The sequence below is a fragment of the Micromonospora sp. NBRC 107095 genome (assembly GCF_030269705.1).
Taxonomy (GTDB): Bacteria; Actinomycetota; Actinomycetes; order Mycobacteriales; family Micromonosporaceae; genus Micromonospora; species Micromonospora parva.
This window is the reverse complement of sequence record NZ_BSTU01000001.1, coordinates 112518-226111: the sequence shown is the minus strand read 5'-3', so window position 1 is coordinate 226111 and position 113594 is coordinate 112518. Positions and strand designations below refer to the sequence as shown.

General features: G+C 70.5%; 103 protein-coding genes, 4 tRNA genes and 3 pseudogenes (2 of these 110 cut by a window edge). 44 read left to right on the top strand and 66 right to left on the bottom strand.

Features of this window, described 5'->3' with window-relative positions:
• Both QSK15_RS01105 and QSK15_RS01100 read right to left on the bottom strand, forming a co-directional pair.
• On the bottom strand, positions 1-1581 hold the 5' portion of the coding sequence (locus QSK15_RS01105; RefSeq protein WP_285794289.1) for a (Fe-S)-binding protein. Its footprint begins 618 nt before the window's first position; 1581 of the gene's 2199 nt are visible here — the first part of the coding sequence; it begins with the start codon at positions 1579-1581; the stop codon falls past the left edge of the window.
• Positions 1582-1785: 204 nt separating this feature from the next.
• A complete protein-coding gene (locus QSK15_RS01100) occupies positions 1786-2049 on the bottom strand; it encodes a cell division protein CrgA (RefSeq protein ID WP_030331997.1) in 264 nt (87 codons plus the stop codon).
• Between the two features lie 221 nt (positions 2050-2270).
• Between QSK15_RS01100 and QSK15_RS01095 the strand changes: the two genes are divergently transcribed.
• From QSK15_RS01095 to QSK15_RS01080, 4 genes are read left to right on the top strand one after another with little or no spacing between them, the layout of a single operon-like run.
• Entirely contained in the window at positions 2271-3071 is an 801-nt protein-coding gene (locus QSK15_RS01095) for a DUF881 domain-containing protein (RefSeq protein ID WP_285792492.1), read from the top strand.
• A complete protein-coding gene (locus QSK15_RS01090; RefSeq protein WP_285792491.1) occupies positions 3068-4666 on the top strand; it encodes a class E sortase in 1599 nt (532 codons plus the stop codon). Before QSK15_RS01095 ends, QSK15_RS01090 begins: the two co-directional genes overlap by 4 nt.
• A 4-nt stretch (positions 4667-4670) precedes the next feature.
• A complete protein-coding gene (locus tag QSK15_RS01085) occupies positions 4671-4952 on the top strand; it encodes a hypothetical protein (protein ID WP_285792490.1) in 282 nt (93 codons plus the stop codon).
• A 2-nt stretch (positions 4953-4954) separates the two neighbouring features.
• Positions 4955-5605: an aminodeoxychorismate/anthranilate synthase component II gene (locus QSK15_RS01080; RefSeq protein ID WP_285792489.1), complete on the top strand. Its 651-nt coding sequence runs from the start codon at positions 4955-4957 to the stop codon at positions 5603-5605.
• 198 nt (positions 5606-5803) lie between these two features.
• Here the strand turns inward: QSK15_RS01080 and QSK15_RS01075 are convergent, their stop codons facing one another.
• The 9 genes from QSK15_RS01075 to QSK15_RS01035 form a co-directional block, all read right to left on the bottom strand.
• On the bottom strand, positions 5804-6475 hold the full coding sequence (locus tag QSK15_RS01075; RefSeq protein WP_285792488.1) for a DUF2690 domain-containing protein: 672 nt from the start codon (positions 6473-6475) through the stop codon (positions 5804-5806).
• A 235-nt stretch (positions 6476-6710) separates the two neighbouring features.
• Positions 6711-7415: a SanA/YdcF family protein gene (locus QSK15_RS01070; protein ID WP_285792487.1), complete on the bottom strand. Its 705-nt coding sequence runs from the start codon at positions 7413-7415 to the stop codon at positions 6711-6713.
• A gap of 19 nt (positions 7416-7434) precedes the next feature.
• Positions 7435-9252 (bottom strand): Stk1 family PASTA domain-containing Ser/Thr kinase, encoded by a 1818-nt coding sequence (pknB, locus tag QSK15_RS01065; RefSeq protein ID WP_285792486.1) that lies wholly within the window; start codon positions 9250-9252, stop codon positions 7435-7437.
• Positions 9249-10658 (bottom strand): serine/threonine-protein kinase, encoded by a 1410-nt coding sequence (locus QSK15_RS01060; RefSeq protein ID WP_285792485.1) that lies wholly within the window; start codon positions 10656-10658, stop codon positions 9249-9251. Before QSK15_RS01060 ends, pknB begins: the two co-directional genes overlap by 4 nt.
• Position 10659: 1 nt before the next feature.
• Positions 10660-12165 carry a peptidoglycan D,D-transpeptidase FtsI family protein gene (locus QSK15_RS01055; protein ID WP_285792484.1) on the bottom strand — a complete coding sequence of 502 codons (1506 nt, stop codon included), beginning with the start codon at positions 12163-12165 and terminating at the stop codon, positions 10660-10662.
• A complete protein-coding gene (locus QSK15_RS01050; protein WP_285792483.1) occupies positions 12162-13655 on the bottom strand; it encodes an FtsW/RodA/SpoVE family cell cycle protein in 1494 nt (497 codons plus the stop codon). Before QSK15_RS01050 ends, QSK15_RS01055 begins: the two co-directional genes overlap by 4 nt.
• Before the next feature lie 30 nt (positions 13656-13685).
• Complete coding sequence (locus QSK15_RS01045; RefSeq protein WP_285792482.1) at positions 13686-15155, bottom strand: PP2C family protein-serine/threonine phosphatase; 1470 nt, start codon at positions 15153-15155, stop codon at positions 13686-13688.
• Positions 15152-15637, bottom strand: coding sequence for an FHA domain-containing protein FhaB/FipA (locus QSK15_RS01040; protein WP_030331975.1), 486 nt, complete (start codon positions 15635-15637; stop codon positions 15152-15154). Before QSK15_RS01040 ends, QSK15_RS01045 begins: the two co-directional genes overlap by 4 nt.
• A gap of 6 nt (positions 15638-15643) precedes the next feature.
• The gene (locus tag QSK15_RS01035) at positions 15644-16432 is read right to left on the bottom strand and encodes an FHA domain-containing protein (protein ID WP_007454122.1); all 789 of its coding nucleotides are present in this window, start codon (positions 16430-16432) and stop codon (positions 15644-15646) included.
• A gap of 207 nt (positions 16433-16639) precedes the next feature.
• Here QSK15_RS01035 and QSK15_RS01030 point away from each other — a divergent pair.
• The 3 genes from QSK15_RS01030 (at position 16640) to QSK15_RS01020 (ending at position 18708) form a co-directional block, all read left to right on the top strand.
• Positions 16640-16725, top strand: a tRNA-Leu gene (locus QSK15_RS01030).
• Positions 16726-16789: 64 nt separating this feature from the next.
• Positions 16790-17905: an NAD-dependent epimerase/dehydratase family protein gene (locus QSK15_RS01025; RefSeq protein ID WP_285792481.1), complete on the top strand. Its 1116-nt coding sequence runs from the start codon at positions 16790-16792 to the stop codon at positions 17903-17905.
• Entirely contained in the window at positions 17902-18708 is an 807-nt protein-coding gene (locus QSK15_RS01020; protein ID WP_285792480.1) for a WecB/TagA/CpsF family glycosyltransferase, read from the top strand. Before QSK15_RS01025 ends, QSK15_RS01020 begins: the two co-directional genes overlap by 4 nt.
• A 33-nt stretch (positions 18709-18741) precedes the next feature.
• Here QSK15_RS01020 and QSK15_RS01015 read toward each other — a convergent pair whose 3' ends face one another.
• From QSK15_RS01015 to QSK15_RS01005, 3 genes are all read right to left on the bottom strand, one after another.
• Positions 18742-19401 (bottom strand): hypothetical protein, encoded by a 660-nt coding sequence (locus QSK15_RS01015; RefSeq protein ID WP_285792479.1) that lies wholly within the window; start codon positions 19399-19401, stop codon positions 18742-18744.
• On the bottom strand, positions 19349-20437 hold the full coding sequence (locus QSK15_RS01010) for a hypothetical protein (protein ID WP_285792478.1): 1089 nt from the start codon (positions 20435-20437) through the stop codon (positions 19349-19351). Before QSK15_RS01010 ends, QSK15_RS01015 begins: the two co-directional genes overlap by 53 nt.
• A 76-nt stretch (positions 20438-20513) precedes the next feature.
• On the bottom strand, positions 20514-22070 hold the full coding sequence (locus QSK15_RS01005; protein WP_285792477.1) for a S8 family peptidase: 1557 nt from the start codon (positions 22068-22070) through the stop codon (positions 20514-20516).
• A 217-nt stretch (positions 22071-22287) separates the two neighbouring features.
• Here QSK15_RS01005 and QSK15_RS01000 point away from each other — a divergent pair, with 217 nt between their 5' ends.
• Positions 22288-22887, top strand: a complete 600-nt coding sequence (locus QSK15_RS01000; RefSeq protein ID WP_285792476.1) for a hypothetical protein — start codon at positions 22288-22290, stop codon at positions 22885-22887.
• Here QSK15_RS01000 and QSK15_RS00995 read toward each other — a convergent pair.
• From QSK15_RS00995 to QSK15_RS00985, 3 genes are all read right to left on the bottom strand, one after another.
• Positions 22855-23253, bottom strand: coding sequence for a hypothetical protein (locus tag QSK15_RS00995; protein ID WP_285792475.1), 399 nt, complete (start codon positions 23251-23253; stop codon positions 22855-22857). The genes QSK15_RS01000 and QSK15_RS00995 overlap by 33 nt on opposite strands.
• A gap of 220 nt (positions 23254-23473) precedes the next feature.
• Complete coding sequence (locus tag QSK15_RS00990) at positions 23474-23695, bottom strand: DUF397 domain-containing protein (protein WP_088986986.1); 222 nt, start codon at positions 23693-23695, stop codon at positions 23474-23476.
• Positions 23665-24546 (bottom strand): helix-turn-helix domain-containing protein, encoded by an 882-nt coding sequence (locus QSK15_RS00985; RefSeq protein WP_285792474.1) that lies wholly within the window; start codon positions 24544-24546, stop codon positions 23665-23667. Before QSK15_RS00985 ends, QSK15_RS00990 begins: the two co-directional genes overlap by 31 nt.
• Before the next feature lie 626 nt (positions 24547-25172).
• Between QSK15_RS00985 and QSK15_RS00980 the strand changes: the two genes are divergently transcribed.
• Together QSK15_RS00980 and QSK15_RS00975 are read left to right on the top strand one after the other, a co-directional pair.
• The gene (locus QSK15_RS00980; protein ID WP_279519541.1) at positions 25173-25457 is read left to right on the top strand and encodes a hypothetical protein; all 285 of its coding nucleotides are present in this window, start codon (positions 25173-25175) and stop codon (positions 25455-25457) included.
• A gap of 99 nt (positions 25458-25556) precedes the next feature.
• A complete protein-coding gene (locus QSK15_RS00975; protein WP_285792473.1) occupies positions 25557-26018 on the top strand; it encodes a hypothetical protein in 462 nt (153 codons plus the stop codon).
• A 7-nt stretch (positions 26019-26025) separates the two neighbouring features.
• Here the strand turns inward: QSK15_RS00975 and QSK15_RS00970 are convergent, their stop codons facing one another.
• Complete coding sequence (locus tag QSK15_RS00970) at positions 26026-26715, bottom strand: PASTA domain-containing protein (protein ID WP_285792472.1); 690 nt, start codon at positions 26713-26715, stop codon at positions 26026-26028.
• 160 nt (positions 26716-26875) lie between these two features.
• Positions 26876-27562: a PASTA domain-containing protein gene (locus QSK15_RS00965; RefSeq protein WP_285792471.1), complete on the bottom strand. Its 687-nt coding sequence runs from the start codon at positions 27560-27562 to the stop codon at positions 26876-26878.
• A 122-nt stretch (positions 27563-27684) separates the two neighbouring features.
• Here QSK15_RS00965 and QSK15_RS00960 point away from each other — a divergent pair, with 122 nt between their 5' ends.
• Positions 27685-29115 carry a hypothetical protein gene (locus QSK15_RS00960; RefSeq protein WP_285792470.1) on the top strand — a complete coding sequence of 477 codons (1431 nt, stop codon included), beginning with the start codon at positions 27685-27687 and terminating at the stop codon, positions 29113-29115.
• Positions 29116-29241: 126 nt separating this feature from the next.
• Here QSK15_RS00960 and QSK15_RS00955 read toward each other — a convergent pair whose 3' ends face one another.
• Complete coding sequence (locus QSK15_RS00955; RefSeq protein ID WP_279517445.1) at positions 29242-30720, bottom strand: glutamate-cysteine ligase family protein; 1479 nt, start codon at positions 30718-30720, stop codon at positions 29242-29244.
• Between the two features lie 310 nt (positions 30721-31030).
• The gene (locus QSK15_RS00950; protein WP_030331947.1) at positions 31031-31612 is read right to left on the bottom strand and encodes a YceI family protein; all 582 of its coding nucleotides are present in this window, start codon (positions 31610-31612) and stop codon (positions 31031-31033) included.
• Positions 31613-31711: 99 nt separating this feature from the next.
• Here QSK15_RS00950 and QSK15_RS00945 point away from each other — a divergent pair, with 99 nt between their 5' ends.
• Positions 31712-32230, top strand: a complete 519-nt coding sequence (locus QSK15_RS00945; RefSeq protein ID WP_285792469.1) for a MarR family winged helix-turn-helix transcriptional regulator — start codon at positions 31712-31714, stop codon at positions 32228-32230.
• A 241-nt stretch (positions 32231-32471) separates the two neighbouring features.
• On the opposite strand, the gene QSK15_RS00940 is transcribed toward QSK15_RS00945, so the two are convergent.
• From QSK15_RS00940 to QSK15_RS00930, 3 genes are all read right to left on the bottom strand, one after another.
• Positions 32472-35123 carry an ATP-binding protein gene (locus QSK15_RS00940; protein WP_285792468.1) on the bottom strand — a complete coding sequence of 884 codons (2652 nt, stop codon included), beginning with the start codon at positions 35121-35123 and terminating at the stop codon, positions 32472-32474.
• A 133-nt stretch (positions 35124-35256) separates the two neighbouring features.
• On the bottom strand, positions 35257-36405 hold the full coding sequence (locus QSK15_RS00935) for an acyl-CoA dehydrogenase family protein (protein ID WP_030331942.1): 1149 nt from the start codon (positions 36403-36405) through the stop codon (positions 35257-35259).
• A gap of 78 nt (positions 36406-36483) precedes the next feature.
• Positions 36484-38016 (bottom strand): acyl-CoA carboxylase subunit beta, encoded by a 1533-nt coding sequence (locus QSK15_RS00930; protein ID WP_279517448.1) that lies wholly within the window; start codon positions 38014-38016, stop codon positions 36484-36486.
• 167 nt (positions 38017-38183) lie between these two features.
• Here QSK15_RS00930 and QSK15_RS00925 point away from each other — a divergent pair, with 167 nt between their 5' ends.
• The gene (locus tag QSK15_RS00925; RefSeq protein WP_285792467.1) at positions 38184-38744 is read left to right on the top strand and encodes a snapalysin family zinc-dependent metalloprotease; all 561 of its coding nucleotides are present in this window, start codon (positions 38184-38186) and stop codon (positions 38742-38744) included.
• 60 nt (positions 38745-38804) lie between these two features.
• On the opposite strand, the gene QSK15_RS00920 is transcribed toward QSK15_RS00925, so the two are convergent.
• The 3 genes from QSK15_RS00920 to QSK15_RS00910 all read right to left on the bottom strand — a co-directional run bounded on the left by QSK15_RS00920 (position 38805) and on the right by QSK15_RS00910 (position 42143).
• A complete protein-coding gene (locus QSK15_RS00920; RefSeq protein WP_285792466.1) occupies positions 38805-39725 on the bottom strand; it encodes a hydroxymethylglutaryl-CoA lyase in 921 nt (306 codons plus the stop codon).
• A gap of 409 nt (positions 39726-40134) precedes the next feature.
• The gene (locus QSK15_RS00915; RefSeq protein ID WP_285792465.1) at positions 40135-41472 is read right to left on the bottom strand and encodes an acetyl-CoA carboxylase biotin carboxylase subunit; all 1338 of its coding nucleotides are present in this window, start codon (positions 41470-41472) and stop codon (positions 40135-40137) included.
• A gap of 71 nt (positions 41473-41543) precedes the next feature.
• Positions 41544-42143, bottom strand: coding sequence for a TetR/AcrR family transcriptional regulator (locus QSK15_RS00910; protein ID WP_030331931.1), 600 nt, complete (start codon positions 42141-42143; stop codon positions 41544-41546).
• A 107-nt stretch (positions 42144-42250) separates the two neighbouring features.
• Here QSK15_RS00910 and QSK15_RS00905 point away from each other — a divergent pair, with 107 nt between their 5' ends.
• Positions 42251-43474: an MFS transporter gene (locus tag QSK15_RS00905; protein WP_285792464.1), complete on the top strand. Its 1224-nt coding sequence runs from the start codon at positions 42251-42253 to the stop codon at positions 43472-43474.
• Here QSK15_RS00905 and QSK15_RS00900 read toward each other — a convergent pair.
• Positions 43471-44628 (bottom strand): FAD-dependent oxidoreductase, encoded by a 1158-nt coding sequence (locus QSK15_RS00900; protein WP_285792463.1) that lies wholly within the window; start codon positions 44626-44628, stop codon positions 43471-43473. The two genes, QSK15_RS00905 and QSK15_RS00900, sit on opposite strands and share 4 nt — an antisense overlap.
• A 107-nt stretch (positions 44629-44735) precedes the next feature.
• Here QSK15_RS00900 and QSK15_RS00895 point away from each other — a divergent pair, with 107 nt between their 5' ends.
• From QSK15_RS00895 to QSK15_RS00885, 3 genes are all read left to right on the top strand, one after another.
• Positions 44736-45317: a TetR/AcrR family transcriptional regulator gene (locus tag QSK15_RS00895; protein WP_285792462.1), complete on the top strand. Its 582-nt coding sequence runs from the start codon at positions 44736-44738 to the stop codon at positions 45315-45317.
• A gap of 72 nt (positions 45318-45389) precedes the next feature.
• On the top strand, positions 45390-45938 hold the full coding sequence (locus QSK15_RS00890; RefSeq protein ID WP_285792461.1) for a SigE family RNA polymerase sigma factor: 549 nt from the start codon (positions 45390-45392) through the stop codon (positions 45936-45938).
• Positions 45935-47128, top strand: coding sequence for a hypothetical protein (locus QSK15_RS00885; protein WP_285792460.1), 1194 nt, complete (start codon positions 45935-45937; stop codon positions 47126-47128). The genes QSK15_RS00890 and QSK15_RS00885 overlap by 4 nt, the downstream gene beginning before the upstream one ends.
• A 49-nt stretch (positions 47129-47177) precedes the next feature.
• On the opposite strand, the gene QSK15_RS00880 is transcribed toward QSK15_RS00885, so the two are convergent.
• From QSK15_RS00880 to QSK15_RS00865, 4 genes are all read right to left on the bottom strand, one after another.
• The gene (locus QSK15_RS00880; protein WP_285792459.1) at positions 47178-48080 is read right to left on the bottom strand and encodes a sulfurtransferase; all 903 of its coding nucleotides are present in this window, start codon (positions 48078-48080) and stop codon (positions 47178-47180) included.
• Between the two features lie 152 nt (positions 48081-48232).
• Complete coding sequence (locus QSK15_RS00875; RefSeq protein ID WP_285792458.1) at positions 48233-49591, bottom strand: gluzincin family metallopeptidase; 1359 nt, start codon at positions 49589-49591, stop codon at positions 48233-48235.
• 129 nt (positions 49592-49720) lie between these two features.
• Positions 49721-50167 (bottom strand): imidazolonepropionase-like domain-containing protein, encoded by a 447-nt coding sequence (locus tag QSK15_RS00870; RefSeq protein ID WP_285792457.1) that lies wholly within the window; start codon positions 50165-50167, stop codon positions 49721-49723.
• Between the two features lie 2 nt (positions 50168-50169).
• Positions 50170-50937, bottom strand: a complete 768-nt coding sequence (locus QSK15_RS00865) for an SGNH/GDSL hydrolase family protein (RefSeq protein WP_285792456.1) — start codon at positions 50935-50937, stop codon at positions 50170-50172.
• Between the two features lie 379 nt (positions 50938-51316).
• Here QSK15_RS00865 and QSK15_RS00860 point away from each other — a divergent pair, with 379 nt between their 5' ends.
• Genes QSK15_RS00860 through QSK15_RS00845 form a run of 4 tightly spaced genes read left to right on the top strand, consistent with a single transcriptional unit; the run spans position 51317 to position 54695 of the window.
• Positions 51317-53086 (top strand): proline--tRNA ligase, encoded by a 1770-nt coding sequence (locus tag QSK15_RS00860; protein WP_285792455.1) that lies wholly within the window; start codon positions 51317-51319, stop codon positions 53084-53086.
• 57 nt (positions 53087-53143) lie between these two features.
• Positions 53144-53569 carry a CBS domain-containing protein gene (locus QSK15_RS00855; protein ID WP_030331911.1) on the top strand — a complete coding sequence of 142 codons (426 nt, stop codon included), beginning with the start codon at positions 53144-53146 and terminating at the stop codon, positions 53567-53569.
• A 35-nt stretch (positions 53570-53604) separates the two neighbouring features.
• On the top strand, positions 53605-54033 hold the full coding sequence (locus QSK15_RS00850; protein WP_030331909.1) for a SufE family protein: 429 nt from the start codon (positions 53605-53607) through the stop codon (positions 54031-54033).
• Positions 54034-54053: 20 nt separating this feature from the next.
• The gene (locus tag QSK15_RS00845) at positions 54054-54695 is read left to right on the top strand and encodes a DsbA family oxidoreductase (protein WP_285792454.1); all 642 of its coding nucleotides are present in this window, start codon (positions 54054-54056) and stop codon (positions 54693-54695) included.
• 73 nt (positions 54696-54768) lie between these two features.
• On the opposite strand, the gene QSK15_RS00840 is transcribed toward QSK15_RS00845, so the two are convergent.
• The 5 genes from QSK15_RS00840 to QSK15_RS00820 all read right to left on the bottom strand — a co-directional run bounded on the left by QSK15_RS00840 (position 54769) and on the right by QSK15_RS00820 (position 58277).
• Complete coding sequence (locus QSK15_RS00840) at positions 54769-55317, bottom strand: YbaK/EbsC family protein (protein WP_285794288.1); 549 nt, start codon at positions 55315-55317, stop codon at positions 54769-54771.
• Between the two features lie 95 nt (positions 55318-55412).
• A complete protein-coding gene (locus QSK15_RS00835; protein WP_030331904.1) occupies positions 55413-55607 on the bottom strand; it encodes a hypothetical protein in 195 nt (64 codons plus the stop codon).
• 83 nt (positions 55608-55690) lie between these two features.
• Positions 55691-56344, bottom strand: a complete 654-nt coding sequence (locus tag QSK15_RS00830) for a GAP family protein (protein WP_285792453.1) — start codon at positions 56342-56344, stop codon at positions 55691-55693.
• A gap of 215 nt (positions 56345-56559) precedes the next feature.
• The gene (locus QSK15_RS00825; RefSeq protein ID WP_285792452.1) at positions 56560-57957 is read right to left on the bottom strand and encodes an MFS transporter; all 1398 of its coding nucleotides are present in this window, start codon (positions 57955-57957) and stop codon (positions 56560-56562) included.
• 59 nt (positions 57958-58016) lie between these two features.
• Entirely contained in the window at positions 58017-58277 is a 261-nt protein-coding gene (locus QSK15_RS00820; RefSeq protein WP_285792451.1) for a hypothetical protein, read from the bottom strand.
• A gap of 218 nt (positions 58278-58495) precedes the next feature.
• Here QSK15_RS00820 and QSK15_RS00815 point away from each other — a divergent pair, with 218 nt between their 5' ends.
• The 4 genes from QSK15_RS00815 (at position 58496) to QSK15_RS00800 (ending at position 64596) form a co-directional block, all read left to right on the top strand.
• A complete protein-coding gene (locus tag QSK15_RS00815; protein ID WP_285794287.1) occupies positions 58496-62953 on the top strand; it encodes a cation-translocating P-type ATPase in 4458 nt (1485 codons plus the stop codon).
• Between the two features lie 61 nt (positions 62954-63014).
• Positions 63015-63815, top strand: coding sequence for an MBL fold metallo-hydrolase (locus QSK15_RS00810; protein WP_285792450.1), 801 nt, complete (start codon positions 63015-63017; stop codon positions 63813-63815).
• A gap of 155 nt (positions 63816-63970) precedes the next feature.
• Positions 63971-64225, top strand: coding sequence for a type II toxin-antitoxin system Phd/YefM family antitoxin (locus QSK15_RS00805; RefSeq protein ID WP_102659982.1), 255 nt, complete (start codon positions 63971-63973; stop codon positions 64223-64225).
• On the top strand, positions 64222-64596 hold the full coding sequence (locus QSK15_RS00800) for a type II toxin-antitoxin system VapC family toxin (RefSeq protein ID WP_285792449.1): 375 nt from the start codon (positions 64222-64224) through the stop codon (positions 64594-64596). Before QSK15_RS00805 ends, QSK15_RS00800 begins: the two co-directional genes overlap by 4 nt.
• A gap of 74 nt (positions 64597-64670) precedes the next feature.
• On the opposite strand, the gene QSK15_RS00795 is transcribed toward QSK15_RS00800, so the two are convergent.
• Positions 64671-64745 (bottom strand) — tRNA-OTHER (locus QSK15_RS00795).
• Positions 64746-65739: 994 nt separating this feature from the next.
• Here QSK15_RS00795 and QSK15_RS00790 point away from each other — a divergent pair.
• Positions 65740-66126 carry a hypothetical protein gene (locus QSK15_RS00790; protein WP_285792448.1) on the top strand — a complete coding sequence of 129 codons (387 nt, stop codon included), beginning with the start codon at positions 65740-65742 and terminating at the stop codon, positions 66124-66126.
• 34 nt (positions 66127-66160) lie between these two features.
• Here the strand turns inward: QSK15_RS00790 and QSK15_RS00785 are convergent, their stop codons facing one another.
• On the bottom strand, positions 66161-66697 hold the full coding sequence (locus QSK15_RS00785) for a hypothetical protein (protein ID WP_285792447.1): 537 nt from the start codon (positions 66695-66697) through the stop codon (positions 66161-66163).
• Between the two features lie 224 nt (positions 66698-66921).
• The gene (locus QSK15_RS00780) at positions 66922-67638 is read right to left on the bottom strand and encodes a hypothetical protein (protein WP_285792446.1); all 717 of its coding nucleotides are present in this window, start codon (positions 67636-67638) and stop codon (positions 66922-66924) included.
• A gap of 830 nt (positions 67639-68468) precedes the next feature.
• Between QSK15_RS00780 and QSK15_RS00775 the strand changes: the two genes are divergently transcribed.
• Positions 68469-68810: a tyrosine-type recombinase/integrase gene (locus QSK15_RS00775; protein WP_285794286.1), complete on the top strand. Its 342-nt coding sequence runs from the start codon at positions 68469-68471 to the stop codon at positions 68808-68810.
• A 91-nt stretch (positions 68811-68901) separates the two neighbouring features.
• On the opposite strand, the gene QSK15_RS00770 is transcribed toward QSK15_RS00775, so the two are convergent.
• From QSK15_RS00770 to gyrB, 6 genes are all read right to left on the bottom strand, one after another.
• Positions 68902-68977, bottom strand: a tRNA-Ala gene (locus QSK15_RS00770).
• 41 nt (positions 68978-69018) lie between these two features.
• Positions 69019-69147: a DLW-39 family protein gene (locus tag QSK15_RS00765; RefSeq protein ID WP_209444550.1), complete on the bottom strand. Its 129-nt coding sequence runs from the start codon at positions 69145-69147 to the stop codon at positions 69019-69021.
• 42 nt (positions 69148-69189) lie between these two features.
• Positions 69190-69263 (bottom strand) — tRNA-Ile (locus tag QSK15_RS00760).
• A 152-nt stretch (positions 69264-69415) separates the two neighbouring features.
• Positions 69416-70339 (bottom strand): DUF3566 domain-containing protein, encoded by a 924-nt coding sequence (locus QSK15_RS00755; protein ID WP_285792445.1) that lies wholly within the window; start codon positions 70337-70339, stop codon positions 69416-69418.
• 4 nt (positions 70340-70343) lie between these two features.
• The gene (gyrA, locus tag QSK15_RS00750) at positions 70344-72866 is read right to left on the bottom strand and encodes a DNA gyrase subunit A (RefSeq protein ID WP_285792444.1); all 2523 of its coding nucleotides are present in this window, start codon (positions 72864-72866) and stop codon (positions 70344-70346) included.
• Positions 72867-72996: 130 nt separating this feature from the next.
• Positions 72997-74943, bottom strand: a complete 1947-nt coding sequence (gene gyrB / locus QSK15_RS00745) for a DNA topoisomerase (ATP-hydrolyzing) subunit B (RefSeq protein WP_285792443.1) — start codon at positions 74941-74943, stop codon at positions 72997-72999.
• Between the two features lie 521 nt (positions 74944-75464).
• Between gyrB and QSK15_RS00740 the strand changes: the two genes are divergently transcribed.
• Positions 75465-76019, top strand: a complete 555-nt coding sequence (locus QSK15_RS00740; protein ID WP_030331882.1) for a hypothetical protein — start codon at positions 75465-75467, stop codon at positions 76017-76019.
• On the opposite strand, the gene QSK15_RS00735 is transcribed toward QSK15_RS00740, so the two are convergent.
• A complete protein-coding gene (locus QSK15_RS00735) occupies positions 76004-76492 on the bottom strand; it encodes a MarR family winged helix-turn-helix transcriptional regulator (RefSeq protein WP_285792442.1) in 489 nt (162 codons plus the stop codon). The genes QSK15_RS00740 and QSK15_RS00735 overlap by 16 nt on opposite strands.
• Positions 76493-76619: 127 nt before the next feature.
• On the opposite strand from QSK15_RS00735, the gene QSK15_RS00730 reads away from it, so the two are divergent.
• Positions 76620-76847, top strand: a complete 228-nt coding sequence (locus QSK15_RS00730) for a hypothetical protein (RefSeq protein WP_285792441.1) — start codon at positions 76620-76622, stop codon at positions 76845-76847.
• A 10-nt stretch (positions 76848-76857) separates the two neighbouring features.
• On the opposite strand, the gene QSK15_RS00725 is transcribed toward QSK15_RS00730, so the two are convergent.
• The 6 genes and pseudogenes from QSK15_RS00725 to QSK15_RS32575 all read right to left on the bottom strand — a co-directional run.
• Positions 76858-77469 (bottom strand): DciA family protein, encoded by a 612-nt coding sequence (locus tag QSK15_RS00725; protein ID WP_502889447.1) that lies wholly within the window; start codon positions 77467-77469, stop codon positions 76858-76860.
• Complete coding sequence (gene recF, locus QSK15_RS00720) at positions 77459-78592, bottom strand: DNA replication/repair protein RecF (RefSeq protein ID WP_285792440.1); 1134 nt, start codon at positions 78590-78592, stop codon at positions 77459-77461. Before recF ends, QSK15_RS00725 begins: the two co-directional genes overlap by 11 nt.
• A gap of 16 nt (positions 78593-78608) precedes the next feature.
• Positions 78609-79481 (bottom strand): phosphogluconate dehydrogenase (NAD(+)-dependent, decarboxylating), encoded by an 873-nt coding sequence (gene gnd, locus QSK15_RS00715; RefSeq protein ID WP_030331875.1) that lies wholly within the window; start codon positions 79479-79481, stop codon positions 78609-78611.
• Between the two features lie 40 nt (positions 79482-79521).
• Entirely contained in the window at positions 79522-80655 is a 1134-nt protein-coding gene (gene dnaN / locus QSK15_RS00710) for a DNA polymerase III subunit beta (protein ID WP_196920367.1), read from the bottom strand.
• 776 nt (positions 80656-81431) lie between these two features.
• Positions 81432-82754, bottom strand: a pseudogene (gene dnaA, locus QSK15_RS00705) (chromosomal replication initiator protein DnaA); the annotation flags it as partial.
• 170 nt (positions 82755-82924) lie between these two features.
• A pseudogene (locus QSK15_RS32575) lies at positions 82925-83261 on the bottom strand (chromosomal replication initiator protein DnaA); the annotation flags it as partial.
• Between the two features lie 629 nt (positions 83262-83890).
• Here QSK15_RS32575 and rpmH point away from each other — a divergent pair.
• From rpmH to QSK15_RS32570, 9 genes and pseudogenes are all read left to right on the top strand, one after another.
• Positions 83891-84028 (top strand): 50S ribosomal protein L34, encoded by a 138-nt coding sequence (rpmH, locus tag QSK15_RS00700; protein WP_007453904.1) that lies wholly within the window; start codon positions 83891-83893, stop codon positions 84026-84028.
• Between the two features lie 34 nt (positions 84029-84062).
• Complete coding sequence (gene rnpA, locus QSK15_RS00695) at positions 84063-84479, top strand: ribonuclease P protein component (protein ID WP_285792437.1); 417 nt, start codon at positions 84063-84065, stop codon at positions 84477-84479.
• Entirely contained in the window at positions 84476-84772 is a 297-nt protein-coding gene (yidD, locus tag QSK15_RS00690; protein ID WP_285792436.1) for a membrane protein insertion efficiency factor YidD, read from the top strand. The genes rnpA and yidD overlap by 4 nt, the downstream gene beginning before the upstream one ends.
• Positions 84769-85758 (top strand): membrane protein insertase YidC, encoded by a 990-nt coding sequence (gene yidC / locus QSK15_RS00685; RefSeq protein WP_285792435.1) that lies wholly within the window; start codon positions 84769-84771, stop codon positions 85756-85758. The genes yidD and yidC overlap by 4 nt, the downstream gene beginning before the upstream one ends.
• A gap of 212 nt (positions 85759-85970) precedes the next feature.
• The gene (locus tag QSK15_RS00680; RefSeq protein WP_285792434.1) at positions 85971-86594 is read left to right on the top strand and encodes a Jag family protein; all 624 of its coding nucleotides are present in this window, start codon (positions 85971-85973) and stop codon (positions 86592-86594) included.
• Between the two features lie 142 nt (positions 86595-86736).
• Entirely contained in the window at positions 86737-87447 is a 711-nt protein-coding gene (rsmG, locus tag QSK15_RS00675) for a 16S rRNA (guanine(527)-N(7))-methyltransferase RsmG (protein ID WP_352232169.1), read from the top strand.
• 508 nt (positions 87448-87955) lie between these two features.
• Positions 87956-89029, top strand: a complete 1074-nt coding sequence (locus tag QSK15_RS00670) for a ParA family protein (protein WP_377620055.1) — start codon at positions 87956-87958, stop codon at positions 89027-89029.
• A gap of 27 nt (positions 89030-89056) precedes the next feature.
• Complete coding sequence (locus QSK15_RS00665; protein WP_285792432.1) at positions 89057-90073, top strand: ParB/RepB/Spo0J family partition protein; 1017 nt, start codon at positions 89057-89059, stop codon at positions 90071-90073.
• 860 nt (positions 90074-90933) lie between these two features.
• A pseudogene (locus QSK15_RS32570) lies at positions 90934-91749 on the top strand (hypothetical protein); the annotation flags it as partial.
• A gap of 641 nt (positions 91750-92390) precedes the next feature.
• Here QSK15_RS32570 and QSK15_RS00655 read toward each other — a convergent pair.
• Together QSK15_RS00655 and QSK15_RS00650 are read right to left on the bottom strand one after the other, a co-directional pair.
• Positions 92391-93392 carry a D-alanine--D-alanine ligase family protein gene (locus QSK15_RS00655; protein WP_030331856.1) on the bottom strand — a complete coding sequence of 334 codons (1002 nt, stop codon included), beginning with the start codon at positions 93390-93392 and terminating at the stop codon, positions 92391-92393.
• Positions 93393-93399: 7 nt separating this feature from the next.
• Positions 93400-94713, bottom strand: coding sequence for an aminotransferase-like domain-containing protein (locus QSK15_RS00650; protein ID WP_285792431.1), 1314 nt, complete (start codon positions 94711-94713; stop codon positions 93400-93402).
• 294 nt (positions 94714-95007) lie between these two features.
• Here QSK15_RS00650 and QSK15_RS00645 point away from each other — a divergent pair, with 294 nt between their 5' ends.
• Positions 95008-95673, top strand: a complete 666-nt coding sequence (locus QSK15_RS00645) for a GNAT family N-acetyltransferase (RefSeq protein WP_030331852.1) — start codon at positions 95008-95010, stop codon at positions 95671-95673.
• 12 nt (positions 95674-95685) lie between these two features.
• Here the strand turns inward: QSK15_RS00645 and QSK15_RS00640 are convergent, their stop codons facing one another.
• The 7 genes from QSK15_RS00640 to murJ form a co-directional block, all read right to left on the bottom strand.
• Positions 95686-96849 (bottom strand): N-acetylmuramoyl-L-alanine amidase, encoded by a 1164-nt coding sequence (locus QSK15_RS00640; RefSeq protein ID WP_285792430.1) that lies wholly within the window; start codon positions 96847-96849, stop codon positions 95686-95688.
• Between the two features lie 170 nt (positions 96850-97019).
• Positions 97020-97343 (bottom strand): thioredoxin, encoded by a 324-nt coding sequence (trxA, locus tag QSK15_RS00635; RefSeq protein WP_030331849.1) that lies wholly within the window; start codon positions 97341-97343, stop codon positions 97020-97022.
• A 30-nt stretch (positions 97344-97373) separates the two neighbouring features.
• Complete coding sequence (gene trxB / locus QSK15_RS00630) at positions 97374-98324, bottom strand: thioredoxin-disulfide reductase (protein WP_285792429.1); 951 nt, start codon at positions 98322-98324, stop codon at positions 97374-97376.
• 183 nt (positions 98325-98507) lie between these two features.
• Complete coding sequence (locus QSK15_RS00625) at positions 98508-99524, bottom strand: RsmA family anti-sigma factor (protein WP_285792428.1); 1017 nt, start codon at positions 99522-99524, stop codon at positions 98508-98510.
• Complete coding sequence (gene sigM / locus QSK15_RS00620) at positions 99521-100237, bottom strand: RNA polymerase sigma factor SigM (RefSeq protein ID WP_285792427.1); 717 nt, start codon at positions 100235-100237, stop codon at positions 99521-99523. The genes QSK15_RS00625 and sigM overlap by 4 nt, the downstream gene beginning before the upstream one ends.
• 34 nt (positions 100238-100271) lie before the next feature.
• Positions 100272-101879, bottom strand: a complete 1608-nt coding sequence (locus QSK15_RS00615; RefSeq protein ID WP_285792426.1) for a protein kinase family protein — start codon at positions 101877-101879, stop codon at positions 100272-100274.
• A 445-nt stretch (positions 101880-102324) separates the two neighbouring features.
• Positions 102325-104073 carry a murein biosynthesis integral membrane protein MurJ gene (murJ, locus tag QSK15_RS00610; protein WP_285792425.1) on the bottom strand — a complete coding sequence of 583 codons (1749 nt, stop codon included), beginning with the start codon at positions 104071-104073 and terminating at the stop codon, positions 102325-102327.
• Between the two features lie 126 nt (positions 104074-104199).
• Here murJ and QSK15_RS00605 point away from each other — a divergent pair, with 126 nt between their 5' ends.
• Positions 104200-105660 carry a CCA tRNA nucleotidyltransferase gene (locus QSK15_RS00605; protein WP_285792424.1) on the top strand — a complete coding sequence of 487 codons (1461 nt, stop codon included), beginning with the start codon at positions 104200-104202 and terminating at the stop codon, positions 105658-105660.
• A gap of 149 nt (positions 105661-105809) precedes the next feature.
• On the opposite strand, the gene QSK15_RS00600 is transcribed toward QSK15_RS00605, so the two are convergent.
• Both QSK15_RS00600 and QSK15_RS00595 read right to left on the bottom strand, forming a co-directional pair.
• Complete coding sequence (locus QSK15_RS00600) at positions 105810-107345, bottom strand: flotillin family protein (RefSeq protein WP_285792423.1); 1536 nt, start codon at positions 107343-107345, stop codon at positions 105810-105812.
• A 29-nt stretch (positions 107346-107374) separates the two neighbouring features.
• Positions 107375-107887, bottom strand: coding sequence for an NfeD C-terminal domain-containing protein (locus QSK15_RS00595; protein ID WP_285792422.1), 513 nt, complete (start codon positions 107885-107887; stop codon positions 107375-107377).
• Between the two features lie 213 nt (positions 107888-108100).
• Here QSK15_RS00595 and QSK15_RS00590 point away from each other — a divergent pair, with 213 nt between their 5' ends.
• Positions 108101-108580 (top strand): methylated-DNA--[protein]-cysteine S-methyltransferase, encoded by a 480-nt coding sequence (locus QSK15_RS00590; protein WP_285792421.1) that lies wholly within the window; start codon positions 108101-108103, stop codon positions 108578-108580.
• A gap of 157 nt (positions 108581-108737) precedes the next feature.
• Positions 108738-108974, top strand: coding sequence for a hypothetical protein (locus tag QSK15_RS00585; RefSeq protein WP_285792420.1), 237 nt, complete (start codon positions 108738-108740; stop codon positions 108972-108974).
• A gap of 63 nt (positions 108975-109037) precedes the next feature.
• Here the strand turns inward: QSK15_RS00585 and QSK15_RS00580 are convergent, their stop codons facing one another.
• Together QSK15_RS00580 and QSK15_RS00575 are read right to left on the bottom strand one after the other, a co-directional pair.
• The gene (locus QSK15_RS00580; protein WP_285792419.1) at positions 109038-110117 is read right to left on the bottom strand and encodes an inositol-3-phosphate synthase; all 1080 of its coding nucleotides are present in this window, start codon (positions 110115-110117) and stop codon (positions 109038-109040) included.
• A gap of 23 nt (positions 110118-110140) precedes the next feature.
• A complete protein-coding gene (locus QSK15_RS00575; protein WP_196920348.1) occupies positions 110141-110779 on the bottom strand; it encodes a PadR family transcriptional regulator in 639 nt (212 codons plus the stop codon).
• Positions 110780-110955: 176 nt separating this feature from the next.
• Here QSK15_RS00575 and QSK15_RS00570 point away from each other — a divergent pair, with 176 nt between their 5' ends.
• Entirely contained in the window at positions 110956-111405 is a 450-nt protein-coding gene (locus QSK15_RS00570; protein ID WP_279517496.1) for a DUF5318 domain-containing protein, read from the top strand.
• Between the two features lie 197 nt (positions 111406-111602).
• Positions 111603-113594, top strand: partial view of a transglycosylase domain-containing protein gene (locus QSK15_RS00565; protein ID WP_285792418.1) — the 5' portion only. It continues 948 nt past the right edge of the window; the window shows 1992 of its 2940 coding nt (coding positions 1-1992); it begins with the start codon at positions 111603-111605; the stop codon falls past the right edge of the window.

The window sequence follows — 113594 nt, the reverse complement described above, 5'->3', positions numbered from 1 at the left end:
GACGAACTCGTTGCCGATCCGTCGCGCCGGGTCACCGGAGCAGGTCTCGCCCTCGCCCAGGATCGCAAACTTCACGCCCGCTTCGTTGAGCAGCGTGGCCACCGCGCGGGTGGTCTTCTTGGCCCGGTCCTCGAACGCACCGGCGCAGCCGACCCAGAACAGGTACTCGAAGTCGTCCACCTCGCCGACCCGGGGCACCTCGAAGTCCAGGCCCTTGGTCCAGTCCTCGCGGGTGTTCTGCGGCGCGCCCCACGGGTTGCCCTTGTTCTCCAGGTTGCGCAGCATCACGCCGGCCTCGGAGGGGAAGCTCGACTCGATCAGCACCTGGTAGCGGCGCATGTCGACGATGTGGTCCACGTGCTCGATGTCCACCGGGCACTGCTCGACGCAGGCACCGCAGGTGGTGCAGGACCAGAGCACATCCGGGTCGATGACCCCGCCCTCCTCGGCGGTGCCGATCAGCGGCTTGTCGGCCTCGGCGAGGGCCAGCACGTCCAGGTGCGCGAGCTGGGCCTGGGTGGCCTTCTCCTCGCCGGTCAGGTCCTTGCCGCCGCCGGCCAGCAGGTAGGGCGCCTTGGCGTACGCGTGGTCGCGCAGGCTGAGCACCAGCAGCTTCGGCGACAGGGGCTTGCCGGTGTTCCAGGCGGGGCACTGCGACTGGCAGCGACCGCACTCGGTGCAGGTGCTGAAGTCGAGCAGGCCCTTCCAGCTGAACTGCTCGACGTGGGCGACGCCGAACTGGTCCTTCTCCGGGTCCGCCTCCTCGAAGTCGAGCGGCTTGCCCTGGCTCGTCATCGGGCGCAGCGCGCCGAGACCGGAGCCGGCCGGCTTGGCCGGCTCCCGCTTGAAGAAGATGTTGGGGAACGCCAGGAAGCGGTGCCAGGCGACACCCATGGTGACGTTCAGCGAGATGACGATCAGCCAGGTCATCGAGATGGCGATCTTGATGAGCGCGGCGACGCTCGCCCCGTCCGACCAGTCGGGCAGCACCGCGCCGACCGCGTGGCTGACCGGAGTGGCCCAGAGCGGGTACTCGAAGTGGTCGGTGGCGACCTTGAAGCCGCGGATCAGCAGGCCGAAGATCAGGACCAGCAGCACGATCCACTCGACGAAGTAGCCCTGCCACATCGTCGATCCGGTGAACCGGGACCGCCCGCCCGGCCGGGTCGGCCGGTTGCGCAACCGGATCACCATCAGCACCAGAATGCCGATCAGGCCCAGCACGGTGATGATCTCGGTGGCCAGGCCGAAGACCGTCCAGTGCCCGATGATCGGCAGCCCGCCGGTCGGGGTGACCACCTCGAAGTACGCCTCGAGCACCAGCAGCGACAGCACGATGAAGCCGACCATCACGAACCAGTGCGCCGCACCGACCACGCCCCACTTGAGCATCCGGGTGTGGCCGGCGGTCTCCACCAGCATGGTTTTGGTACGGGCGCCCTTGTCGGAGAACCGCTCCGGAGCGGGTTGTCCGAGCCGGATGACGGCCGTCATCTTCATGACCGCGCGTACCGCAAGCCACACCGCCACGGCGGTGATGGCGGCCGCGAGGATCGTGGTGACGATCTGGACGCTGCCCATCGAGTTGGCCTCCCCGGTCTGCTGCCTGATGACCTCGCTCTGCTCGGTCATGCACTGCAGCCTACGCGAAGGTTACCCAGCGGTAACGTGAGTCATCTCGCAGTAGGCCACGCTGCCTGCGCACACCATAGGGGGCCCCGCCCGATCCTGCCGGGCAGGGGCTCGACGGGTGACGTGAGACCGCCGACGCGACGGCCGGTCAGATCAACGCCAGCGGGAGAGCAATGCCAGCGAGGCGACCATCGCGCCGAAGCCGACGGCGAGGTTCCAGTAACCCCACGCCATGACCGGGTACTCCTGCTCGGACAGGTAGTAGAGCACCAGCCAGCCGATCCCGACGACGATCAAGGCGACCGCGGTGACCGGCAACCACACCGGGCTAGGCTTGCGCGACGACGCCGTCGTCGTCGGACGGACGTCCGTCGGCGGGGTGTACACCTTCTTCTTACGGACCTGAGACTTGGGCACGGCGCTCTCCAGAGGGGTGACGACCTCGTCCGGCCTGACAACCGGGCGCGGGGGCGACGGTCCATGGCCAATAATGTTCGAGAGCTAGCGTAGTCCCGATTGGCCGCCTGGACCACGAATGGGGTCAGGCCGGTGCACGGAGTGACCGAAAGAGGCGGGACTGTTCGCATCGCCGGCCCGGCCGGCACGGACCGATCCCCGACACGCGGAAGGAACGCTCGGTGGAGTACACATCCGGCGCAACCTCCTGGCAGAAGGTCCTCCGACGGGCCGCTGCCGGGTTGCTGCCCCGGCGACCGCGTCAGCGCCGTCCGGGCTGGTCGATCGGGGTGCCCCTGATCGCGGCGGCGGCCGGGTTGCTCTTCACCACCACCGCCACGACCGCAGGCGGCACCGCTCTCCGGGAGGACCGGCGGCCCCAGCTCAACCAGCTCATCGAGGACCGCCGCGAACAGGTGGCGGCCAGCGAACGCCGCGCCGCCGAGCTGCGCGGCGAGGTCGAGCAGCGGACCAACACACTGGCCGGCTCCGACGTCCCGATCAAGGAGCAGCAGAACCGCGCACAGGGCAGCCTCCAGGACGCCGGATTCACCGCCCTGACGGGGCCCGGGGTCACCGTCGAGCTGAACGACGCACCACAGATCGACCAGACCCAGTCGGACGCCAGCAACGACGACCTGGTGGTGCATCAGGGAGACGTACAGGCGGTGGTCAACGCGCTGTGGGCCGGCGGAGCCGAGGCCATGTCAATCATGAACGTCCGCGTGCTCACCACCAGCGCGGTACGCTGCGTCGGTAACACCCTGCTACTTCACGGCCGGGTGTACTCCCCACCGTTCAAGATCGTAGCAATCGGCGATCCCGCTGCCCTCCAGCAGGCCCTCGCCAGCTCTCAGGGAGTCCGGTTGTTCAAGGACGCGGTCGACGACTACCAGCTCGGCTACACGGAGAAGGTTTCCACGGTGCGAGTTCCCGCATTCGAGGACTCCACCGCCCTGCGCTCGGCGACGGTGCCCAAATGAGCGGGCCGGACGAGCGTCGCGACGGGCGACACCGGGACCAGACCGACGAGCCGACCGCCTTCCTGCCCCCGCTCGATCGGCCCAGGTCGGCAGCCGACCGGCCGGCCCCGGCCAGCAACTGGCCCGAGCCGGTGCTGCACCCTCCGCGAGCCGGACAACCGACGCGACCGAGCGTCGACCGACCTGAGGCCAACGAGACGCCGAGCCGACCGGGTGTCGAAGCCCCACCGCCCTGGCCGGGCACCGCAGCTCCCGGGCCGGGCCCGCACGGCAACGCCGGCGGTCCCCCCGCGACCACCCCCGGCCGACCGACCACCGGCAACCAGGGGCCGGTTCGGCCCGCCGCCCCCGGCAACGCACCGGCCCGACCGGCCGCGCCCAGCGGGATGCCGATGCCGACCCGCCCGACGGCCTCCGGCCCGCCCAGCCGGCCGGCCTCCTCCGGCCCTTCGACGCCGCCGCTGGCTGACTCACCGACAGCGCCGATTCCGCAGGTCACCGCCCGGCCCGCACGACCCACCGGCCCTCCGACCACCCCGGCTGGCCCGGCCTCACCGGCCACGCCCGTGTCACCGGCCGCCCCCGGTCGCGCGGCAGCGGCCGGGCCGGAAGGCGTCGCGTCGTCGACCGGGCCCGGCCGGGTCCCGCCGAGCGCCGGCGGTGACCGGGGCGCGGATCCGGCCGCCACCGCGCTGATTCCGGCCGTGCCCGCCACACCCGCCACCAGGCCGCCGACCATGGACTCGACCGCGCTGATGGGTGCCGTTCCCCGCACCGCGGTCCCCGCCGAGCCGACCGGCGGCAACCCCGCCGACCCTCCCCAGCCGCGTCGGGGCGAGCGGGTGGTCCAACTCCGGCCGCACCAGACCGGCGAGGGCTACAAGAGCGTCTACTCCGAGCTCACCCGGCCGTCGTTCGGCTCCCGCCTGCGCACCGGCATCCGCGTCACCGGCGAAGTCCTGATCACCTTCGGCCTGGTGGTGCTGCTCTTCGCCGGGTACGAGGTCTGGGGCAAGTCGGCCATCGTCGACGCCCACCAGAACGACCTCAACAACGAGTTGGCCCAGGCGTGGGGCCCGACCGACGACCCGACTGTCGCCCCGTCGGCGGCCGGCCCGAGCGCGAAGCCGTCACCGCCGGTACGCGGCAAGCCGCTCGCGGGCCTCTACATCCCCAAGCTCGACAAGAACTGGGTGGTGGTCGAGGGCGTCACCCAGGCCGACATCCGCTACGCCCCGGGCCACTACCCGGCCAGCGCGCTCCCCGGCCAGGTGGGCAACTTCTCCGTCGCCGGCCACCGCAACCGGGCCACCTTCTGGCGGCTGGACGAGCTCAGCGAAGGCGACGCGATAGTGGTCGAGAGCAAGACCGACTGGTACGTCTACCGGGTGTCGCAGTCGCGGATCGTCAAGCCGACGCAGGTGGAGGTGGTGGCACCGGTGCCCGGCGAGCCGAACAAGAAGGCGACCAAGCGGATGCTCACCCTCACCACGTGCAACCCGAAGTTCGACAACTACCAGCGTCTGATCATCCACGCCGAGCTGGACCGTACCCAACCCAAGTCGGCGGGCCGCCCGGCGGAGCTGGGAGGCTGACCCGATGTACGCGTTCATCTGGCGCAAGCTCCCCTTCGGCCTGGTCGGAAAGCTGACCGGCTCGGTGCTGCTGGTGGCCGCCACCGTCGCGCTGCTCTGGTATGTCGCCTTCCCGTGGGCCGAGCCCCTGCTGCCCTTCGACGACGTGCAGGTCGAGTCTGGCGTTCCCGCCGAGACCGGTGGCGGCGGCGACCCGGTGACCGGGGAGACCCCGCTCGGGGAAGATCACGAGCTGCCGTACGACACCGACCAGAACAACCCAGCGCCGTCCTCCCCGAGCAGGTGACCATGCGCGTCCTCGTGATCGACAACTACGACTCGTTCGTCTTCAACCTGGTGCAGTATCTGGGCCAGCTCGGCGTCGACTGCGAGGTCCGCCGCAACGACGAGATCGACGTCGCCGAGGTGGGCAGAGTGGGCGCCGCCGGCGTCCTGCTCTCACCCGGGCCGGGCAGCCCCGACCGGGCCGGCATCTGCCTGGACGTCATCCGGAAGTACGCCGGCGAGCTGCCGATCTTCGGTGTCTGCCTCGGTCACCAGGCGATCGGCGAGGCGTTCGGGGCCACCGTCACCCGGGCCCCCGAGCTGCTGCACGGCAAGACCTCCGAGGTGCGACACCACTCGGTCGGCGTACTCGCCGGTCTGCCCGACCCGTTCACCGCCACCCGGTACCACTCCCTCGCCGTGCTGCCCGAAACGCTCCCGGACGAGCTGGAGGTCACCGGCTGGACCGGCTCCGGAGTGGTGATGGCGATGCGGCACCGGACGCTGCCCATCGAGGGCGTCCAGTTCCACCCGGAGTCGGTGCTCACCGAGGGCGGCCACCTCATGCTGGCCAACTGGCTGGCCAGTTGCGGTCACGCGGAGGCGCTGGAGCGCGCACCGGCGCTGGCCGCCGAGGTCGACGCCCGTCGCCTGGCCGCTTTCGCGACCACCTGACAAGCACCCCCTGTCGTCCGGCAGAACTCGTCGTCATGCTGGCGACGGGCCCGCACGGTCGGCGGTGTGACGGCCAGAACGGCCAGCGACGCAACGCCGAAGGCTTGACGAACCGACCAATGCGGGAGGTACAGGATCGCCGCGTCGGTCGCGGCGATCCTGTCCGATTACCCGCCCTTCGGCCCTCTAGCTCGGGCGCTAGTAGCGACTCGTGCAGGACCAGATTGATGGTCCACCAATTTGGGCGTCATAGCATGCCTTGTACGTGTAACCCGCGTCGTCGAGCATGGCCGTCCATACGCTCGAACCACTGAAACGACCGTCGTGGTTGTAGACCGACAGTCGGGCATTGCCGTTGGAGTAGTAGCCGAAGCCGGCGATCGAGGTGTAGCAGCAGCCACGGGTCCATGCCGTACGGCAACCGGGGCTGTAACGCAATTCAACCCGCGAGTCGTACCCGTTGCTCTTCGTGTAAACAGTCACGGCGTCCGTGCTGCAGTAGCGGTAGTTGGACGGCCCGCCGGGCATCGGCGCGAGGTAGGACGCTGGATCCTTGCCGTCACAGGCCGAACCGCAGGAGTCGCCGACCGCGAGGGTGGAACTGAGCGCGCGGACAGCAGCGGGGTCGGCAATGGTCTCGACGGAACCGTCGGCATGCCTGACGGTACGGCTCGGCAGGGTCACATCATCCCGGCCATACCGCTCCTTCGCGATGGCCTCCTCGCGCGTCGGCAGGGTCGGTTTGGCCGACTCCGAAGCCTGTGCCGATGCGGCCGGTGAGGTATCGGAGGCAGATGACGTGCCGGGTCCGACGATGATGAGCGGAACAAGTGCTGCCAGCAGCAGGGCAGCACGCATGGGCGTGCGCATGGAACCCCCGTAAAGTGATATGCCCCTCACTGAGTGCAAGGGTCACTCATTTGATCAGGATCGCGGCACGCATGTCAATGGACTCAAATATTTAAGATTTTGTTGCTACGGAACGGTTTTGAGCGCGCACCGACGCTGGTTGCCGAAACGCCGGCAACCAGACAGGTTCCCTACCGTCTGTACCTGGGCATTGGTCCGTCCTCCGCTTATCAGACCGGGGACCTCAGCGGACAGGTCAGAGCTTCAGCGCGTTCTGGACCGCCGGATCTGCCGGCGAGCGAACCGCGGGCGGACGGTTCCGAACGGCGTCCCACGCCGCCTTGCCACTGGCGAAGTAGTCGCGGACCGACTTCTCGGCGAGTAGTGCGGTGCCGCAACCATCGCAGCGGGCGGTCACCCCGTCGACGTCGAGGCCGAGATGGCGGCACAGCGTCACCGCCCGGGACAGGTGGTACGACTGGGTGACGATCAGCGCCCGCTCGACGCCGTACACCTCGCGCGCTCTCGCGCAGGTGTCGTAGGTGTCCAGGCCGAACGGGTCGGCCACCACGCGACGCCTGTCCACCCCGCGCTCGGAGAGGTACGCCGTCATCACCGCCGGCTCGTCACCTGACGCGCCACCGCCGTCGCCAGACACGAGAACGACAGTGGCCCGCCCGCTGGTCACCAGCTCGGCGGCGGTGTCCAGGCGACCGGCGAGACGATCCCCGGGCCGCTGTCGGTCGGCTGCCACCTCGGTACCGAGCACGATCACCACGTCGGCGGTCGGCGCGTCGGCGGCAGCGTACACGTGGCCGCGGGCGGCGAGCGTCGTCCACAGCCACGGGGAACTGGCGAGCACCAGCACGACGAGCCCCGAGAGTGCCAGCCAGCGGAGGCGTCGGGGCCACCGCCGCACCGGCTCGGCCGGCTCGACCGGGGACGATCCAGCCTCGGTCATGCCGCTGCCCACGGGTGGCCTAGTCCTGCGGCCGGCTCGGCGGGGGTGGGAACGGCAGACCGATGCCGCCCCCGTTGCCGGGAGTGGTCGGCGTGGTCGTCGGAGTGGCCGTCGGCGTGATCGTCGGTGTCGGGTCGGTCTCCGGCTCCGGCTGACTCACCTTGATGGTCACCTTCGTGCCGGTGGGCTTCTTCTCCTTGCCGTTCGGGCTCTGGTCGGTGACCTTCCCCGCCTGATCGGCGGGCACCTCCGGCCCGTTCTGCACGACGACCACGAAGCCCTTGTCCTTGAGGAACCGGGTGGCGTCGTCCTGGCTCAAACCGACCACGTCCGGCACCTCCCGAACCTTGCCGTTCGAGACCGTGAGCCTGATCTTCGTGCCCTCGGGGACGCTCTCGCCCGAGGGCGGGTCGACGTCGAGAACCTCGTCCTCGCTCGCCTCGGCGTCCACCGTCTTGACCTCGTACTTGAGCTTCGCCTCGGTCAGCCGGGCGATGGCGCTCTCCCGCTTGCTGCCCTTGAGCCCGGCCGGAACGCGGACCTCGGGAACGCCGCCACAGACCTGAATGGTGACGGTGCCGTTCTGCTCCAGCCGGCTCGTCGGTGCCGGATCCTGGTTGACGACGTTGCCCTTCGTGCAGTCGCTTGCCAGCACCGGCTCACCCACCTTCGGTGAGAACCCGGCGTTGCGGATCTCGTCGATCGCGACGGCCTGGCTCTTGCCGGTGAGGGTGGGCACCGCCTTCAGGTCCTTGCCCTGCTGCATGTTCCAGAGCAGGGCGGCGACCAGGGCGATCACCGCCAGCACGCCGACCGCGCTGAACATCGCGATCAACCAGGAGGACGCCTTGCGCTGACGCGGGTCTCCCACCCGGGCAGGGATCTGCCCGGTCTGCGGCCCGCGGCCGGAAGCCGGATAGCCACCCCCACCGCCGGCCGGGGCCATCGCCACCGTCTCCGCCTCGCGCAGCACCGGGGTGGCCAGCACGGGCCGGCCGGCGGCGGCGCGGAGCAGGTCGGCCCGCATCTCGCCGGCGCTCTGGTAGCGGTTGAGCGGGTTCTTCGACAACGCCTTGAGCACGATCGCGTCGACGGCCGGGGTGACATCGGGGTTGATGTCGCTGGGCGTCGGCGGCGTCTCCCGTACGTGCTGGTACGCGACGCTGACCGGGCTGTCCCCGACGAACGGGGGATGGCCGCAGACCAGCTCGAACAGCACGCAGCCGGCCGCGTACACGTCGGAGCGCGCGTCGACGGCCTCACCGCGGGCCTGCTCAGGAGACAGGTACTGCGCCGTGCCGATCACCGCGCTGGTCTGCGTCATGGTGGTCGCGCCGCTGGCCAGGGCACGGGCGATACCGAAGTCCATCACCTTGACCTGGCCGGTCTGGGTGAGCATCACGTTGCCGGGCTTGATGTCCCGGTGGATGATGCCGTGCCGGTGGCTGAACTCCAGCGCCGCGCACATGTCGGCGCAGATCTCCAGCGCCCGGCGCGGCTGCAACCGGCCCTCGGCGCCGAGGACCTCCTTCAAGGTCCGCCCGTTGACGAACTCCATGACGATGAACGGCAGCGTCTCGCCGGTCGGCGCAGTCTCCTCGCCGGTGTCGTAGACCGCCACGATCGCCGGGTGGTTGAGTGAGGCGGCGTTCTGCGCCTCCCGACGGAACCGCATCTGGAACGTCGCGTCCCGGGCGAGGTCGGTGCGGAGCATCTTGATCGCGACGTCCCGACCGAGCCGAAGGTCGCGACCGCGGTGCACCTCGGCCATACCGCCATAGCCGAGCAGCTCGCCGACCTGGTACCTGCCACCGAGCAGGCGGGCCTGCGCTGTCATCGCGTCTGTCGTCCTTCGCTCGTCGTCGTCCCGCCGTCGCCCGGCTGGAGTCGTACCTCCCGACGGTACGACGTCCGGGTCGGATCGTCGCCTCCGTCGAGTCGTAGCGCGCCGGACGCCACGGTGTGCGGCGCCAGCCCGGCCGATGCACCGGCCTGCGACTGCTTCCGTAGGTTGTAGGAAATCACGCCGGAGCAGAGCAGGACCAGCACGGCGAGCAGGATGGCGAGGAGCACCATTCCGGGCCGGGACCGCTGCGGCTGGGGTGACGGCACTGCCGGACCGGCCTGTCGGACGTACGCCGGCGGGTGTTCCTGCCGGGGTGGCCCGGCGGGCACGGCAGCGGCACCGCGCGGGTAGCCGTTCGGTGCGCCCTGCGGCCGGGCTGGCTGAACAGCCGGCGCGACGGCGGTGGGGCGTGGCTGTTGGGCGGGCGCGATCGCCGTCGGCCGGGGCCCGCCCACCGGCGGGCGGGCAGCCGGCGGACGCATCTGATGCGCCTGCGGCACCTGTGCCCGGCCGGGCGCGGCGGGCGAGGCGGGCGCCGCCGAGACCGGACCGGAGTTGCCGGCGGCCCGGGCCTGCTGGGACAGCGCGGCCTTGAGCTGACGGGCGACCCCGGCGAGGGCGGCGGCGCTCGGCCAGCGGGCGGCCGGGTCCTTGGCCAACGCCCGTTCCACCAGGGCACGCACCTGCGGAGGGATGTCGGACGGCAGTGGCCGGGGCGTCTCCCGGACGTGCCGCATCGCGATGTCGAGGGGATTGTCGCCCTCGAACGGTCGCCGACCGGCCAGGCACTGGTAGGCGACCACGCCGAGGGCGTACACGTCGGACGCGGGGGTGGCCACGCCGCCGGTGGCCTGCTCCGGCGAGATGTACGAGGCGGTGCCGAGCACCGAACCGGCGGCGGTGAGCTGGCCGACCAGGTCGGAGCGGGCGATGCCGAAGTCGGTCAGCACCAGCGTGCCGTTCGGCCGGACCAGCAGGTTGCCCGGCTTCACGTCGCGGTGGACGATGCCCTTTTCGTGCGCGGCGTGCAGCGCGTCGGCGGCCTGCGCGACGAGGGCCATCGTCCGGGCCGGAGTGAGCCGGCCGACCCGGCTCAACGTCGACGACAGGGCGTCACCCTCGACGTACTCCATGACCAGGAAGGCGATCTGCTGGTCGTTGCCGAAGTCGTAGACGTCCACCACGCCGGGATGGTTGATGGTGGCCATGGTGCGGGCCTCGCCGCGGAACCGCTCACCGAAGTCCGGGTCGTCGAGCAGGGCGGGCAGCAGGCTCTTCACCGCGACCGTCCGGCCGAGCACCTGGTCGGTGCCGCGCCAGACGTCGCCCATGCCGCCGCTGGCGATCCGCTCGTCGAGGCGGTAGCGGTTGCCGAGCTGCACGCCAGGGCTGAGCATGTCAGCGACCCCCCGGGTCGGTGATGGCGGCCCGCATGATCTGACCGGCGATCCGGGCGGCCTCGCCGCTGCCGCCCGGACCGGCCTGCTCCAACATCACGCAGACCGCGGAGACCGGGTTGCCGTCTTTGTCCATCGCGAAGCCGATGAACCAGCCGTGGTCGGGACGATCCGGGGCGGACTGGGCGGTGCCGGTCTTGCCGCCGACCGTGTAGCCGCCGATCGCGGCACTCTTGCCGGTGCCCTTCTGGACCACGCTGACCATCATCCCGCGCAGGTCGGTGGCGACCTGGGAACTGACCGGCTGGCGCAGCTCCCGCGGCTTGGCGGTGTAGTAGCTGGTGGTCCGGTCCGGTGCGAGCCACTGCCGGACCAGGTACGGCCGCATCTGACTGCCGTTGTTCGCGATCGACGCAGCGATCATGGCGCCTTCGAGCGGGGTCATCCGCACGTTGTTCTGGCCGATCGAGGACTGGGCCAGTGCGGCCGGGTCGGTGCTGCCGTCCGGGTTCTGGATGTCCCCGGTCCGGCTCGCCGCCGTGGGCAGGCCACCCTCACCCAGGTGGCCGACGGTCAGGTCCTCCTGCTCGAAGCCGAACTGCCGGGCCTTCTCCTTGACAGTGTCAGCGCCGAGCCGCACGCCGAGCTGGGCGAACCCGGTGTTGCACGAGTAGGTGACAGCGTCCAGCAGGCTCACCTGCCGTCCCGGGCAGATCGACGGAGTGGCGTTGCTGATGGGCTCGCCGGAGGTCGGCGCGGTGTAGCTGGAACCGGCCGGGATCTGGGTCGTCGGCGTGACGCCGTTCTCCAGAGCCGCCGCGGCGACCACGATCTTGAAGGTGGAGCCCGGCGGTAGCGTCTCGGCGAGCGCGCGGTTCTTCAACGGCTCGGCCGGGTCCTTCTCCAGCTTGTTGTACGCCGCGGCTGCCTCGTTGCTGTCGTGGCTGGCCAGCGGGTTCGGGTCGAAGCTCGGCATGGAGACCAGCGCCTGCACCGCCCCGGTACGCGGGTCGATGGCGATCGCCGCGCCCCGCTTCGCGCCCACCCGGTTGTCGCCCAGCTGGTCGTATGCCACGTCCTGGGCCTTCTTGGAGAGCGAGAGCAGCACGTTGCCGCCGCCGGTGTCATCCCCGGTGAACATGTCCTTCAACCGGTCACCGATCAGCTGGTCGCTGGTGCCGGCCAGGAAGTCGTTCTCCGACCGCTCGATGCCCTGGTCGGCCAGGTTGACCGGCTTGTAGCCGAGCACGTGGGCGTACTTGGCGCCGCCCGGATAGGTGCGCAGGAACTTCAGGTTGCCGGTGGTCTCCTTGCTGGTGGCCAGCGCGGTGCCGCCGGCCTCGATGTTGCCGCGCTTGCGGTCGTACTCGGCGACCTGGACCCGGCCGTTGTAGTCGCTGGTGCGGTATTCGTCCGCCTTGTAGGCCTGGATCCAGTTGAGGTTGGCGAAGAGCAGACCGAACAGGACCATGACGACGACGCCGACGCGGCGCAGGGGTGCGTTCACGGCTTGATCACCTCCGTGGGAGCACCGTGCAGCTGCTCCGGCGGGCCGCCGCTGGGACGGACGGCCTTGCCGCCGCCTCCTCCGGTCACCGGACGGCGGGCGCCGTCGGAGACCCGCAGCAGCACCGCGATGAGCAGCCAGTTGGCCATCAGCGACGACCCACCGGCGGACAGGAACGGGGTGGTCTGACCGGTCAGCGGGATGAGCTTGCTGATCCCGCCGACGATCACGAAGACCTGGAGGCCGAGGGTGAACGCCAGACCACCGGCGAGCAGCTTGCCGAACGAGTCCCGGACGGCGAGCGCGGCACGCAGCCCACGCTCCACGATCAGCAGGTAGACCACCAGCAGCGCGGAGAGGCCGAAGAGGCCGATCTCCTCACCGATGCCGGCGAAGATGAAGTCGTTCTGCACCTCGGGCAGAATCTCCGGCTGACCGCCGCCCGGCCCGGCACCGAAGAGCCCGCCCGTGCCGAGGGCGAGCAGACCCTGCACGAGCTGGTAGCCCTTGTCGGTCGGGTCGGCGAACGGGTCCAGCCAGATCTCCGCCCGCAGGTAGAAGTTGGCGAACGGCCCGCCCACCGTCGAGCCGAGGACGTAGGCGAGGTACGCGCCGCCGAAGAAGAGGACCAGGCCGATCAGCAGCCAGCTGACCCGTTCGGTGGCGATGTAGAGCGTCACCACGAACATGCCGAAGTAGAGCAGCGAGGTGCCCAGGTCCTTCTCGAAGACCAGCACCAGGACGCTGATCAGCCAGACGCCGACCACCGGGCCGAGGTCACGGCCACGGGGGAAGTCGATGCCGAGGAATCGCCGGCTGGCCAGCGACAGCACCTCACGCTTGCGCACCAGGTAGTAGGCGAAGAAGACCAGCAGCGCCAGCTTGGCGAACTCACCCGGCTGGATGGAGAAGCTGCCCACCCGGATCCACAGCTTCGCGCCGTTGATCTCGGAGATGCTCGACGGCAGCACCGCCGGGATCATCACCAGCACGATACCGGCCAGCCCCAGGGTGTACGCGTACCGCGAGATCGAGCGGTGGTCACGCATGATGGCGAGCAGTCCGGCGGCGAGGATCACCGCACCGAGCGTCCAGGCCAACTGGCGCCCGCCCTGCCCGGCAAAGACGGCCAGGTTCTCCCGCTCGGCCACCGGGGCGTCGCCCAGGTCGATCCGGCGCAGGAAGCCCACCCCGAGCCCGTTGAGCAGGGCCACCGCCGGCAGCAGGGCCGGGTCGGCGAACGGGGCGAGGAACCGGATGACCAGGTGCAGGCCGAGGAAGACCGCGCCGAGCGCGGCGGCCGGCATCCAGAAGTCCGAGGTGACCGTGTCCAGCAGGTTCGCCTCGACGGTCGCCCCGTACGCGGCCACCAGCACCATCGCGAGCAGCAGCAGGGACAGCTCGGCGTTGCGGCGCGACCGCGCCAGGCGTACGCCGGATTGCTCGCCCGCGGTGGCGGGCGAGGGTGCCGGTGTGGCCGCTACGGTCACGGGTGGAGTCCTCGGGATCTCAGCCGACGCTCACTCAGGAGACCGGCAACTGGCCGGGTCGAGCGCCGGCGTGGCCGAGTCTGAGGGCGTGACGTCGGGTGTGGTGGTCGCGCCGGCCCCCCCGAGAGCGGTGGTGGCACCGGCGGTCGGGGTTGCGCTGACAACCCCGTTGGGGGTCGACGAGGCGTTGACGCTCGGGCTGCCGTTCGGGGTCGGCGTCAAACCGATCGGCGTGGGCGTGGGCGTGTTGACCGCGGCGGCGGTCGGGTCGAGTGGGCAGAGCGGCTTCAGGTTGGGGTTGCTGGGGGTGTCGCTGGTCAGCTCGGCGAGCTGACGCTCGGCGTCCGGCTCGCTCTTGGCCCGGATGCCGACCTTGACGGTGTCCTGCGCGGCGACAGTGAGGTCGTCCAGCCGGGTGCCGCTGCGGCGGTGCACGCTGGACAGGTCCATCCCGGCGATCTGACCCTGGACCCCACGGAAGACGGCGATCTGCCCCTCTTCGGTGGCTCCCACGTAGTACTGCCGCTGGGTGTACGTCCAGCCGCCGAACGCCGCCCCACCGACGATCACCAGCACGGCCAGCGCCATGGCGGCGGTGCGCACCGGGCGTCGTTTCGGCCGGTCCGGTTCGTCGTCGGCGGCCGCCGGCTCCTCGGGCGCGGCCGGGCGCGGCGCGGAGAGCGCCGAGGCTCGGGCGGCCGGGGTCGAGTCGTCGGCTGAGGTCGCCATTCCCCGGTCCCGGGCGGCGGCACCGCCGACGATCGGGGTCGCCTCGACGATGTCCTGGTCGGTGGCGTCGGCGATGATCACCGTGATGTTGTCCGGCCCGCCGCCGCGCAGCGCGAGCTGCACCAGCCGCTCGACACACTGCTGCGGGTCGGCGTACTCCCGCATGGTCTCGCCGATGGTTTCGGCGCTGACCACACCGGAGAGGCCGTCGCTGCAGATCAGGTACCGGTCGCCCGGCATGACCTGGCGGACCGAGTATTCCGGGTCGATGTCCCGACCGTCGAGGGCGCGGGTGAGCAGCGACCGCTGCGGGTGGCTGCTTGCCTCCTCGGCGCTGATCCGGCCTTCGTCGACGAGCATCTGGACGTACGTGTCGTCCTTGGTGATCTGCGCGAACTCGCCGTTGCGCAGCAGATAGGCCCGCGAGTCGCCGATGTGGACCATTCCCAGCTTGCTGCCGGTGAAGAGGGTCGCCGTCAGCGTGGTGCCCATCCCCTCCAACTGCGGGTTGGCGTCCACCGTGTCGCGGAGTTGTTGGTTGGCGGTGCCCACGGCCGAACGCAACGCATCGACGAGGGCGTCCCCCGGGACGTCCTCGTCGAGCGGCGCCATGGCACCGATGACGATGTTGCTGGCGACGTCACCGGCGGCCATACCGCCCATGCCGTCGGCAACGGCGAGTAACCGCGGCCCGGCGTAGACGGAGTCTTGATTGCCGTCTCGGATCAGACCGCGGTCGCTGTGGGCCGCATAGCGCAGGGTCAGAGTCATGGCCGTAATTCGAGGGAAGTGCGGCCGATCCGGATCGGCACGCCGAGGGGGACGGGGGTTGGTCCGGAGACCTTAGCGCGATCGAGGTACGTGCCGTTAGTCGAGCCGAGATCCTCGACGTACCACTGCCCGTCACGCGGCACGAGCCGGGCGTGTCGCGCGGAGGCGTAGTCGTCGGTGATGACCAGGGTGGAGTCCTCGGCTCGACCGATGGTGATCTGAGCTTCACCGAGAGTGATCCTGGTGCCGGCCAGCTGACCGGCTGTCACCACCAGCTGGTGCGCCGCCCTGCCCCGCTTCACCTTCGCTGGCTTGGCCGCCTGCCCCGTCGAGGCGCCCACCGCGCGTGGCGCGGCCACCAGGCGACCGGACCGGGCGCCCGCGAAGAGGTCCCGGCGGATCACGCCGACCACCGTGAACACGAAGATCCACAGCAGGATCAGGAACCCGAACCGGGCAACGGTGATGACCAGTTCCGGCAAGGCGGCTCAGCCGTCCACGCGGAAGGTCAGCGTCGTCGTACCGAGCTGGACCATGTCACCGGGGTTGAGCGCGACGGCGGAGACCCGCTGCCCGTTCACCATGGTGCCGTTGGTCGAACCCAGGTCGGTCAGCACGACCTGGCCCCCGTCGAAATCCAGCCGGGCGTGTCGCCGCGAGATGCCCACGTCGGGCAGCCGCAGGTTGGCCTGGTCGCCACGACCGATCACCGTCGACCCCATCTGGAGGGGATAGGTGCGACCGTCGCCGGAGACAAGCCGCACGTTGCGACCGCCGCCGTGCCCGGGCGGCGGACCGTAGCCACCGCCCTGGTCGTACGCGGGGTAGGCGGGCGGGCCGGCGTCGTAGCCGGGTGCCGACACCGGGGCGACCTCGCCGCCGGTGTAGACCTCGGCCGTGACCCGGAACATGCCCGTGTCGAGGCCCTCACCTCGCTCGATCTCGACGATCACGTCGCCGTAGACCGTCCACGCCTGCTCGCCGATGAACTCCGCCTGCGACTGGGCCAACTCCTGGGCCAGCGCGGCGGCGTACGGCGCCAGCCGACTATGGTCGAACGGCGAGAGATCGATCACGTAGCGGTTGGGCACCAACGTGCGCCCACCGGCCAGGATCGCCTTGTGCGCCTCGGCCTCCCGCTGCATGGCGTTGAGGATCTCCACGGGGTGGACCACCCCTTTGAAGACCTTGGCGAAGGCCCCTTCGACCAGGCCTTCCAGACGCTTCTCGAAGCGTTGCAGCACGCTCACCGGCTCCTCCTCGGGTCCCGAGGACATGATGGTATCCGGCCGGCGCGCGCGCAGCTCACACGCCGCTCGGCCGGCTGCTCTCGACCCGTTCGGAAGGGCCGGGACTGTCGTGCTAATCTTTCGTCCGCCACGAACGGTAACCGCTCGTGGCGAGCGCCGGGGACAGCGTAGTATTCCCGGGGCCCGTTGGCGACAGCGGGGCCGGGGCGGCTAAGGTGTTCCGGGTTGTGCCACGGGGATGTGGCGGAATGGCAGACGCGCACGGTTCAGGTCCGTGTGCCCGAAAGGGCGTGGGGGTTCAACTCCCCCCATCCCCACCACCGACGAAGGGCTCCGCATATGCGGAGCCCTTCCGTCATATCGGGGCGTGCCGGACGTCACGCTATGCTCCGATGGATTCTGCCTCCGATGGACCAGGAGTGGCGTGTGAGTGTCGCGTTGGTGACAGGGTCGGGTGGTCTGATCGGCTCCGAGGCCGTCCGGCATTTCGCCGGCCTCGGTCTGGATGTCGTGGGCATCGACAACGACATGCGCCGGTACTTCTTCGGCGAGGACGGTTCCACCTCCTGGAGCCTTGAACGGCTCAGCCGTGACCTGGGTAACGCCTACACCCATTTCGCGGTGGACATCCGGGACCGGGACGGCCTGGAGCAGGTGTTCAAGAAGTACAGCTCGGACATCGCCGTGGTGATCCACAGCGCCGCGCAGCCGAGCCACGACTGGGCGGCCAAGGAGCCGTACACGGACTTCGACGTGAACGCCGGCGGCACGCTCAACATGCTGGAGAACACCCGCCGGCACGCGATCGACGTGCCGTTCATCCACTGCTCGACCAACAAGGTCTACGGCGACCGGCCCAACAGCCTGCCGCTGATCGAGCTGGAGACCCGGTACGAGCTGCCCGAGGACCACCGCTGGTACCAGGGCATCACCGAAGAGATGTCGATCGACCACTCACTGCACTCGGTCTTCGGCGCCTCCAAGGTCGCCGCGGACGTGATGGTCCAGGAGTACGGGCGCTACTTCGACATGAAGACCGCCTGCTTCCGGGGCGGCACCCTGACCGGCCCGGCGCACTCCGCGGCCGAGCTGCACGGGTTCCTGGCCTATCTGATGCGCTGCGTCATGGAGGGCCGGACGTACAACCTCTTCGGTTACAAGGGCAAGATGGTCCGGGACGCGATCCACTCCCACGACGTGCTGACCGCGTTCGAGGCGTTCTTCCGGGCCCCCCGCTCCGCGGAGGTCTACAACCTCGGCGGCGGTCGCCACTCCAACACCTCCCACATCGAGGCGTTCCGCATCGCGGAGGAGATCACCGGCCGTGAGGCACGGATCAACTATGTCGAGCAGAACCGCACCGGCGACCACCAGTGGTACGTCAGCAGCATGGCGCGGTTCGAGGCGCAGTATCCGGACTGGAAGATCACTTACGACGTGCCGATGATCCTGCGGGAAATCTACGAGGCCAACGTGGACAAGTGGGTGGCCCAGCCGTGAGCACCCGAACCAAGCGCAACGTGCTCGGCGTCCTGGTCGACGCCACCGACTACGCCACGGCGACCGACGCGGTGGTGACCGCGGCGCACGAACGGCGTCCCCTCGCGCTGACCGCGCTGGCCGTGCACGGTGTGATGACCGGGGTGCTCGACCCGGCGCACAACGCGCGGCTCAACTCCTTCGACGTGGTCACGCCGGACGGGCAGCCGGTGCGGTGGGCGCTCAACCTGCTGCACCACGCCGGGCTCAGCGACCGCGTGTACGGGCCGACCCTGACCCTGCACGTGCTGTCGCGGTTCGCGGACGAAGGTCTGCCGGTCTACCTGTACGGCTCGACCGAGGAGACCCTCGCCCGGTTGATCCCGGCCCTGGAGCGGATGTTCCCGGCGCTGAAGATCGCCGGGGTGGAGCCGTCCAAGTTCCGTGCCGTCCAGCCCGGCGAGGACACCGAGATCGCCGACCGGATCCGGTCCAGCGGTGCCCGGCTGGTCCTGGTCGGGCTCGGCTGCCCGCGCCAGGAGGTCTTCACGTACGCCATGCGGCCGCTGCTCGACATGCCGCTGATGGCGGTCGGCGCGGCCTTCGACTACCACGCGGGGCTGTTGCGCCAGCCCCCGCCGTGGATGCAGCGTGCCGGCCTGGAGTGGTTCTGGCGACTCGGTCTGGAGCCGAAGCGGCTCTGGCGCCGCTACATCATCCTCAACCCGGCCTACCTGAGCCGCCTGGTCGCGCAGAAGCTCGGCCTGTGGAAGGCCCGCCCGCCGGCGCCGGCCACCGAGCGGCCGGCCAGCTTCTCGGTCTGACCGGCTCCCAGCCGGTGCCCTCAGGAGGCGGGCTCAGACAAGAAGAGCCCGCACTCTGTCGGCCAGGCGGCGGGTTTCGTCAGGTGTGTGCTCGGTCCGGCGGGTCCGGCGCGGTGCCAGCCCGGGCCGGTCGACGATCAGGTTGACGAGGTCGGGTCGCCCGGTGCCGAGCACCAGCGTCACGACCGGTGCCGCGTCGTGGTCGTCGGAGAGATGGAAGGCGCCGGCGGGCAGCCGGTAGACCTCTCCCGTCCGCTCCGGCAGCATCGGCCTCCCGATGACGTCCACTCGCCGCCCGGTGGGGCGGATCTCGTCGTCCCGCGACGTGCTCCGCACCTCGTACAGCTCATACCGACCGTCATCGTGCTCCCGTGCCGTGTGGAGCTGGTTACCCAACGTTCCCACCGCCACGAAGCTCGTCAGGTCCCAGCTGTGCGCGTGGACGGCGTTGGCCGACGTGAACGGTGGCACGGCACCCGGCAACCAGGCGTGCACGCACAACCCGTCGAGTCCCTCCCGCAGCACGGGAAAGCAGACGAAGCCCAGCGGGTGACCCACTGACCTGCTCGCCAGCCGGCCCGTGCAGAACCCATCGACGATCGATCGGGTGAGGAGTCGCAACTCGTCCGGCGAGCCCTGGTCAAGCAACAGCGCCGCTGTCTCCAGCTCCTCGCGTGTACGGATCCCGATCATAGAGGGCCTTCTCCACAATTTTGGAAACGTCGGCGTCTGTGTATTCCTTCGGAAGCTGCAGATCGAGTACGGCGAAAAGCCGTCGCACGTCCGCTGGCTCGGGCCGGACACCGAGCGGTACGCGGCGGGCCAATTCGAGCGGGACCTTCGGGCACTGTTCGAAGCTGGTCTGCAGTTCGGTACTCCAGCAATCGTAGTAGTACCGACCACTGTCGATCACCATGGCCGGGAACCGGGGCCCTCGTTGGGTGATGACCAGGGATCGCGAGGAGAGATCCCAGCGGAACGTGGAAATGACCTTCGAGAGCCCGATCTCCATGCTGAGCGGTCCGTACATCTCCTTGTGCCAGCAGGCCGCGAGAATGGTCGCGTAGATCTCGCGCCGCGTACCGTCCCCGTCCCAGGCCTGCTCGCGTGCGCTCGGATCCTCGGACAGCGAGCGGTAGAGACGCGCGTACTCCTCGCACAGGTCGATGTCACGCGGGTCGAGGATCTCCAGCCGGAAGGCCAGTGAGCGGCGGTCACGCCGGGCCTTGTCCACGCACTCGGGCAGGGTCACGATGCGGGTGAAAGTCCCGGTGCCACCCCGAAAACTCCACCGGTCGGTCCGGTGCCGTGCCTCAGCCAACGCCTCGGAGATGGCCGGCCCGGTGAGCACTCGGACGGTCGACACCTCGTCGAGGGACCGTTGCGCCTGCACGACCAGCGAATTCAGCGCATTGACCTGCTCCAACTGCGCGGAGACCTTCTGCAGGGTGACCGAGGACGCCCCCAGGGTCGCCTTGACGTCGCGGTCACTGGCATCGCGGCGCCAACGGTCGCGCAGCAGCGCGAATGCGAAGACCGCCAGCGTCAGGGGGATCGCCTTGTTGACCAACTCGACCGAGACGACGTCGACGATGCCGAGCAGGCTCACCGTTATCGCCAGGGTCAAGGCAACGAGCGGCTCGATGTTCTCCTTCAACCACGACCAGTTCCGCGCCACGAAAACCGTCCCCGGGGCTGTGGATGGAGATTCATGGTAGACGAACTCCATCGTCCGGACAGGCCCCGTGGACCGGGGTACGGGGCCCTCTCCGGCTGCCGGAAAGGGCCCCGCGCAACCGCTTCGGTCAGACGGTCAGGGTCCAGGTGTTGATGTAGCCGGTGTCGACTGAGTAGGTGTCGCGCACCTGAAGTCGCCAGATGCCGTCGGCGGCCTCACCGGACACGTTGACCGTGTACGTGGCGTTGACGTTGTCCGCGCTGTCCGAGGAGCTGCTGTTCTTCAGCCGGTACGAGCTGCCGTCCGGGGCGAGCAGGTCGATGACCAGGTCACCGCGGTAGGTGTGCACGATGTTCACCGCCACGGTGGAGGCCGAGGAAGCGTTGCGACCGCAGCCGGAGATGGTGATCGAGCTGGTCACCGCCGAGCCGGCGTCCGGGATCGAGACGTCGGTGCCGTTGGTGCCGGTGCAGCCGGTGGGCGGCGGCGGGGTGCTGCCGGTACCCACGTAGAGCAACAGGTTCGGCGAGCCGGAGCCGGGGTTGCCCACCACGTTCGGGGTCGCGTTGGCCACCAGTTGGTTGCGGACCTGAGCCGGGGTCCAGCTCGGGTTGGCGCTGGCCACCAGGGCCGCCGCTCCGACCACGTGTGGGGTGGCCATCGAGGTGCCGCTGATCGTGTTGGTGGCGGTGTTGCTGGTGTACCAGGCCGAGGTGATCGACGAGCCGGGCGCGAAGATGTCCAGGCAGGTGCCGATGTTGGAGAACGACGACCGGGCGTCCGAGCTGGTCGTCGAGCCCACCGTGATGGCTTCCGTGGTCCGCGCCGGAGAGGTGTTGCAGGCGTTCGCGCCGCTGTCGTTGCCGGCTGCCAGGCCGTACGTGACGCCCGAGGCGATCGAGTTGCGGACGGCGTTGTCCAGGGAGCTGTTCGCTCCACCGCCGAGGCTCATGTTCGCCACGGCCGGCTTGATCGCGTTCGCGGTGACCCAGTCGACGCCGGCGATCACACCGGCGTTGGTGCCACTGCCGGAGCAGTTCAGCACCCGTACGCCGACGAGCTGGACGGCCTTGGCCACCCCGTACGCGGACCCGCCGACGGTGCCGGCGACGTGCGTGCCGTGCCCGTTGCAGTCGTCGGCCGACCCGCCGTCGACAGCGTCGTAGCCGGAGGTGGCCCGGCCGCCGAAGTCGTTGTGGGAGAACCGGATGCCGGTGTCGATGATGTAGGCGTGCACGTTGCTCGCCGTGTTGGGGTAGGTGTAGGAGCTGTCCAACGGCAGGTTGCGCTGGTCGATCCGGTCCAGGCCCCAGGAGGGCGGGTTGGCCTGCGTACCGGAGATCGAGACGGTGTGGTTCTGCTCGACGTACGCCACCGCCGGGTCGGCCGCGATCCGCGCCGCCGCGCTCGCGCTCACAGTGACCTCGAAGCCGCGCAGCGCCGCGCCGTAGGTGCGGGCCACGGTGCCGCCGTGGCGGCCGGAGAGCCGCTTCGCGGTGTCGCCGACCCGGTCCCGGGCCACGGCGCTGTCCTTGAGTACGACGATGTAGCTGTCCGGCACGGCGGTGGCTCCGCCGGCGGCCCGAACCACACCGACGGGTTCGGCGGCCAGGGCCGGGGTGCCGACGGCCAACACTGTCGCCGCGGCCACCCCGATCAGCACGGACCTTCGTGGAAGACCCATCTCCTACCTCCCTCTGACCGGCGGCGGAACGTGACCACCGGTCCCAACATCAATCGACAGTCGCCGATTTAGCTGAGGGTAGATCAGCAGGAGGGCAGTTGAACATGTCGAAAGGTCCATAACCTTCGAGTGATGACCCCCTACGGGCCCGGCGTCCGGGACGAACGGGGGACCGGCCCGGATTCGCCTCGCCGAGAATCGGGAAAGACTCTCGAACATGGAGAGTCAGCTCACCATCCTGCTCCCGGTCGCCGCCGTCTGGCTGGCCGCCGGCATCGTTGCCGACGGCCTGCCCCGGCTGCGCAACACCCGCGTGCTGCGCCGGCGTACCGGATGGTTGCTGGTGCTCGCCCTCACCGGTGCGACGCTCACCGCGGCCGTGCTCGGCGGCGGCCTGTTCAGCGCGGGCACCGCGCCGGTCGACCGGGCCGCCGCCGGGCTCACCCTCGCCGCTGGCCCGGCGCTCGTGGCGACGGTCTGCTCCGTACGACGGATCCGCCGGCTGCGTGCCGGTGCCGGCGCGTTCGCCAGCGCCCCCGCCACCCCCGCGCCGCACGGGCTGCGCGCCGCGGCGGCCCACCCGCTCGTCGGGCTGCCACTACAGGTCACCGCCCTGGCCACCGTGCCGGGACTGGTCGCGGCAGCCGGCACCGACCTCGGCGCCGACCCCGGGATCACCGGACCGGCGATCACCGTCGGCGCGGTCGCGGTGATCGCCATCGGGGTCCGGCACGCACTGCGGCACAATCGCCTCGCCGAGCGGGCCCGACCGGCCGCCGTACGGTCAGCGCGGACGGCTGGCGCTCTGCACGTATAGCAACTCCAGGATCGACCTGGTCGCCTCGAACCAGCGATCCAGCCAGTCCTGCGAGGGCACGGTGCCCTTCGGCGGCAGCTCCATCAGCAGGCCACGCAGCAACGGGTGGTCAGCCAGGGACTGGGGCGGCTCCATCGGCCAGCCGCTCGGTGGGAACGACGGCTCGATCAGCGGGTTCGGGTCCAGTGAGGGCAGCGAGAGCGGGGGATCCGTCGTCTCGGCGGTGCCCTCACGCCCGTTCAACTCCTGGTCGGTCGAGACCACCTCGGTCAGAACCGTGTCCCGACGAGCGCCGCGGTACTTGCCACCGAACCGCTCCGGCTTCGCCGGGCCGTTGGTGAGATTCTCTGAACCGATCGTCGTCATCCGTCTCGCCTACTCGCTCGGTTGCGGGTCGATGCGGCGGGTCGTCGACCAGCGCCGTACCGACCGGTTCAACGAGACGGGGGCGCAGTGGCGACGGGAATCCCGACGGAACCTCGCCGACCCCCGCCGGGACCCGCGACCGTCCGCCGTACGTGCCGGGGACGGACACGGCGAAAGTCCCCGTCCGGCGAACCGGACGGGGACTTCACTGACCACTCGGTCAGACCGCGCCGAACACACCACCGCGGGTGCCGGCGACGAAGGCGTGCCAGTCGCCTGGCGCGAAGACCAGGGCGGGGCCCGCCTTGTCCTTCGAGTCCCGCACTCCAACCGCCCCCGTCACGTACGCCACCTCCACGCAGTTGTCACAGTTCGGCCCGCTCTTCGAGCTCTTGAACCACGCTGCCTGCGTCAGGTCCACCGGGAACCCTTTGGTCGCCATTTCCACAACGGCTCCTCTGCCAGTTTTGCGATGTGTGCGACGGACTCCTCCGGACGTATGGCCGCAGCGCGGATGTGATCGAAGATGAAGCTGTACTTCTGTAGTTCGTCGCTCTTCTCGAGGAAGAGCCCACCCGTGGCGTTCTCCGCGTACACAACATCCGGATCACCGGGCTCAGGGAAGCTGAGGATCGTGAACGTGCCGTCCATGCCGGCGTGCGCACCCACCTCGAAGGGCAGGATCTGCAGCGTCACGTTCGGCAACTCGGCCACCTCGACCAACCGTCTGAGTTGGCCGCGCATCACCTCGTCCCCGCCCACCGGCCGACTTACCACCGCCTCATCGAGCACCACCCACAGATCGACCGGATCGTCCTGGGTCAATAACGACTGACGGCCCAGACGGACACGCACCCTTTGGTGCACCTGATCGGCGGTGAAGTCCGGACGAGCGGCGCGGATCATGGCCCCGGCGTACTCCTCGGTCTCCAGAAGGCCCGGAACGACCTGCTGTTCGTACGCCCGGATCGAACTCGCCGCCGCCTCCAGCCCGACGTACGCGCCGACGAGCACCGTGCTGTACGGGTGCCACCAGCCCTTCTGGCGGGCCTCCCGGGCGATCTGCACCAACTCGTCGCTCTCGGCGCCGACCACGCCGTAGATCCGCAGCATGTCCCGCACGTCGCGAGGGGTGGCCGTGGTGTGCCCGGTCTCGATCCGGGAGATCTTCGACGCCGAGCACTCCAACTGTTCGGCGACCACCTCGATGGTGATTCCGGCGGACTCCCGCTGGCGGCGCAGCTCGGCCCCGAGCCGCCGCCGTCTGATGGTGGGACTGCGCCGCTCACTCATCGCGCAACCCGTGACTCACTGGTCCCCGCCGCTGGCTGCTCGACCCCACTCGGGCTACCTCCGGTAACGCGCCACTGGGTGACACCCGCCGGGGGCGCGATCGTCGACCGGCGAGCGTTCGCGACGGAGGGGAGTGGTGCCGGTCCTCGGCCGGCCGCGACGGGCGAAACCGGCCCTCAGTGTGCCGCCCGGACGCGGATGGCTTCAATAGGCCTTTCGCGCGACACGCTCACGTATCGGCAAAAGTCGACGTGCAACTTGCATGAAGCACGTCCCTGATGCACTCTGTCCGTATGGCACGGATCACTCAGCGTCCCGGTTCGGTCCCTCGGAGTGGTGACCCCACCGATCCGGGGGCGCCGAGCCCGACGCGGGTCCGGCCGACGACAACGAGACCTGCTCCGGGGTAATGACCCCGCCGCTGCAAGCCGGCAAGCTGCGGCGGCGGGCGCGGTTCCCGGAAGCAACCGGGTGGTGGTCGGGTGGCGGCACGTCACCAGCGGGTACGGCCCGACCACCGCCATCCGCACCACCGGTTCACGAGGCACGACCCCGTCACCGGCCGAGACGTCCCCCGTTCAGGCACCGCCGGCGCAGCCGCCGGCCGATCCTCCCCAGGAGCCCATGTGCTTCCCCGCACCGGTGACGTACTGCACGTGACTCGCGCGGCGAGTGTCCAGTTCCTCAGGCCGATCAAGTTCCGGGTGATCCGGGTGCTCGACTGGCCGACCTATGACGGCTGGCTCTGGCTCGACGGCTACGAGTTGAACGCGGCGGGTGACGCGGTCACCCGACGGTCGATCTTCGTCCAGCGGGAAGGGCTGCAGCAGCTGCAGGCCGCCCCCGAACCCCGTCCGCACACCGTGCGGACCCGCCGTCCGGTCGCGCGCACCCCGGTCCGGGTGGGCTGACCGAGCAGATCCGCCGCCGGTGGGCGTGCCGTCGCCATAGAATCAGGTACGCCCACCCCGGCACCGTTCCACCCGCTCGTCCAGGACCCTGACCCTGGGATGGTCATGGTCAATCAGCCCGCCCTGCGGCGGCACCACCGCTCCCGTATCGCCTATGCCATCGGACTCCTCGCCCTCTTCGGGGCGATGGCGACACTCCTGGTCCTCGTCCGCGACCCGGCGATGTCGTCCACCCGGCTAAGCACACCGGTACCCGCACCGGAGATCACCGTGCTCGACTCCGACCCGCCGACTGACGACGGTCAGTCGGTCGACGAGGAACCGGGCTGGATCGACACGCACGCGCCGGCCGACCACCCCGGTGGTGCCGACCCGACCGGTCAGGTATCCGGCCTGGGTGCCGGCGGCCAGTCCGACAACCGTCAGGAAATCGCCGAGGCAGCTCCGGCCGGACACGGCGCCGAAGAGATCCGCCGCTCGCTGTTCTGGTCCGGCATCTTCGGCCTGGCCATCTCGCTGGCCGGCATCGGCCTCGTCGGCACCCGCCGCCGGATGTGGTGACAAGAGGTCACGGCGTACTCGTCGCAGTGGGGCTGGGTGTGGTCGGGGTCGTTCCGCTCGGAGGCTCGGCCTGCGAGACGATCAACAACACCTCATCGTCGGTCGACACCGACTCGCCCACCCCCGGCTCGGTGCCCACCACCGTGCCCGCCGGCAGCTCCGACGGGCGGTACACCACCCGGTAGGCCAGGCCGAGCCGATCCAACAGCCCCTCGGCGGTGGCCTGCGGCAGACCGGCGAGCGGCGGCACCGGCACCTCGTCCGGTGCGTCCGTGGTGGCCGAGCTGCTCGGGGACTCGCTCGTGGGCGCCGCCGAGGTGGGGGCCGCACTGGTCGGAGGGGCGCTGGTGGCACTGGTCGGCGGCGGTGACGGGGTGGACCCCGGATCGTCCCGGTCGTCATCCTGCGGGGAGCGCACCAACCAGAGCGCGCCCCCGATCAGGCCGGCGAGCAGCAGCGCCAGGACGCCCCAGAGGATCGGCAACCACCACCGCCGACCACCCTGCTCCTCGACGTACCACTCTCCGGCGGAGTCATCAGGTCGGGGCGAGCGCACCTCCGCCCGCCCGGACCACGGCGGAGGTATCGGCGCCGTCTGGTCGGCCGGCGGGCCCGGCCGGTCAGCGTCGGCGGGCAGGGGGCGGGTCGGGTCTTCGTCGTCCTCACCGACGGGTGGCTCCTGGCGGTCGTCGCTCATCGCACGTCCCTTCCCGAACCCGGACGGGCGTCACGGCCCTCGACCGCCAACCTAGTCGTCCACACCACCATCGGCGGGGATCAGCGTGCCGAGCCGCGCCGGCTGTCGACGGGGCAGAGCGGCGGGCACCCGCCGGGAAGCGGGACCCGCCGGCCAGGCGTCAGGGCGTGGGTTTCGTGGTCGGTTGCTCGTCGGAGGCCGCGCCGCACCAGATGCTGACCTGGTCGTTCCACCGGGCCGAGCCATCCTCGGTGGGCTCCTGCCGGTTGACCTTCCCGCTGCGTCCGGTGACGTAGCGCGGGTAGAGGCCCTCGTCGACCAACTCGTCGGCGGCGTCCGCGCAGCTCTCGCCGACCACGTCCGGCACCTCGGCGGCCGGCGCCGGTCCAGCGACCTGTAGTTGCACTGTCGTCCCCCGGGCAACCGCGGTGCCCACCTCCGGTGTGGTGCTCTCGACCGTACGACCGACGCCGCCACCGAAAACCAACCGCCAACCCAGCCGCTGCTTGCGCAGCGTCTCCCGGGCCTGCTCGAAGTCGGTGCCGATCACCGGCGGCACGGTCAGTCCGGCACCCTTGGTCGCGGTGGCGGAGGTCTGGACCGCCGACGGTGTCGGCCGTCCGGTGCTCGACCGCGGTGCGGTCGTCCGGCCGGTCGGCGCACCAGACGTGGTCGCAACGGCCAGCGGATCACCGACGGGTGTCTCGTCCTCGCCGGCCAGCAACCAGCCACCTGTCGCACCGACCGCGGCGAGCAGCACCGCCGCCAACCCGCCACCGAGCACGACGCTGGCCCGGCCCGCACCGCCACCGGCGGCATTCTGCCGACCCGGGTTCGTGTCCGTCATAACGCCCACCGCCTCATCACCGGCGACCGTACCGCCCGCCGCCCAATCCGCCGCGCCGGCGTCCCACACCGGCGGGTCGTTGCGACTCGCCGCGCCGACGACGGGACGTTACGCTGCCCGGCATGGCCAGACAGGGCTGGGGAGTGTCGATCGCGACGGCGATCGGGGTCGCTGCCGGCGCGGGTGCCGCACAACTGGGCTTCGGCTACGGGCTCGGCGTCATCACCTGGACGCCCACCGATGCCGCCGCTACCGACACCGCATGGGCGGACGGCCTCGCCTGGGCGACCTGGCTCGCCGCCAGCTCAACGGTCCTCGGCGCGGTCTGCGCGCAGCGGCTCCACCAACGCACCGCCCCGGCGAAGACCGCGATCTCTGCGCAGGCCGCTACCGACGATGTGGTCCGCCACGATGGCACGCCGCCCGGTGACCGGGCGACGGAGCACGAGCCCCCGGTCGACGCACGTCCACCGACAACCGGGGCCACCCCGGCCGGGGTGACGAGCACACCACCGTCGGTGGCCGAGTCGCCACAGCAGGACCGCGGGGGCCTGCTGCGGCGGGTGGCCCTGGCGCTCGGTGCCGGGTTGGGCGGGCTGGTCACGGTGCTGTTGATCGCCGTACCCGCGCGGGTCGCGACCGGCGCGGACACCGGCGCACCGCAACGGACGGCCGCCGTTCAGGCGACGCTGGGCATCCTGATCGGCGTCCTCGTCGCGGTCTGGGCGCTGCGTTCCCGAGCCGCTGCCGTCAACGTGACCGCGACGGCAGCCTGGCTCTGGCTGCTCGCGGTGATCTCGGTGATCGACGGGGTACGCGTCGGACGAGGGCTGACCGGCGCGCAACTCGGCACCTGGCAGTTCGACCCGGACCACGCCCGGTACTGGATCGGGGGGCAGCTCTACTGGCCGGGTGCGCTGCTGGCCCTGGTACCCGCGCTGCTGATCGGGGTGCTGGCCGCCCGGCGGTCCGCCCGCTCGGGTGGGCACCGGGTGGGTGCGGCGGCCTCCGGCGCGGCCGGTCCGATGCTCGTCGCGCTCGCCTACCTGACCACCCTGCCGCACTGGTCGACGCTCGGCCCCGCGCAACTCTCCACCCAGCTGATCGCCCCGTACGCGGTGATCGCCGGTATCGGCGGCTCGGTGCTGGCCGCCCGCCTCGGCGAGCGGGCCGAGCGGCACCACCTGACCGAGCGGCACCACCCGACCGCGCTGAGTGCGGCTGACCGGAGTCCGGCAGCTCAGGGCACGGAGGCCGAGCCGGCCCCGGTCGCTCAGGGCACGCTGGCCGACCCGGCAGTGGTCACCGACAGCGGTCCCGCCCCGGCGACCTCCGGCTCGACGGCCGGGACCGCTGCCCGGCGCAGGAAGCCCGACACCTCAGCGCAGACGCCCGGCCCGGACTCGCTGCCCGGCGAGGCGACCGCCGTACCGCAGGTGCCCGCCCCGCGAACGAACCCGGACCACACCGATCCGGCCCACCCCACCGAAGCAGCAGCCCCAACCCCCAGCCCTCGCCGCCCCCGACCACCCCGCCGCCAACCCCCCAACTAACCCCCCCGGGCACCCGCCCGACCTCTGTTGATCATGAAGTTATTGTCATGACACGCCGGGCGGGGTGGCAATAACTTCATGATCAACGCGTGCGGCGGGGGTGGGCGTGGGGGCGGGCGTGCGGGGTTAGGGGGTTGGCCAGGTGTGGACGGGTTGGTTGGTGCGCTGGAGTTCGGCGTAGCGCTGGACCATGTGGTGCAGGGCGGCCGTCCGGTCCATGCCGTGGTGCCGTTCCGCCGCCCAGACCGCCTCGGTCTGCCAGACGGCGCCGTTGCGGCCGGTACGACAGCGCTGCTCGATGATGCCGAGCAGGCGGTCCCGCTGCGCCGCGGCGACACCGAACCCGTCCAGGCCGGCAGCGGCGGTGGGCAGCAGTTGATCCAGGACCAGCTTGGTGACCGGCACGTCACCGAGCCCGGGCCAGTGCAGCACGGCGTCCAGGCCACGTCGGGCGGCGGCGTGGAAGTTCTCCTCGGCCGAGCTGAAGGTGAGTTGGCTCCAGATCGGCCGGTCGGCCTCGGCCAGACCGCGTACCAGCCCGAAGTAGAAGGCCGCGTTGGCCAGCATGTCCACCACCGTCGGCCCGGCCGGCAGCACCCGGTTCTCCACCCGCAGGTGCGGGCGGCCGTTCATGATGTCGTAGACCGGCCGGTTCCACCGGTAGACAGTGCCGTTGTGCAACCGCAACTCGCCGAGCTGTGGCACACCGCCGGCGTGCAGGACCTCCACCGGGTCCTCGTCCTCGCAGATCGGCAGCAGCGGCGGGAAGTACCTGACGTTCTCCTCGAAGAGGTCGAAGATCGAGGTGATCCACCGTTCGCCGAACCACACCCGGGGTCGTACGCCCTGGGCCTTCAGTTCGTCCGGGCGCGTGTCGGTGGCCTGCTGGAACAGGGCGATCCGGGTTTCGGCCCACAGTTGGCGGCCGTACAGGAAGGGGCTGTTCGCGCCGACCGCCACCTGCACACCGGCGATGGCCTGGGACGCGTTCCAGTAGTCGGCGAAGCTGTCCGGGGCGACCTGGAGGTGGAACTGGAGGCTCGTGCAGGCGGCCTCGGGGGCGATCGAGTCGGTGTGCGTCCGCAACTGCTCGACGCCGCGAATGTCCAGTTCGATGTCCTCGCCACGGGCGCCGACGATCTGGTCATTGAGCACGCGGTAACGCTCGTTGGTGGAGAGATTGTCCTCGACCAGGTGCCCCTCGGTGAGGGTGGGCAGGATGCCGACCAGGACGATCTTCGCGTCGGATCTGGCGGCGCGCTCGTCGGCCCGGGAGAGGCTGCCGCGCAGGTCGTCCTCGTAGTCGGCGAAGCCGGTGCCCTCGATCAGTCGGGGCTCGGCGTTGAGTTCGAGGTTGAACTGCCCCAACTCGGTCTGGAAGAGGGGGTCGGCGATGTCGGCGAGGATCTCCTCGTTGCGCATCGCGGGCTCGGCGGCCGAGTCGACCAGGTTGAGCTCGATCTCCAGGCCGGTCATCGGCCGGTCCGCGTCGAAGCCGAAGTCGTCGAGCATCAGGGCGAAGACGTCCAGGCACCGCCGCACCTTCTGCCGATACCGGACGCGATCATCCCGGGTGAAGGCGCCCTCTGAGACGTCCCTGCCCATGTGTCCTCCCGACGGCCGGCGCGGTCGGGATCCTGCCGTCCCGGAAGCGCTTTGTGAAGCATCCACGGTAAGAGCGCCCACCTGACCGGGGCCAGAGGCCGACGCCGGTGATCCGAGGTCGGCCGGCGCGGACGCGCTCGTGGCGCCATCTGTACCCCGTCGCCGCCCTGCTGGACCCGGTGGCGGTGCGATCAACTCGTGACAATTACCACGAGCGGAGACGACGCAGGGCCCGCGCCGACGTACGGCGCGGGCCCTGCGTGCCGGATCATTCGGGAGGATGCCCCTGACACTCCGACGATCCCAGGGGTCAGGCCTGACGGACGGCCTCGCCCTCGATCTCAATCTTGATCTTGCGGCTGACCAGCACGCCACCGGTCTCCAGGGCGACGTTCCAGGTCAGGCCGAACTCCTCGCGGTCGATCTCGGTGCTCGCGGAGAAGCCGAAGATGTCCTGGCCGAACGGGCTGCGGCCGACACCCTCGAACTCCACCTCCAGCTCGACCGGACGGGTAACGTCCTTGATGGTCAGCTCACCGGTGAGCACGAACTCGCTGCCGCGTCGGGACTTGACCCCGGTGCTGCGGAACTCGAGCGTCGGGAACTTCTCGGCGTCCAGGAACTCGGCGCTGCGCAGGTGCGCGTCCCGGTCGGCCTGGGTGGTGTCGACGCTGGCGGCCTGAATGGTGGCGACGACCGACGACTGCAGCGGGTCCTCGGCAACGGTGATGGTGGCGGTCGCCTCGTTGAACTCACCGCGAACCTTGCTCACCATCATGTGCCGGGCAACGAAGCCGACCCGCTTGTGCGCCACGTCGAGCGCGTAGGTGCCGGCCGCCGGGATGGTGAGGCCGTCCCAGTCGCGGGTAACCGCATCGATGCTGCTGGTCATGCTGCTGTCCTCCAGGGGATTGTTTAATAGCCCAACGACTGCGTGAGCAACTATAATCGCAACAATATTCCCCGTGTCAAGCACTGGTATGATGAACCGGTGACCAACGTCTTCGACGATCCCCGGATCACCGCCGTCGGCCTGCTCTTCGAGGCGCACGCCGGGCTGTCCGCCCGGTTCACCGCCCAGCTGGAGGAGCACGGCCTCTCCGCGGTCGAGTTCGAGGTCATCACCCGACTCGCCCGCTCGCCCGGCAACCAACTACGGATGACCGACCTCGCCGCCCAGACCTCCCTGTCGACCAGCGGAGTGACCCGCGTGGTGGACCGGATGGAGCGCGACGGCCTGCTCACCCGCCGGGCCTGCCCGAACGACCGGCGCAGCTCGTACGCGGTGGTCACCGCCGCTGGGATGCAACGCCTGAACGAGACGCTGCCCGGCCACCTGCAGATAATCGATCAGTGGTTCACCGGGCAGCTCGACCCCGAGGCGCTGGCGGCCCTCCTCGACGGGTTGCGACGGGTCCGCGACGCCGCGCATCCGTGCGCCACCGCCGGCAGTGACGACGTCGACCCGGAGCAGAGCGCCGACGCCGACAGCGCCGCCCGACGACAGTGAGAAGCACTGTCACCGCCCGCGCGCGGCGGCAGAAAGACCGGCAGAACTGACCCAACCAAGCTGGAGGATTCGGTCCAAGCCGACTTTCTGCCATCGCATCGGTGGCAGGCTTCCTGCACCGGGGATCACCGGGGGGTGACGGCGCGGGCGATCAGCGAGGGGTAGCACCAAAGGGGGCTCTTCGCCCGCGCCACTCTCCCGTCGCGATCCTCCCGGGCATGCGCGGGCACCCGATCCGCTCCTACCGGGTCGGCCCATCCCGGTCGGCGACCAGCGCGTAGAGCAGGCCCGACTCCTGCGGCAACAGCCGGATGCCGGTCTCCACGCAGACCCGGTCCAGTCGATCGAGCACCGTCGGGTCCGCGGTGCTCGCGGCCAGTCCCACAAGTGCTTCCACCACGTCGCGGCGATCCTGCCCCGCGGTGTCGGCGGCGGCAGCGAACCACTCGGCGGCCAACTCCCGGTCACCCCGGTGCAGCGCCAGGTTCCCCTCGATCAGCGCACACAGCCCGGCCTCCGGCCCACCCCACCTCAGCGTCGGGTCGCCGGACCGTTGTCGCGGCACTGTCGGCCGCGCCGCCAACGGCTCCACGCCCCCGGCACGCAACTCGGCCAGCACCTCGGTCGCCTCCGCAACCCGCCCGTCCTGGGCGAGCGCCAGCCCGATGGTCCCCAGCACCCGACGGCGACGCCCGGGGTCACCCAGCTCGGACAGGGCCTCGATGGCCCGCTGGCCACGGTCGACGGCGTCCGCGTACCAGCCCTCCAGCCGGGCGACCTCGGCACGGTTGGCCCAGCCCAGCACCCGCAGACGCTGCTCCCCGCTCTCCACGGCGAGCCGGTCCACCGCAGCGAGCCGGCGGCGGGCCGCAGCCAGGTCGCCCGCGCGGATCTCGTGCCAGACGAGGCTGTTCTGGGCCACCGCCAGGTCCCGGGTCCGGCCGTTGCGGGCAGCCAACCGCAACAGCGCCTCGGCCTGCTCGCGAGCCTCCTCCTGCCTCCCCACGGAGATCAGCAGGGTGCCGAGCACGTTGCGCGCCTCCAACTCCCCGGTGACGTCGCCGGCCTGCCGGAAGGTGTCCAGCGCCGCGCGAGCCGTCGACAGCTCCTCCGCCCCCGCCCCGTGCTCGGCGGCCAGCCGGGCGACCCCGAGTGCTGCCCAGCCCCGCAGGAGAGGGTCGGCGTCGCCGGTCCGCGGGTCCGCCAACAGCCGCCGCAGCCACTGCCGCCCGACGACATCGCGTCCGCGGAACCGCCACCAGCGGGTCAGGCAGGCCGCCAGCCGCAGTGCGGTCAACGGGTCGTCGGTGGCCGCGTGGGCCAACGACGAACTGATGTCGCTGCTCATCTCGTCCAGCCGGTGCACCGCGTCGGGCAGGTGTGGGCCGACCAGGTCGCTGGCGGTCCGTGCCACCAGGCGCGCGATGACCTCCGCGTGTCGACGCCGGATGCAGGTCAGCTCACCCTCACCGGCCGCCTGCTCGACGGCGTAGTCACGGACCGCGTCCAGCAGCCGGAACCGGAACGACCCGGTTCCGCGTACGCTCAGCAGCCCCAGCTCGACGAAGCGGTCCAACAGTGGCACCGGGTCGATCGCCACCGTGCCGTCCCGGTCGGCCTCGTCGGCGAGCATCTCCTCGGCCAACTCCACCGACCAGCGGTTGCCGAAGACGGCCAACTGCCGCAGCGCGGCCCGCTCGTCCGACGCCAACAGCCGGTAGCTGAACGCCACCGCGTCCCGCAGGGTGACCGCTACCGCGCCCCCCGCACCGTTGTCGGGTCCGCTCGTGCGACCCGTGAGCCCCTCCGGTGCGTCCCAGCCCGGGTGGGTGGAGGCGTCGGCCGGAGTGGCCAGGTCGAGCACCCGGTCGCCGTACCGGTCGAGCAGTTCGGTGAGGTCGAGGAGCCGGCCCCGGGCGGCCATCAGCTCGATGGCCAACGGCAGCCCACCCAACCGGCGCACCAACGCGGCGAGCGCCGGCATCTCAGCGGGGGTGGGCGGCTCCCGGCGCACCTGAGCGAGCCGGGCGGTGAACAACGCGACCGACGGCCACGATTCGAGTCCGGCGTGCTCGGCCTCCGGCGGTGGCACGTCCAGCGGCGCGACCGGCCAGACCCGCTCACCGGGCAACCCGACCGGGTGTCGCCCGGTGACCAGCACCCGCAGTGCGGGCAGTGCGCCGATCAACCGGTGCAGGGTCGCGGCCACCGGTCCCGGGGCGTGCTCCACCGCGTCCATCACCAGCAGCGCCGGCCGTCCGGTGAGCCGGGCCACGAGTTCGGACAGGCGCGCCACACCGAGTACGGACATCGAGGCGGCGAGCACGTCCGGACCGTCCGATCCCTCGCCGACCAGCACACCGGCGACACCGCCCGGGTGGGCGGAGGCCACCAGGTGCGCCACCGACGTCGCCAGGGCGGTCTTGCCGACGCCGGCCAGCCCGACGAGGCTCACCAGCCGGGGCCCTCGCTCGGCGGTCAGCATTGCGGCCAGCTCGGTGAGGTCGCGGTCCCGGCCGATCAACGCGACCGGCGGCGGGAGCGCGACCGACGGGCCGGCGGGTGCGGCCGACGCGGCGGTCCCGCTGACCGCGAACGTCGTCGACGTGACGTCCGGTGGGGCCGGCTCGGCACCGACGCCCCGGGCCGCGGCCAGGAACGCCGCCCGGCTGGCGCCGGTCAGCGCCAACGCCCCGGCGAGCAGCTCGACGGTGGTGCGTTGCGGCCGGATCGACCGGCCACGCTCCAGGTCACGCACCGTCCGCACGCCCACCCCGGCCCGGGACGCCAACTCGGCCTGGGTCAGGCCGGCGGCGCGTCGATGCCCGCGGAGCAGCTCCGGCAGTGTGGTCCGCCCAGCCGGGCTCCGCGACCAGTCATGATCCGGAGTCATGGGCTCGAAGAGTACGGATCGACTCCGACCATCGGCAGTCGAACGTCGGGCTACCGACGCCCGCTCGCCGAAACCCGACAGCCGTACGGACAGCCCGTCCGGAACGACCGGCTGATCAGTTCGGCTGGACCACTCAGAGACCCAGATCCCGAGCGATGATCATGCGCTGCACCTCGCTGGTGCCCTCACCGATCTCCAGGATCTTGGAGTCCCGCCAGAACCGGGCAACCGGGTACTCGTTCATGAAGCCGTACCCGCCGTGGATCTGGGTGGCCTCCCGGGCGTTGTCCACGGCGATCGTGCTGGCGTGCAGTTTCGCGATGGCGGCCTGCCGCTTGAACGGCTCGCCGGCCAGCATCCGCGCGGCGGCGTCGTAGTAGGCCAACCGGGCGGTGTGCGCCTTCAACTCCATGTCGGCAATCTTGAACTGGATGGCCTGGTTGGCGCCGATCGGCTGACCGAAGGCGTGCCGTTCCTTCGCGTACCTGATGGACTCGTCGACGCAGCCCTGCGCGAGACCGACGGCCAGCGCGGCGATGGCGATCCGGCCCTCGTCGAGGATCCGCAGGAACTGCGCGAACCCCCGACCCCGTGCGCCGAGCAGGTTGGCGGCCGGCACCCGGCAGTCGTCGAAGGTCAGCTCGTGGGTGTCCGAGGCGGTCCACCCCACCTTGGAGTAGCCGGGGGCCACGGTGAACCCGGGCGTGCCGGTCGGCACGATGATCGTCGACAGCTCCTTGGAGCCGTCCGGATTTGTGCCGGTCACCGCGGTGACAGTGACCATGGCCGTGATGTCGGTCCCGGAGTTGGTGATGAACGCCTTCGACCCGTTGATCACCCACTCGTCGCCGTCGAGCACCGCCCGCGTCTGCGTGCCGGCGGCGTCCGAGCCGGTGCCCGGCTCGGTGAGCCCGAAGCCGGCCAGCGCCTCGCCGCTGAGCAACCGGGGCAGCCAGGTCGCCTTCTGCTCCTCGGTGCCGAAGCGGTAGATCGGCATCGCGCCCAGCGAGACCGCCGCCTCCAGCGTGATGGCCACACTCGAGTCGACCCGGGCCAACTCCTCCAGCGCCAGGCAGAGCGCGAAGTAGTCGCCGCCCATGCCGCCGTGCTGCTCGTCGAAGGGCAGGCCGAACAGGCCCATCTTGCCCATCTGCCGGATCACCTCGTACGGAAAGGTGTGCTGCTCGTAGTGCTCGGCGATGACCGGCGCGACCACCTCGCGGGCGAATTCCCGCACGCTCTCGCGCAGCGCCTCTTGTTCGTCGGTGAGCCGGAAGTCCATCTCATCCTCCTGTAAGGACGGTCCGCCTCGGCGCTCGTGACGCCGAGGGCGGGTCGCTGTGCGGGCCCGAGCCGATGATCAGACCGGGGTGACGCCGTGCCGACGGCGGGAGAAGTGCCGGTCCTTGGTGCGCGCCGCCGCGAATCGGCGGACCAGTTCGGTGCGCAGGTCGTGCGGCTCGACGATGGCGTCCACCACCAGTTCGCTGGCGAGCCGGACGACGTCGATGTCCTGCTCGTACTCGGCGCGCTTGGCGGCGACGAAGGCGGCCCGCTCGTCCTCGTCGGCAATGGCGGCGATCTTGTTGGCGTAGACCGCGTTCACTGCCGCCTCGGCGCCCATCACGGCGATCTTCGCGGTGGGCAGGGCGATGGTGGCGTCCGGCTCGAACCCGGGACCGGCCATCGCGTAGAGGCCGGCGCCGTACGCCTTGCGGACCACCACGCAGATCTTCGGCACTGTCGCCTCGGAGATCGCGGTGATCATCTTGGCGCCGTGCCGGATGATGCCCTGCTTCTCCACCGCGCTGCCGACCATGAAGCCCGGTACGTCGCTGAGGAACAGCAGGGGCACGTTGAACGCGTCGCAGAGCTGCACGAACCGGGTGGCCTTGTCGGCCGAGTCGACGAAGAGCACGCCGCCCTTGAACATCGAGTTGTTGCCGACCACGCCGACGACCTGGCCGTCGAGCCGACCGAAGCCGATGGTCAACTCCTTGGCCCAGAGCGCCTGGATCTCGAAGAACGAGCCCTCGTCGAGCAGGCCCTTGACGTACCGCCGCATGTCGAACGCCTGCCGCTCACTGGCCGGCACCAGCGCGGCCAGGTCGGCCTTCGCGGGCGCGGCGACCGCCGGCGCGGCCGGCGGTTGCTGGGTCCAGTTCGCCGGCAGGTACGACAGGTAGGTCTTCACGACGTCGAGCGCGTCGGCCTCGGTCTTGCAGAGGAAGTGCCCCACTCCGGATTCGGTGGTGTGCACCTTCGCCCCACCCATCGCCTCCAGGGTGGTCTTCTCGCCGGTGACCATCTCGACCATCCGGTCGGAGCCGAGATACATGCTGGCGTTGCCGTCGACGAGCGCCACCACGTCGCAGAACGCCGGGATGTACGCCCCACCGGCGGCGCTCGGACCGAACAGCGCGCAGACCTGCGGGATCGAGCCCGAGGCGCGGACCTGGTTCCAGAAGATCTTGCCAGCGCCGCGCCGGCCGGGGAAGAGGTCGACCTGGTCGGTGATCCGCGCGCCGGCCGAGTCGACCAGGTAGACCATCGGCACACCGGCGCCGTACGCGCGCTCGATGATGCGGATGATCTTCTCGACGGTGCGGGCGCCCCAGCTGCCGGCCTTGACTGTCGAGTCGTTGGCCATCAGACAGACCTGTCGGCCGTCGATCGTGGCGGTGCCGGTCACCACGCCGTCGGCGGGCAACCCGTCGGCGAGCGCGTTGGCGTAGAGGCCGTCCTCGACGAATGAGCCCTCGTCGACCAGGAGCGCGACCCGCTCACGGGCGAAGAGCTTGCCCTTGGCCGCGTTGGCGGCGTGATACTTGTCCGCGCCGCCGGACCGGGCGCGCTTGCGCAGCTGCTCCAGTGCCTCACCGTCGAGCGTCACGCCGACTCCTCCAGCAGATGACCTGAACGATCGTTAGGCTAGCGCATGACTGCGACTGTCGGCGACCTACGAGCGAATCAGACAGTCGAGCCGAGAGCAAGACATTGAATAACATGAATGAGTGTCGCTAGGCTCCTGACACCCCTCCTCCCGGATTGGAGTCAGCGATGACCTCACGACTCAATCGGTTCGCGGTCGCGTTGCTCGCGACGGCACTCACCACCCTCGGCCTCACGGTCGCCAACCCCGCGCCCGCGTCCGCCGCCATGACCATCTGCTACAACACCAGCCAGGCGGGCAGCTACGCCAGCGTCGCCAACCAGGCCGCCACGATCTGGAACAACGCCACCGTCAACCTGACGCTCTCGGCGAACTGCGGCTCGAACCTGCGGATCTACCGGATCACCGGCGGCGGCTCTTACGCCGTGCGGACCAGCCTCGGCAACGGCCGGGTCTACATCGACACCCAGCAGGCCGCCCAGTACAGCGTGCTGCGGATCATGACCCACGAGATCGGGCACATCCTCGGCCTGCCGGACAACTACAACGGGAACTGCTCGCTGCTGATGTCTGGCGGCAGCGCCGGCACCAGCTGCACCAACCCGTACCCGAGCAGCGCCGAGGCGAGCCGGGTCAGCAACCTCTTCGCCGGCACGTTCAGCGCCACCGACCGCAGCGCGGACATCTTCCGCGACAGCTGGCCGAGCATGCTCACCTCGGTGAGCTGAGCGACCTGGCACGACGAAGGGGCTGGCGCGTGCGCCGGCCCCTTCGTCGTCCCCGAACGCTCAGCTCGGCAGCGGCGTCAGCCGGGTACGCGGGCCGGCCCGCAACACACCCGACGGCAGCTTCTTGCCGAGCAGCTCCTCGGCCAACTCCGCCACCTCGATGAGGGCCGCAAGGTCGATGCCTGTGTCGATGCCCATGTCGTGCAGCATGTGCACGGCCTCCTCGGTGGCCAGGTTGCCGCTCGCCCCCGGCGCGTAAGGGCACCCACCGAGGCCACCGACGCTGGCGTCGAACTCGGTCACCCCCAACTCCAACGCGGTCAACAGGTTGGCCAGTGCGGTACCCCGGGTGTTGTGGAAGTGCAGCAGGACCGGCACGTGCGCGTTGCGGTCGCGTACCGCGGTCAGCAGCTCGCGGACCCGGCGTGGGGTGCCCATGCCGGTGGTGTCGCCGAACGCGACCCGGTCCGCGCCGTCGCGGACCACGCGGTCCACGATCCCGGCCACCCGCTGCGGGTCGATGTCCCCCTCGTACGGGCAGCCGAAGCTGGTCGCCACGATCACCTCGACCCGCGCCGAGGCCCCGTGCAGCAGGTCGATCAGCTCGGCGATGTCGTCCAGCGACTCGTCGGTGGACCTGTTGACGTTGCGCCGGTTGTGCGTGTCGCTGGCCGAGACCACCACCTCGATCTCGGTGAACCCGGCGGCGAGTGCCCGCTGCGCGCCCCGGGTGTTCGGCACCAGCGCCGAGTAGCGCACCCCGTCAGCCTTCACCGCCCGCCGCCACACCTCGTCGGCGTCCGCCATCTGCGGGATCGCCTTCGGGTGCACGAACGACACCGCCTCGATCCGGCGTACACCGGTGCCGGAGAGGGCGTCGAGCAGCCGCACCTTGGCGTCGGTCGGGATCGGATCCTCGTTCTGCAACCCGTCCCGTGGCCCAACCTCACGGATCGAGACGGAATCTGGCAGCTGGCTCATCGGTCACCTCGCTGTGACGTGGGGTGGGTGTGGTGGCTGGGCTGGCGTCGGCGTGGCGGGCGTGCGGGCGTGCGGGGACAGCTTGTCGTCCACGCGCCCTTTGCTTTGCATACCCATATGCAACGGTCACCGTCCGTGAGCCGGACAACCACTGTCGCATCCAGGTAAGCAGAGCAAAGGGCGTGCCCACCAGTCTCGCCCCGCCGTCCGGGTCGCCCGTCGGGTCGCCCCGCCATCGGGCCTGGCCGCCGGGCCAGGACCGCGCCGCCGGGCCAGGACCGCGCCGGCAGGCCAGGACCGCGCCGGCAGGCCAGGACCGCGCCGGCAGGCCAGGACCGCGTGCCAGGGCCGGGAGGACCGAAGGGTCCGCCCCAACGGCCGGTCGGGCCGCGCCCGGGCGGCCGGGTGATCAGCGCATGCGGGAGACGATGGCGGTGTCGTAGGTGCCGGAGCGGAACTCCTCGTTGGTGAGCAGCTCGGCGAAGAAGGGGACGTTGTTCTTCGGGCCCTCGATCTGGAAGGCGGCCACCGCGTCCCGAGCGCGGTCGAGCACCTCGGCGCGGGTCGCGCCGGTGATGATCAGCTTGGCCAACAGGCTGTCGTAGAACGGGGTGACCGTGTTGCCCTCGGTGTAGCCGGAGTCCACCCGGACCCCCTCGCCCGCCGGCTCCACCCAGGTCCTGATCACACCAGGGCCGGGCAGAAAGCGCTTCGGGTCCTCGGCGTTGATCCGCATCTCCATGGCGTGTCCACCGGGGGTCAACGCGTCCGGGTCGAACGTCGGCGCCAGCCCAGAGGCCACCCGCAACTGCTCCTCGACCAGGTCGATGCCATAGACGTACTCGGTCACCGGGTGCTCCACCTGCAACCGCGTGTTCATCTCCAGGAAGAAGAAATCCTCGGTGGCCGGATCGAAGAGGCACTCCACAGTCCCCGCGTTGCGGTAGTCGACCGCCTCGCCGGCCCGCACCGCCGCCGCCAGCAGACGGGAGCGCAACTCCGGCGAGACCGCTGGCGACGGGGACTCCTCGACCAGCTTCTGGTTGCGGCGCTGCACCGAGCACTCCCGCTCGCCGAGCGCCACCACCCGACCGTCGGCCAGGCCGAGGATCTGCACCTCGACGTGCCGTACCCGGGGAAAGTACCGCTCGATCAACACCGAGCCGTCGCCGAACATCCGCTCGGCGAACGCGCGTACCTTGTCGTACTCGGTGCGCAGCGCGGCCTCGTCGACGGCCACACCCATGCCCATGCCGCCACCGCCGGCGGCGGCCTTGACCATCACCGGATAGCCGATCTCGGCGGCGGCCGACACCGCCGCGTCCAGGTCGGCGGCCGGGTCGGTGGTGCCGGGCGCGACCGGAACGCCCGCCGCCGCCATCAGGTTCCGAGCGTTGATCTTGTCGCCCATCGCGGTGATCGCGTCCGCGTCAGGTCCGACCCAGATCAGGCCGCTCGCCTCGACGGTACGGGCGAACTCGGCGTTCTCCGACAGGAAGCCGTAGCCGGGGTGGATGGCCTGCGCGCCAGTCGACTTCGCGGCGGCGAGGATCGCCTCGGTGTTGCGGTAGCTCAGCGCCGGGTTCGGTGGGCCGATGAGGACCGCCTCGTCCGCCTCCGCGACGAACGGCAGGTCGGCATCGGCCTCCGAGTACACAGCGATCGCGCGGATGCCGAGCCGCTTGGCGGTCCGGATGATCCGGCGGGCGATCTCGCCCCGATTGGCGACCAGCAGTGACTCGATCATGTTTCCTCCCGGCGTCCGGATGGTGGGACGATGTCAGGGAATCATGACCGGCACGGTTCTGACGAGTCGACTCAGGCGAGCAGCGCGGCCAGGGTCGCCCCGCGCAGCAGCTCGGCGCGGCGACGTCGGTCCACCTCTCCACCGAGAAACGGCGTCGAGTTCATCAGGCCGAACGCGGCGTGCGCGAGCACCCGCGCCTCACCGTCGGGCATACCCGGGTGCAGCGCGGTGAGCACCGTCACCCACTCTTCGACGTAGAGCCGTTGCAGCCGACGGATCCGCCGCCGCGGCTCCTCGGGGAGGCGGTCCAACTCGTGCAGGTGCAACGCGATCACCGCCGGGTTGGCCAGGGCGAACTCGACGTGGAAGTCGATCAGCGACTCCAGCACGCCGCGCGGGTCGTCCGACCGCCCAGCGGCGCGTTCCCGCCCACCTGCCAGCAACCCCTCGCTGACCGGGATCAGCGCGGCGGCCAGCATGGCCTCCTTGCCGGCGAAGTGGTGGTACAGCGCCGGACCGGTGACCCCGGCGGCAGCGCCGATGTCGTCCATCGACACGCCGTGATAGCCGCGCGCTGCGAAAAGACCTACCGCGATCTCCAGGATCTCGTCCTTGCGGGACCTGCGCCGGCCCGCACCCGCCGCACCCCGTGCCTGCTGCTCCACCGTCACCGGGCAAGCCTAGACCGGGAACTGCCTGCGGTGGAGCGGCGGCTGACGGTCGTTCCGCACTGTGGTGGCTTGACCCTCGACCCGGTCGAACCGGCACGGTCACCGGCATGACCGCCACTGCTCTCGGCCGGGACTTCCGGCTGCTCTGGTCCGCCACCGTGTCGTCGCGATTCGGAGACGCGCTGCGTACCCCGGCGCTGGCCCTGTTGGCCGCGACCGTGACCCGCGATCCCCGGATCATCGCGGCGGTCACCGTGGCCGGGCAGTTGCCGCCGCTGCTCTTCGGCCTGCTCGGCGGGGTGTACGCGGACCGCTGGGACCGCCGTCGGACGATGGCGGTGGTCGACGGGGTACGCGCTGGCGTGGTGGCGGCGCTGGCCGTGGTGGTCGCGCTCAACCGGGTCAGCGTCCCGGTGTTGCTGGTGGCGGCGTTCCTGCTCGCCGCGTTGGGCACCCTCTTCGACTCCGCCTCGTTCGCGCTGCTTCCCGCGGTGGTGCCGCCGGACGCGTTGCCCCGGGCGAACGGCCGGCTCCAGGCTGGGTCAGCGGTGGCCGGTGGTTTCCTCGGGGCTCCCGCCGCCGGTGTCCTGTTCGCCGCCGCCCCGGCCCTTCCGTTCGCCCTCGACGCCGTCACCTTCGCGGTGGCCGCACTGCTCGTGCTGGCCCTCGCCCCGCCGGCGGGGACGAGGGTGCGGAGGCGACGCGGCTCGGTGTGGAGCGAGATCGTCGAAGGGCTGCGCTGGCTGCGGGCGCACCGGATCCTGTGGCGGCTCACACTGCTCACCGCGGCGAGCAACCTGGCGATCAGCGGGATCATGGCGGTACTGGTGCTCTACGCGCTGGACGTGCTGCGGGTGCCGCCGGCCGGGTACGGGCTGTTCGCCGCCGCCGCCATCTTCGGGGGCCTGGCGGGGGCGCTCGGGGCGGGCCGGCTCGCCGCGCGGCTCGGCACGGTGCCGGCGCTGCGGGTCGTGCTGGCCGGGCAGACCGTGGCGCTGACCGGCTTCGCGCTGGCTCGGGATCCGGTGCCGGGTGGGATCGCGCTGGCCGTCTTCGCCGCCGGCACCGTGGTGTGGAACAGCCTGTGGGCGTCGTACGGGCAGCGGCAGGTGCCGGGCGAGTTGCTGGGCCGGGTCGGTGCGGCGCAGCGGATGGTCGGTCTGCTCACCGCACCGCTCGGGGCGGCGCTCGCCGGGTTGGCCGCCGCGGCGTACGGCACGGTGCCGGTGGCGGGCGCGGCGGCGGGGACGTTCGCGCTGGTCACCCTGACCGCGTGGCGGATGCTGCGGTCGGCCGCACCCGGCGTGCTGAGCCGCAGCGGCGTTGCCTAGCTCGGCGTTCGCTCGCGGTGGGACAGCCCGGACAGGCGCATCGCGATCCGTCGACGGGCCGGTGGAACGGCACCGAGCAGCCGGAGCAGCACGTCCCGGGCGGGCCGGCCGGCCGGCGAGACGGCCGCCAACCTGGTCAGCCCGGCGGCGAAGCTCATCACGTCCTCGGCCATCGGTCGCTGCCGGGCGTCGTAGTCGTCGAGCAGCTTCTCCGGGCCACCGTCGAGCATGTCCGCCACCGCGGTGCCGAGCGCGACCGCGTCGCAGATGCCGAGGTTCATGCCCTGCCCGCCGGCCGGGCTGTGCACGTGCCCGGCGTCACCGGCCAGCAGCACCGGTCCGGCTCGGAAGGTGTCGGCGATCCGGTGGTGAACCCGGAACCGGGAACCCCAGACCACGTCGGTCACCCGGTCGGGTCGTCGTACCGGACCGCGCTCGTCGAGCAGTGCCTGAAGGTAGGCCGCATCCGGTTCGGCCGGTGCGTCCTGCACGGCGGCGACCATCCGGACCACCCCGCCGGGGAGTGGGGCCCAGACCAACGGCCCGGGGCGGGCGAGGAAGAGCGCCGCCTCGTCGCGGGGCAGCACGCTGTGCACCCGCACGTCGGCGAGGACGAAGGATTCCTCGTCGCTGCTGCCGGTGAAGCCGATGCCGGCCAACTGCCGGACCGTGCTGTGCAGGCCGTCCGCGCCGACCACGAACCGGGCGCGCACCGCCTGCCCGTCGACCTGCGCGAGCATGCCGTCACCGACGCGGCTCAGCCCGGTGAGCCGGCAGGGCCGTCGTACCTGGACACCGAGTTCGGCCAGTTTTTCGGTGAGCACGGTCTCGGTGACCGCCTGGGAGATCAGCAGCGCGTAGGGGAAGCGGGACGGCAGCTCGTGGAACGGCACCGACAGCAACACCCGGTCCCGGTCGCGCACCGTGAAACGCGGCGTCCGCACCGCCTGGGCGATCAGCGGCGCGGCAGCGCCGATCCGGTCCAGCACCTCCAGGGTGTACGCGTGCACGACGGCGGCGCGGGAGGTGATCGGCGGCGCGGCGAGCCGGTCCAGCACCGTCACCTCGACCCCGCGCCGGGCCAGCGTCAACGCGGTGGCGAGACCGGTGGGGCCGGCACCCACCACCAGGACGTCAGTGCTCGTGGGCAGCATGGCCACCTCCAGAAGACAGCTGCCAACATGTGTTGGCAAACACTTGTTGGCCACGCTAGAACGTCTCACGATTGCATGTCAACAGGTGTTGGCATACGGTCGTTGGCATGACCTCGTCCGCCCCGCCGACCCAGCCCCGCCGCTCCGACGCCACTCGGGCGGCGATCCTGCGAGCGGCCCGGGAACGGTTCGCGGCGGACGGCTACGAACGCGCCACGATCCGGGCCATCGCCGCCGACGCCCAGATCGACCCGTCGATGGTCATGCGCTACTACGGCAGCAAGGAAGGGCTCTTCGCCGCGGCGGCCGAGTTCGACCTCCGCCTGCCCGACCTGACCTCGGTGCCCCCCGCCCGACTCGGTGAGGTGTTGGTCCGCCACTTCCTGGCCCGGTGGGAGGGCGACGAGACCCTGGTGGCGCTGCTGCGGGCCGCCAGCACCAATCCCGGCGCGGCCGAACGCATGCGCGGCATCTTCGCCAACCAGCTCACCGCCGCCGTGGCCACCTTCGGCACCGACCCGACGCTGACCGCCCGACGGGCCGGCCTGGTGGCCAGTCAGGTCCTCGGCCTCGCCTTCACCAGATACATCGTCCGGCTGCCGCCCATGGTGGACACCACGCCGGACGAGCTGGTCTCCTGGATCGCGCCGACTCTGCAGCGTTATCTGACCGGAACGCCGCCGAGCTGACCCAACCTTTTTCCCCCTCCCGTGCGTCTGCCTGTTGACACGTACCGCGCGACGGCCGGGAGGGGGGGGCGGATGGCGCCGACGAGGGACGACGGACGCGACGGCTACCTCGCCTTCGTGGAGAACCACCAGCACCGGCTGCTCCGCGCGGCCTACCTGATCTGCGGCAACCGGCACCAGGCCGAAGACCTCCTCCAGGACGCGCTGCTCAAGCTGGCGCTGCGCTGGTCGTCGGTCCGCGACGGCGACCCCTCCGCGTACGTGCGGGCCATCCTCTACCGCGACTCGGTGTCGTGGTGGCGTCGCCGACGGCGGGAATGGCTCAGCGCCGCGCCGCCGGACCAGGTGGCCCACGACCGGGACGGCGCGTTACGGCTGACGATGCACGACGCGCTGGGCCTGCTGCCCCCACGGCAACGGGCCGTGCTGGTGTTGCGCTACTACGAGGACCTGACCGAGGTCGCCACCGCCGAGGCGCTCGGCGTGACGGTCGGCACCGTGAAGAGCCAGTGTCACGCGGCGCTGCGCCGACTCCGCGAGGTCGCCCCGGACCTCGCCCGCGGCGCCCGACCGGGCCGGGGCCCGGCCGATCTGGCCAGCGGTCTGGAGGTGAACCCGTGAACGAGCAGGAGCTGCGCCGACTGCTGACCGTCAGCGTCGAGGACGTGCTGCCCAGCCAGCCGGCCGCCGCCGGATGGGAGCGGGCTCGGCGTACCCGGCGCACCCGGCGGGCCGTCGCGGTGGTCGCCTTGGCCGTGGTGCTGGTCGGTGGTGGCACGGTGGCGGCGCTGCGACCGCCCGCCGATCCCGCGCCGGTTCCACCGGTAGGTCCGACGGTGACCCCGACCGTCGACCCCTCGCACGCGGGTCCGGTGCAGAAGCCGCCCGCCGAACTGACCTTCCCGCCCGATCCGTTGGCCCGGCTCGGCGCTGCGGCGACGGTGCCGCTCTCCGAGCGACCGGTCCAACGGGCAGTGGCGCTGTTCCAGCCGGTGGACGAGGAGAACCGCGCGGACGGCCCGGTCCGGGTGCTCGGCAACGACGGCGTGGTACGCAGCCTCGACGTGGTGACGCTGGCACCGACCCGCGACGCGAGCGGTAACGAGGCGGGCGCGCTGAAGCCGGGAGTGCTGTCGCCGGACGGCCGGCAGGCCGCGTTCGCGCAGACCAAGGAGCTGGTCCTGATCGACCTCAGCACGGCGGCCGTCCGCCGGATACCGCTCGACGGCTACCTGGAGCAGGTGGTGTGGGCGCACGACCGGGTGCTGGTCGGCGGCGACGACCGGACGTACGCGGTGGACCGGGTCACCGGGGCGGCCAGCACCATCGACGTGTCGACCTGGGAGTTGATCGCACCCGACCCGGCCGCCGGCCGCGAGGCCCCGTTGATCGAGACGTACGGCGAGGGGACCAGCCTGATGCTGCGCAGCCGGACCGCCCGGGAGGGCGAACTTCGCTCCGAACAGCCGGTCAACGCCTCGCAACTGCCCTCGCCCTACCAGGTCAACGAGTTCTACGGCCGAGGCTGGTTGCACGGTGAGCGGTTGGCCCGGGCGGCCTGGATCACCAGCAGCGAGATCAACGGTGCCGAGGGAGCAGCGGTGCTGGACGCGCGGACCGGCGCCGTGCTCCACCTGCTCGACCTCGGCCGGGATCGCGCCAAGGGCTGCTGTGAGGTCCTGGGCTGGGACGACAGGGGCGCGGTGCTGCTCCGACTGGAACCGGCCGCCCTGGCCCGCTGGCACCCGGAGACCGGCGAGATCACCGGCATCGTTCGCGACCTGCGCGGCGCGATCGCGCTCGCCGGCTGAAACACCGTCCCCGCGCGACGTTCAGTGTCACGCGGGGACGGTCGTGCACTCAGGCAGTCAGGCCGCCGGGCTGGTCGCCCTTCACCACAGGTGCCCGGACCAGGTTGCCCCACTCGGTCCACGAGCCGTCGTAGTTGCGCACCTGCGGGTAGCCCAACAGGTGCCGCAGCACGAACCAGGTGTGGCTGGACCGCTCCCCGATCCGGCAGTACGCGATCACGTCGTCGTCGGGGCTCAGCCCGAGCTGGTCGGCGTAGATCGCCTTCAACTCGTCGGCGGACTTGAACGTGCCGTCCTCGTTGGCGGCGGACTTCCACGGCTTGCTGACCGCACCCGGAATGTGCCCGCCGCGCAGCGCACCCTCCTGCGGGTAGTCCGGCATGTGCAGCATCTCGCCGGTGTACTCACCCGGCGACCGGACGTCGACAAGTGGCCGACCGGCGGCGATGTGCGCCATGACCTGCTCACGGAAGGCCCGCAGCGGGGCGTCGTCGCGCAGCGGCACCGGGTAGTCGGCGCGCGGGCGGGCCGGCTTGTCGCGGGTCACCTCGCGTCCCTCGGCGATCCACTTCTGCCGGCCGCCGTCGAGCAGTCGCACGTCGGCGTGGCCGAAGAGCGAGAAGACCCAGAGGGCGTACGCGGCCCACCAGTTGAAGTTGTCGCCGTAGAAGACGACGGTGTCGCCCCGGCCGATGCCCTTCGCCGCGCACATCTCGGCGAAGCTCTTCGGGTCCAGGTAGTCCCGGGTCACCTGGTCGTTCAACTCCAGGTGCCAGTCGACCTTGACGGCACCGGGGATGTGACCGGATTCGTAGAGCAGCACGTCCTCGTCGGACTCGACGACGACGAGGCCCTCGTCGCCCAGATGCGCGGCCAGCCACTCGGTGGTGACCAACCGCTGCGGGTCCGCGTACGACTGGAGGCGGGGATCGGGATCGTTCGGCACAGACATGATCCCAAAGGTACGCCGGATCGCCGTCCTACGACCGCTGTAACGCCGGCCGGCCCACCACCCCCGCACGGGATGGTGGGCCGGCCGGCATTCGCCGGGTCACGATCGCCCGGCTGGGCCGCCCGCCGGGTCGCTCCGGCCGGGCAGCGGCCCTAGCTGCTCGGCGGCTGGTTGCCGACGAAGAAGGTGAACGACGCCGAGTCCGACTGGGTGCCGTTGCTGTCGATGCTCCAGACGGTGAGCGAGGTCAGGCCGGCCTTCGTCGGCGCCCAGGTCACCGACGCGGTGCCGTCGGCCGCCGCGGCCACGGTGCTGGTCACCGTGCCGAAGCGATACCGGTAGCTGACCACGTCGGGCTGGCGCGGGGTGAAGGTGAAGACCCCGGGCACGCCCGGCCCCCCACTGGTGACGCCCTGCTGATAGACCGTCGCGGTTATCTTGGGCGCGGTGCTCAGCCGGAAGGTGCTCGACGCGGTTGCGGTCACGCCGTCGGCGGTCACGCTGGTCACCGAGAGCGTCCGGGAGCCACCCCGGGTCGCGGTGACGGTCAGCGTGGCGGTGCCGTCGGCCGCCGCCTCCACCGTCTGCTCCGGGTCTCCGTCCAGCTGGAACCGGTACCGGAGCACCCCAGCCATCTGCGGTTGCACCGTGAACGTGGTCGGCACGCCGATCTCGGTGAGTCTGCCGGTGATGATCGGCGCGACATCGCTGGCCCGGAATTCGTACCGCGCCTCGGGCGAGCGGTTCCCGGCCGCGTCGAGGCTCCACACCACGAGGGTGTTGGGCCCCGCCTCCGGGCGGAGCGTGACAGTGGCCGAGCCGCCGGGCCCGTCCGCCGACACCACCTGGACGCCGTCGCCGCCGAGCAGCTCGTACCGGAAACCAACGGCATCCGGTGTGGCCGCCGCGTCGAAGGTGAACTGTCCCGGCAACGCCGGGTGCCAGCCGTCGACCGGGAAGTCAGTGGAGGTGACGACCGGCGCGGTCTCCGGGCCCTGGAAGTCGGTCCGGAGGTAGCAGAGGGCGCTCCACTGACCGGTCGCCTGGCTGTCCGCCGCCCGGACCTGCCACGCGTACACCCGGTCGTGGGTCAGCACCTCCCGTTCGAAGAGGCCGCTCTCCCGATCGCCGTCCCGCCCGCTGTTCGCGAACCGCTCGATCCGGGCCGCCGGCTCGTCGACCGGCCAGAGCGCGAAGGTGGTGGTCAACCGGTCGGCGCCGCCGGTCTCGTCGTTGTCCGGGTCGTGCAGGACGGCGGAGAGCGTCAGGTCGTCGTTCTGCCACAACTGGTACGGCTCCGCCGTGGTGCACGGCTCGCCGGAGGTCTGCAGCTCGGTCGGCACACCCGGCGGCTGGTTGTCGTCGATGGAGGGCGCGTCCGGTACGTCGTTCGCCGCGGCCGGTGCGGCCGTCAGCGTGAGCGTCCCGGCGGCGACCGCCACGGAAATCCCCGTGGCCAGCAGCGCCCGGAGCGGTCGTGCGGATGTCGTCGTGCCAGGTATGAGGGTCATCCCCCAGCCACCTTTCCCCGATGTCCCCGCCTTCCGATCAGCGGGGGCAGCGGATGTTATCGGGGCGGGCGGACATCGGGCGACCCCGATTCGATCGATTCACTCCACAGTGGAGGTGACAGGGCTCGTTCAGGCGCGGCGGTGGACGATCCGACCGGCTATCACTGTCACCAGACAGGTGCCGTCGTCGCCGTGCACCGCGAGGTCGGCCCGACCGTCCGGACGCAGCGTCGGCACCACGGCGGTGGGCAGCACCAGCAGGTCGCTCCGCTCGGCGGCGGCCCGCAGCGCCGGGTCGGCCAGGTGTTCCGCCAGGACCGCCGTCACCCCGGTACGCAGCAGCGCGTGCACCCGTTCGCGCGGGGTCGGTGCGGGCGGCAGCGGACCGTCGTGCAGCAGACCCGGCCCCAGCGTCCCGGGCCAACGGCGAACCCGGGCACCGGCGTACGCCGCACTCAGCTCGGCCAACGGGCCGACAGCCGCCACCCGGTCGCCGTCGACCAGCACGGCGTGCTCCGGCACCGGTTCGCCGTCCCGGTCGCGGCGCAGCAGGGCCGCGGTGTGCAGGGTGAGCACGCTCAGTCGACGAGCGGGCCGAGGTGCGGGCGCTTCGCCGTCACCGTGTCGCCGGACGAACGACCGGTCAACCGCCGCTTCACCCACGGGGCGAGGTGCTGACCGGCCCAGCGCAGGTCGGCGGCGCGGGCGGCCAGCCACGGCGAGGGCGCCGGGTGCGGCGGGACCATCAGCCACTCCTCGTCGCAACCAACCCCCAGGGCGTTCAACACCTGGCCGGCGACCCGCCGGTGGCCGGCCGGGGAGAGGTGCAACCGGTCGGTGCTCCAGAGCATCGGGTTGAGGAAGGTGTCGTCGGCGTACAGGTCGACCATGATCGCGCCGTGCCGCTCGGCGGTCTCACCGACCGCCTGGTTGAGCAGTTGCACCCGGGGGGCGACGAGGCGTTGGCCGGGCAGCCGGGCCATCACGTCCGCGAACCGGAAGAGGAGCACGTCAGCTCCGCCCGAGCGCAGTTGCCGGACCACCTCGTCGAAGCGGGCGACCATCGTGTCCGGGTCGAAGGTGCGCCGCAGCACGTCGTTGCCACCGGCCGCGAAGCTGATCAGATCCGGCTTCATCGCCACCGCGGAGGGCACCTGCTCCGCGACCACACTGGGGAAGAGCCGTCCCCGGATGGCCAGGTTGGCGTACCGGAAGTCGGGGCCCGCCTCGGCTGCGAGCCGGGTCGCCACCAGGTCCGCCCAGCCCCGGTAGGTGCCGTCCGGGTACGCGTCGTCCATGCCCTCGGTGAAGCTGTCCCCGACCGCGACAAAACTGCGCCAGCGCACCCGCGCCTCCCTCACGCCACTCGTTGCCTGCGGCGACCAGTCTGTCACCGCAGGCGCTGCGGACGGTGCCCCGATCCGGCGACGTGGCGGAGGTCATTGGCGGGCCGGATCCTCTGGTGCAATCGCGGGCTGGACCTCCGCCCGGTCGGCCCTGCCCTGATGAACGTGATGTCTGTGAGTCATCACAATGACTCACAGACATCAGCAACTGCGGACGTACGGTCGGTCAGTCGAGCGCGTTGATGATCGCGAGCAGGTCGCAGACGGCGCCGGATCCGTCACGGGTGAAGGGCTGTTGCTGATCGTCGGGCTGACGGCGGGCATCGCCTCGGACCGAATTGGATCGCCGGGTCGGGCACTCCCGCTCTAGGCTGCCCGGATGCTGCTACGCATGTCGACCCTGCTGCTGCGGACCCTGCGCGAGGACCCGGCCGACGCGGAGGTGCCGAGTCACCGGCTGCTGCTGCGTGCCGGTTACATCCGTCGGGCCGCACCGGGCGGCTACACCTGGCTGCCGCTGGGCAAGCTGGTGCTGGACCGGATCACCGACGTAGTGCGCGCCGAGCTGATCGCGATCGGCGACCAGGAGGTGCACTTCCCGGCGCTGCTGCCGGCCGAGCCGTACCGCACGAGTGGCCGGTGGGCCGAGTACGGCGACGACATCTTCACCCTCGCCGACCGGCGCGGCGCCGAGCACCTGTTGGCGCCCACCCACGAGGAGATGGCGGCGCTGCTGGTCAAAGACCTGTTCACCTCGTACCGGGACTTCCCGGTGACGCTGTTCCAGGTGCAGACGAAGTTCCGGGACGAGGCGCGGCCCCGTGCCGGGCTGCTGCGCGGCCGGGAGTTCCTGATGAAGGACGCGTACTCCTTCGACCTGGACGAGGCCGGCCTGCGGGACGCGTACGCCCGGCACCGCGCCGCGTACCGGCGGATCTTCGACCGGTTGGGTCTGGACTACACGGTGGTGCGGGCGATGTCCGGCGCGATGGGCGGCTCGGCGTCGGAGGAGTTCCTGGCGGCGACGCCGGTCGGTGAGGACACCTTCGTGGGCTGCACCTCCTGCGACTACGCGGCCAACACCGAGGCGGTTCTCACCCGGGTGCCCGCCGCCGGCGATCCGGCCGCGCAGCCGGCCGCCGAGGTGCACGACACTCCGGAGACCCCGACGATCGCCAGCCTCGTGGAGTTGGCCAACGCGCGCCGGTTGGGCGGTCGGGACGGCTGGACCGCCACCGACACCCTGAAGAACGTCGTGCTGTCCGTCCGGCAACCGGGCGCGGAACGGGCCGTGCCCCTGGTGGTCGGGCTGCCCGGTGACCGGGAGGTCGACCTGAAGCGGGTCGGTGCCGCACTGCACCCTGCGCAGGTGACCGTCTTCGAGGAGTGGGCCGACCATCCGGAGTTGGTTCGCGGCTACATCGGGCCGCAGCTGCTCGACAAGCTGGGCATCCGTTACCTGGTCGATCCCCGGGTGGTGGCCGGGTCGGCCTGGCTGACCGGGGCGAACGAGCCGGGCCGGCACGCCACCGACGTGGTCTGCGGACGGGACTTCACCCCCGACGGCACCATCGAAGCGGCCGACGTACGCCCCGGCGACCCCTGCCCCGACTGCAAAGACGGCGAGCTGACCATCCGGCGGGGCATCGAGATCGGGCACATCTTCCAGCTCGGGCGCCGATTCACCGACGCCTTCGCTGTCGACGTACTCGGCCCGCAGGGCAAGCCGGTCCGGCCGACCATGGGCTGCTACGGCATCGGGGTCTCCCGGGCGGTGGCGGCCGTCGCCGAACAGCACCACGACGACCGGGGGCTGGTCTGGCCGGCGGCGATCGCGCCGTGTGACGTACACCTGGTGGTCGCGGGCAAGGGCCCGCAGCTCGACGCGGCGCTGGCGCTCGGCGGGCAACTCGCCGCGGCCGGCCTGCGGGTACTTGTCGACGACCGCACGCACGTCTCGGCCGGGGTCAAGTTCACCGACGCCGAGCTGATCGGCATCCCCCGGGCCGTCGTGGTCGGCCGCCGACTCACCGAGGGGTACGTCGAGCTGCGCGAGCGGGCCGGCGGCGAGCGCACCGAGCTGCCGCTGGACGGTCTGGTGGACCGACTCGTCGACGAGGTACGCCAGGAACGTGCAAGCCTGGTGTAGCTGCGGCGTCACTGGGTAGTGCAGTCGGATCGGGTGGAAACGTCTTCGGAGGCTCTCATGACCGGTTACCGGGTCAGCGACGTGATGACCAAGCAGGTCGTGTACCTGCCGGCCGAGACCACCCTGGACGAGGCGGCCAGGGTGATGAAGGAGGCCGACATCGGTGATGTGGTGGTCACCGACGGCGCCAGCCTCGCCGGCATGCTCACCGACCGGGACATCGTGGTGCGGGCCGTGGCGGAGAACAGCTCCCCGGCGGCCACCACCATCGGTGCGATAGTGACCCGCGAGGTCGTCATGATTGAGCAGCACTGCACGGCGGGTGAGGCGGCGGCGCTCATGCGGGATCGGGGCATCCGACGGGTGCTGGTCTGTGACAGTGACCGCAAGCTGGTGGGGATCGTCTCGCTCGGCGACCTGGCCATGCAGCTCGACCCCACCAGCGCGCTCAGCGAGATCAGTGAGCAGTCGCCCACCGTGTGACCGGGGCTCCGACGCCACGGCGGTAGCCTCGACGCATGGCTGACATGCCGGCCCGACTGGCCGAGATCGTCGACGAGTTCGCGGCCGCGCCGCGCGACCTGGTGCTGGAGATGCTCCTGGAGTACGCGGACGTCATCCCGGCGCTGCCGGAGGGTGCCGCGGAGCGCGAGGGCATGGAGCAGGTGCCCGAGTGTCAGACGGCGTTCTTCCTGCGCGCCCGGGTGACGCCGGAAGGCACCGTGGAGACGCTCTTCGACTGCCCGCCGGAGGCACCCACCACCCGGGCGTTCGCCGGGATCCTCGCCGAAGGGCTGGCCGGCGCGAGCGCCGAGCAGGTGCTGGCCGTACCGGACGACCTCTACCAGCGGATGGGGCTGGCGCAGGCGATCAGCCCGCTGCGGGTCCGGGGCGGCACGGCGATCCTGGGTCGTCTCAAGCGTCAGATCCGGGAACAACGCGGCTGACCGCGAGGTTGGCACCGGTCATGGAGATCGAGATCTACGCGGACGTCATCTGCCCGTGGTGCTACATCGGCAAGCGCCGCCTGGATGAGGCCCTCGCCAGCTACCCGGGTGAGGTGACGGTCCACTACCGGCCGTTCCAGCTCGACCCGTCGCCGGTGCCGCAGCCCCTGCCGCTGGTGCAGGCGTTGGCCGGCAAGTTCGGCGGCCCGGGGCGCGCCCGGCAGATGGTCGACCACGTGACCCAGGTCGCGGCGGCCGATGGGCTGCTGCTCGACTACGACCGCGCGGTGATCGCCAACACCTTCGAGGCGCACCGGCTGGTCTCCTGGGCGAGCGACCAGGGCAAGGCCGCCGACATGGTGGAGGCGCTGTACCAGGCGCACTTCAACCACGGCGTCGACGTCGGGTCGCGGGAGGCGCTGGCCACGCTGGCCGGCGAGGTTGGCCTGGACGCGGCCGACGCCCGCCGGTTCCTCGACTCCGACGAGCGCGTCGCCGAGGTCACCGCCGACCTGGCCCACGCTCGGGACCTGGGCATCACCAGCGTGCCGACCTTCGTGCTGGCCGGGAAGTACGCGGTCTCCGGCGCGCAGGAGGTGCAGACGCTGCTCGCCGCACTGGCCGAGGTGGAGCAGCGGGAATCCGCAGCCCACTCACACTGAGTCACGAATGGCCGGCATCCGGCATCGATGATCACGATGTTTCACGTGCAACGACATCGATGCCGATGCGTGGTCAGGCCGGCCTGGCCAGCCCCTCCACCACCTGCGCTCCGGGCAGCGCACCCAACGCCGGCCCCGGCAGCGCGATCTTGCTGTGCCGTACGCCGGACCCGACGATCACGTGCGGTGTGGCGACGACCCGCGCGTCCACCAGGATCGGCCACTGGGCCGGCAGCCCGATCGGGGTGATGCCGCCGTATTCCATGCCGGTCAACTCGACCGCGTCGGCCATCGGGGCGAAGCTCGCCTTGCGGACGTCCAACGCCCGGCGGGCCACGCCGTTCACGTCGGCCCGGGTGGTGGCCAGGACGATGCAGGCCGCGTAACGGACCACACCCTCACGCTTGCCCGCCACCACGACACAGTTGGCCGACACGTCCAGCCCCACCTCGTACGCCGCGCAGAACGCCGCGGTGTCGGCGAGGTCGGCGTCGATCGGCGCGACCAGCACGTCGTTGACGTCCACCGGGGCACTGGCCGGCCACTGGGCGATGGCCTCCGCGACCGGCGGGGCGAGCAGATCCAGGCGGGCGCGGGCCGGTTCCGTCTTCAGCGTTCCCATCACGGGTGCGATCCTCGCATCCGCGACGCTGAACCGTCCGGCGGCTCCCCGTCCGCCCGGCGACGCCGCCGGGCCGGGCCGGACCGATCCGGCGCTCAACTGCCGGCGAGGAAAGCGTTGTCGCGCATGAAGGAGCGATCACGGGCGGCCGCCAGCTCCTCTTCGCGCTGGGCCTTGGCCCGTTGCAGCTCCAGATCCTCGAACGCGTGCCGGACACCCAGCCGGATCACGCCGTAGAGGAAGACGAAACCGAAGACGTAGAGGATCACCGTGGTGACGACAGCGAACATGGCGTCACGGTAAGACGAACGTGAACCGTTGTTGCGCTCATCTCCGACCGGTTCCCCCGTACGTGTCAGAGGAGGGCGGCGGTTCAGCCCGACCGGATCAGGTCCAACCCGGTCAGCAGTGCGAAGAACGCGATCACGATCTCGTTGACGATCCAGGCGTGCCCCTCGGCCCATTCACGCATCCGGGTCAACACCCGCGCCGCCCTGCTCCCGAGCAGCAGCAACGCCAGCAGCGGCAGCCCGAGCAGGAGCACGGTGAACAGCACGAACGGCACCAGGTGCCACCACGGCAGATCGTGACGGGCCACGCTCGCTCCGACGGTGGCCATGGTGAGGTCGTCGGTGGGGGTCGCCACGAAGAGCAGCGCACCCAGCCGCAGCGCCTGCGACGGGCCGGCGCGCTCGATGCCGCCCAGCCAGCGCGGCGGTCCGGACCGGTTGCGGCGTAGCCAGATCAGCACGGCCAGGACCACCAGCAGGGCCAGCACCACCAGGTCGATGGCGGGGCCGCGATCGACCTTCCCGGCAACGGCGCTGGCGTCGGCCACTACTCCGCCCACCAGCCGGGTCAACAACCACGCCACGGTCACCCCGGCGGCCACCACCAGCCCCGCGCCGGCGAGGAAGCCCAGCGACGCGGCCCGGGGCCGATCCGACGACGCGAGGAAGACCGCCACCACCAGCTGCGTCCCGGCGACCATGACCACGGCGAGCGGCAGGACGGTCAGGAAGTTCATCGCCCGCCATCCTTCCGGCACCAGGGCCTGTTTCGTAGGGGCGGTCGAGCTGAGGCGGAGTCCGGGCGGCGATCCGGCAAGGCGGGGTTTCGTCCGGATACCGGTGTTGTATCCGGACGAAACCGCAACGCCGCCGGTCGTCGTCCGGGCCCGCCGCAGGCCGGCCAGTTCCTACGAAACAGGCCCTAGAGCCGGGACGCGGCCGAATCCGCGGATCACCCCCCTTGTCGCCCACCCCCGCCCACCACGACCCGGCCGGCGAGCACCGCCCCGAGCATGGCCAGCGCAGCGGCCACCACGAGCGTCGTCGCGTAGCTGGCCGGGCCGGGCGCGCTCCCGGCCGCCAGCACAGCACCGGTCAGCGCGAGCACGGTGGCCGCGAAGAGGGAGTCGCTCAGTTGCAGTGACGAGCTGTTGCGGCCCTGCTCACCCGGCGCGGAGAACTCCAGGGTGAGCACCGACAACGACGGATAGAGCAACCCCATGCCCAGACCGGCGACCGCCCAACCGACAACGGCGACAGCCACCGGGAACTCGGGCCGGACGGCCAGCGCCACGGTGGCGGTGCCGATCGTGATGCAGCCCAGCCCGACGCGCGGCAGGGTGGCCCGTGATACCGGCACCGGAATGCGGCCCTGCAACCAGGAGCCCACGGACCACGCCAACGCGCCGACCGTGAGGACCAGTCCGGCCGCCGTCGGCGAGAGGCCCCGCTCCCGGGACAGCATCAGCGGGATGACCACCTCGGCGCCGACGAAGGCCGCCGACGCCAGGCCCCGCAGGCCCACGACGGTGGGCAACCCTCGCGCCGCCCGAAGGAACCCGGCCGGCAGCAGTCGCGGGGCGCAGACCAGCAGACCAACCACGGCGAGCGCGACCAGCGCCAGGGCGGTGGCACCGCGCTGCTGTCCCCCGATGTGCAGCAGTGCGGCACTCACCGCGGCCCCGCACGCCCAACCGATCCGCCCGACCGCCCCCGCCGGTGGGCTCGCGGCCACACTCCGGCCCAACGACCGCAGACCCGGATGGATCAGCAGCACCGCCGGCACCGCCACCGCCGGCACCGCCAGGAAGACCCACCGCCAACCCAGGTACTGCACGATCAGGCCGGCGACAGCCGGCCCCACCAGCGACGGTACGACCCACGCCGCAGCGAACGCCGCGAAGATCCGCCGGTGCAGCTCCTGCGGGTACGCGTGCCCGACGATCACGTAGAACGCCACCGAGAGCAACCCGGAGCCGAAACCCTGCACGACCCGCCCGACGACGAGCGCGCTCATCACCGGGGCGGTCCCAGCGATCAGCAACCCCACCACGAACCAGGCGACGCCGTGCCACATCGGCCCGCGGGGCCCCCGTGCGTCGCACCAGATTCCGGAGACCACCATGGCCAGCACACCGGTGGCGAACGGGCCACCGAACGCGATCCCGTAGAGCGCCAGCCCGTCCAGGCTGCGGGCGACTGTCGGCATCGCCGTACCGACCGCCAACGCCTCGAACGCGAGCAGTGAGATCAACGCGACGCTGCCCACCGTCATCGCGCGGAAGCGGGGTGCGAAGAGCCCAGGTGCGGCGGTGGCGGCGGGCGCGGCGGTGGCGGCTGTGCTCGGCATCGGCCGAGCATGCGACCTCAACCCTGATTCATGTCAACCGTCCGGTGATCCGGCTCTCGTCAGGCGTCCTGCAACGCCTCCCCGACACCACGCACCAGTCCGGAAAAATGCTGGTCCGCCAGCAGGTGGCCGGCGGTGATCACCACAGCGATCGGCCACTCGATGACCTGCAGCGCGGCGAGCACACCGAGCCCGGCGTAGTAAGCGACCTTGTCCGGTGGCGGCACCGCCACCTCACCCAGCATCGGTAGCTGAACCCGCCGCCCGTACACGTGCATGTTCTCCCGCGAACCGTTGAGATGTCGCGTCAGTGTGCTCATGCCGACCTCCCCATGTCCGGTGATGCTCGTCGGATTCCACAGCCCAACCCGTCCATGCGCCAGCGGCGACGGAAAATTCCGTCGCTCAGGGGGCATAACGGATGGCAGGTAGGGAAGCCAGGCCGCCGGACGTGAGCGCGGTGGGAGGACGACATGGCCAAGGTCAGGACCAGCGGCAACAGGGAGCCGGGCTGGCGTCCGTCCAGCCGTACGCCTCGATGACGGCGGCGGGACGCGCTGCCGGCCGCATCCTGCCGTCCTTCGGTGTGCCGCACCTGATCGGCGAGGCGTCCCGGACCGTCGGGTCGGCCGCGACCCGGCTGGCCCGGTCGGTCGGGCTCACTCGACGTCGGGTCTGGTCACGCCCCGGTCGGCACCACATCGAGGTGCACGGCGTGTGCCAGGAGGGCGGCGACCAACTCGCCCGGCAGGTCGAGGGCGCGCTGGAGCGGATGCCCGGGGTGGCCTGGGCCAGGGTGAACGCTCCGTCCGGGCGGGTGGTGGTGGCCGTGCAGGCCCCCGAACCGGATCTCGACGACCTCATCGCCACCATCAGCCGGGTCGAGCGGACCTGCGATCACGAGCCCGACCCGGAGATCCCACCCCCGCACCCGCCCGAGGAGGGCCCGCACAACCCGCGCACCCTCGGCGCGCTCGCCTCGGACGCGCTGGGTCTGACCCTCTGGGCGGCCACCCGGATCCTGCCGTTCGCGCCGCTGCCCGGTGAGGTGGCCGGCGTGCTGGCGGCGGTCGACCTGCAACCGAAGCTGCACGCGTTCCTCGGCAGGACACTGCGCTCCGACCCGCGTGCGGAGGTCCTCTTTCCGCTGGCCGAGGCAGTGGTCCAGGGTCTTGCCGGCCGCTGGACCGGCATCGTCCTCGACGGCGCCCAACGGCTCGTGGAGTGGGGTGAGGACCGGGCTCAGTTCTCCGCCTGGGAGAACGCGGAACCGCGGCTGACCGGGGACCCCGAGCGTGCCGTCGCCCGGTGGCCGATAGCCGACCGTCCCCGGCCCAAGCCGCACGGCCCGGTCGAGCGGTACATCAACCGGATGCTCGCCGCAGGTACGGCGGCCGGCGTTGCGGCGGTGCCCTTCGCCGGGCGCAAGCGGGCCGCCGCGCTGGGCCTGTCGGCGCTACCGAAGGCACCCGGCAGTGGACGTGAGGGGTACGCCGCCCAGCTCGGCCGAATGCTGGCGCGGCGCGGGGTGATCGCGATGGACCGCAGTGTGCTGCGGGAGTTGGACCGGATCGACACGCTCGTGCTGGACGCCGCGGTGCTCGGCTCGGACCGGGGCGTACTCGCCGACCTGGCGCCGGCGTCCGACGCGGACGTCGACGAGGTGGCCGAGCGGGCCTTCGCGTTGTTCGACCCGGACGATCCGGCCGCTTCCCGTGCGGCGGACGGCTGGCGGCTCGGACCGTTGGACCAGATGCCCACGAACGACCTGGACGCCATCGCGGACGCGGACCGGCTGCGCTCGGCCGGCGGCCGACTGCTCGGCCTCGCCCACGGCGACCGGCTCGCCGCGCTCCTGCGGGTCGAGCCGGAACCCGCACCCGGTGTCGACGGGTTGCCGGCCGCCGCGCGGCGGGCCGGCCTGCGGCTGATCGTTGCCGGCGGCGACGAGCAGCGGTACGGCTTCGCCGACGCGATGCTGCCCGGCGGGGACCAGTTGGTCGAGTCGGTCCGCAAACTACAGCGCGACGGCGCGATGGTGATGCTCGTTTCCGCCGACCGCAAGGCGCTCGGCGCGTCCGACTGCGGTCTCGGGTTCGCCGCGCCGGAGGAGCTGCCCCCGTGGGGGGCACACCTGCTGGTCGGTGCCGACCTGCGGGTGGTGGCCCTGGTGATCGAGGCGACCGGGGTGGCTCGGCGTACCGCCCAGCAGAACATCCGGCTGGCCATGGCCGGCACCGGTCTCGGGGCGCTGGGCGCGTTCACGGCCCCGCCGACCGAGCTGCCCGGCCGGTCGCTCGTCGCGGTGAACGGCGCGGCCGCGTTGGCCTTCGGGAACGGGGTCTGGCAGGCCCGCCGGTTACCCGACCAGTCGGACACTCCGGCGCCCGTGGCGACTCCCTGGCACCTGATGCCCGTCGGCACCGTGCTCGACCACCTGCGCTCCACACCGGACGGCCTGGCCAGCGCCGAAGCGCAGCGTCGACGCCACGCTTCCGCCGACAACGGCGGTGCCGCACCCGGCAGTGGTGGGTTGCTGCGCGCCTTCGTCGACGAGCTGTCCAACCCGCTCACTCCGGTGCTGGCCGCCGGGGCGGTGCTCTCCGCGTCGTTCGGTTCACTTGTCGACGCCGCGCTGGTGAGCAGCGTGGTCGGTGGGTCCGCCCTGATCGGGGCTGTGCACGAACGCAACACCGCGAGGTCACTGGCGGAGCTGCTGTCGCGGTCGGCGGTGACCGCACGGGTCCGCCGGGACGGCGCCGATCAGGTGCTCGCCGCCGAGGACCTGGTCCTCGGGGACGTCATCGCCCTCGAACCGGGAGACTCGGTGCCCGCCGACTGCCGGGTGCTCGAGTCGGTGGGCCTGGAGGCCGACGAGTCGTCGCTGACCGGTGAGTCGCTGCCGGTCGCCAAGTCCAACCGGCCGGTCGTCGCCGCCGCCATCGCCGACCGGCACTCGATGCTCTACGAGGGCACCACAGTCGCCGCCGGGCACGGCACCGCCGTGGTGGTGGCGACCGGCAACGACACCGAGGCGGGGCGCAGCCTCGCGCTGGTGCGGCAGGCACCCCCGACCAGTGGGGTGGAGGCTCGGCTCGGGTCGTTGACCAGCACCGCCATCCCGCTGGCAGCCGGTTCCGCGATAGCGGTGGCCGGCGCGGGCCTGCTTCGGGGCGTACCCCTGGCCGAAACGGCGGCGACCGCCGCGAACCTCGCCGTGGCGTCGGTGCCGGAGGGGTTGCCGTTCCTGGTCAGCGCGGCGCAGTTGGCCGCGGCCCGGCGGCTGGCCGAGCACGGTGCGTTGGTCCGCAACCCGCGCACCATCGAGGCGTTGGGCCGGGTGGACGTGCTCTGCTTCGACAAGACCGGCACCCTCACCGAGGGCCAGTTGCTGCTCGCCGGGGTCGGCGACGGCGTCGGTGACCGGTACGCACCGGTGGACCGGTTGGACGACCGGCTCCGGATGACGTTGGCCGCGGCGCTGCGGGCCACCCCCGCCGCGAAGGACCCGGAGGAGTTGGCGTTGCAGACCGACCGGGCGGTCCGGCGGGGCGCCGGGGAGGCCGGCGTGGTGGAGCAGACCGGTGCCGCCGGTTGGCACGCTGCCGGCGGCCTGCCGTTCGAGCCGTCCCGCGGCTACCACGCGAGCATCGGGCAGACCGACGGTCACCTGCTGTTGAGCGTCAAGGGTGCTCCGGAGACGGTGCTGCCCCGCTGTTCGTCCCGACGCACCGACGGCCGTCAGGAGCCGCTGGACGACGCCGGCCGCGCGGAGTTGGAACGGATGCTCGCCGACCGGGCCGGTGCCGGCAACCGGATCCTGGCCGTCGCCGAGTGCCCCGTGAACGACCCGAAGGTCACCGACTCCGACGTTCGAGGGCTCACCTTCGTGGGTTTCCTGGCCCTCTCCGACGGTGTTCGGGAGAGCGCCGCCCCGGCGGTACGCCGGATCCGGCAGGCCGGCGTGCACACCATCATGATCACCGGCGATCATCCGGCCACCGCCGAGGCGATCGCCGCCACCATCAGCGACCACGACGAACAGCGGGTGGTCACCGCCGGTGAGCTCGACCAACTGGACGACGACGCGCTCGCGGAGCGGTTGACCAACACCGACGTGGTGGCCCGCTGCACCCCGGCCCACAAGGTGCGGATCATCCAGTCGTTGCAGAAGTGCGGGCGGACAGTGGCGATGACCGGCGACGGCGCCAACGACGCCCCGGCGATCCGGCTGGCCGACGTCGGCATCGCCCTCGGCCAACGGGGCACCCCGGCCGCCCGCGCCGCAGCGGACCTGGTGGTCACCGACGATCGGTTGGAAACCATCATCGCGACCCTGATCGAAGGGCGGGCGATGTGGTCGTCGGTGCGGCACGCGCTGAGCATCCTGGTCGGCGGCAACCTCGGTGAGATCGCCTTCAGTGTGCTCAGCGCCGCGGCGACCGGCCGTTCGGCGCTCACCGGGCGCCAGCTTCTGCTGGTCAACCTGCTCACCGACCTGGCGCCGGCGCTGGCCATCGCGGTCCGGCCACCCGCGTCGGACCGCGCCGACGCGCTGCTGCGGGAGGGCCCGGACACGGCGCTCGGCGAGAGCCTCACCAGGGAGATCGGGCTGCGGGCGACAGCCACCACGCTGGGCGCGACAGCGGGTTGGACGTTGGCCCGCTACACCGGACGCCGCCAGCGGGCGGGCACCGTCGCCCTGGTCTCCCTGGTCGGCACCCAACTCGGGCAGACCATCCTGGCCGGCGGCACCAGCCCGGCCGTGCTGGCCTCCACGCTGGCCTCACTGGGCGTGCTGGTCGTGGTGGTGCAGACGCCGGGGGTGAGCCAGTTCTTTGGCTGCACCCCGCTCGGGCCGGTCGGCTGGACCATCGGAGCCGGGTCGGCGCTCGGCGCGACCTTCGCCAACGGCGCACTCACGAAGCTGATGGAGCACGTGCCCCAGGCCCGACCCGACACCGCCTCCACGGACAACAGCGACTCGACGCGCTGAGCGTCGGTACGCCGCATGCCGCCGGCGCACCGGGGTACCGGAGCCGGAGGAGGTGGACACCGTGGCAGAGCAACCGCAGGTGACGTTCATCGGTACCGCCACGACGGTGCTGCGGATCGGCGGGTTCACCCTGTTGACCGACCCGAACTTCCTGCACCGGGGCCAGCGGGCGTACCTGGGCAAGGGGTTGTGGTCGCGCCGACGCACGGACCCGGCACTGCCAATCGCCCAGCTCCCCGAGTTGGACGCGGTGGTCCTCTCCCATCTGCACGGCGACCACTTCGACCGGGTGGCCCGTCGGGAACTGGACCGGGAGCTGCCGATCGTCACCACCCCCGCTGCGGAACGCAAGCTACGCCGCTGGGGCTTCCAGGCCGCGCAGGGCCTGCCGACCTGGTCGTCCCGGGAGCTGCGCCGCGACGGTACGACACTGCGCCTGACCTCGATGCCCGGCAAGCACGGCCCGGGGGCAGTGGACCTGCTGATGCCCGACGTGATGGGCACGATGATCGACGTGGAGCGTTCCGGGCGGCGCGAGTTCCGGCTCTACGTCACCGGCGACACCCTCAACCGGCCGCTGCTCACCGCGATCCCCGAACGCTACCCGGACATCGACGCCATGCTGATCCACCTGGGCGGCACGAAGATCGCCGGGATCCTGCTCACCATGGACGCCCGCCAGGGTGCGGACCTGGTGGAGCTGATCCGACCGAGGCTGACAGTGCCGATCCACTACGACGACTACCCGGTCTTCCGCTCCCCGCTGGCGCACTTCGTCGACGAGGCCCGCCGTCGTGGCTGGGCACGGCAGATGCGCACCATCGCGCGCGGCGAAACCGTCTCACTCACCCAGCCCGCCTGACCGCACCGCCGGTCCCGGCCATGCGAATCGCCCACGAGTCACGTCCACGCAGACCGTTCCGGATCGGCGCAGGCAGCGGGACCTCACCCCTGATCGCCTTCTCGGCGTCGCGAGCCGGCTAAACTAATCCCTTAGCTAAGCGAGGAGGTTGCGCCATGTCGGCTGAGGCCGTGCACTACAACATGCATGATGCCAAGACCCATCTGTCGCGCATCATCGAACGGGTGGAACGCGGCGAGGAGATCATCATCGACCGGGCGGGCACCCCGGTGGCGAAGGTCGTACCGCTGGTCCGACGGGCCAACCGCACCGCGGTCGGCTCCCTTGCCGGCCAACTGGACCTCTCCGGTGACTGGGACTCACCACAGACCAATGCCGAGATCGCCGACGACTTCGGCATCGGCGCATGAACCTGCTGCTGGACACTCACGTCGCGCTCTGGGCCATCACCGGCGACCCGACCCTCGGCACCGAGTTGCTCGACCAACTGCGCCACGAGCCGGACATCTTCCTCTCTCCGGTCAGCCTGTGGGAGATCACCATCAAGCAGGCCACCGGGAAACTCGCCGGACCCCCTGACCTTGCAGAGCGGGTGAGAGACATGGGTTTCCGGGAACTCCCCGTGACCCACGCCCACGCCATCGCCGCAGGCCGCCTGCCATCGCATCACCGCGATCCCTTCGACCGCATGCTGGTGGCACAGGCAATCACCGAAGGGCTGACCCTCGCGTCCCGCGACGCGTCGATAGCGCTGTACGACGTGGACGTCCTGAAGGTGTGATCGGGCAGATCGGTCCACGCCTGATGGCCGCGATAGGTCCGGTACTCAAACCCGAGGTCAACCAAAGAAAATGCTGGTGGAGCCCAGGGGACTCGAACCCCTAACCCGCTAGGTGGTGGCAATCCACAGAAAGTGGACCCAGCGGCCCCCTGACCTCGATCGCGTTCCTCGGTGCCTCTCGACGTTTCGCATGCGTTGTCGCTGTCGGCTGTGCCGGATCTGTGCCCGATGATCTCCGGATACCACTCAGCGCACCGACGGTGGTCCGGACCCCGACGCCTGCCTTGCAAAGGCGGATGAAGGACGCTGAATGCTGTTGATGAGTAGCGAAAGCTGCCACCCAGCATCCAGCGTCTGTCGTTTGCTGCCAGCGATTCACACGGGCTGTCTACGCTTTTGCTGACTTCTCGCTGACGCCTTAGGCGCTCAACCAGCCATTGCCTGCCCACAGTGTGGACGAGGAAGACACGCCGCAGTTGCACGTTTTGTTCCACACACCCGGAATACTTTCATCCACAGGGTGGGGAGTACGTTTCCGCTTCTCAGAGCATGACTTCGTTGGCGCTACGACATTTATACCCACAGGCTGTGCACAGCTAGCACACCTGTTCGGCGGCGCTGTCCACAGGTTGTCCAGAGGCTCGTCCACCGGCGTTGTTGAACTGCCTGGTCATCGAGTGCTTCGATCAACGCCGGAGGAACTACACGGCTGTGCTTGTACACAGCGTCGGCCACAGGCTCTGTCACTACAGCGGTGTAGAACCTCTAGAGACACGGAGCGGCACCCGCCTAGGAACGGGTGCCGCAGTGAACTCCGTGTTGATCCGCGTGCAACGGACTACATGAGGAGATCGAGTGCCCAGGTTAGCAACCCGTCGTGTACGGGCCAACCAAAGCGACGACCAGCACAGGCACCGGATCGGCTATCTCACAGCCGTAGCGGCCCTGGTCACAGCGCTGTCGACGCTTCTCGCCGCCGCTACGACCCTCGCCGCACTGTTCGTCGCTTGACCGCTCCTCGCGCAGGTGAGATGCGCGTGCCCGCCCTGCTTCTCACCGATGCCGAAGCTGCCGAGAATTGACCCGACGAGTAGGGGCCGGCTGGCGGCTGGCCGTACTGATCGACCACGGACGGAGATCACGATGAACGAGACCGGCCCCATCCTTTCCGCCGACTGGCACGCACATCGCGCCGAAGAACTTGCCGACCTTGCCGACTCCGCCTCGATGGCGGGGTGGCTCAAGCGCGGCCGACGCCGGGAACTGCTGGCAGCCGCCGAGGTCCACGCCATCCTCGGCGCGTCTGCGGTGCCGTCCGGCGACCACGTGGAGCGGCTGGCGATCGCCGAAGCCGAAGCATCCGCAGCGAAGGCCCAGGCCGCCCACTTGGCGGAGCAACTCGGCGGTGTAGAGCGGGCGTTGCGCGACTACGGTAAGGATCTTCTCGCCGACGGCCGCACGTCGGCGGAGGCAGTGGAGGCGCTGATGGGCAGGGTATTCAATGACGAGCCGTTGGAGGAGCGACGGTGACCGGCTACGTCGCGTCGTTTGAACCGGGGATAGCTTAGGTATCCTCGTCGATGGCCGCACTGAGGGCCGACTGCATGTCCTTGATTGCCTCGTCCAGCCTGACCACAGCGGGATTGTCCTGATCAAGCCACCTGTGGTGTTCGTTCTGGTTCACGTCCCCTTCGGACCACTCCCAACGGACGAGTTCCATCGCCCGGACCAGCGCGATCCAGCTTTTGCGCACCTGAGGGGTGGCGTACAGCTTCACGCGCGCCGTGAGTCGATCCGGATGTTGAAGGTCGGGCACCTGGACGCGGCGCTCGCCGTACTCGTCAGTCACGGCCTCCAGGCTGGACTGCTCGCTCTGGGTGTACTCGGCCAGATCCACGTAGAGGGCAGTCCGGCGTTCGCGCTGCCGCGCAAGACGCTCGCGTTCGTAGCGGACCTGGTCTAGCTCGCGCTCGCGTTCCCAGCGGCGATCCTCGCGCTTCCTCGTGGCCCGTTGGGTAACTGCGGTGCCTGCCAGAGCACCCACGATGCCGAGGACTCCGGCGGCAAGAGGAACCCAAAGTGCTACTGCGGTCGTGCCCACGCGGCGATACTCCCGTAGTCCAGGGCAACTGTCACGCTCAGGTGATCGGTCATCAGCTTGGGAATTGGGTTGAGTCGGGAACTACGACCGTGCCGCCCACTGGTCAAGCAAGTGCCCGGGACGCCGCCAACGTCTGCGGCGGACCTTTGCTGTCCTGTGTTGACCACTGCATCGGGCACGGATCGGGCACGGATCGGCGTAGCTGGGGCTATCGTGATCGTTCGCTACTCCGAGCGCGAGAGGCTCTGGCTAAGCGTCCAGCCACCAAGTACGAAGAGAATGAGAGCCACGGCCAGAGCTATCCAATTCTCAATGGAGGAATATTCGGCCAGGAACAAACGGACGAACATGTACATCGCCGCAGCAACAGGAACGAGAAAGAATGACACCATGTAAACCAGAGAGCTAACGGTCCTCAAGTTGGGCCCATCCAAGCCTGGATAGAGGAAGGTCTCGTCGTGAACCGATCCGGCGAGCGGGCCCTCCATCCTGGTTAGAAGTTGGTGCAGGTGGTTCCGAGAGAATGCCGGCATTCTTTCCTCGATCGCACTACGAATAACAATCCTATACAGGAATGCTGAATCCAGTTGTGCTACAGATGAGGCGAACAAGTACGCCACGACGACGGGCATGAAGACGCGAAAAAAGGAGACGTTGCCGATCTTTACGCCAACAATCTCTGCTTCCGTGATGAACCTCCGGCTTAGAAGCTCAAAAACGATTGTCAACAAAAACACGTATGAGATCTTGCGTCTGATCGAAGAGAAAAGCGCATTCGTGGCGTCTGTAAGCCTTCCCAGATAGAAGATGAAGAACTCGCTCTCAACTTCCCCGGAAGCAACCCATGCTCGGACGCGCTCCTGTACCGGACGAAACTGATCCTTGCTAGACAAGTAGCGGCCCCTTCTTCTACCTCTCAATGGCGCATGCCGGAACTCCATCGTTGCAGAGGTAGTCAACGATGCCTTGACGTCTCACGGCGGCCGGCGAGGACCGACGAGGTCGTGGTGGGGATGCGGCGCGAGCATCAAGGGCAGGCCCACGCCTGCCGGCAACGCCAGCCCGAGGGGTCGCAGAGGCTCCGGGGTCAAGGGCGGCCCGCAGGGCCGTCGCGCAGCGATGCGCAGCACCCTTGAGGTCGGAGGGGCGGCACCGCATCCTCCGCGCCGCATCCCCACCACGGCCGACGGTGACTCGCCCTACGGTGCGACGGCCGCCGCGCCCGGCCGACTGCCGGCCCCACGAACTTCAACAACACTCGCCGCTACCGTCTGCGGCGGCCCGGGTTCCCGCTATCCGCGCCAGCCAATGGGCACTGGGCGTGCTGCGCAGCTTTGGGCTTGCCCGCTGCGCAGCGCGACGCCCAATCGGCGGCGCGTGCGGCCCGTCAAGGGCCGCCTTGAAGACGTACAGAACCTTTGAACCACTTCGCCGGCAGTCCGGCCGCTGTCCTTACTCTGGTGGTTGCGTGGTTGCGTGGTTGCGTCACGCGAGTGCTCGCGCCAGGGACTCCGGTCAGCTTGGATAAGACGCCGCACCATCCGACGGGCCTCGTCCTCCGTGTCGAACTCCCAGCGGAGCACCCTGCCCGTCTCGGAGTCGCCAGCCCTAGCGATGACGTGCCACCGCACCTCCCGAGCAAGCCACACGTCACGTCGGGTCAGTCGTCCCCACACGCCGTTCCACCAACGCGTGACCAGCTCCTTCGTCACGTGAGGATCGCACACATGTTCGATAGGCGGAAGTGAGCGGCTGCCCGGTCGAGGTCGAGATGGTCGACATAACCTCCGGCGACCCGGTTCGCCGCTCGGTGCCACTGTTGTTCACAACCACGCGAGGGAATCCGTTCACGGACCGGACCTGGTCGAATGAGTGGGTCAAGTGGCGGGATAAGGCGGGATGGCCGAAGAAGCACGGAGGGTTTCATGCGCTGCGGCACTTCTTCGCCACGACACTGATCACCAATCACGCCGAACCACAGGACGTGCAACGGCTCCTGCGTCACCAGACTCTACGGATCACCTTGGGGACCTACGTCCCCTGGTGGCCTCGCCGAGAGCGACGGCGCGGTGTCATCGGTGATATCCTGCGGGCTGCGGCGCACCACCGGTAGATGCCAACCGAGGGAAGATTATTCCTGGTGTGTGCCGAATCTGTGCCCGATAATCTCGAACTTAGCTCCGGTGCAGCTCACAGGCTGTGCGTGGTGGAGCCCAGGGGACTCGAACCCCTAACCCCTGCCTTGCAAAGGCAGTGCTCTGCCAGTTGAGCTAGGGCCCCGTGGTGGCCATCACGACGATCACCCGTCGTCGGGCCGGACGTCAGCGCAGGTCGGGCGCGGTGGTCGCCTCGTGCCACAGGGCACGCTCATCGTTCGACGCCTTGATCTTGTTGAACACGACGGCGGCCACACCGACGACGCCAGCCAGAATCAGCAGCTTCTTGAACATGGGGCGACCCCTCGCGCTCGACTACCGTCGGACGACATGCGGTGGGGCTAGATGGAATCGAACCATCGACCTCAGAGTTATCAGCTCTGCGCTCTAACCGACTGAGCTATAGCCCCGCGTTGCGACGAGCAAGATTAACCCATCCGCTCTGCCGGCCCCAAATCGGGGTCCGAGCCTGCGGGCCGGGCCCGTCGTCGCCTGCAAAAACCTACCTGAGTACGGGACGCCGGAGCGACCGCATTCCGCGATGCTCCGGCGTCCCGGTGGTTCAGTCCCGCTCGGCGAGGGTCAGCTCGATCCCGCCGACCAGGTCGGCGCAGACGTTGTAGACGAACGCACCGAGCGTGGCCAGCGCGGTGAACAGCACCACGTTGACCAGGCCGATCAGCGCCGAGCTGAGAATCACGCCCTTGGCGGTGATCTGGAAGCCGCTGGTGCTCTGCCCACCGCCGGCGTTGACCAGGTCGCTCAGGCTCTCGTTGACGCTCTGGAACACACCCATCGCGTCCAGCGCCAGGTAGAGCACCGAGGTGGCGACCACCACGACGATGAAGAGCACCACCGACACCGCGAATGCGAACTTCATCACGGACCACGGGTCGATCCGCTTCAGGTTCAGCCGGGCCCGGCGCGGCCCGCGGGAGGCGGCCGAGCTGACCGAGGCACGAGCGGTGCGCACCGCGTCACCGACGCGGGCGGCACCCACGGCGGACGGGTTGCCGATCCCCGGCGGCAGGCCACCGCCGCTGGCCGGGCGGCCGGCAGTGGCCGTGGCAGTGCCACGCGCCGCCTCCGGCTGCGGCTGGGTCATCCCGGGGGTGATCCGCGGCTGGGTGCCGGTGGACCCGGCCGACGCCGCCTGACCGGCCCGGACACCGATCGGCTGGGTGGTCGTCGGACGGGCCGAGGGTGTCGCCGCCGGGCCCGAAGGTTTGGCGGCAGCCGACGTCGGCGCCTCGGCGCTGGGCGTCGCCTCGGTCTTGTCACCCGCCCCGTCGTCCTCGCCCGGCTGCTCCGGCGGGGGCGTCATACCTGGAGCCCTGGTGAACTTCGGGGCAGGCGCATCGGCGGGGACCGTCGCCCGGCCTACGGCCGCGCGGCCGGTCGCTGGTGTGCCGCCCTTGGCGGCCTCCTCGTCGACCGGGTTGGCCGAGGTCCCCGTGTTCCCCGACTTCGCCTGTGTCTCCGTCATTCAACTAGTCCTGTTCGTCAGGCTCGTCGGCATTGCGAGCAATCGCCACGATAGTCACGCCGTCCGGGAGGTCCATCAGCTTGACCCCCATTGTGTTCCGGTCACGCGTACGGCGTACAGGCTTCACCGGAGTCCGAATGACACCACCATTGCTGGTGATCGCGAACAGCTCGTCGTCCGGATCGATCACCACCGCGCCGACCAGACCACCGCGCCGCTCGGTGATCTTCGCAGTCAACACGCCCTTACCTCCCCGGCCCTGCACCGGGTATTCCTCGATCGGGGTGCGCTTGGCATATCCCCCGTTCGTGGCCACCAGAACGTCCAAACCTTCCCGCACGACCTCCATGGCCAGCAGGACGTCATCGTCCGTGAAGCGCATGCCGATCACGCCCGAGGTGGCCCGGCCCATCGGCCGCAACGCCTCGTCGGAGGCGTTGAACCGGATCGCCTGTGCCTTCTTCGAGACCAGCAGCAGGTCGTTCTCCGGGGCAACCAGCGCAGCACCGACCAGCTCGTCCTCATCGCGCAGGTTGATCGCGATGATGCCGCCGGAACGGTTGGAGTCGAACTCCTCGAGCCGCGTCTTCTTCACCAGGCCGTTCTTCGTGGCCAGTACCAGATAGGGGGCTACCTGGTAGTTCGGGATCTCAATGATCTGCGCGATCTGCTCGTCGGGCAGGAACGCGAGCAGATTGGCCACGTGTTGGCCCTTGGCTACCCTACTGGCCTCCGGCAACTCGTACGCCTTGGCCCGGTAGACCCGGCCCTTGTTCGTGAAGAACAAGATCCAGTCGTGGGTCGAGCAGACGAAGAAGTGGCTGACGATGTCGTCCTGCCGCAGCGTGGCGCCGCTGACGCCCTTACCGCCGCGTCGCTGCGAGCGGTACAGATCGACCTTGGTCCGCTTGGCGTACCCGGTGCGGGTGATCGTGACGACCACGTCCTCGCGGGCGATGAGGTCCTCCATCGAGACCTCGCCGTCGAACGGGATGATCTGCGTACGGCGGTCGTCGCCCCACTTGGCGACGATCTCGCCCAGCTCCTCCGAGACGATCTTTCGCTGCCGCTCCGGCTTGGCGAGGATGTCCTTGAGGTCGGCGATCTCCAGTTCGAGCTTGGCCAGGTCGTCGATGATCCGCTGCCGCTCCAACGCGGCGAGCCGGCGCAGCTGCATGTCCAGGATCGCTGTCGCCTGGATCTCGTCGATCTCCAGCAGCCGGATCAGGCCCTGCCGCGCGTCGTCCACCGTCGGTGAGCGCCGGATCAGGGCGATGACCTCGTCCAGCGCGTCCAGCGCCTTGCCGAGACCGCGCAGGATGTGCGCCCGCTCCTCGGCCTTGCGCAGCCGGAACGCGGTCCGTCGGCGGATCACGTCGATCTGGTGCTCGACGTAGTAGCGGATGAACTGCGCCAGGTTGAGCGTGCGCGGCACCCCGTCGACCAGGGCCAGCATGTTGGCGCCGAAGGTCTCCTGGAGCTGGGTGTGCTTGTAGAGGTTGTTCAGCACGACCTTCGCGACGGCGTCGCGCTTGAGCACCAGCACGATCCGCATACCGGTACGACCGGAGGACTCGTCGCGGATGTCGGCGATACCGGCGAGCTTGCCCTCCTTGATCAGCTCGGCGATCCGCTCGGCGAGGTTGTCCGGGTTGACCTGGTAGGGCAGCTCGCTGACGACCAGGCAGGGGCGACCCCGCTTGTCCTCCTCGACCTCCACCACGGCGCGCATCCGGATCGAGCCGCGACCGGTGCGGTACGCGTCCTGGATCGCTGTGGTGCCGACGATCAGGCCGTAGGTCGGGAAGTCCGGGCCCTTGACGATGCCGAGCAGGGCTTCGAGGGTGGTCTCCTCGTCCTCCTCCGGGTGCTCCAGGCACCACTGCACCGCCGCGCCGATCTCCCGCAGGTTGTGCGGCGGGATCTTGGTGGCCATGCCGACCGCGATGCCCTCGGAGCCGTTCACCAGGAGGTTGGGGATCCGCGACGGCAGGATGGTGGGCTCCTTGGCCCGGCCGTCGTAGTTGTCCTGCAGGTCGACGGTGTCCTCGTCGATGTCCCGCAGCATCTCCATCGCGAGCGGGTCGAGCTTGCATTCGGTGTAGCGCATCGCGGCGGCCGGATCGTTACCCGGCGAGCCGAAGTTGCCGTTGCCGTCGACCAGTGGGTAGCGCAGCGACCAGGGCTGTGCCATCCGGACCAGCGCGTCATAGATCGCGGAGTCGCCGTGCGGGTGGAACTGGCCCATCACGTCACCGACGACGCGGGAGCACTTCACGTAGCCGCGGTCCGGCCGGTAGCCGGAGTCGAACATCGCGTAGAGGATCTTGCGGTGGACCGGCTTGAGGCCGTCCCGGACGTCCGGCAGCGCGCGACCGACGATGACGCTCATCGCGTAGTCGAGGTAGGAGCGCTGCATCTCCACCTCGAGCCCGACCGGTTCGATCCGGTCGTGCGCGACCACCGCGGCGATGGCCTCGGCGGGGACCTCGGGCTCGTTCGGTGTGGACTCGGGAGAATCGGTCACTGTATACCCTTATCAGACTCAGAGTCGTTTTCGTGCTGTGGATAACCGCTGTGGATACCGGCCAAGCTGTGGATAACTCTGTGGACCGCCGGATCGGCCGGGCACTGCCCGGCCGATCCACCGCAGTCCGTCAGATATCCAGGAACCGCACGTCCTTGGCGTTGCGCTGAATGAACGACCGGCGCGCCTCGACGTCCTCACCCATCAGCACACTGAACAACTCGTCGGCGGTCGCCGCGTCGTCGAGAGTGACCTGACGCAGGGTACGCGTCGCCGGGTTCATGGTGGTTTCCCACAGCTCGGGATAGTTCATCTCGCCGAGGCCCTTGAAGCGCTGGATGTCGTCCGGCTTGGCGTTCGGCTTCTTCTGCTGGCGCAGCAGGATCAGGCCGTCCCGCTCGCGGTCGGAGTAGGCGTACTGGGCGTCGTCGCCCTTCTTGTTCCACTTGATCTTGTAGAGCGGCGGGGCGGCCAGATAGACGTGCCCCAGCTCGACCAGCGGACGCATGAAGCGGAACAGCAGGGTGAGCAGCAGCGTCTGGATGTGCTGGCCGTCGACGTCCGCGTCGGCCATCAGCACCACCTTGTGGTACCGCAGCTTCTCCATGTCGAAGTCGTCGTGGATGCCCGTGCCCAGCGCGGTGATCAGCGCCTGGACCTCGTTGTTCTTCAGCACCCGGTCGATCCGGGCCTTCTCCACGTTGAGGATCTTGCCGCGGATCGGCAGGATCGCCTGGGTCCGTGGGTCGCGGCCCTGCTTGGCCGAGCCACCGGCCGAGTCACCCTCGACGATGAACACCTCGGACTCGCGGGGGTCGGTCGACTGGCAGTCGGCCAGCTTGCCCGGCATCGAGCCGGACTCCAGCAGCGACTTGCGCCGGGCCAGCTTGCGTGCCTGCTGGGCGGCGATCCGGGCCCGGGCCGCCTGGGAGGCCTTCGTGATGATCATCTTGGCCTCGGCCGGGTTGCGGTCGAACCAGTCGACCAGCCACTCGTTGCACACCCGCTGCACGAAGCTCTTCACCGGGGTGTTGCCCAGCTTGGTCTTGGTCTGGCCCTCGAACTGCGGGTTGGCCAGCTTGACCGAGATGATCGCCGCGAGCCCCTCGCGGATGTCCTCGCCGGAGAGCTTCTCGTCGCCCTTGAGCAGCTTCTTGTCGGTGCCGTACCGGTTGACCACGCTGGTCAGCGCAGACCGGAAGCCCTCCTCGTGGGTGCCGCCCTCGTGGGTGTTGATGGTGTTGGCGAAGGTGTAGACCGACTCGCCGTACGACTCGTTCCACTGCATGGCGATCTCGACCGACATCCCCTCCTCTTCGGCCCCGAACTCGACCACCGTCTTGTGGATCGGGTTCTTCGAGGCGTTGAGGTGCCGGACGAAGTCGGAGATGCCGCCCTCGTAGTAGAAGGTGACCTCGCGCTGCCGGCCGTCCTCCTCCTCGGCCACCCGCTCGTCGAGCAGGTGGATGCGGAGGGCACGGTTGAGGAAGGCCATCTCCTGCAGCCGCCGGTAGATGGTCTGGAAATCGAAGTCGACGGTCTCGAAGACGTCGGGGTCGGGCCAGAAGGAGACCGCCGAGCCGGTGCGGTCGGTGGCCTCGCCCTTGTCCAGCGGGCTGGGCTTGGAGTTGGTGTACTGCTGCCGCCAGACGAAACCGGACTTGTGGATCTCCACGGCCATCCGGGTGGAGAGGGCGTTCACCACTGACACACCGACGCCGTGCAGACCCCCGGAGACCGCGTACGCCTTGCCGTCGAACTTGCCGCCGGCGTGCAGCACGGTCAGCGCGACCTCGACACCCGGCTTCTTGAGCTTCGGGTGCAGGTCGACCGGGAAACCACGGCCGTTGTCGGTGACCCGGACGCCGCCGTCGGCGAGCAGCACCACGTCGATGGTGTCGCAGTATCCGGCCAGCGCCTCGTCGACAGCGTTGTCGACAACCTCCCAGACGAGGTGGTGCAGACCGCGCTCGCCGGTGGACCCGATGTACATACCGGGCCGCTTACGAACGGCCTCCAGCCCCTCGAGAACGGTGATCGACTCTGCGCCGTACTCCTGCTTGTCCTGCGCTGCCACCCTCGGCCACTTTCTCGCGTCAGCCGCGCCGGTAGGGGCGCGTCGGGCGCGGGTTCGGCGGACAGGACGCGACGTCGGCGCGCGGACCGGCGCCGGAGACCTCCGGACAGCGGGTCGAACGCGCCGGTCGCCGCGGTTGCCCGCGGATCGCGATCGGCTCGACCCGACGTGGAGAATGAACCTGGGCCACCGGCCCCGTCCCGCTCCCGCACCGGGTCTTCGTCTCACTGTCAATCCTACTGTGCGCGGAGGACAGATCCACCACTCGGCACCCTCAGCGAGGCGGCTGAGAAGTCCATAGCCGGCAGAACCCCGTCGCCTACGACTCCCCCCACACGCCAGGCCCCCTTCGCACGCGCCGCCCCGGAACGGGTTGACCCGCGGTCGGGCGGGTCGGGGGTCGCGGCCGAACCGTCAGTGCCGTACGTTTGCGGCGCCCCGGAACCAGCCTTGATCTTTACGGGTTGGAACCGGGACGATCGACCCGATCGACCCGACACGTGCTCTTTAAGAGGTGACAGATGGGGCTGGACAACGTCGCGGTGCACTGGCCGCGGACCGGCCGCTTCTACGATCCGGTGGCGCCGGCCGAGTTCGTCGACTTCGGCGAGATCGTCGACCTACCGCGCATCTCCGCGCCGACCGCGGCGCTGGCCGAGCTCATCGCGAAGACCGGCACCATCCGGGCGACCGCGTACACCGAGTTGGTGGATCTCCTGCTCGGCCTCGAAGGTGTGTTGTACGCCACAGACGCCGCCGCCGAGGATGAGGACCCGGTGATCGACCCGGACGGCTGCTCCTGGATCGCGAGCGGCATCGAACGGTTCGTGGCCGCGCACCGCCCCACCGGCGAGGCGGTCACCTTCGAGTCGGTGAGCACCGTGCTGCGTGCTCTACTCGGTGACGGCCGGTTGGCCGAACAGCAGCTGCGCTGGCTGGAGAGTCGGCTCGACGCGCTGCGCGACGAGCGCGGCGACCCGCCGCAGTGGAACTTCACCTGCGCCGAGCTGGGCGTGCTGGCCGCGTTCTACCGGCGTTGCGCCGAGCGCGGGTTCGCCGTCTACGCCGACGCCTGAGCCGCCGCGTCCGGCTCCGCGGCGGCCGGCCGGTTGGCGGCCGTGATCAGCCGGGTGAGCACGGCGTGCAGGTGTTGCAGGTCCTCGACGGGCAGCCCGAGTCGCGCAACGATCGCGGCGGGGATCAGCTCCGCCTGACTCCGCAGCGCGGCACCGCTGGCGGTGAGGGTGACCGCGAGGCTGCGCTCGTCGCTCGGGTCGCGCTCCCGGCGCAGGTAGCCGGCCGCTTCCAGCCGTTTGAGCAGGGGTGACAGCGTGCCCGGATCGAGCTGGAGCAGGCGGCTGAGGTCGCGGCCGGACAACGGCGCGTGCTGCCAGAGGGCCAACATCACCAGGTACTGCGGGTGGGTCAACCCCATCGGTTCCAGCAGCGGCCGGTAGACGGCCACCACGCTGCGCGCGGCAACCGAGAGGGCGAAACAGACCTGCTGCTCCAGGGCCAGCGGGTCGACGCCGTCCGGTCGTTCGCTCATCGGTTGCCCTCCCTGCGCACGATGACTATCGTACCGATCATTGGTGCACCAACCATTCGTACCCCAACGGTCTGTTCTGGGTCGGGCCTGACCCGGCGAGACGACGTGACGCGGAAAGAGGCGGCAGATGAGCGAGGACGGCGCGGCCACCAGGGCCCCGGGCGAGGGCGGCCGGCTGATGCGGTGGGCCTTCCGGCACCTCGCCGGCCCCGCCGAAGGGGTGCAGGGCGCGGTGCAGGGCGGTTCGGCCGAGGCCCGCGAGGCGTGGAAACGCGACCTGGCCGAGCGCAAGCGCCACACCCGGGAGCAGCGGGAACGCAAGCGAGCAGCCCGCGAGGCGGACCGGCGCGGCTGAACCCGCCGGCTCAGCCGTACGTGTCGCGTGGGCCCCGGCCGCGCACCCGGCGTGGGCCCTTCCCCCAGGAGGGCGCGGCCGGCCCGTGGATGTGCAGCTTGCGCACCACGTTGTGACCGACCTCGCTGGCGATCTGCTTGAGCAGCGAGCCGGCCAACAGCCGCAGCTGGGTGGCCCAGGCGGTCGAGCGGGCCTCCACGGTCAGCTCGCCGTTCTCCAACTTCACCGGGCGGCTGTTCTGCGCTACCTCGGCGCCGACGACCCGCTCCCAGGCGCCGAACACGGTGGCCTCGGCCGCCGGCTGCTGCCAGCCGCGCGCCTTCACCAGCCGGTTCAGCACTGCGCCGAGCGGCTGCGGATCGCGCGGGTCGGGGCCTGGACCGGAGTAGCCACGCAACCGCCGCCCCGAGCCGCCGGCAGCGTCGCCACCGCCGGGCGCACGCCGGGAGCGGGCCGCCGCCGGCCGCCGGGACAGCGCCGCGTCGAGCACCGCCCGGGCCAGCTCCGGCCCGCTGGCGGCCGCCGCCGGCTCACCGCCCGCCGATTCCGCAGCCACCTTCGGAGTACGCGCAGCCGCGGCGTCGCCTGCCGCCGGCCGCTCGGTGCCTGGCTCATCCGACACGGCGCACCGTCCCTTCGCCGACCTGGTAACGGGTGCCGCGCAGGGCGGCCGGCACGTCATCGTCCACCGCGCAGGTCACCAGCAGCTGACTCGCCCCGCCGACCAGCTCCGCCAACCGCTCCCGGCGTCCGGTGTCCAACTCCGCGAAGACGTCGTCGAGCACCAGCACCGGCTCGATGCCGTCGGAGCGCAACAGGTCGTATCCGGCCAGCCGCAGCGCGAGCGCGAACGACCACGACTCGCCGTGGCTGGCGTACCCCTTGGCGGGCAGCGGGCCGAGACTCAACGCCAACTCGTCACGGTGCGGGCCGACCAGGGTGGTGCCCCGCTCGATCTCGGCGGAACGGGACGTGGCCAGGGCCGCCGTCAGCGCCTCGGCCAACGCGGCCCGATCGGTGGTCGGCTCGGCCAGCTCGATCGACGGCCGGTAGGTGATGCTCGCCGCCCCCCGACCGGCGGCCACCGCGTCGTACGCCTTGGCCACGTGCGGGCTGAGCGCGGCCACCAGCTCCAGCCGGCCGGCGAGCAGCTCCGCGCCGTGCTGGGCCAGGTGGGCGTCCCAGACCGCCAGGGTGCCGAGGTCACCGCCCCGGGAACCACCGGTCTTGCGGGCCAGGTACGCGGTACGCAGCAGGGCGTTGCGCTGCTTGACGACCCGCTCGTAGTCGGCCCGCACACCCGCGTACCGGGGCTGGCGGTTGACCAGCAGGTCGTCCAGGTAGCGACGACGCTCGGCCGGGTCGCCCCGGACCAGCTCAAGGTCTTCGGGGGCGAAGAGCACCAGCCGCAGCGCCCCCAGCACGTCCCGGGCCCGCCGCGCCGGTGACCGGCCCAGCCGGGCCCGATTGGCCTTGCCGGGCACGATCTCCAGCTCGACCAGGAGCTCGCGGCCGTCGTGCACCACAGCGCAGCGGATCACCGCGGACGATGCGCCCATCCGGACCAGCGGCGCGTCGGTGGCGACCCGGTGTGAGTCCAGGGTCGCCACGTAGCCCAGCGCCTCGACGAGATTGGTCTTACCGACGCCGTTGGCGCCGATCAGGACGTTCGCCCCCGGCTGGAGGTCGACGGCCACCCGCTCGTACGAGCGGAAGTCGACCAGTTCCAGCCGGTGAACGTACACAGGTTGTGGACGCCGCTCAGCGCTTGTGCACGGCGTGGCCACCGAACTGCTGACGCAGCGCGGAGACGGCCTTCATGGCGGGCGAGTCGTCCTGCCGTGAGGCGAACCTGGCGAACAGCGAAGCGGTGATGACGTTCAGCGGCACCGCCAGCCGGACCGCCTCGTCGACCGTCCACCGACCCTCGCCGGTGTCCTCCGTGTAGCCGCTCAGGTCGGCCAGCTCCGGGTCCTCGTCGAGCGCCCGGTCCAGCAGGTCGAGCAGCCAGGAACGGACGACGGTGCCCTCCCGCCAGGACTTGATGACACCCGGCACGTTGGTCACCAGCTCCGAGGCGGCCATCAGCTCGTAGCCCTCGGCGTAGGCGTGCATCAGGCCGTACTCGATGCCGTTGTGCACCATCTTCGAGTAGTGCCCGGCACCGACCGGGCCGGCGTGCACGAAACCGAACTCGCCCTCAGGCTTGAGCGCGTTGAAGATCGGCATCAGCCGGTCCACGTGCTCCTGGGAACCGCCGACCATGAGCCCGTAGCCGTTCTGCCGGCCCCAGACGCCGCCGGAGACGCCGACGTCCAGGTAGCCGATGCCCCGCTGATTGAGCCGCTCGGCGCGGGGGGCGTCGTCGCTGAAGCGCGAGTTGCCGCCGTCGATGATGATGTCGCCCTCGCCGAGCACCTCGGCGAGCTCGTCGATGGTGGCGTCGGTGACACCCGCGGGCACCATGACCCAGACCGCGCGCGGGGACTCAAGCTTCTCCGCCAGGCCGGCAAGGGTCGTAACGTCGCTGATCTGCGCGTTGTGGTCGAAGCCGACCACCTCGTGCCCGGCCGAACGCAACCGCTCCCGCATGTTGCCGCCCATACGGCCGAGTCCTACTAGGCCGAGCTGCATGTGTTTCTACCTCCGTGGATCTGGGTGTTGCTGGGCGCGATCAGCGCGAGACGCGGATCGGCATGATGAGGTACCGGTACCCCGGAATGACCTCGCCATCCTCGCCAGCGGGTGAGATCACCGCGGGCTTGAAGGCGTCGACGAACGAGAGCACGGCCGTCTGAGCGCCCAGGTTTGCCAGACCGTCGATGAGGTACTGCGGGTTGAAGCCGATGGTCAGCGGGTCACCGGTGAAGGTGGCCTCCATCGCCTCGCTCGCCCGCGCCTCCTCGGAACCGCCGGCCTCGACCACCAGGCCGTCGGCGCTGAAGCTGAGTAGCACCGGCGTGGTGCGTTCGGCGACCAGCGCGACCCGCTTGACCACCTCGATGAGCGTGCTGACCGGAACTCGGGCCGCGGCGTTGTGCGTGGCCGGGAAGAGCGACCGCACCGGCGGGTAGTTGGCGCCGTCGAGCAGCCGGCTGGTGGTGCGACGGGTGCCGCCCGCGAGACCGACCATGCCCTCACCAGCGGCGCCCTGGGCGAGGGCGAGGGTGACCTCGCCGCCCAGCGGGCCGAGGGCCTTGGCGGTGTCGTTCAGGGTGCGGGCCGGCACCAGGGCGTTGATGCTCACCTCGGGGTCGTCCGGTCGCCACTGGATCTCGCGCAGCGCCAACCGGTACCGGTCGGTGGCGAGCATCGACAACGTGTCGCCGGACAGCTCGACGCGGACACCGGTCATCATCGGCAGCGTTTCGTCACGGCCGGCCGCGATGGCCACCTGGGAAACCGCCGTGGCGAACGCGGCGGCGTCGACAGTGCCGGCACTCTGCGGCATCTCGGGCAGCGCGGGGTAGTCCTCCACCGGCATGGTGGGCAGGGTGAACCGGGCGCTGCCGCAGACCAACTCGAGGTGCGCGCCGACCGCGGCGATGTCGACCGGCTTGGCCGGCAACGCCTTGGTGATCTCGGCGAGCAGGCGGCCGGAGACGAGCGCGGCGCCGTCGGCGTCGCCCTGCACCTCGACGGTCACCTGGCTGGAGACCTCGTAGTCGAACCCGGAGACCCGCAGGTTGCCGTCGGTGACGCGGAGCATCACCCCGGCGAGCACCGGTACGGACGGCCGGTTGGGCAGGCTCTTCGCGGTCCACGCCACAGCCTCGGCGAGCGCGTCGCGCTCCACTCGGAACTTCATCAATGCCTCCGCGTCGACGTCAGCGACAACTCTCTCATGCCGACCGCTGCCTACCGTCCCGCCCGACCGTGCGGGTACCCATCGCACCTTAGGGCGCAGGGACATCGGCTGTGCGCCCGACCCCATGGATCGTGTCGATGCTGACCGGCTGATCCGACAGCGTTCGGCCCGATCCACAGAAAGCCCAACGGTGATGATTGGTTTTTGTTCTCTTAGAAGAGATAACTCATCGTCTTCATCGCACCTGTGCAAACTGTGGAAAACCGAGGTCTGCGCAGCTCAGACAGGTTATCCACCGGTGATTTGGCTGTGGAGAACCGGGGGGACAACCGGCTTCTGTGTCCACAGCCCGGCGACGACGGCCGGTTGTCCACCGTCGTCCACCGGTTGTCCACCGGTAATCCACCGACTTTCTCCCCAAGCCTGTGGATCGCGGGGAAGATCACCATTGCCGTGATCCCCAGAACCTTCAACAGCTCGTACACAGGTTGATGGTGATCGGTGGATAACCCGACCGTCGTCCCCAGGCGTCCACAGCCTCATGCACAGGGTTTCTCCACAGCCTGTGGGTAACTGGCGGAGGACGGACCGTAGTTATCCACCGACGGTGGATAACAAGCTGTGGACAACGAGTGGGGATCGAGGCGGTCACGGCCTCGATCCTGTGGTCTACACCATGTCGAGAGTCCAGCTGACTGACCAAAAAAGGACGCCCGACCGGAGATCCGGCCGGGCGTGTCCCGGGCTGCGCACCGCCGCGACGGCGGTCGTACCCGTCAGCTGTTCTGCTTGATCCGGTTGGTCAGCTCGGCGATCTGGTTGTAGAGCGAGCGGCGCTCGGCCATCTGCTGACGAATCTTGCGGTCGGCGTGCATCACGGTGGTGTGGTCCCGGCCACCGAACGCCTGCCCGATCCGGGGCAGCGACAGCTCGGTCAACTCCCGACACAGGTACATGGCCACCTGGCGGGCGTTGACCAGGACCCGGGACCTGGACTGGCCTCGCAGGTCCTCCAGGCTCACCCCGAAATAGTCAGCGGTCGAGGCCATGATCTGGTCGGCGTTGATCTCCGGGCCGGCGCCGTCGGGCATGAAGTCCCGCAGCACCTCCTCGGCCAGCGACAGCTCGACTGTCGACCGGGTCAGGCTGGCGAACGCGGTCACCCGGATCAGCGCGCCCTCCAACTCCCGGATCGAGTTCGACACCCGGGAGGCGATGAACTCCAACACGTCCGGCGGGGCGTACATCCGCTCCTGCGCCGCCTTCTTCTGCAGGATCGCGATCCGGGTCTCCAGATCCGGCGGCTGGATGTCGGCCAGCAGCCCCCACTCGAACCGGGTTCGCATCCGGTCCTCCAGGGTGGCGAGCTGGCGCGGCGACCGGTCCGAGGTGATCACGATCTGCTTGTTGGCGTTGTGCAGCGTGTTGAAGGTGTGGAAGAACTCCTCCTGGGTGCGCTCGCGGTTCTCCAGGAACTGGATGTCGTCGATCAACAGGATGTCGACGTCGCGGTAACGCCGCTGGAACGCGCTGGTCTTGTCGTCCCGGAGCGAGTTGATGAAGTCGTTGGTGAATTCCTCGGTCGAGACGTACCGGACCGAGCGGGCGTTGCCGAGCGTGGTGGCGTAGTGCCCGATGGCGTGCAGCAGATGGGTCTTGCCCAGCCCCGAGTGCCCGTAGATGAACAGCGGGTTGTACGCCTTGGCCGGCGACTCCGCCACCGCCACGCTCGCCGCGTGGGCGAACCGGTTGGACGAACCGATGACGAAGGTCTCAAACATGTACTTCGGGTTGAGCCGGTTGCCACCGGTGTCGGCACCGGGCAACCGGCGGTCGTCCCGCCCCCCGTTGCGGTGGTCCACAGCACTGCGACCCGGGCCACTGTCCGTTCCGCTGTCCCGGGGGAGCGAGCGGATCACGTGCTGGTCGCGTGGCGACGCCGAGTCTTCCCGGTAGCGCGGCTCGTAGGGCCGGGTGTCCGGGCCGGGTGGGTCCAGGCGGGCCGCCTGCTCGTCGTAGCCGCGCCGGTCCGGGCCCGGTCGGTTCGGCCGGATGGGCTCGGCGAAGGCGGCGCTGAACAACGCCTCCTGCCCGTCCCTGCTGGCCGGGATCAGCCCGGAGCGGTGCCCGTCGACGGTCGGCGCGAGCGGCGGACCCGCCGGCGCGGGCGGCGCCACCGGATCGGGCGTACGGGGCGCGGGTGACTGCTCGGGGATCATCGCGTCGGCGGACGGCCGAGCGTCCTGGTCGTCGTCGAACGACGCGCCCCCCGGGCCGTCGAGGTCGAGCTGCCCGGCCTCCGGAGCGCTGCGGTAGACGGTGCCAGCCGGTCGGCCGGTGGCGTCCTCGGCCACCCGAACGGTGACCGCGACCTGGATCGGTCGGCCGAGCCGGCGGGTGAGCGCCTCGGTGATCGCCGGGCGCAGCCGTGACTCGATCACGTCGCGGGTGAACGCGTCCGGCACGGAGAGCAGCGCGGTGTCCTCGACGATCGCTCGCAGCCGGGTCAGCCGTAGATAGGCACGCTGCTGGGCGGAGATGATCTCGTCGGCGAGTTCGTCGGTCGCCGCTAACCACACTGCGGCAAGGTCGGTCGTACCGGCCACCGTCGTGCCACCCCCTCGCCTCTGCTCCCGGCCGCCGCTGTCTGTGTGCCAGCCGGCCGTCCCGGGCCCGCCGCGTTCGCGGGTGGAACAACACCCACCCGGACGATCGACCGGTGGTCATCCACAAGTTATCCACAGCCTGTGTACCGACCGATTGTGGCCACCGCCGGACGCGGGTGGCACCTGCCCCTGCCTGAACGGGCGCTGAAGCGGGTTCACCGTGCCGAACGATTCACTGCCTTGTCCGGTCTTGCCTGTGCGACGACCGGAGCTTCCGACGCTCACCGCAATCGGGCACGGTAACAGCGTTGTCCCTGCGCCATCAACCGGCGACGCGGCGGCACCCTTGTCGGCATCAGCGAAAACCGTCCTCCCACCTCGGGCGCGTCCCGTTGTCCGCTGCTCGGGGTGTTTGACGGCCATTGCCCCCCTGCGTAGGCTGGAACGGCTGCTTTCTCGCCCTCTGCTAGGGTGATGGGTGCTTGCTGTCCGCGGTCGCATCCTCGCACCGCCGAGGTCCCGCCCCGCCGGACAGCACCGATCGTGGGCCACCGTCGCGGTGGCCTGGACCACCACACGACCCCGGCGATCCCGTCGCGCGGGGCGCGTACGAAAACGGAGAGCCTGACGTGAGCAAGCGCACCTACCAGCCGAACAACCGCCGGCGCGCGAAGACCCACGGCTTCCGGCTGCGCATGCGCACCCGTGCCGGCCGTGCCATCCTGTCGAGCCGTCGCGCCAAGGGTCGCACCACCCTGTCGGCCTGAGCCGACCGGGCCGGTCCAGGGGACGTGGGCAGTCGTGCTGGCCGCCGCACAGCGACTGCGGCGCAGCACTGACTTCGCCGCAGCGGTTCGCGGTGGCCGACGCGCCGGACGTGGCGCCGTCGTGGTCCACCTGGCCGTGCCGGTGACCGTCGACCCCAGCACACCGACCTCGCCGGAGCCGGTACGGGATAACAGTGCGGAGCAGTCGTCCGCACCCTCCCGTGCCGGCTTTGTCGTGTCCAAGGCGGTCGGCAACGCGGTGACCCGCAACCGGGTCCGCCGCCGACTGCGGGCGCTGGTCCGGGAACGGCTGACCGCCCTGCCCGCCGGCAGCACCCTGGTCGTCCGGGCGCTGCCCGCCGCGGCGCAGGCGTCGTACTCCCGGCTCGCCACCGATCTGGACGCCGCCATCGCGGTCGCCAGGTCGCCCCGGGAGCGGCGGTCCCGATGACTGACACCGAGCAGACCAGTCCTCGCCCGCCGACAACCGGTGCCAAGGTGCTGATCGCGCCCATCATCGCGTACCGTCGGTGGATAAGTCCGGCACTGCCGGCTCGCTGTCGGTTCTACCCGTCGTGCAGTGCGTACGCCCAGGAAGCGGTCGCTCGACACGGCGCGCTCCGGGGAGCCGTGCTGGCGGTCCGGCGGTTGTTGCGCTGCCACCCCTTTCACCCTGGTGGATATGACCCGGTGCCGGAGCCGGGCGGCCGCCGCCGTGCTGATGTGACTGGAGCCCCGAATTGAGTCTCGACTGGATCTACTACGCGATTTCGTGGATCCTGCTGACCTGGCACTCGGCCTGGGACGCCATCGGGGTGCCGGTCGGCGCGGTGCTCGGCACCAACTTCGCCTGGATCCTGGCCATCGTCTTCCTGGTGGTCACCGTCCGGGTGATCCTGTTCCCGGTCTTCGTCAAGCAGATCAAGTCGCAGCGGGCGATGCAGGCGCTCCAGCCCAAGGTCAAGGAGCTTCAGGAGAAGCACAAGGGTGACCGGGAGACGCTCCAGAAAGAAATGATGGAGCTGTACAAGAAGGAGAAGGCCAACCCGCTGATGGGTTGCCTTCCGATGTTCCTTCAGATCCCGGTCTTCCTGGGTCTCTTCCACGTGCTGCGCCGGCTCGATCCCGACAAGCAGAACAAGACCCTCTACGGCTGGACCGTCGACCAGTTCCAGAGCGCCTCGCAGGCGAAGCTCTTCACCGCTCCCATCGCCGGCAAGTTCGGTTCCACCGCCGACGAGCTGGCCAGCCTCGGCGCCAACGGCAGCACTGTGAAGATCATTGCTGGTGTCCTGGTTCTGGTCATGATCGCGACTACCTACCTGACCAGCCGGCAGATGATCCTCAAGACCGGTTGGGCGGAGGACCCGCAGCAGCGGATGATCCAGCGGCTGATGCTCTACGGCATCCCGGCGTCGCTGCTGATCTCCGGCGCGATCTTCCCGATCGGCGTCATCATCTACTGGGTCACCAACAACCTCTTCACCCTCGGCCAGCAGCAGTGGGTGCTGCGGAAGTTCCCGCCGCCGGTGACCGCCAAGAAGACCGCCGCCCCCGCCACCTCCCGCAACCCGGTGCAGCCCGCCAAGTCCGGTGGCCTGTTCGGTCGTGGCAAGGCGGCCCCGCCGGTGCCGGTCAAGGCGGCAGCACCCAAGGTGGCCGGGCCGAAGCCCGGCGCGAAGCCGGTGAACAACCCGAAGAAGAGCCGCCCCGCCAAGCGGCAGGGCTGATGTGTGAGGGCCGCCGCCGGTGATCCGGCGGCGGCCCGTTCCGCAGCGTGCAGCCGCCGTACGGCCGGCGCCGGGTGGAACCGACCGCGCACCGCGCGGCCACGGGCGACACTGCCCGTACAGACGTGCCTGTGGGCACCGGCAACCTCCAGCCGGCCCCGGGAAACCAGTCGGACCCGACGGTCCGGCCGAGCGAGTACGGAGATGAGACCGTGACCGAGACCAGCATCCCCCGCGCCGAGCAGTCAGTGGACGAGGAGGAGACCGCCACGCTCGCGGTGGACGGCGACGACACCGAAGCCGACGACACCGAGGCGGACGACGACACCGACACCGCCGCTGGCGGTGGCACCCGGGCGAAGAAGGCCGCGGGCGAGGGCGACCTGTTCCGGCAGAGCGAGATCGCCGCTGACTACGTCGAGGGCCTGCTCGACATCCTCGACTACGACGGCGACATCGACGAGCTGGTCGCCGCCGGCCGGCCGATGGTCGAAGTGGTCGGCGAGCGGTTGCAGAATCTGGTCGGTCAGCGCGGGGCCACCCTGGAGGCGCTCCAGGAGCTGACCCGCCTCGCCGTCTTCCGGCAGACCGGCACGCCGAGCCGTCTGCTGCTCGACGTCGGCGGCTACCGGGCGAACCGCCGCAAGGAACTCGCCGCGGTCGCCAAGAACGCCGTCGAGAAGGTCAAGGAGTACGGCGAGCCGGTGCGGCTGGAGGCGATGTCCGCGTTCGAGCGCAAGTGCGTGCACGACGTCGTCAACGCCATGTCGGGCGTGGCGAGCGAGTCCGAGGGTGTGGAGCCGAACCGGCGCATCGTCGTACGGCCGGCGGACTGACCGGGTGACCCACGACGACCTCACGGCGCAAGCCGTGTCCGGCCCGGGCGGCACGCCGCCCGGGCCGTCCGCTGTCAGTCCCGTCACCGCCGACGCTGGCACGACGGGCAGCGACACCGCCCCGTCACCGGCCGACGCGGCGTTGCCGCCCGAGTTGGCACCAGCCGCGCTCACCCTCTTCGGCGACCGTCTCGACCTGGCCGCCGCGTACGCCGAACTGCTGGCCACCGACGGGGTGGTCCGCGGCCTGATCGGCCCCCGGGAAGCCCCCCGCATCTGGGATCGGCACCTGCTCAACTGTGCCGCGGTCGCCGAGCGGATTCCGTCCGGCGCGACGGTGCTCGACGTCGGCTCCGGAGCCGGCCTGCCGGGTCTCGTCCTGGCGATCGCCCGCCCCGACCTCACCGTCACCCTGATCGAGCCGCTGGCCCGACGGACCTCGTTCCTCATCGAGGTCGTCGAGCAACTCGGGCTGGCCAGGTCGGTTCGGGTGTTCCGGGGCCGGGCCGACGAGGCAGCCAGCGGATCGAGCGGCCGGGAGCCGATCAGTGGAGACGTGGTGACCGCGCGCGCGGTCGCGCCCCTGGATCGGCTGGCCGGTTGGAGTCTTCCGCTGGCGGTTCGGGGTGGCCGTCTGCTGGCGCTCAAGGGCTCGTCCGCCGCCGCCGAGATCGAGGAGCACGCCGACGTGGTGGCGCGACTCGGCGGTGGGGCGGCAACCGTGCAGCTCTGCGGCGTCGGTGTGATCGATCCACCCACCACCGTGGTGGAGATCGTGCGCGAGCGGATGGTCGGTCCGCCCCGCCCGGCAGCGAAGAAGCGCGCCCGGGGCGGGCGTCCCCGCCGAGGTTGACACTTCGCGCCATCGGGCTTCCGGCCGGCGGGTTGCCTCGTTGTACCGGTACGGGTGGACGAGGGGATGAGAACCCGACGTGGACCGGCCGCGCCCGTCCGCCGTAGGCTGACCGCGCGTCGATAGTGTGTAGCGGATGACGGACGTCGCGGGTCTCCGACCGCTCCCGTGGGCCGTACGCTCCGGGTTGCGGGCGTGGACGCGGCCGAGTTGACCGGGGCGCGGACCGACCATCCGAAGCGGGCAGGGATGACAGGTGCATGACGACGGCAGGTACGACGATCCACGCGTGACCGGGTCGACCAACGATCCCGTTTCACGTGAAACCGACTACCCGAGCTGGTCGCCCGGCGCGACCGGGCCCTCGAACCGACCCACCGACAGCGATCTGCCGCCGGCGCTCGACCCGCCGTCGGGCGCGGGTCGGCCGGACGGCTCGGCCCTCACGGAGCCGCCGAGTGCGCGCAGAACGCCGGATGCGTCGAGTCGACCGATCAACGTGGCCGAGGTGCGATCGACCTCGGGTCGCCGCAACTCCGCCGCAGCGGTTCGATTCGAGCCGGCGGTCCCGCACCAACCCACTGCGGCTGTCGTCCGGGACGCCGCTCCGGCGGTCACCGACGCCCCGGTCGCTTCGACCGAGTCGTTGGCCGCCGTGGCGGCCGACCCCACGTACGTTTCACGTGAAACCCCGACGCGCGAAGAGGATGACCCACCGTTGGCTATGGAGGCGATGCGCGCCGTGCAGATCCTGAATCCCAGTGGCGAGGTGACCATGCCTCGGCCGGACCGGACCCGGGTCATGTGCGTCGCCAACCAGAAGGGCGGCGTGGGTAAGACCACCACCACCGTCAACCTTGCGGTGGCGCTCGCCCTGCACGGCAACCGGGTGCTCGTGGTGGACCTCGACCCGCAGGGCAACGCCTCGACCGGGCTCAACGTCCCGCACCACACCGGAATCCCCGACGTGTACGACTGCCTGATCAACAGTGTGCCGCTGGTCGAGGTGGCACAGGCGGTCGAGGGCATCCCCAACCTCTGGTGCGTACCCGCGACCATCGACCTGGCCGGAGCCGAGATCGAGTTGGTGTCGGTGGTGGCCCGGGAGTCGCGTCTGGATCGGGCGATCGCCGCCTACCCGGGCGAGTTCGACTACGTCTTCATCGACTGCCCGCCGTCGCTCGGTCTGCTCACCGTCAACGCTCTGGTTGCCGCGCAGGAGGTGCTGATCCCGATCCAGTGCGAGTACTACGCGCTGGAAGGGCTCAACCAGCTGATCAACAACATCAACCTGGTACGCCAGCACCTCAACCCGAAGCTCGACGTCTCCACCATCCTGCTGACCATGTACGACCGCCGTACCCGGTTGGCCGACGCCGTCGAGCAGGACGTCCGGAACCACTTCGGCGACAAGGTCCTCCAAGCGGTCATCCCCCGCAACGTCCGGGTCTCCGAGGCGCCGAGTTACGGCCAGTCGGTGATGACCTACGATCCCGGTTCGCGGGGCGCCACGAGTTACTTCGAGGCGGCTCAGGAGATCGCCGAGCGGGGCGTCAAGGAGCCGGTGGGCCGGAATGCGTAGTGCGGACAAGTCGCTGGGAGGCGTGGCATGAAGAACCGTCCTCGGGGCGGTCTGGGTAAGGGCCTGGGGGCGCTGATCCCGACCGGGCCGGTGCCGGGTGCCGCTGGCACCGCGACGGCCGAGCCGGACAACGAGCGCCCGGACGGTGCGGGCACTCCCGCCGCCGTCTCCGCGGTGCCCGCCCGGGTACCAGTCCACGAACCGGAGCCCGTGCTCAGTCCGGTGCCCGGTGCGCGATTCGCCGAGATCCCGGTCGACGCGATCATGCCCAACCCGAAGCAGCCGCGTCAGGTCTTCGACGAGGAGGCGCTGGAGGAGCTGAAGACCTCGATCCAAGAGGTCGGCTTCCTCCAGCCCATCGTCGTACGGCAGCTCGACGACGAGAAGTACGAGCTGGTGATGGGCGAGCGGCGCTGGCGGGCCGCCCAGGCGGTGGGCCGGGAGAGCATCCCGGCGATCGTCCGGGACACCCGCGACGACGCCATGCTCCGTGATGCGCTGCTGGAGAACATCCACCGGGCGAACCTGAACCCGCTCGAAGAGGCCGCCGCCTATCAGCAACTGCTGGAGGAGTTCGGGGCCACCCACGAGGAGCTGGCCCGCCGGATCGGCCGGAGCCGCCCGCAGATCTCCAACACGATCCGACTGCTGAATCTGCCCGCCCAGGTGCAGCGCCGGGTTGCCGCAGGCGTCCTGTCGGCGGGGCACGCCCGCGCTCTGCTGAGCCTCGACGAGTCAGAGGCGCAGGAACAGCTGGCCCTGCGGATCGTGGCCGAAGGGCTGTCGGTTCGGGCGACCGAAGAGATCGTGGCCCTGACGCTGAACGACGGCCCGGCGAAGGGTCAGGCCGCGAAGCGGCGGCCCAAGGCGCACGCGCCGGCCCTGACCGATCTCGCCGACCGGCTGTCCGACCGGTTCGATACCCGGGTGAAGGTGGACATCGGCCGGAGCAAGGGCAAGATCACCATTGAGTTCGCGACTGTGGACGACCTGGAGCGGATCGTCGGGATCATCGGCGTGCAGCAGGAGGAGAGCGGCGACTGAGCCCGCCCGCTCGCCCACGGCCGCGCCACCCCACCGGGAGGCGCGGCCGTTCCGCATTACGGGGTCGTCGCGTTTCACGTGAAACAGCCGGCGGCTTCGCTCGGCGGGTCGGCGCACCGGACGGACGCCGCTGCCCTCGGATCGCCCATCCGGGTCGCCGCCGTTCCAAGGGGCACACGGAGTACGCGGGCGGACGGCTCGGCTGCCCGCGTGTGCGGAGCCGATCGAGCAGGTGCGGTCGTGGACGTCGCGGTGACGGACCGATCTCCTGTACGGGCCACAGAAGGCTTCGGAATGCTGGGGTCGACCCGAGCCACCCCTTCTGCCACTCGACGCGACAGCGAGCCACTGAGTGGCCTGCACGGCGCCTCCGTGGTGATCCTCGGGTGAACCGAAGGGCCCGAGTTGTGGTCAGACCCACCAAAGGCACCCGGGCGGCGGCGCGCGGGCCGCCGCCCGCGCCGGTTTCACGTGAAACAGCGACACCGGTTCGCGGTGACCAATCGACCCCCTGCGGGCCGCCTTGACGGTCAGCGCGGGCCGCCTCCGCGCCCGCACGCGTCGGCGTTGCGGGCACCTTCAGCCGCTGGCCTCCGATGCGGCCGAACCGCCTCGGACGCGGGTTGGCGGACAACGACCGACAGGTCGAAAAGTTATCCACACCGGTTGTCCACAGGCACCCCTCGTTTCACGTGAAACAGCGCGTGGGAGAGGGTGTGAGCCTGTGGATGACGCCCTGTGTTGAGGATCTCGGCAGCCTGTGGATATCGCCTCTCGGTGCCCGTGTGACCACTCGGCCCCGAGCGGCGGCGGGGCGATGAGCCGGTGGCTCAGGACCGCTCAAACAGGTGGGGACAGCGATGCCAGACTCGGTTAGGGTCAGCGTCGTGCACGACACCCCTCCCTCAGTCCCGGACTTCACCCAGTGGCCGTCATTTCCCTTCGAGGGTGACCTCCACGTGAAGCAGCTCGATGATCCGGTCCCGGTTGAACCGCCCCGGAAGGGCGAGGGTCTCCGGGAATGCACCGCCTGCAACGCCCCCGACGACGCCTACATCTGGGTGGGCGAGCGGTGGCGGGTACGCGCCATGGACCGGCCCACCGGTCTGCCCATGGTGCTCATCCTGGAATCGCGGACCCACCTCGACCTCGGTGACCTGCCGAACCTGTTGGCCGCCGAACTGGGCGTGATGACCGTACGACTGGAGCGGGCCATTCGCTCGCTCGACGGCGTGGCCCGGGTGCACGTCAACCGCTGGGGCGACGGCTCCGCTCACCTGCACATGTGGTTCCTCGCTCGGCCGTACGGTCGCCTCCAGTTGCGGGGCACGTTCCTGTCGCTGTGGGACTCGATCCTGCCGCCGATCTCCGAGGCGCAGTGGCGGGAAAATCTGGCGCTGGTAGCGGCCTGGCTCGCCGAGTTCGGTGGCCGTCCGCTCGCCGAGCCACCCCGCATCCAGTGGCAGGCGCCGTCCAGTCTGCTGGCCCAGTCGGCTGCCGCGGACGCCGCCGCCGCAGCGGAGGCTGCCTCAGCGGCAGCAGCCGCCGCGGACGCGGTTTCGGTCATCGAGGCGGCAGAGGAGATCCCGGAACCGGTGCGGGACTCCTCGTTCGGTTCCGCTGACGCCGACGCTGACGCCGACGCCGACAGCGGGCCGGCGGTCGGACCGGTCCCGGAGGCTGACGCCGGTGCCGGCTCGACGGCGACCACGGTCGCCGGCCGGACGGCTGTACCTGCTCGGACCGCACCCGTCACCAACCCGCCCGATATCCCGGCCGTCACGGCCAGGGACTCCACCGCCGCCGCACCCGGCAGCGCGGCGTTCGACAGCGCGGCACCGAACAGCGCGGCGTTCGACAGGACCGCATCCGAGAGCGCCGCATCCGGCAGGACCGCACCCGACAGCGCCGCCACGGCGGGGACGCCCACCGACGGATCTCACCTCGGCCTGGCGGGAGTGTCCACCGACAAGCCGGCGGGAACGCCCGGCGACACGTCGGCGGGAACGTCGGGCGACGGTTTCCACGTCGGCCCGGCGGGTGCAAGCGCGGACGCGCCCCACGTCGGCACGGCCGGCGCACGCGCCGACGAGAGCGGCTCGGCTCCCGCCATCCCGGCCGACCTCGCCAACGGCGGCGCCTCCGGGGACGCCGGCAGGGCGAGCATCCCCAGCGATCCGGACGCAGCAGCGCGCACCAACGGCACCGACACACCAGACGTGCGCGCGGGCCACTGATCTGGAACCGACCGTGCGGTTGGCCCGCCGGGTCAGCCGCACGGTCGGCCCGCGCTCGCCGCGACGGGCTGGAGGGTCGGTCAGTGAGTGGTGAGGCGGGCCGCCGCCCGGGCGACCAGGGTGCCCAGGAGCCGGCCGAAGTCCAGCCCGGCCGCCTGCACGGCGAGCGGAAGCAGGGACGTCTCCGTCATGCCCGGCGAGACGTTGACCTCCAGCACGTGGGGCTGGCCGGCCGCGTCCACGATCACGTCGACGCGCGAGAGGTCCCGGAGACCGAGCGCGGTGTGCGCCGCGAGGGCCACGTCAGCGACAGTGGCTGCCACCTCCGGGGCCAGCCTGGCCGGGGCGTGCCAGGTGGTCCGCCCCGCGGTGTAGCGGGCGGCGTAGTCGTACACGCCGTTGCGGGGCACGATCTCCACCGGCGGCAGCGCCTGTGGGCCGTCGCCGAGGTCGACGACGGAGACCGCCACATCGATCCCCGGCACGTACCGCTCCACCAGCGCCGTGGAGTCGTACGCGAAGCAGCCCACCATGGCGGCGGGCAGCGCGGCAGCGTCCCGGACCACCGCCCCACCCAACCCGGACCCGCCCTGCGCCGGCTTGACCATCAGGGGCAACCCGAGACGGTCGACGATCCGGTCCAGGACGGCGACCGCGCCCAGCTCGGAGAAGCGGTCGTGTGGAAGCGCCACCCAGTCCGGGGTGGGGATGCCTGCCTCGCGGAGCACGGCCTTGGCCGAGGGCTTGTCCCAGGCGACCCGGGAGGCCCGGGCGTCGCAGCCGACGTACGGGATGTCGCACAGATCCAGCACCCCGCGCAGCGAGCCGTCCTCGCCGGTCGCGCCGTGCAGTGCGATCACCACCGCGTCCGGCGGGTCGGCCGCGAGCGCCGGCAGCAGTGCCACGTCCGCGTCGCGCAGCTCGGCCTCCACGCCGACGGCGCGCAGCGCGTCCAGCACCCGACGACCGGATCGCAGCGACACGTCCCGTTCGTAGGAGAGCCCGCCCGCGAGCACCACGACGCGGAGGTCGGCCGAGACGGCGGATTCGGTCACGAGGAGATGCTCGACGGTCGTACCCATGCCGGCATCATGCCAAGTCGGGCCCGGGCACGTCGGAACCGGCCCGGCCGCGCCGGCCGGCGGCGCCACCCACGGCACCGAAGACCCGGCGCATGGCGATCTCCTGCTCCATCACACCGGACAGCCGGCGGACGCCCTCGCGGATCCGCTCCGGCGGCGGGAAGCTGAAGTTGAGCCGCATGGCGCCGGTGCCGGTGCCGTCGGCGTAGAAACCGGTGCCGGGGACGTAGGCGACCCGGGCGGCGACCGCGCGCGGCATCATGGCCTTCGAGTCGAGCCCGTCGGGCAGCGTGGCCCATACGAACAGGCCGCCGGTCGGTGTGGTCCAGCTGGTGCCCTCCGGCATCAGATCGGCCATCGCGTCGAGCAGGGCGTCCCGGCGCTCCCGGTAGACCTCGCGGTAGACCTTGAGCTGCTGTCGCCACGGCATGGTGCCCAGGTAGGTGGCCACCGCGGCCTGGGCGTAACCGCTGGGGCAGAGGATCTGCGCCTCGCTGGCGATGACCAGCTTGTCGCGGACCGCGTGCGGCGCCAGGATCCAGCCGACCCGCAGCCCCGGGGCGAAGGTCTTGGAGAACGTGCTGAGGTAGAAGACGCCGTCCCGGCGGCGGGCCCGCAACGGGGCCGGGGCCTCACCCTCGAACCCCAGCTGACCGTACGGGTCGTCCTCGACGACGAGCAGGCCGGCGCGCTCGCAGATGTCGAGCACCCGTTCCCGGCGCTCCTCGCTGAGCGTCACGCCGGTCGGGTTCTGGTAGGTGGGGATCGTGTAGAGGAACTTGACCCGCTGGCCCGCCCGCGCCAGGTCGGCGATGGCGGTCTCCAGCGCCTCCGGGATCAGCCCGTCCGCGTCCATCGGTACGTGCACGACCTGCGCCTGGGCGGCCTGGAACACGCCGAGCGCACCGACGTACGTCGGCCCCTCGGCGAGCACCACGTCACCGGGGTCGAGGAAGAGCCGGGCCACCAGGTCCAGTGCCTGCTGCCCGCCCACGGTGACCACGACGTCCTCCGGGGACGCGCCGCACGCGGCGTCGATGCCGGAGAGCGACATCACCTCGCAGATCCGCTCGCGCAGCTCGAGGGTGCCCTGACCGATGCCGTACTGGAGGGTGCTCACGCCGTGCTCGGAGCCGAGCCGGCCGAGCATCTCGCCGACCGCGTCCAGCGGAAGGGCGGCGATGTACGGAGCGCCGCCGGCAAGCGAGACGACCTCCGGGCGACTGGCCACCGCGAACAATGCTCGGATCTCGGAGGCGGTCATCCCGCGTACCCGCCGGGCGTACCGGTCGGTGTAGTCGTCGAGTGTCGTGCCGGTCATGACCTCACCTCGATCACTGCTCGGGTGGCTCCCGCCCTGGGTACCCCGCACACCGCTGACCATGGCGGAGGGCACACCGATTGTCGATCGTAGTCCGCCGCAGCCCCGCAGCGGTCGGGCCGAGGCAGATCGACCACATGGCGGACCTCGTCGGCGTCCCCCTCGGGGGTGGGCATCTGCGCGTCCCCTCCCGTACCGCCGATCGGCGGCGTACGATCGCTCGTCGGGGGCAGGAAGGCGGCGCTGTCGTTCCATGCCGGTCTCACCACCGAGCCTATTGTGGGGATGCGCCATATGTCGCGACGTCTGGTCAGCCTGACCCTCGACACGTTGGAAGACCTTCCGCGCCCGTGCCGGCAGTGCGTCTACTGGGAGCTCGACCCGGTCTCCGCGGAGCGGGCCTGCGCCGCCGGCGACCCGGGCCTGGAGAAGGAGGCGTGGGTCTCCCAGACGCTGCTGGAGTGGGGCTCCTGCGGCAAGCTCGCCTACGTCGACGGCATGCCGGCCGGCTTCGTGATGTACGCCCCGCCCGCCTACGTGCCCCGTTCGATGGCGTTCCCGACCTCACCGGTCTCCGCGGACGCGGCACTGTTGATGACCGCCAACGTGGTCGCCGCGTTCGCTGGCGGCGGGTTGGGCCGGATGCTGGTCCAGGGTGTCGCCCGGGATCTGACCAAACGGGGGATCAAGGCCATCGAGGCGTTCGGCGACGCCAAGTTCGGCGACGCTGACGACCCGGCCGGGGGTTGCGTGGCACCTGTCGATTTCTTCCTCTCCGTGGGCTTCAAGACCGTACGTCCGCATCCGCGTTTTCCTCGGTTGCGCCTCGAGCTGCGGACGGCGTTGAGCTGGAAGTCCGACGTCGAGTACGCGCTGGAGAAGCTGCTCGGCTCGATGAGTCCGGAGACGCTGCTCCGGCCGGTCCGTCCCGCCCCGGCCACCCGCTCCACCAACGGCTGACCTGGGATTGGATCAGTCGATCACGGTGCCGGCGGTCACCACGGCACGCAGTTCGCTGACGTCGAGCGATCCGGTCGGGACGTCTCGTTCGATGGGGTAGTACATCCGCTGCACCGCCGCCACGATCGCCTCCACCACCCGGTCCCGGAACCGCGGATCGACAAGGCGGGCGCGGTCCGTCGGCGAGGTGAGGTAGCCGACCTCGACCCGGACGGCGGGCATCCGCGTCAGTCGCAGCAGCTCCCACGTCTTGGCGTGGGTACGGCAGTCCCGCAGCCCGGTGCGGGCGACGATCTCCCGCTGCACCAGCCCGGCCAGACGTTCACCGGTCGCCGAGGTCACCCCGTTGTCGGTGCCGTAGTGGTAGGTCGCCACGCCCTCCGCGTCCGGGTTGGCGTGGCCGTCGAGGTGCAGGGAGATGAACACGTCGGCGCCGAGGGAGTTGGCGAGCAGCGCCCGCTCGGCGTCCGGCAGGCAACTGTCGGGCGACGGGCCCCGGGTGAGTTGCACCCGCACCCCGGAGGCGGCAAGCCGCCCCTCCAGGCGGCTGGCCAGGTCGTGCACCAGGTCCGCCTCCGTCCAGCGCAGCGAGCCGTCGGGCACCACCATGCCGGGGTCGGTGCCCCCGTGCCCCGGGTCGATGACGACAGTCTTGCCGACCAGCGCCGGCCCGGACTGCCGGATCGCGTCGGATTCGCGGAGCCACTGCGGGCGGCCACCGACCACCTTGCGGCCGATCCGGCGTAGCGCGTTCATGGTGTGTGGGCCGCAGGAGCCGTCGGGGGTGAGCCCGACCTCGCGTTGGAACTGGGCCACCGCCCGCGACGTCCGGACACCGTAGATGGCGTCCGCGCGGCCCACGTCGTACCCCATTTCCAGCAGTCGCTCCTGCAGCGACCGGACGTCCTCGCCGGTGAGCGGCTCGGGGACCGCGTGGTAGAGGGTGCGGGCGCCGAGCCGCCAGCGGGCGGCGTCCAGGGCGCGCCAGGTCTCGGCTCCGACCCGGCCGTCCACGCTGAGCCCTCGCGACTGCTGGAACGCGCGGACCGCCCGCTCGGTGTCGACGTCGAACTCGTCGGTGTGCGGGCCGGCGGCGGCGAGCAGGTCGAGGCCGGTCAGGATGGTACGGATCTCCGTGACCGCGGGTCCCCGGTCACCGGGTCGGATCGGACGCACGCACGACCCCCTCTGCACGACACTGGCTGGCCGGGCGGCCCAGGCTTGAGGCTATGCGCTCCGGGACGGCGAGGTGGCTGGGGCGGCGAAATACGTCGACGCTGCGGCCGGGAAGACGACGAACCCCGCACCCGCCGAGCGGGTACGGGGTTCGGGTGAGTTTCTGCTGGTCAGAGGGCCGATTCGATGAGCCGGACCAGCTCGCCCTTCGGCTTGGCACCGGCGATCGACTGCACCGGCTGGCCGTTCTTGAAGACGGTGAGCGTCGGCACCGACATCACCCGGTAGGCCCGGGCGGTCTCCGGGTTCTCGTCGATGTTGAGCTTGACGATGGTGACCTGGTCACCCATCTCCCGGGCGATCTCCTCGAGCAGCGGTGACACCTTGCGGCACGGCCCGCACCACTCCGCCCAGAAGTCCACCAGCACCGGCTTGTCGGCCTGTAGCACGTCAGCGACGAAGCTCTTGTCCGTGACCGCCTTGGTTGTTCCCACTATGCCCCTCCTCCGGGATGTGTTCGTTGTTCAGCTGAGCGTCGCGATGAACCGCTCGGCGTCGAGCGCGGCGGCACATCCGGTGCCGGCCGCGGTGATCGCCTGTCGGTAGGTGTGGTCGACCACGTCACCGGCGGCGAAGACACCGGGCACGTTGGTGCGGGTGCTCGGGGCTTCGACCTTCACGTAGCCCTCGTCGTCCAGCTCGACCTGGCCCTGGAACAGCTCGCTGCGAGGGTCGTGACCGATGGCGACGAAGACGCCGGTCACGTCCATCACCTTGGTCTCGCCGGTGTGCACGTTGCGAACGCGGACGCCGGTGACCTTGCCGTCGTCGCCGAGGATCTCCTCGACGGTGCTGTTCCACTCGACCTTGATCTTCTCGTTGCTCAGCGCCCGGTCGGCCATGATCTTGCTGGCCCGGAACGAGTCGCGGCGGTGGATGATCGTCACCGAATCGGCGAAACGGGTGAGGAAGGTGGCCTCCTCCATCGCCGAGTCGCCGCCGCCGACCACCACGATGTGCTGGTTGCGGAAGAAGAAGCCGTCACAGGTGGCACACGCGGAGACACCGTGGCCCAGGTATTCCTGCTCACCGGGTACGCCCAGCGGACGCCACGCCGAACCGGTGGAGAGGATGATGGACCGGGCCCGGTAGGCGGTCTCGCCAACCCAGACTGTGCTCACCGCGCCGGAGCCGGCGTCGCCGGTGTCCACCAGCTCGACGCGGGTCACGTCGTCGGTGAGGAACTCGGCGCCGAACCGCTCGGCCTGCTTGCGCATGTTGTCCATCAGCTCGGGGCCGAGGATGCCGTCGGCGAAGCCGGGGAAGTTTTCCACCTCGGTCGTGGTCATCAGCGCGCCACCGGACTGCACGCCCTCAATGATCAGCGGCTTCAGATTGGCGCGTGCGGCGTAGACCGCCGCTGTGTAGCCGGCCGGCCCGGAGCCGATGATGATCAGGTTGCGGACCTCGTCCACTGCCGTCTCCCGAGTTGTGTGTGTTCGGCGTCGGCGCGAGCACCGATGCCGATCCGAGTTGCCGACGCCTGGGTGGGGCCGGCAGCTGACTTCCAGAACGTCATCGTACGAACCGGGGATTCCCGAGCCGGGCATCCGGTGGGTCAGGTCACGTGAGCGGTCATCGTGCCATCGACCGTGGATTCACCCTACCCGCGCCGAATACCTGCTGTCCGAGCCGGACCCGGGCACTCCGCACTCCGGGCCGCTCACCCAGGCCCACCGGGCTCCGGTGGCATCGGTGAAGCGAATGACCAGCGCCTGGTCACCCTGGAAGCGGGCGTAGTCGATCACCTCGATCACCAGTGGCGCCGATCCGTGCTCCGCCGCGACGCTCGCCAGACAACTGGTCAGGGCGGCCTCGTCGGTCAGCCGGGCCAACTGGTCCGACCCGTCGGGAGAGGGCCGGCGTTCGCCCTCGGCATCCACCCCCGGCTGCTCGCCCTTGCCGGTCGCCCGGCTGGTGGCGGGTGTCCTCGGCGAGCCGGTGTCGTAGGCGTTGCCGAGGGTCTGCGGGGTGTAGTTCGTACCACTGCGCAGCGCCGGCCCGGTGGTTCGGGCCGTCCCGGCCCCCGCGACGCCCTCGGGCGCGCTGGCCGGCCGATCCATGGCGGTGGTGCCGGCGGAGTCGTCCGACGCACTCATCGACAGCTGGTTGAGGCCCAGGGCGACGGCGATCACGGCGATCGCGGCAGCGGCCACGGGTGCGCCACGGCGGGCCCAGCCGCGCCGGCGGCGACCCGGACCGGTGGACGCCCCGCGCCCCGCACCGGCGAGCGTGGGGACAGCCGGCCGGCGACCGGCACCGCCCTGCGTCGGTACGACCACGGGCGTCGCCGCGCCGCCGTCCGGATCGACGCTCGGCGCGGCGGCGTGGGCCTCCCCGGTCGAGGTGTCGTTCGTCGGCTGCGCGGAGGCCAGCGCGGCCAGCAGCCGGTCGGTGATCGCCGGCGGCATCTGTGGGGACGGCTCGGCCCAGCGGGTCAGGTCCGCCCGGACCTCGGTCACGGCAGGGGCCAGCAGCGCGTACGCCTCGGCCCAGGACGGGTCCGCGGAAACCAACTGGGCGACCTCGTCCTGCTGCGGAGTGCCGTCCAACGCCCCGCCGAGGTAGTCGGCGAGGAGGTCGACGTCGACCTCCCGGAACCCCTCGGTCGTCACGTGTCCTCCTGGTTGGCGTCCCGCCGGTACCGGCCTGACCTCGATCCGACGCCCTCCACCGGGCCGGGGTTCCCCGGCGTGACGCCGGGCACGCCGGTGACCGGGGCGGTCGGGTCCGGTCGGGCCGAAGACGTCGCGACGGCATCGGGGCGGAGATGCCCGAGCAGCACGGCCAGCCGTGCCCGGCCCCGGGCACACCGGCTCTTCACCGTCCCCTCGGCGACGCCGAGGATGCGGGCTACCTCGGCCACCGGATAGCCCTGCACGTCGACCAGGACCAGCGCGGCGCGTTGCTCGACGGGCAGCGCGGCGAGTGCCTCGCGGACCACCAGCACGGTGTCATGGTCCGTCGCCGGTGCCGCCGGCTCCGACCGGCCGGTGCCCGATCCGTCATCCGCGCGGTTGCCGTCCGGCAGCGGCACGGTGGGGTGCGCCTGCCGGCGGCGGATCCGGTCCAGGCAGGCGTTGACCACGATCCGGTGCAGCCAGGTCGTGACGGCGGAGTCACCGCGGAACCGGGCCGCCGCCCGATGTGCCGACAGCAGGGCGTCCTGGAGTGCGTCGGCTGCCTCCTCGCGGTCGCCGAGCGTCCGCAGGGCCACCGCCCACAACCGGTCGCGGTGCCGGTGGAACAGTTCGGCGAAGGCGTCCCGGTCACCGGCGACGTGCGCGCGCAACAGCTCCAGGTCCGGTGCGGCGGCACGCCCGTCCATCACCGCGTCCAGCGGGTGCGGTGCCCGGACCGGCTCACGACCCCTGGACCGTGATCTCCTGCACCCCCAGCTTGAAACCGTCATCGGTCGGCGGCAGCTCGGTGATCCAGAACAGCAGGTACTGGTATTTCGTGTCGGCGTCGAAGCCGTTGAACGTCATGGTGGTGCCGTCGTGGTCCTCGAACGGCTGGCCGATGGCGGTCTTGTAGGCCGCCACCAACTGCTTGTCGCCGTTGCTGCTGGACGGCGGGTTGGTGGTGCCGGCGAGCAGCTGGGCGGACGCACCGGTTGCCGACAGCACCGCCTGCACCGACTTGACGGTGTGCGGCTCGCCGAGGTCGATCCAGACGCCCATGCCCTTCTTCAGGTTGCCGAAGTTGGGCTTGTTGACGTACGTCTCGGTCTCCCAGCCCTTGTCCTCGTCACCGTCGATGACCCGCTCGGCGTTCTTCACCTCGGTGCGGTCCTTGCTGTCCGGGTCGATGATCCGGACGTCCTTCACGGCCAGCTTGCGAGCCGTGACGGCGGCCGGGGTGGCGTCGCCGGCCGGGGCGCTGGAGGTCGGCGCGGCCACCGGGTTGGACTGCGGGTCATCGTCGTCACCGCCCAGCGCGATGATCCCGATTAGCAGGCCGACCAGGGCGACGGCCAGCAGGCCGGCGATACCGACGGCGACCTTGCGACCGCCGGCCGCGGCCAGCGGCGACGGCTCCTCCCCGGTCTCGGCGGCGAACCGCAGCGGGCCGCTGTTGTCGAGGTAGTGCTCGTCCTCGGCCGGCACGTCCAGTCGCGCCAACTCGGCGGCCAGCACGTCGGACGACGGCGGCGCGATCTCGGCGTCGAGCAGATCCATGGTCAGGTCGTCCAGGTACGCCGGGACGCCCGCCCGAACCTGGCGGGGTGCCGCGATGGCACCCGCGGCGTCCCGGACAGCGTCCGGGATGGCGGCGCGGCCGTGGCCGGCGGTGGCACCCCGTAGCGGTGCCTCGGCGTGCGGCCAGGAGCCGGTCAGCGCGAAGTAGAGGATGCCGCCGACCGCCCGGATGTCGTTCTCCTGGCTGTCGGCGCCGTCGGTGCGGGCGTCGGCCAGGACCACGCGGCCCTCGTCACTGATCATGACGGTGCCGGGGTGGACGTTGCCGTGCACCATGCCGGTGGCGTGCACAGCGGCGAGCGCGCTCGCGACGGCGTTGCCGATGGCGGTGGCCCGAGCCGGGTCCAGGGGGCCGTCGGTGGTCAGATCCCGCAGCGACTGCCCGTCGACCCACTCGCGCACCACGTACGCCCGGTCGGCCTCGTCGATCGCGTCGTAGACGCCGACCAGGTTGGGGTGGATGACCCGGCTGGCCGCGACGGCGGCCTGAAGCATCTCGGTGGCGGAGTCGCCACCCGGGTAGCGCAGCACCACGGCAACGGGACGACGCAGGATGACGTCGACCCCGCGCCAGACCAGCCGACCCGCACTGTCGTTGTTGATGTGCTCAACCAGTTCGTACCGCTCGGCGAGGACTTCACCGGCCGTGGGAGCACCGAAGGTCATGACCGGAGGAGCGCTTTCGTCCGCCTCCTGACCCTCGCCGACCTGGGTCACCCGTCCTCCCTCGGTGATCGTGTCGATCGATGAACCCGAACTGCTGGGCATGTGGCTTCCCGCTCTGCCGTTGAAGGAACCGGCCGACCGGTGTCGACGCCCAGCGTCGGCCCCTGCCGTACCCGTCGAGAGCGACCTTACCCGGGTTGCCCGTCTCTCCGACATGTCATCTTCCCGCTCTAACTGGCGGGGTTCCGGCAGTCGGAGAAGTCGTCCGGTTACGACCGTTGTCAGCTACGTTGCTGGCACATGTACTAGCTAATCTACGGCTTCACCGCAAGTGACCGAAGCCGGGGCTGGGCCGGCCTGGCGCTCGCGCTGCCTCGTACGTTCCCACCGATCGGTTCGCCACGCTCAGCCGTACGGTTGGTTATCCACAGGCTGAAGCGGTGGTTGACCGGCGAATCGCGGAGTTATCCACAGAAGCATCCCCAGCCTGGTGATCCGTGGTCACGATCCGTATGAGTGCCAACTTGTTGTAATCAACTGCTGACATTCAGCGACCGAGGCGGCGGCGAACCATTCCGACCACCTCGGTGATCTCCCCGATCCGCAGCACCATGGCCAGACCCAGGTAGGTCCCGCCGATCACCACGCCGCCAATCACGAGCTGCACGACAGCCTGTATCCAACTTGGCCGGTCACCGCCGGGCAGCAGGTTGATCACGAGCAGGCCGACCAGCGCGGCGCCGAGCGCGGCGACCAGGACCCGGCCCAGGGTGCGCATGATGTGGCCCAGCCCGATCCGGCCGACGCGCGGACGGAGCAGCCAGGCGGAGCCGATCGCCGCCGCCAGATACGAGACAGCGTTACCGATCATCATCCCGGCCGCTGCGAAGTGGGCGGCGAACGCGGCGAACAGCACGATCTGCACGCCGATCCGCAGCGCCACGACCGGAATGTTGATCAACGCCGGGGTGCGGGTGTCCGGCAGGGCGTAGAAGGCGAAGGTGAAGAGCTGACTGATCGCGAACGGCACCAGAGCGAGCGCGGCCAGCAGCAGCACCAGCGAGGTGTCGGCGGCGTTCTCGTCGCTGAACGCACCGTAGCGGAACAGCACCACCGCCAGCGGGGTGGCGAGCACGGCGTAGCAGACGGCGATCGGAGCGAGCACCGCGGAGACCGTCCGGGTGCCCCGGGACAGGTCGGCGGCCACGTCGGCGTAGCGGCCGTCGGCGGCGGCGGCGCTCATCCGGGGCATCAACGCGGTGATGATCGAGACGGCGATGATGCCGTGCGCCATCATCAGCAGCAGGAAGACGTTGTTGTAGATCAGGGCGCCGGCGTCCCCGTCGCCCGCCCGGTTGAGCAGGTTGAACAGCACGATCAGGCCGACCTGGCTGACCGCCACGTAGCAGAACATCCAGCCACCGAGCCGGCCCAGCTCACGCAGGCCGAGCGCGCGGAAGTCGAAGCGGAGCTTCCATCGGAAGCCGACCTTGCGCAGCGCCGGCAGCAGGCCGGCGGCCTGGATCGCGACACCGAGCAGGGTGCCACCGCTGATCAGGAGAATCCGCCCGGTGGTCATCTCGTCCGGCTTCACGATCTCCGCACCGAAGATCGCGATGTAGAGGCCGGCGGTGGCGATCACCACGATGTTGTTGAGGATCGGCGCCCACATCGGGGCGGCGAAGTGACCCCGGGTGTTGAGTACCGCGCTGACCAGCGCGCTGAGGCCGGTGAAGAAGATCATCGGCAACATCAGGTACGACAGTTTGGTGACCAGGTCCTGGTAATCCGGTCCGCGGTTGTCGCTGGTGTAGAGCTGGGTCAGCAGCGTCGCGGCGGCCACCGCGACCAGCGCGGCCACCGCCAGGGTGACCACCGCCAGGGTCAACAGCCGCTGGGCGTACGCCTGGCCGCCGTCGGTGTCGACCTTGCGCCGACGGACCAGCACCGGGATCAGCACGCTGGTGAGGATTCCGCCGAGGAGGAACTCGTAGACCATTCCGGGCAGGATCTGCGCGGTGGTGTAGGCGTCACCGACCAGCGCGCCACCGAGCGCGGCCGTCAGCACCAGGGTCCGTAGGAAACCAGTACCCCGGCTGACCAGGCTGCCGATCGCCATCACCGCGCTGTTGGTCGCCGCGCTCGCCTCGCCCACCTGCTCCTGCGGCGGCGCGGTCGACTCCATGGCCGGCTGGTTCAGCGGCTCCGCGGAGATGAAGGTGGCGCCGTCCCCGGGACGGATGCCAGGGTCGCCGTCGTTCGCGGCGTTGGCGCTGCGGTAGAGCCCGCCGCTCATCTCCAGCCTCCCAGGGGTACGTCGGGTCGGACACCGACCCGCACGCCACAGACCATAGTCAACCCGCACCCGTTACCCGCGCCCGGCGGATCTGATCACACCCCGGACCGATAAGCTGGCGATCCCATGTCCGAAGCCTCCGCTCCTCACGCCGCCGACCGCCGCGAACTCACCGCCGCGCAGCGCAACGCCGTCGCCGAACTGCTCCGGGTTTCCCCGGTCGCCGACGAGTTGGGCCGCCGCTTCGTTCGCGCCGGTCACGAACTGCACCTGGTGGGTGGTTCGGTGCGGGATGCCCTGCTCGGTCGACTCGGCGACGACCTCGATTTCTGCACCGACGCGCACCCCGACGAGACCCTGCGGATCATCAAGGGCTGGGCCGAGTCGATCTGGGAGACCGGTCGGGAGTTCGGCACCATCGGTGCTCAGCGCGACGGCCTCCGGCTGGAGATCACCACATTCCGTGCGGAGTCGTACGACCAGGTCAGCCGCAACCCGGTGGTGGTGTACGGCACCAGCCTCGACGAGGACCTGAAGCGGCGCGACTTCACCATCAACGCGATGGCGGTCAGCCTGCCGGACCACCGGTTCACCGATCCGCACGGCGGGCTGGCCGACCTCTCGGCCAAGGTGATCCGTACCCCGAGCACGCCGGCTGAGTCGTTCGGCGACGACCCGTTGCGGATGCTGCGGGCCGCCCGGTTCGCCGCCCAGCTGCGGTTCGCGGTGCATCCGGACGTGCATCTGGCGATGACCGAGATGGCCGCCGACCTGGACCGGATCACCGCCGAGCGGGTCCGCGACGAGTTCACCAAGCTGCTCTGCGGCGCGGACCCGATCACCGGGCTGCGGCTGCTGGTGGACACCGGGCTGGCCGAGCGGTTCCTGCCGGAGCTGACCGGGCTGAAGCTGGAGATCGACGAGCACGCGCAGCACAAGGACGTCTACGAGCACACGTTGACGGTCGTCGAGAACGCGGTCTCCTACGAGGAGGAGGGCTGCGATTTCATCCTGCGGATGGCCGCCCTCCTGCACGACGTCGGCAAGCCGGCGACGAAGGCGGTCGGGTCCGACGGCCGGGTCAGCTTCCACCACCACGAGGTGGTCGGCGCCCGGCTGACCAAGGCCCGGATGAAGGCGATGCGGTACCCGAAGGAGGTCACCGCGAAGGTGACCGCGCTTGTCGCGCTGCACCTGCGCTTCTACGGGTACGGGCGGGGCGAGTGGACCGACTCGGCGGTGCGCCGCTACGTCGCCGACGCCGGTGACCTGCTGCCCCGCCTGCACAAGCTGACCCGCTCGGACTGCACCACCCGCAACCGGCGCAAAGCTGCCCAGCTCGCGGCCGACTACGACGCGCTGGAGGACCGGATCGCCCGGATCGCCGCCGAGGAGGACCTGGCGCGGGTCCGACCCGACCTGGACGGCAACGCGATCATGGAGCTGCTCGGCGTACCGCCGGGGCCGGTGGTCGGCCGGGCGTGGAAGCACCTCAAGGAGCAGCGCCTCGAGCGCGGCCCGCTGGACCGCGACGCCGCCGAGGCGGAACTGCTGCGCTGGGCGCGCGCCGAGGGCCTGGTCGACTAGCTCCAGCAGGCCGCCGCCTGGCCGTGATCGACTCGGTTTCACGAAAACCGGGGTGTCCCGATCGCCAGGACACCCCGGATTCCGGTAACCCGAGTGGATCTGACAGGCGCCGCCCCCGAACCGGGAACGGCGCCCATCGGCGTACGGCGTCAGCGGGTCTCGACGGCGGTCCCGTCCACGGCCGGGGTGCCCTTGCCGGTCGAGACGCCGTTGCCGCCGGGCGTTGACGCCGAGCCGAGCCGGGCCAGCAAGCCGGCCAGGTCGATCCCGGTCAGGTCACTGCCGAGCTGGAGGCCCTGGGCCACGTTGCCGGCCACCGACTTCGTCAGCGACGAGGCACCGTCGGTGGAGATCACCGTCATCTTGTCGATCGCGCCGATCGGCGCACTGGCCGCCTCGACGACCTGCGGCAGCACCTTGACCAGCAGGTCCAGCACAGCCGCCTCGCCGTACGCGGCGAACGCCTCGGCCTTGCGCGCCATCGCGTCCGCCTCGGCCTCACCCCTCGCCAGGATGGCCGCGGCCTCGGCCTGACCCTCCCGCTCCACCGCCTCGGCGATCGCGGAGCGCCGACGCTGCTCGGCCTCACCCTCCTTGGCGCCCTCGATGGCGTTCGCCTCGGCGAGCGCGGCCCGCCGGGCCCGCTCACCCTCACCGGTGAGGCGGGCCTGCTCGGCGGAGGCCTGCGCGGCGGCGATGACGGACTGACGCTGCGCGTCGGCGTGCAGCACCGCCGCGTTACGGGACGCCTCGGCCTCCTGTTCCACCTTGTACCGGGCGGCGTCGGCCGGCTTACGAACCTCGGTGTCGAGTTGGCGCTGCTTGAGTTCGGCGTTGCGCTCGGCCACCTTCTGCTGCTCGGAGAGGATCGCCTGGTCCCGCTCGGCCTGAGCGAGCGGGCCGGCCGCCGCGGACTTCGCCTTCGCGGCGTCGATCTCGGCCTGGATACCGGCCTGCTTGAGGGCCAGGTTCCGGTTCGCCTCGGCGATGGCCTCCTCGGCGAGCAGCCGCTCCTGCTCGGCCTGCTGCCGGGCCCGCGCCTCGGCGATCGCCGCGTCCTTGAGCACCCGGGCGGCCTCGGGGCGGCCCAGGTCCTGCAGGTAGGAGCCTTCGGCGAGGATGTCCTGGAGCTGGAAGGTGTCCAGCACCAGACCCTGGTTGGTCATCGAGTGCTCGGCCTCCTCGGCCACCGCGCTGGCGAACGCCGCCCGGTCCCGGATGACCTCCTCGACGGTGAGCCGGCCGACGATCGAGCGCAGCGCGCCGGCCAGCACCTCCCGGGTGAAGTTGTCGATCTCGTCCTGTTGGTGCAGGAACCGTTGGGCGGCGGCCCGGATAGCGTCCTCGGTGCCACCGACCTTGACGATCGCCACCCCGTGCAGGTCGGCGCGGATGCCCTGCTTGCTCACCGCGCCCCGGATGCCGACGTCGATCCGTCGGCTGGACAGGTCCAGGGACTGGAGCTTCTGCACCACCGGCAGCACGAAGACCGAAGCGCCGAGCACGACCTTCTGCCCGGAGGTGTCGGTGGACCGCCCACCGTCGGCGGTCTGCGTGGTGCGACCCTTGCGGCCAGTGACGATGAACGCCTCGTTCGGCCCGGCCACCTTGATCCGGGAGAGCACGAAGAGCACCAGGATGAGCGCGAGGAGAACCGCGCCGCCGATGGCGATGAGTAGTGCCATATGAGCAGTCCCGTCTACGAGGGGGTTGATCAGTAGGTCTCGACGTGCACGCTGGTCTCGCTGAGCGCCTGCACGACGAAGACCTGGGCGCCGATCGGGATCGGTTGGTCCGCACGGGCGCTGAGCTTGACCGGTTGGCCGGCGAGGCGAATGCGGACCTCGCCGTACCCGTTGGCGGGCACCGGGGTGACGACCAGGCCGAGCGCGCCGACCAGGTCGTCACGGGTGGGGGTGGCGTCGGTGCGCATGTTGCGCGCCGCCCGGCTCAGGCGGGACGCCAGCCATCCGGTGGGCACGGCCGCGAGCACACCACCGACCACCGCACCGACGACCATGCCGGGGGTACGCGCACCGAGCAGTTCGTTGACGATGGCGCCGCCGAACCCGAACGCCCCGGCGAAGCCGGCGACCGTCTCGACCGAGATCGGCCCGTCCACGTCGGCGTGCCCGAACTGGAGCAGCTCGGTGCCGAGCAGGGCGAGCGCGAGCACACCGATGCCCGCCCCGCCGATGATCAGAAAGATGAGCGTCCCCGTTGCCACGGCCTTGACGGTATCGACGCCGCGCAACGCCGAACGGGCCGGCGAGAGGGCACGATGATCTACCGCTGCCGGGTCGCTGACGGTGATCGAAAAGGGCAGCGCCCACCCGCGCCGAGCGGACGGCGGAGGCAATCCGGGCCGCCGAGCGGTGGCACTCGGCCCGGCGCTGGTAGCCGCGCCGGCGAACGAGTCCGCGACAGGGAGAATGGGTGGATGCGCTGGACCGTGCTCGACGCACCGATCGGTGAGTTCTCCGTCGCCACCGACGACACCAGCGTCTGCGGTGCGCATTTCGGCCGGGTCGAGGCAGCCTCCGATACACCCGACGACGCGCTGTCCCGGCAGGCCGTGACCGAGCTGCGGGCGTACTTCGCCGGTGAGCTGACCGGGTTCACCGTCCCGGTGTCGCCGCCACGCGGCTCCGACTTCGAGCGCGCCGTGTGGCGCGAGATGACGCGGATTCCGTACGGGCAGACGCTGACCTACGGGGAGGTGGCGCGCCTGGTCGGCGATCCCGGGGCGGCACGGGCGGTCGGAGTGGCCTGCAACCGCAATCCGATCCCGGTGATCGTGCCGTGTCACCGGATCGTCGGCGCGGGCGGCAAGCTGGTCGGCTTCGGTGGGGGCCTACCGCGCAAGATCAAGCTGCTGGAGTTGGAAGCCGCTGTCGCCCTGCGGCACGCGTGGTCCTAGACCGGTGACTGTTGCCGTCGCCTGGCCGACGCGCCGGAGATGAACACGTGACGATCGCTACACATTTCGAGGCAGGCGCCTCCGGGACGGCGGCATCCTCGTCGCTGCGGCGGTCCGCCCACACGCACGGATCCTGGGGCAGGCCGTCTACCCAACCGTGCTGGACAGGGCGGCGGCGTTGATGCACGGATTGATGATCTGGCGTCCGCTCGACACGTGGAACGCAGGCCTGGCCTGGGCAGCGATGCGGATCTTCCTGATCCGTTGCGGGGTGACGCTACGCATGCCGGCCAAGGAGCGGATGGCGCTCACCGACGCGTTGGCCAGCGGTGAGATCGATTCGGTCGACGAACTGGCGCTGCGGCTGTCTCCGTACCTCGAGATGAACGCTTGAGACGCGGCGAGGGCCGGGTCCGTTCGGACCCGGCCCTCGCCGATGCTGTTGGTGTTCAGCGGGTCAGCGCGTGACCTCACCGGCGATGAACTCCTCGACGGCCTGGTGGGCGTCGTGGTCGGCGTACTGCACCGGCGGGGACTTCATGAAGTACGACGAGGCCGACAGGATCGGGCCGCCGATCTTCCGGTCCAGGGCGATCTTCGCGGCCCGGACCGCGTCGATGATGACGCCGGCCGAGTTCGGGGAGTCCCACACCTCGAGCTTGAGCTCGGCGTTGAGCGGGGTGTCACCGAACGAACGGCCCTCCAGGCGGATGTACGCCCACTTGCGGTCGTCCAGCCACGGCACGTGGTCCGACGGGCCGATGTGCACGTCGCTCTTGCTCATCTCGTGCGGGATCTGCGAGGTGACCGACTGGGTCTTCGAGATCTTCTTCGAGACCAGGCGCTTGCGCTCCAGCATGTTCATGAAGTCCATGTTGCCGCCGAAGTTGAGCTGGTACGTGCGCAGCAGCTCGACGCCACGGTCCTCGAAGAGCTTCGCGAGGGCGCGGTGCACGATGGTGGCGCCGACCTGGCTCTTGATGTCGTCACCGACGATCGGCAGGCCGGCGTCGGTGAACTTCTGGGCCCACTCGGGGTCCGAGGCGATGAAGACCGGCAGGGCGTTGACGAACGCGCAGCCGGCGTCGATCGCGGCCTGGGCGTAGAACTTGGCGGCCTGCTCGGAGCCGACCGGGAGGTAGCAGACGACGACGTCGACCTGCGCGTCACGCAGCGCCTGCGCCACGTCGACCGGGGTGGCGTCCGACTCCTCGACGATCTCGCGGTAGTACTGGCCCAGACCGTCGAAGGTCGGACCGCGCTGCACCGTCACGCCGGTCGGCGGCACGTCGCAGAGCTTGATGGTGTTGTTCTCGCTGGCGACGATCGCCTCCGCGAGGTCCATGCCGACCTTCTTGGCATCCACGTCGAATGCCGCGACGAACTCCACGGCGTTGACGTGGTAGTCGCCGAAGGCGACGTGCATGAGACCCGGGACGCGGTCGTTCGGGTCGGCATTCCGGTAGTACTCGACGCCCTGAACCAGGGACGAGGCGCAGTTACCCACACCGACGATGGCGACGCGGACGGAGCCCATAGCGTCTGCCTCCTTCTTTTCTGTCACGGCCGCTCATTCCTGGTCTCTCCAGGCGGAGGCGGGCTGTTGTCTTCTCGTCGGCCGCCGGCTGTCCCTGTGTTAGGGACCGTCGGGGCTCGGCCGGAGCGCTCGTTGGCGATGAGCTCCTCCAGCCAGCGGACCTCGCGCTCACAGGCATCAAGACCGTGGCGCTGCAGTTCCAGCGTGTAAGCGTCGAGGCGCTCGGCCGCCCGGCCCAGCACGTCACGAAGCCCTTCGCGACGCTCCTCGATCTTGCGGCGGCGACCCTCCAGAATGCGCAGTCGGGTCGCCTGGTCGGTCCGGGCGAAGAACGCGAAGTGCACCCCGAAGCCCGTGTCGTCGTACGTCTCGGGCCCGGCCTGTGCGATCAGCTGGGCGAAGCGTTCCTTGCCTTCCGCGGTGATTTTGTAGACCACCCGACCTCGTCGGCTGGTCAGCGCGGGAACCTCCTCGGCAGTGGCGGGCGTCTCAGCAGCTTCGGTGATCCATCCCGCCGCCTGCAGCCTGCGTAGCGTGGGGTAGAGCGAGCCGTAGCTGATCGCCGCCCGGATCGCGCCGAGTTTGGCGGTCAGCTCCTTGCGCAGCTCATAGCCGTGCATCGGAGACTCCTGCAGGAGGCCGAGGATGGCGAACTCGAGCACGGGGCCACCCTCTCTTTACCCTCCGGCGTGGAGTGATAACCGCCGCGATGTATCGGACCGATACATCGCACGTTAGCGGGTCGCGCGGGCCGGGGCAAACCCCCGTTCCGAGATGTCGTCGTCACGGATTGTGAGCGCGGTCGCCTGCTCGGGCCGGACCGCGTACCCTTCTCCGCATGCGTACGCAGCGCCAGGTCGTCGACTACTCGCTTCAGAAGCGAGCGGTGCTGCGTGAGCTCCTGGCCGGCCGAGTCGGCACGTACGACGTCTGCGACGCGTCGCCGTACCTGAAGAACGCCGCTCGGTTCCATGGCGAGCCGACCGACCGGCGCTGCCCGATCTGCCGCAGCGAAAACCTGACCCTCGTCCACTACATTTACGGTGACGAACTCAAGCAGTCCGCCGGGCAGGCCCGGACACTTGCCGAGTTGCCAGTGCTGGCGATGACGCTGCGTGAGTTCCAGGTCTTCGTGGTGGAGGTGTGCCTCGGTTGTGACTGGAACCATCTCGTCGAGCAGTACCTGCTCGGCCGGGACGGTCTGGCCGCCGACAGCGACGGCACCAGCGAGCAGGACGCGGCGGGCGCCGAGGGCGCCGGCCGGCGGAGGCGAGAGGCGCAACGGTGATCTCAGCTGGTTGTACCGGCCCCGGGGCCGCAGACGTAACCCGGGACGGTCGACTGGATGGCGGTCCGATTGGCCCGATTGATACGGCAATGACCCCGGTTGGCTGGCACCCCCATGCCGGCGCCCCGGGTGAAGCAACTCACGGCAACCCGGTGGCGGCGCAGCCGCGCCCCACCGCGACCGGCAGGGTGTGAGGAATGAACTCGTACGGCGATCCCAGTTCTGCGCGCGGACGGACCCAGCACTCGGGTCCCGACGGTGACCCCGGACCGGGCGCGGACGACGCGTACCGCAGACCCGGCGGTGACTCCGGCGGGAGCGGCTGGTCAGCCTCCGACCGAGGCACGGCCACCCCAGGCCGGGCCTCGGTGACACCACGGGCTGCCGGCGGTCGCGCCACGGTCGGCAGCTCCGCCTCGGTGCCGCCGCGTGGCGGAGCGGCTGCCGGGTCCGCCTCGGTGGGTTCAGCATCGGTGGGTTCGGCATCGCCGGGCCGGGCCGGTCGGGCCTCGGTGCCGGTATCGCCGGCACCGGGTGTGGCCGCCACCGGCCGCGCTGGCGCCGGTCGGGCTTCGGTGCCCGTCTCCCCGGCGCCGGGCGCACCGGCCGGGCGGGCCGCGGTCGGCGCTGCGGCCGTCGGCGCCGCCTCGGTCGGCACCGCCTCGGCGGGCCGGGCCAGCGTCGGCTCCGCGTCGGTCGGTGGTCGTGCGGCGGTCGCTCGGGCGAGCGTCTCACCGGTCTCCGGCGGGCCGGGCGGGCCCGGGGGTCCCGGTGGTCCGGGCGGTCCCGGTCGGGGCGGTCGTGGTCCGGGTGACCCGGGCGCCGCGGCGCGGGCCAAGAAGCGCAAGCGGATGAACCTGCTGATCGCCGGGTTCGCCGTCTTCATCATGCTCGCCGGCATCGGCGTGGTCGGGTTCACCTACTACTCGACGAACGTGGTGCTCCCGGACGAGATCACCCCGCCGCAGGCGACCACGCTGTACGCCTTCGACAACAAGACGATCATCGCCAAGGTGGGCGATCAGAACCGCACCCTGGTCACCATCGACCAGATTCCGGAGTACGTGCAGAACGCGGTGGCCGCGGCCGAGGACCGGAACTTCTACCGGCACTCCGGTGTGGACTACAAGGGCATCGCCCGCGCCGGCTGGAACAACCTCTCCGGCGGCGACAAGCAGGGTGCCTCCACCATCACCCAGCAGTACGCGCGCAACGCCTACGACAACCTGAAGGACGACACGTACGCCCGGAAGGTGAAGGAGGCGATCCTCGCCTCCAAGCTCAACGACGAGTACACGAAGCCGCAGATCATGCAGCACTACCTCAACGTGATCTACTTCGGCCGGGGTGCCTACGGCATCGAGGCGGCTGCGCAGACCTACTTCGGCAAGTCGGTGAGCAAGCTCGACCCGGCCGAGGGCGCCGTGCTCGCCGCCCTGATCAAGCAGCCGGAACCCAGCTCCACCCACCAGGGGTACGACCCGGCGATCAACCTGGCCGACGCCCAGGACCGCTGGAACTACGTGATCGACGGCATGGTCAAGGAGGGTTGGCTCGGTGTGCCCGGCAAGGAGCCGCGGCCGACCGCCTACCCGACGAAGACCCTCAAGGCCCCGAAGAAGGGCGGCATCGGCGTCGACTTCGGCGTCGACACCCCGTACGGCAACGTCATCAACTACGTCCGGCAGGAGATGCGGGACAGGGGCATCTGCGTCGAGAAGGACGCGGAGGTGACCGACGCCAAGCCGCTGTGCTCCCAGGCGCTGATGGCCGGCGGTTACCGGATTCGCACCACAGTGGACACCAAGATGCAGGCCGCGGCGGTCGCGACGGCCCAGCGCAAGTCCAAGGGCTCCGAGTTGGCTGGTGAGCGCAGCAACATCATGGCCGCGGTGGTGGCGATCGACCCCACAAACGGTCGGGTCGTCGCGTACTACGGCGGTGACAACGGCACCGGCACCGACTATGCCGGCAAGAACACCGACTCCACCGGGGCGATCAGCGGCGGTCACTCGCCCGGTTCAAGCTTCAAGATCTACACCCTGGCGGCGGCGCTCAAGGAGAAGAAGTCGCTCGAGTCCCGGTGGAAGGGCAAGGCCTTCAAGCCGACCGGCACCTTCAAGGTCAGCAATGCCGGCACCGACAACCCCTCCTGCGGCAACTCCTGCACCCTGAGGGTGTCCACGCTG

Coding starts and splice junctions, on each gene's coding strand:
- QSK15_RS00735 (WP_285792442.1), bottom strand. CDS start 76,492: ATGAGCGAACGACCGGACGGCGTCGACCCGCTGGCCCTGGAGCAGCAG.
- QSK15_RS00950 (WP_030331947.1), bottom strand. CDS start 31,612: ATGACCAGCAGCATCGATGCGGTTACCCGCGACTGGGACGGCCTCACC.
- QSK15_RS00925 (WP_285792467.1), top strand. CDS start 38,184: ATGACCTCACGACTCAATCGGTTCGCGGTCGCGTTGCTCGCGACGGCA.
- QSK15_RS00905 (WP_285792464.1), top strand. CDS start 42,251: ATGACCGCCACTGCTCTCGGCCGGGACTTCCGGCTGCTCTGGTCCGCC.
- QSK15_RS00860 (WP_285792455.1), top strand. CDS start 51,317: ATGCTGCTACGCATGTCGACCCTGCTGCTGCGGACCCTGCGCGAGGAC.
- QSK15_RS00790 (WP_285792448.1), top strand. CDS start 65,740: ATGAACGAGACCGGCCCCATCCTTTCCGCCGACTGGCACGCACATCGC.
- QSK15_RS00600 (WP_285792423.1), bottom strand. CDS start 107,345: ATGGCACTACTCATCGCCATCGGCGGCGCGGTTCTCCTCGCGCTCATC.
- QSK15_RS00570 (WP_279517496.1), top strand. CDS start 110,956: ATGCGTACGCAGCGCCAGGTCGTCGACTACTCGCTTCAGAAGCGAGCG.
- dnaN (WP_196920367.1), bottom strand. CDS start 80,655: ATGAAGTTCCGAGTGGAGCGCGACGCGCTCGCCGAGGCTGTGGCGTGG.
- QSK15_RS00815 (WP_285794287.1), top strand. CDS start 58,496: ATGACGGCGGCGGGACGCGCTGCCGGCCGCATCCTGCCGTCCTTCGGT.
- QSK15_RS01045 (WP_285792482.1), bottom strand. CDS start 15,155: ATGACTCTGACCCTGCGCTATGCGGCCCACAGCGACCGCGGTCTGATC.
- QSK15_RS00915 (WP_285792465.1), bottom strand. CDS start 41,472: ATGATCGAGTCACTGCTGGTCGCCAATCGGGGCGAGATCGCCCGCCGG.
- QSK15_RS00855 (WP_030331911.1), top strand. CDS start 53,144: ATGACCGGTTACCGGGTCAGCGACGTGATGACCAAGCAGGTCGTGTAC.
- QSK15_RS00975 (WP_285792473.1), top strand. CDS start 25,557: ATGGTCATGGTCAATCAGCCCGCCCTGCGGCGGCACCACCGCTCCCGT.
- QSK15_RS00820 (WP_285792451.1), bottom strand. CDS start 58,277: ATGAGCACACTGACGCGACATCTCAACGGTTCGCGGGAGAACATGCAC.
- QSK15_RS00780 (WP_285792446.1), bottom strand. CDS start 67,638: ATGGAGTTCCGGCATGCGCCATTGAGAGGTAGAAGAAGGGGCCGCTAC.
- QSK15_RS00970 (WP_285792472.1), bottom strand. CDS start 26,715: ATGAGCGACGACCGCCAGGAGCCACCCGTCGGTGAGGACGACGAAGAC.
- QSK15_RS00995 (WP_285792475.1), bottom strand. CDS start 23,253: ATGACGACGATCGGTTCAGAGAATCTCACCAACGGCCCGGCGAAGCCG.
- QSK15_RS00645 (WP_030331852.1), top strand. CDS start 95,008: ATGTCGCGACGTCTGGTCAGCCTGACCCTCGACACGTTGGAAGACCTT.
- QSK15_RS00845 (WP_285792454.1), top strand. CDS start 54,054: ATGGAGATCGAGATCTACGCGGACGTCATCTGCCCGTGGTGCTACATC.
- QSK15_RS00665 (WP_285792432.1), top strand. CDS start 89,057: ATGAAGAACCGTCCTCGGGGCGGTCTGGGTAAGGGCCTGGGGGCGCTG.
- QSK15_RS01035 (WP_007454122.1), bottom strand. CDS start 16,432: ATGTCCTCGGGACCCGAGGAGGAGCCGGTGAGCGTGCTGCAACGCTTC.
- QSK15_RS00830 (WP_285792453.1), bottom strand. CDS start 56,344: ATGAACTTCCTGACCGTCCTGCCGCTCGCCGTGGTCATGGTCGCCGGG.
- QSK15_RS00900 (WP_285792463.1), bottom strand. CDS start 44,628: ATGCTGCCCACGAGCACTGACGTCCTGGTGGTGGGTGCCGGCCCCACC.
- QSK15_RS00880 (WP_285792459.1), bottom strand. CDS start 48,080: ATGTCTGTGCCGAACGATCCCGATCCCCGCCTCCAGTCGTACGCGGAC.
- sigM (WP_285792427.1), bottom strand. CDS start 100,237: ATGGACGGGCGTGCCGCCGCACCGGACCTGGAGCTGTTGCGCGCGCAC.
- QSK15_RS00895 (WP_285792462.1), top strand. CDS start 44,736: ATGACCTCGTCCGCCCCGCCGACCCAGCCCCGCCGCTCCGACGCCACT.
- QSK15_RS01000 (WP_285792476.1), top strand. CDS start 22,288: ATGGAGAGTCAGCTCACCATCCTGCTCCCGGTCGCCGCCGTCTGGCTG.
- QSK15_RS01015 (WP_285792479.1), bottom strand. CDS start 19,401: ATGATCGGGATCCGTACACGCGAGGAGCTGGAGACAGCGGCGCTGTTG.
- gnd (WP_030331875.1), bottom strand. CDS start 79,481: ATGCAGCTCGGCCTAGTAGGACTCGGCCGTATGGGCGGCAACATGCGG.
- QSK15_RS00590 (WP_285792421.1), top strand. CDS start 108,101: ATGCGCTGGACCGTGCTCGACGCACCGATCGGTGAGTTCTCCGTCGCC.
- QSK15_RS00775 (WP_285794286.1), top strand. CDS start 68,469: ATGGTCGACATAACCTCCGGCGACCCGGTTCGCCGCTCGGTGCCACTG.
- QSK15_RS00965 (WP_285792471.1), bottom strand. CDS start 27,562: ATGACGGACACGAACCCGGGTCGGCAGAATGCCGCCGGTGGCGGTGCG.
- QSK15_RS00960 (WP_285792470.1), top strand. CDS start 27,685: ATGGCCAGACAGGGCTGGGGAGTGTCGATCGCGACGGCGATCGGGGTC.
- QSK15_RS00800 (WP_285792449.1), top strand. CDS start 64,222: ATGAACCTGCTGCTGGACACTCACGTCGCGCTCTGGGCCATCACCGGC.
- QSK15_RS00835 (WP_030331904.1), bottom strand. CDS start 55,607: ATGTTCGCTGTCGTCACCACGGTGATCCTCTACGTCTTCGGTTTCGTC.
- murJ (WP_285792425.1), bottom strand. CDS start 104,073: ATGAGCGGCGGGCTCTACCGCAGCGCCAACGCCGCGAACGACGGCGAC.
- QSK15_RS00605 (WP_285792424.1), top strand. CDS start 104,200: ATGTCCGAAGCCTCCGCTCCTCACGCCGCCGACCGCCGCGAACTCACC.
- QSK15_RS00955 (WP_279517445.1), bottom strand. CDS start 30,720: ATGGGCAGGGACGTCTCAGAGGGCGCCTTCACCCGGGATGATCGCGTC.
- QSK15_RS01080 (WP_285792489.1), top strand. CDS start 4,955: ATGCGCGTCCTCGTGATCGACAACTACGACTCGTTCGTCTTCAACCTG.
- QSK15_RS01010 (WP_285792478.1), bottom strand. CDS start 20,437: ATGGAGTTCGTCTACCATGAATCTCCATCCACAGCCCCGGGGACGGTT.
- QSK15_RS00985 (WP_285792474.1), bottom strand. CDS start 24,546: ATGAGTGAGCGGCGCAGTCCCACCATCAGACGGCGGCGGCTCGGGGCC.
- QSK15_RS00875 (WP_285792458.1), bottom strand. CDS start 49,591: ATGACCCTCATACCTGGCACGACGACATCCGCACGACCGCTCCGGGCG.
- QSK15_RS01060 (WP_285792485.1), bottom strand. CDS start 10,658: ATGCTCAGCCCTGGCGTGCAGCTCGGCAACCGCTACCGCCTCGACGAG.
- QSK15_RS00650 (WP_285792431.1), bottom strand. CDS start 94,713: ATGACCGGCACGACACTCGACGACTACACCGACCGGTACGCCCGGCGG.
- QSK15_RS01085 (WP_285792490.1), top strand. CDS start 4,671: ATGTACGCGTTCATCTGGCGCAAGCTCCCCTTCGGCCTGGTCGGAAAG.
- QSK15_RS00990 (WP_088986986.1), bottom strand. CDS start 23,695: ATGGCGACCAAAGGGTTCCCGGTGGACCTGACGCAGGCAGCGTGGTTC.
- QSK15_RS00935 (WP_030331942.1), bottom strand. CDS start 36,405: ATGGACTTCCGGCTCACCGACGAACAAGAGGCGCTGCGCGAGAGCGTG.
- QSK15_RS00655 (WP_030331856.1), bottom strand. CDS start 93,392: ATGGGTACGACCGTCGAGCATCTCCTCGTGACCGAATCCGCCGTCTCG.
- QSK15_RS01090 (WP_285792491.1), top strand. CDS start 3,068: ATGAGCGGGCCGGACGAGCGTCGCGACGGGCGACACCGGGACCAGACC.
- QSK15_RS00840 (WP_285794288.1), bottom strand. CDS start 55,317: ATGGGAACGCTGAAGACGGAACCGGCCCGCGCCCGCCTGGATCTGCTC.
- QSK15_RS00765 (WP_209444550.1), bottom strand. CDS start 69,147: ATGTTCAAGAAGCTGCTGATTCTGGCTGGCGTCGTCGGTGTGGCCGCC.
- QSK15_RS00730 (WP_285792441.1), top strand. CDS start 76,620: ATGAGCGAGGACGGCGCGGCCACCAGGGCCCCGGGCGAGGGCGGCCGG.
- QSK15_RS00890 (WP_285792461.1), top strand. CDS start 45,390: ATGGCGCCGACGAGGGACGACGGACGCGACGGCTACCTCGCCTTCGTG.
- QSK15_RS00755 (WP_285792445.1), bottom strand. CDS start 70,339: ATGACGGAGACACAGGCGAAGTCGGGGAACACGGGGACCTCGGCCAAC.
- QSK15_RS01070 (WP_285792487.1), bottom strand. CDS start 7,415: ATGACCGAGGCTGGATCGTCCCCGGTCGAGCCGGCCGAGCCGGTGCGG.
- QSK15_RS00850 (WP_030331909.1), top strand. CDS start 53,605: ATGGCTGACATGCCGGCCCGACTGGCCGAGATCGTCGACGAGTTCGCG.
- QSK15_RS01005 (WP_285792477.1), bottom strand. CDS start 22,070: ATGGGTCTTCCACGAAGGTCCGTGCTGATCGGGGTGGCCGCGGCGACA.
- QSK15_RS00940 (WP_285792468.1), bottom strand. CDS start 35,123: ATGACTCCGGATCATGACTGGTCGCGGAGCCCGGCTGGGCGGACCACA.
- QSK15_RS00580 (WP_285792419.1), bottom strand. CDS start 110,117: ATGGGCTCCGTCCGCGTCGCCATCGTCGGTGTGGGTAACTGCGCCTCG.
- QSK15_RS00740 (WP_030331882.1), top strand. CDS start 75,465: ATGGGGCTGGACAACGTCGCGGTGCACTGGCCGCGGACCGGCCGCTTC.
- QSK15_RS00615 (WP_285792426.1), bottom strand. CDS start 101,879: ATGCCCAGCAGTTCGGGTTCATCGATCGACACGATCACCGAGGGAGGA.
- yidD (WP_285792436.1), top strand. CDS start 84,476: ATGACTGACACCGAGCAGACCAGTCCTCGCCCGCCGACAACCGGTGCC.
- QSK15_RS01075 (WP_285792488.1), bottom strand. CDS start 6,475: ATGCGCACGCCCATGCGTGCTGCCCTGCTGCTGGCAGCACTTGTTCCG.
- pknB (WP_285792486.1), bottom strand. CDS start 9,252: ATGACAGCGCAGGCCCGCCTGCTCGGTGGCAGGTACCAGGTCGGCGAG.
- QSK15_RS00920 (WP_285792466.1), bottom strand. CDS start 39,725: ATGAGCCAGCTGCCAGATTCCGTCTCGATCCGTGAGGTTGGGCCACGG.
- QSK15_RS00805 (WP_102659982.1), top strand. CDS start 63,971: ATGTCGGCTGAGGCCGTGCACTACAACATGCATGATGCCAAGACCCAT.
- QSK15_RS00825 (WP_285792452.1), bottom strand. CDS start 57,957: ATGCCGAGCACAGCCGCCACCGCCGCGCCCGCCGCCACCGCCGCACCT.
- QSK15_RS01025 (WP_285792481.1), top strand. CDS start 16,790: ATGCTCCGATGGATTCTGCCTCCGATGGACCAGGAGTGGCGTGTGAGT.